Below are 115,343 nucleotides of genomic sequence, written 5' to 3'. Positions count from 1 at the left end.
TGCTCTATCCGCGAGAAAGCGCAGGAGAAGGTCTTCCACCAGTTGGGGCGCTGGAAAAAACTGAAAGAGCGCAACCCGGATTTGATTATCGGTGTCGGCGGCTGCGTTGCGTCACAGGAAGGCGATCATATTCGCCAGCGTGCGCCGTGCGTGGACATCGTCTTTGGTCCGCAAACCCTGCACCGTCTGCCCGAAATGATTAACACCGTGCGCGGCAGCAAAAGTCCGGTTGTGGATATCAGCTTCCCGGAAATCGAAAAGTTTGACCGCCTGCCTGAACCGCGTGCTGAAGGGCCAACCGCGTTTGTCTCCATCATGGAAGGCTGCAACAAATACTGTACGTTCTGCGTGGTGCCTTATACCCGCGGCGAGGAAGTCAGCCGTCCCTCAGATGATATTCTGCTGGAGATCGCCCAACTGGCTGCACAGGGGGTTCGCGAGGTCAACCTGCTCGGTCAGAACGTCAACGCCTATCGCGGCGCGACCTTCGATGGTGACGTTTGCACCTTTGCTGAGCTGTTGCGTCTGGTCGCGGCCATCGACGGCATTGACCGCATTCGTTTCACCACCAGCCACCCGATTGAATTCACTGATGACATCATTGAGGTCTATCGCGATACGCCAGAGTTGGTGAGCTTCCTGCATCTGCCCGTACAGAGCGGTGCCGACCGTATTCTGACGCTGATGAAGCGTGCGCATACCGCGCTGGAATACAAGGCCATCATTCGCAAACTGCGGGCGGCGCGTCCGGATATTGAAATCAGCTCTGACTTTATCATTGGCTTCCCGGGGGAAACCCAGCAGGACTTTGAACAGACCATGAAGCTGATTGGCGATATCAACTTTGATATGAGCTACAGCTTTATCTACTCCGCGCGTCCCGGTACACCGGCGGCAGACCTGCCTGACGACGTCAGCGAAGACGAGAAGAAACAGCGTCTCTATATTCTGCAGGAACGTATCAATCAGCAGGCGATGGCCATCAGCCGTCGTATGATGGGCAGCGTGCAGCGCATTCTGGTCGAGGGCATCTCACGTAAAAACGTGATGGAGCTGACTGGCCGCACCGAAAACAACCGTGTGGTCAACTTTGAAGGGCCCGTGGAGATGATTGGTAAATTTGCCGACGTGGAAATCGTGGACGTTTATACCAACTCACTGCGCGGCAAGCTGGTTCGTACAGAAGAGGAACTGGGCCTGCGTGTGGCGGAAAGCCCGGAGTCCGTTATCGCCCGTACCCGCAAGGAAAACGACATCGGCGTTAGCGTATTCCAGCCCTGATGCTTCGTTTTGTGCGGCGGCCCAGCATTCGCCGCCGCACATTCTGCTGTTTTGCACTTGGTTTATGCCAGTGCCGCCCAAATATCACTTCACAAGCTTGCGCCCCGGCGCTACCGCATAAATAATTTCGTTACGATGCATCCGCTTAACGCGTTTGATGCAGCAGCAAACCCTTTCAACTGGCCCTGAGTGACCCAAAGGATTCGTTTGAATATTGAAACCCGTGAAATCGCCCTTGAACCGGCTGATAACCGCCGTCTGATGAGCCTGTGTGGTCCGTTCGACGATAATGTGAAACAGCTGGAACGTCGTCTTGGCATTGAGATTAATCGCCGTGACAACCAGTTTAAACTGGTTGGTCGGGTGCTGTGTGTGAATGCCGCGGTTGATATCCTGAAAACGCTCTATGTCGATACTGCGCCAGTGCGCGGGGAGATCCCGGATATTGAGCCTGAACAGATTCACCTGGCGATTAAAGAGAGCCGGGTGCTGGAACAAACGGCGGAAAGCGTGCCGGACTATGGTAAGGCGGTCAACATTAAGACCAAACGTGGCGTCATTAAGCCACGTACGCCGAATCAGGCACAGTACATTGCGAATGTTCTCGACCATGACATCACCTTTGGCGTGGGTCCGGCCGGTACGGGTAAAACCTATCTGGCCGTGGCCGCCGCGGTCGATGCGCTTGAGCGTCAGGAGATTCGACGTATCCTGCTGACGCGTCCCGCGGTCGAAGCGGGGGAAAAACTGGGCTTTCTGCCGGGCGACCTGAGTCAGAAAGTGGACCCGTATCTGCGCCCTCTTTATGACGCCCTGTTTGAGATGTTGGGATTCGAGAAGGTCGAGAAACTCATGGAGCGCAACGTCATTGAAGTGGCCCCGCTGGCCTACATGCGCGGCCGTACGCTCAATGACGCCTTCATTATTCTTGATGAAAGTCAGAACACCACTATCGAGCAGATGAAGATGTTTCTGACCCGTATTGGCTTTAACTCTAAAGCGGTCATCACCGGTGACGTGACGCAGATTGACCTGCCGCGCCACACGAAATCCGGTTTACGTCATGCCATTGAGGTGCTGTCTGAAGTGGAAGAGATCAGCTTCAACTTCTTCCACAGCGAAGACGTTGTGCGTCATCCCGTAGTGGCACGCATTGTGACCGCTTATGAAGCCTGGGAAGAAGCCGATCAAAAACGCCGCGATCAGCAAGCGGAAGAGCGTAAACGTGATGCCCTTGCGGCCCAGCACAGCGCCCAGGAGAATTCATGAGCGACGTGATCCTCGATCTGCAGCTGGCCTGCGAGCAGACCGATAATTTACCGACTGAAAGCCAGTTTCAACGCTGGCTGGAAGCGGCGGTAACGCCCTTCCAGCCAGAAAGTGAAGTGACCATTCGTCTGGTGGATGAAGCCGAAAGTCATGAACTTAATCTGACCTATCGGGGCAAAGATAAACCGACCAATGTGCTGTCATTTCCCTTTGAAGCCCCGCCCGGCATTGAATTACCGCTGTTAGGCGATCTGATCATTTGTCGTCAGGTCGTTGAGCAGGAAGCGCAGGAGCAGGGAAAAACCCCAGAAGCCCACTGGGCGCACATGGTGATCCATGGCACGCTGCATCTGTTGGGTTATGATCACATTGAAGACAGTGAAGCCGAAGAGATGGAAGGTATTGAGACAGAGATAATGCTTGCTCTTGGTTATCCTGATCCGTACATTTCGGAGAAAGAAAACACCTGAGTATCTGATTCAGGCCACCCTGCTGCTGGTGAACAGGCCGGCAGCGTAATTTCCTTACCAGAGAGATCTTTAAAAACCGCCATGAGCGACGACCATTCTCAAAACAGCGATGCACCCAGTAGTAAAAAGGGATTTTTTTCCCTTCTCATCAACCAACTGTTCCACGGTGAACCTAAAAACCGTGACGAGCTACTGGGCCTGATCCGTGACTCCAATCAAAAAGATCTGATTGATCAGGATACCCGGGACATGCTCGAGGGCGTGCTGGATATTGCAGAACAGCGCGTGCGTGACATCATGATCCCCCGCTCCCAGATGATTACGCTGAAACGTAATCAGAACCTGGAAGAGTGCCTCAGCGTGATTATCGATTCCGCGCACTCCCGCTTTCCGGTCATCAGCGAAGACAAAGACCACGTTGAAGGGACCCTGATGGCGAAAGATCTGCTGCCGTTTATGAGCAGCGAATCTGAGCCTTTCAGCGTGGAAAAAGTCCTGCGTCCGGCGGTCGTGGTCCCTGAGAGCAAGCGCGTTGACCGCATGCTGAAAGAGTTTCGCTCACAGCGCTATCATATGGCGATTGTGATCGATGAGTTTGGTGGTGTGTCCGGGCTGGTCACGATTGAAGATATTCTGGAACTGATCGTGGGCGAAATCGAAGACGAATATGACGATGAAGAAGATCGTGATATCCGCCAGCTTAATCGTCAGACTTATACCGTTCGGGCACTTACCCCGATTGAAGATTTCAACGAGGTATTTGGCACCCAGTTCAGCGACGATGAAGTGGATACCATCGGTGGACTGGTGATGCAGGGCTTTGGTCACCTGCCGGCGCGCGGCGAAAGCATCGACATCGATGGTTACCAGTTCAAAGTTGCCATGGCTGACAGCCGTCGTATCATCCAGGTTCACGTAAAAATTCCGGAAAATTCGGCGCAACCTCAACTGGATGACGAATAAATTTATGGCATTAGCCTCACTTTACCAGCAGCAGCGGGTCCGTCTGCTGCTGGCTTTACTCAGCGGTGCCTGCGGCACGCTGGCGTTTTCCCCCTATGATTTTTGGCCTGCTGCCCTCGTCTCGCTGTGTGGGTTGCAAATCCTTACGTTAAAACGCACCAGCCCGCAGGCCAGCGCCATAGGTTTCATCTGGGGGTTTGGCCTTTTTGGCAGCGGGATTAACTGGGTCTATGTCAGTATCGCTACCTTTGGCGGAATGCCAGGCCCGGTTAACGTATTCCTGGTCGTTTTGCTCGCGGCTTATCTGGCTATTTATCCGGCGCTGTTTGCCGGACTGCTCAACCGCATTTGGCCGCGAACTACCCTGTGGCGACTGGCCCTGGCCGCCCCGGCACTGTGGCAGATCACCGAATTTTTACGCGGCTGGATATTAACCGGCTTTCCGTGGCTGCAGTTCGGCTATAGCCAGATTAACGGCCCGTTAAAAGGGATTGCGCCCCTGGCCGGTGTGGAAACCATCACCTTCCTGCTGATGATCGTTGCGGGCTTACTGGTTTATGCTCTGCAGCAACGCCATCTTAAAAGCCTGCTGGGCGCGTTGGCATTACTGGCGGTATGCTGGCCGTTACGCTATCTGCACTGGTATCAGGCGCTGCCGAAGCAGGCGGTCAACGTGGCGCTGGTACAGGGTGATATTCCCCAGTCAATGAAGTGGGATCCGCAGCAGCTGCTAAATACCCTGCGCATCTACAGCGATTTGAGTCAGCCGCTGATGGGCAAAGCCCCCATTATTATCTGGCCTGAGTCGGCGATTACCGATCTGGAAAGCAACCAGCAGCCTTTCCTGCGTTCGCTGGATAATGAACTGCGCGCGCGCGGCAGCTCACTGGTAACCGGCATCGTCGATTCACGGCTGGAACAGAATCGTTACCACGACTACAACACGGTCATCGTGCTGGGCGGCCCGAAACCCTATAACTACTACAGCACTAACCGCTACCAAAAAAACCACCTGGTACCGTTTGGGGAATTCGTGCCCATGGCCGATCTGCTGCGTCCGCTGGCCCCTTTCTTTGATTTGCCGATGTCCGCCTTTAGCCGCGGCGCTTATCTGCAACCTCAGCTCAATGTGGCGAATTATCATCTGACCACGGCCATTTGCTATGAGATTGTGTTGGGTGAACAGGTGCGCGCCAACTTCCGTCCGGATACCAATTTCCTGTTAACCGTTTCTAACGATGCCTGGTTTGGTCACTCGATTGGCCCCTGGCAGCATTTCCAGATGGCGCGTATGCGAGCGCTGGAACTGGGCAGGCCACTTCTGCGCGGCACTAACAACGGCGTAACGGCCGTGGTGAATGCCGATGGCGATGTGGAGAAAGTGCTGCCCCAGTTCACCCGGGATGTTTTAGTGGATAACGTGACGCCCACCCGCGGTGAAACGCCCTATTCTAAAGCCGGCATCTGGCCGGTATGGTTGGCCGCGCTGCTGAGCGGCGTCATTGCCTTTATCAGGCGTAACCGCTAATCCTCTGCGGCGAAGCGCTGTTTCGCCGCCTCTTCATCTGTTTGCCTCAGCCTCAGCCTCAGCCTCAGCCTCAGCCTCTGCCTCTGCCTCTGCCTCTGCCTCTGCCTCTGCCTCTGCCTCTGCCTCTGCCTCTGCCTCTGCAGTAAAACGGCCATTTCACCCAATTGTCATTTTGTTTTGGCACGATGATTGCAAAATGTTTCTGTATTCATCGACATTCGGGCCAGTTAACGGACGAGACGCACTAAAAAGAGTCCAGATGCGCACCTTTTACGTGCAATGGCGATTATTTGCCTTTTTTTGGTGCGAATGACATCGCAAAAAAGAAACTTTTTTGTTTCATTGAGTTAACAATCCGCTATGTTAGTGAATATTCTTAGCGCAGTTGCGCGAAGGGATAACAAAAAAAGCAGCGCAAAATACACACAACATCACACAATCAGTACAGGGTAGATCCTGTGCACTTTCCACATGAAGGAGTTGGAACATGCAATTACGCAAAGTGGCATTATCTCTTCTGCTGTTAAGCGCAGCGGCGGGAGCGGCCCAGGCGGAAGATCTGAGCGGTACCCTGAAGAAAATCAATGACAATGGCGTCATTGTCATCGGGCATCGTGAATCATCAGTTCCCTTTTCATATTACGACAACCAGCAAAAAGTCGTTGGCTATTCTCAGGCGTATTCAAACGCTATCGCAGAAGCCATTAAAGCCAAGTTAAATAAGCCCGATCTGCAAATCAAAATGATCCCGATCACCTCACAAAACCGTATTCCCCTGCTGCAAAACGGCACATACGATTACGAATGTGGCTCTACCACTAACAACCTTGAGCGCCAGAAACAGGCGGCGTTCTCCGATACCATTTTTGTTATCGGCACCCGTTTGCTGGTTAAGAAAGGCAGCCCGATCAAAGATTTTGACGATTTGAAAGGCAAAACCGTCGTAGTGACCTCGGGTACCACGTCAGAAGTGCTGCTGCACAAACTGAACGACGAGAAAAAGATGGATATGCGCATCATCAGCGCCAAAGACCATGGTGATTCATTCCGCACGCTGGAAACCGGTCGCGCCGTGGCCTTTATGATGGATGATGCCCTGCTGGCAGGCGAACGCGCCAAAGCGAAAAAGCCGGATGACTGGGTTATCATCGGTACGCCACAGTCTAAAGAAGCCTATGGCTGTATGCTGCGTAAAGACGATCCGCAGTTCAAAGCCCTGGTCGATGACACCATTGCCAAAGCCCAGACCTCCGGTCAGGCAGAGAAATGGTTCGACACCTGGTTTAAACAGCCCATTCCGCCAAAAAACCTGAACATGAACTTTGAACTGTCTGACGACATGAAAACGCTGTTCAAAACGCCGAATGACAAGGCACTGAATTAACAACGATAACAAGGGCGGCCTCGTCGCCCTCTCGATTGCTGAAACCGCGGCGTGGACAGACAGCCTGAACGGGTCGTTCCCCCGAATCAGGCGAAATTAGCCGCTCATCAATCTTCAGGGTAGCTCTGCTACCCTTTTTTACCGGAGCTCGTTATGGGTATCGATTGGAACTGGGGCATATTTCTCGAACAGGCCCCGTTCGGTAATACCACCTATCTCGGCTGGCTGTGGTCCGGTTTTCAGGTGACGATTGCCGTCTCCTGTTGTGCCTGGATTATTGCTTTCTGTGTGGGTTCATTTTTCGGCATTCTGCGTACTGTGCCTAATCGTCTGTTATCAACGATAGGAACCTGCTATGTAGAACTGTTTCGTAATATCCCCCTGATTGTTCAGTTCTTCTTCTGGTATCTGGTTGCGCCAGAGTTGGTAGGACAGGATCTGGGGATGTGGTTTAAGTCGGAGCTGGATCCCAATCTGCAATTCTTTATCTCCTCTGTTGTCTGTCTGGGACTGTTCACCGCTGCCCGTGTGTGCGAGCAGGTGCGTGCAGCCATTCAGTCTTTACCGCGTGGACAAAAGAATGCCGGGCTGGCCATGGGGCTGACGCTGCCCCAAACCTATCGCTATGTGCTGTTGCCCAATGCTTACCGGGTAATCGTGCCGCCAATGACGTCAGAAATGCTTAATCTGGTGAAAAACTCGGCTATTGCCTCGACGATCGGCCTGGTGGATATGGCGGCTCAGGCCGGCAAACTGCTGGACTATTCCTCGCACGCCTACGAATCCTTTACGGCGATTACCCTGGCTTACGTGGGAATTAACCTGGTGATTATGGTACTGATGGGCCTGGTCGAACGCAAAGTGCGCCTGCCTGGCAACGTGGGAGGCAAATAATGTACGCATTTGACTGGAGTTCGATTCCTCCCAGCCTGCCTTATCTGTTCAGTGGCCTGATGATCACCTTTAAGATCACCCTGACGGCCGTTGTGTTTGGCATCCTGTGGGGCACCCTGCTGGCGGTGATGCGCCTGTCCACTTTTAAACCTGTCAGTTGGTTTGCCAAACTGTATGTCAACCTGTTCCGTTCAGTGCCGCTGGTGATGGTGCTGCTGTGGTTTTATCTGGTCGTTCCCAGCTTTTTACAGCAGGTGCTGGGGATTTCGCCCAAGACCGACATCCGCCTGATCTCAGCAATGGTGGCCTTTTCCCTGTTTGAAGCCGCCTACTATTCTGAAATCATTCGTGCCGGGATTATCAGTATCGCGCGTGGGCAGTCCAGCGCTGCGCTGGCGCTGGGAATGACGCAGTGGCAGTCGATGAGGCTGGTTATTCTTCCTCAGGCGTTTCGCGCCATGGTGCCGCTGTTACTGACGCAGGGCATCGTCCTGTTTCAGGATACCTCGCTGGTTTATGTATTGAGTCTGGCTGACTTCTTCCGTACCGCTTCCACCATTGGCGAGCGTGACGGCACCCAGGTAGAAATGATTTTGTTTGCTGGTCTGGTCTACTTTGTGATCAGCCTGAGCGCGTCGCTGTTGGTCAGCTATCTAAAAAGAAAAAGGACGGTTTAAATGATTAACCTGAAAAACGTTTCCAAGTGGTATGGTCAATTTCAGGTGCTAACCGACTGCTCTACCGAGGTTCAGACCGGTGAAGTGGTGGTGGTATGTGGACCGTCAGGTTCCGGCAAATCAACCCTGATTAAAACCGTCAATGGCCTGGAGCCGATCCAGCAGGGCAGCATTACGGTAAACGGCACAGAGGTAAACAATAAAAAAACCAATCTGGCCACGCTGCGCAGCAAAGTCGGCATGGTGTTTCAGCATTTCGAACTGTTTCCTCACCTGAGCATTATCGACAATCTGGTACTGGCGCAGGTCAAAGTGCTAAAGCGTGATAAAGCCGCCGCCCGTGATAAAGGCCTCAAGCTTCTGACTCGCGTCGGTCTGTCTGCCCATGCGGAAAAGTTTCCCGGTCAGCTTTCCGGCGGTCAGCAGCAACGTGTCGCCATCGCGCGGGCGTTGTGCATGGATCCGATTGCCATGTTGTTCGATGAACCCACATCGGCGCTCGATCCTGAAATGATCAACGAAGTGCTGGACGTGATGGTGGAACTGGCGCAGGAAGGCATGACCATGATGGTTGTTACGCACGAAATGGGCTTTGCCCGTAAGGTAGCCAACCGGGTCATCTTTATGGATGAAGGCAAAATTATCGAAGACACGAATAAAGACGACTTCTTTAATAATCCGCAGTCAGAACGGGCGAAGGATTTCCTGGCAAAAATTCTGCACTAAAAAACAGGCGGGCACCCTGCCCGCCTGCTTCTTTTACGGCTCAAAAGGCTGACGATAAAACTGATCGTGGTGACATTCCGGGCAGCGCGACAGGGTTTCTGGCGTATAAATCGCCCGGGTAAAATGGCATTTTTCGCAGACCAGGTTGCCCAGGCCCACCACCTCACCACTTTGGTAAACGCCGTGGTGTTGCAAATCCTGAAAGACTTCCCGCCATTCCAGCTGACTTTTATCGGTGATGTCCGCCAGCTCTTTCCAGATGCTTTCCCGGATCACGCGCATAAAGACCGAGTCCGCCACCGGTTCTTCTGCTTCGGCATAGTTACGACCAAACTCCGCCAAATCGCGGCGCACCGACGCCAGCGCCCGATCGATTTCGTCCGGTGTCAGATCGGAGTGCGCACGTAAATGACGGCGTCTATCTTCTACCAGCGTATCCAGATCGCGATCGCCGTGGCGAAGACGTTCGGTTAATACCGCCAACGACTCATGATACTCCTGTGCCACTTTATTCATTTTATTCTCCTTTTTGCGCTCGGTACCTGTACTAAGTTTAGCTACTTTGTCACATTTGCCCGGTTCCCTGGGTAAGGAATGGTAAAAGAGTGAAAGCACTGACGCTTTGACGATAAATCGCCTCTGCAAAAGTGGGAAGTGTTGTTGATGCGCGGCCTTATGGGTATGCTATGCGGATCGTAAAGTCAGCAAAGTGTCATTTATTAAGGACCACAGGCAGCCATGCAAGAGCAATACCGCCCGGAAGAGATTGAATCCCGCGTTCAGCAGCAGTGGGATGAAAACGAAACGTTTAAAGTGACTGAGCAGGAAGGCAAAGAGAAATATTATTGCCTGTCCATGTTGCCCTATCCTTCTGGCCGCCTTCATATGGGTCACGTTCGTAACTACACCATCGGCGACGTCATCGCGCGTTATCAGCGCATGCTCGGCAAAAATGTGCTGCAGCCTATCGGTTGGGATGCGTTCGGTCTGCCTGCGGAAGGCGCGGCGGTAAAAAACAACACCGCGCCCGCCCCCTGGACTTATGACAACATCGCGTATATGAAAAACCAGCTTAAACTGCTGGGCTTTGGCTATGACTGGAGCCGCGAACTGGCGACCTGTCAGCCAGAGTATTACCGCTGGGAACAGTGGTTCTTTACCAAACTCTATGAGAAAGGCCTGGTTTACAAAAAAACCTCGGCGGTGAACTGGTGCCCGAACGACCAGACGGTACTGGCCAATGAGCAGGTTATTGACGGCTGCTGCTGGCGCTGTGACACCAAAGTTGAGCGTAAAGAGATCCCACAGTGGTTTATCAAAATCACCGATTACGCCGAAGAGCTGTTAAACGATCTGGATACGCTGGAAGAGTGGCCTGAGCAGGTCAAAACCATGCAGCGTAACTGGATCGGCCGCTCTGAAGGGGTGGAAATCACCTTTGACGTGGCGGACAGCCCTGAGAAAGTCACGGTTTATACCACGCGTCCAGATACCTTCTACGGCGCGACCTATGTCGCCGTGGCCGCCGGTCATCCGCTGGCGCTGCAGGCGGCTGCCAGCAATCCTGCCCTCGCTGACTTTATTGCCGAATGCCGCAATACCAAAGTGGCCGAAGCCGATATGGCCACCATGGAAAAGAAAGGCATGGCCACTGGCCTGTCTGCGGTGCACCCGTTAACAGGTGAGGCTGTTCCTGTCTGGGTCGCGAACTTTGTGCTGATGGAGTACGGCACGGGTGCCGTGATGGCGGTTCCGGCACATGACCAGCGTGACTGGGAGTTTGCCACGAAATACGATCTGCCGATCAAGCCGGTGATCCTGAACCTGGACGGCAGCGAGCCGGACGTAAGCACTGGCGCGATGACCGATAAAGGTACGCTGTTTAACTCCGCCGAGTGCAGCGGTCTGGATCACAGTGCCGGTTTCAACGCCATTGCGGATGCGCTGGCGGCGAAAGGTGTTGGCGTACGTAAAGTCAATTATCGCCTGCGCGACTGGGGTGTTTCCCGTCAGCGCTACTGGGGCGCGCCCATTCCGATGGTGACGCTGGAAGATGGCACCGTGATGCCCACGCCAGAAGATCAGCTTCCGGTTATCCTGCCTGAAGATGTGGTCATGGACGGCATCACCAGCCCGATTAAGGCCGATCCCGAGTGGGCAAAGACCACCGTGAACGGTCAGCCTGCCCTGCGCGAAACCGATACCTTTGACACCTTCATGGAGTCTTCATGGTATTACGCGCGCTACACCTGTGCGGACTATAAAGATGGCATGCTGGACCCGGCTGCAGCGAACTACTGGCTGCCAGTGGATCAGTATGTGGGCGGTATCGAACACGCCATCATGCACCTGATGTATTTCCGTTTCTTCCATAAGCTGCTGCGCGATGCAGGCCTGGTAAACTCGAATGAGCCTGCTAAACGTCTGCTGTGCCAGGGCATGGTATTGGCGGATGCGTTCTACTATCTGGGCGTCAACGGCGAACGTAACTGGGTTTCCCCGGTGGATGTCACCGTTGAGCGCGATGAGAAAGGCCGCATTACCAAAGCCGTGGACACCCAGGGCCGTGAGGTGATCTACGCAGGCATGAGCAAAATGTCGAAGTCGAAAAACAACGGCATTGACCCACAGTTGATGGTTGAGCGCTACGGCGCGGATACCGTACGTCTGTTTATGATGTTTGCCTCACCGGCCGACATGACGCTGGAGTGGCAGGAATCCGGTGTTGAAGGCGCGAACCGCTTCCTGAAGCGCGTCTGGAAACTAGCCTATGACCATTCACAGAAAGGCGCGACTGTCGCTCTGGACGTTGCCAGCCTGAACGATGATCAGAAAGGCTTACGTCGCGATCTGCATAAAACTATTGCCAAAGTGTCCGACGATATCGGCCGCCGTCAGACCTTTAACACCGCGATTGCCGCCGTGATGGAACTGATGAACAAGCTGACGCGTGCACCACAGGACAGCGAACAGGATCGTGCACTGATGCAGGAAGCGTTACTCGCCGTGACGCGTTTACTGTATCCGTTCACGCCTCATGCCTGCTTCGTACTGTGGCAAACGCTGGGCGGCCAAGGCACCATCGACAATGCAGAATGGCCGGTTGCCGATGACGCCGCGATGGTTGAGGACGCCTTATTGGTTGTCGTGCAGGTTAACGGTAAAGTCCGTGGTAAAATTACCGTGGCAGCCGATGCTACCCAGGAACAGGTTCAGGCTCGTGCGGCTGAGGAACCATTAGTGGCGAAATACCTTGATGGTGTTAGCATTCGTAAAGTCATTTATGTACCGGGCAAACTGCTTAACCTGGTTGTGGGTTAAGTTCAGGAGGAACTGTGCGACATCCGATTATCAGGTTGTTTGTCATGCTGGCGGTGGTGATCACCGCCGGCTGTGGTTTTCATCCGCGCGGCACCACTCAGGTGCCAACCGAACTGAGAACGCTGATTTTAGACAGTGGTGACCCTTATGGCCCGCTGACGCGTACCGTGCGCCAGCAGCTGCGGATTAACAACGTCAATATTGTTGAGGCGACGCAGAAAAACAGCCTGACCGTCCCGACAATGCGTCTTGGTGGAGAAGCACAAAGCCGCAGTACCGCATCCGTATTTATCAGCGGTACCACAGCGGAGTATCAGTTGACGATGTCGGTTTCTGCTCAGGTGCTGATCCCCAATAAAGGGATCTATCCGATCAGCGCAACCGTCTACCGCTCGTTCTTTGATAACCCGAACGCGGCGCTGGCGAAAGATGCTGAGCAGGACATGATTATGCAGGAGATGCGTCAGCGCGCTGCCGAACAGCTGGTTCGTAAGCTGCTTACCGTGCATGCCGCGCAGATGGAAAATCAGCAGATGCCCTCTACATCGACGGTTTCAAAAGCGGTTCAGCCTGCTGCCGGGGTCTCTTCCTCTGCGGCAACCAAGTCGAAATGATCAGGATTTATCCGGAACAACTCAGCGCGCAGCTCCGTGAGGGGCTGCGCGCCTGTTATTTATTAACCGGTAATGAACCCTTGCTGTTGCAGGAAAGTGCAGATGCGATTCGGGACAGTGCCCTGGCACAGGGCTTTGAAGAACATCTGAGTTTTACACTGGATGCGCAGACCGACTGGGACAGCCTGTTTATGAGCTGCCAGTCGCTGAGCCTGTTTGCCCAGCGTCAAACGTTAACGTTGCAGTTCCCGGAAAATGGCCCTAACGCGGCGATTGCCGAACAGTTGATCAAGCTGGCCCCGCTGCTTCACGCCGATATTTTGCTGATTTGCCGAATGGCGAAGCTCAGTAAAGCCCAGGAAAACAGTGCCTGGTTTAAAGCGCTTTCCGCTCATGCCGTGCTGGTCCCCTGCCAGACACCCGAACAGGCTCAGCTTCCCCGCTGGGTTGTCAGCCGAGCAAAAACCCTCAAGCTCGATATCGATGATGCGGCCGTCCAGCTGTTGTGTTACTGCTATGAAGGTAATCTGCTGGCTCTGGCCCAGGCGCTTGAACGGCTGTCACTGCAATGGCCCGATGGCAAACTGACCCTGCCGCGCGTTGAAGCCGCCGTCAGCGATGCCGCTCACTTCACGCCCTACCACTGGGTGGATGCGCTACTCGGCGGCAAAAGCCGCCGCGCCTTGCACATCCTGCAGCAGTTAGAAAGAGAAGAGAGCGAAGTGGCGATATTGCTCCGCACCCTGCAGCGCGATTTGATGACCCTGCTGCATCTGCAACGGCATCAGTCGCAACAGCCGCTGCGCACGCTAATGGATCAGCAGCGTATCTGGCAAAACCGTCGCAACCTGTTTACGGAAGCACTTCAGCGCCTTGATGCCTCCAGGCTACAGCAGGCCATTCATCTGTTGATGCAAATCGAACTTACTCTAAAGCAGGATTATGGTCAGTCGGTCTGGCCGCAGTTGCAGACGCTGTCGATGTTGATTGCCAATCGCGCTTTCCCTGCGAGCCTCGCCCATGTCTGATTTACACGCGCTGTTTGGCGGTACCTTCGATCCTGTGCATTTTGGTCATCTGCGCCCGGTGGAAACGCTGGCCGGGCAAATTGGCCTGTCGAGGATCACACTGCTGCCCAATAATGTGCCGCCGCACCGGCCCCAACCAGAGGCCAGTCCGCAGCAGCGGGTTGAAATGCTCGAGTGCGCTATTCGCGATTTGCCGCTTTTTGACATCGACACGCGGGAATTACAACGTGATACGCCCTCGTGGACGGTCGATACCTTAGAAGCGCTGCGTGCCGAACGGGGTGAACAACCTCTGGGTTTTATTATTGGTCAGGACTCTCTGCTGTCGCTGGAAAAATGGCATCGCTGGCAGGAGCTGCTTAGCCTGTGCCATCTTTTGGTCTGCAAGCGACCGGGCTATCCGACGGAAATGGCGTCTCCAGCAATGCAACGCTGGCTGGACAGCCATGTAACACAAGACAGCCAGCAGCTTCACCAACGTCCTGCAGGGGCGATCTGGCTGGCGGAAACCCCGCTTTATGCGATATCGGCCACCGAGATCAGACAGCGCCGCCATCAGCACCTCGCCTGCGACGATTTATTGCCCGCCTCTGTGATAACCTACATCGACCGCGCCGGCTTATATCGCGACTGATATGGGCGTGATATACTGCGCCGCTAAATTTTTTGGCTGTCTTCCGGGTTTCAGCCAGCCCGCTATCACCAGTTTTGAAGGGGAACCTTTTGCAAGGTAAAGCACTCCAAGAGTTCGTTGTTGATAAGATTGATGATTTGAAAGGCCAGAACATCGTGACTCTCGACGTTCAGGGCAAATCGAGCATCACTGATTTCATGATCATTTGTACCGGTACCTCAACGCGCCACGTGACCTCTATCGCGGAACACGTCGAGCAGGAATCCCGTGCCGCCGGCCTGATGCCGCTGGGCGTGGAAGGTAAAGCCGCCGCTGACTGGGTCGTTGTGGATTTGGGCGAAGTGATCGTGCACGTCATGCAGGAAGAGAGCCGTCAGTTGTATGAACTGGAAAAGCTCTGGGGTTAAGCGGTGAAATTGCAGCTTGTTGCCGTCGGCACCAAAATGCCTGACTGGGTTCAGACCGGTTTTATGGAATACCTGCGTCGGTTTCCCAAAGACATGCCGTTTGAGTTAACGGAAGTCCCTGCGGGGAAACGGGGGAAAAATGCCGACATCAAACGCATTCTGGAAAAAGAAGGCGAAGCGATGCTGGCAGCGACAGGTAAAGGCAACCGCATTGTGACGCTGGATATCCCCGGACAACCCTGGGAAACCCCACAGCTGGCGCAGCAGCTGGAACGCTGGAAGCAGGATGGCCGTGACGTCAGCCTGTTGATTGGCGGGCCTGAAGGATTAGCGCCGGCCTGTAAAGCGGCGGCAGAACAAAGCTGGTCTCTCTCAACGTTAACGTTGCCTCATCCGCTGGTGCGCGTGCTGGTTGCAGAGAGCCTCTATCGTGCATGGAGCATTACGACAAATCATCCTTATCATCGTGAATAACCGATAAGCTCACTCCAGACATTACAAGTAGCGGATGAAATTACAAAGCAACGCCTTTCGCGATTACAGCGCCGAACAAAAAGTCTTTGTCCGCAGGGCTTTTATCGCTTTTGTCGGCATCTTACTGCTCTCCTCCGTGCTGGTGGTTAATCTCTATCACCTGCAGATTTTACGTTTCGACGACTACAGTACCCGGTCAAATGAAAACCGCATTAAGCTGGTGCCGGTCGCGCCCAGCCGCGGCATTATTTATGACCGTACCGGCACGCCGCTGGCCCTGAACCGTACGATTTATCAGGCAGAACTGGTGCCGGAAAAGGTCGACGATTTAAAACAAACGCTGCAAAACTTACGCCCGGTGCTCGAACTCACCGATGACGATATTGAGGCGTTTGAAAAAGAGCGTAAGCGCTCACGTCGCTTTACCTCTATCCCGGTAAAAACCGGCCTTAATGAGGTGCAGGTTGCACGCTTTGCCGTGAACCAGTACCGCTTTCCCGGCGTGGAAGTCAAAGGCTACCAGCGCCGCTACTATCCCTTTGGGCAAACCCTGACCCACGTTGTGGGCTACGTATCGAAAATCAACGATCGGGATGTGGCGCGTCTGGACAAAGAAGGTAAATGGCCAAACTATGCGGCTACGCACGATATCGGTAAACTCGGTATCGAAGCCTATTACGAAGACCTGCTGCACGGTAAAACCGGTTATGAAGAGGTTGAGGTAAACAACCGTGGCCGGGTTATTCGTCAGTTGCACGAGCAATCCCCGCAGGCCGGGCGCGATATCTATCTGACCATTGATCTGAAACTGCAGCAGTACATCGAAACGCTGTTAGCCGGCAGTCGTGCCGCAGTGGTGGTCAGCGATCCCCGCACCGGAGAAATTCTGGCCATGGTGTCCACGCCCAGTTACGATCCGAACCTGTTTGTTGACGGAATTTCCAGCAAAGACTATCGCGGATTACTGAGCGATGAAAACCGTCCACTGTATAACCGCGCGATTCAGGCCGCCTATCCGCCAGCCTCAACGGTCAAACCCTATGTCGCCGTTTCCGCGCTCAGCGCAGGCGTTATCAACCGAAATACCAGCCTGTTCGATCCCGGCTGGTGGCAACTGCCCGGCTCTGAAAAACGCTATCGCGACTGGAAAAAGTGGGGCCACGGTCGTCTGAACGTCACCAGATCGCTGGAAGAGTCTGCGGACACCTTCTTTTATCAGGTCGCCTATGACATGGGCATCGATCGCCTGTCGGAGTGGATGACCAAATTCGGCTACGGTGAACGTACGGGCATTGATTTACCCCAGGAGAGCGCGGGTAACATGCCGACGCGTGACTGGAAAATGCGCCGCTTTAAAAAGCCCTGGTATCAGGGTGATACCATTCCTGTTGGTATCGGTCAGGGCTACTGGACGGCAACACCATTGCAGATGAACAAAGCGATGATGATCCTCATCAACGACGGGGTTATCAAAGTGCCGCATATGCTGCGCGCCACGCGCGAAGGCCGCACCCTGGTGCCTTATCGTCAACCGCCTTCCCAGCCGATAGGCGATATCCACTCGGGCTACTGGGAAATTGCCAAAGACGGGATGTATGGCGTGGCCAATCGCCCCAATGGTACGGCTCACAAGAGCTTTGCCGATGCGCCATACAAAATTGCCGCGAAATCGGGTACGGCTCAGGTCTTCGGTCTGAAAGAGAACGAAACCTATAACGCACACAAAATCGCAGAACGCCTGCGTGACCACAAGCTGATGACCGCGTTTGCCCCTTACGATAAACCGCGTGTCGCCGTGACCATGATTCTGGAAAACGGCGGAGCCGGACCCGCCGTAGGCACGGTAATGCGTCAGATACTGGATCACATCATGTTAGGTGACAATAATACTGTCCTGCCGGATGCGGCCCCCACACCGCCAGGCTACGAAGGTGAATAATCATGTCGATGAATGACAGCCCGCAGAAGCGGTCAATATGGATGCGCATGCATATTGATCCGCTATTTATGCTGATTATCCTCGCGCTACTGACCTTTAGCGCCATTGTTATCTGGAGCGCCAGCGGGCAGGATCCCGGCATGATGGAGCGTAAGCTCGGCCAGATCGCCATGGGGCTGATCATTATGCTGGTGCTGGCCCAGGTTCCGCCCCGGGTATACGAAGGCTGGGCGCCTTACCTGTATATTGTCAGTGTCATCCTGCTCGTCGCCGTGGATGCCTTTGGCCAAATCAGTAAAGGGGCGCAGCGTTGGCTGGACCTGGGTTTTATCCGCTTCCAGCCCTCTGAGATCGCTAAAATCGCCGTTCCTTTAATGGTCGCGCGCTTTATCAACCGCGACGTGTGCCCACCGACCCTGAAAAACACCGCCATCGCTCTGGTGCTGATTTTCCTTCCTACGCTGTTAGTGGCCGCGCAGCCTGACCTCGGAACCTCGATTCTGGTCGCGGCCTCGGGATTATTTGTGCTGTTCCTCTCCGGCATGAGCTGGAAGCTGATTGGTATCGCCGTCCTGTTAGTTGCGGCCTTTATCCCCATATTGTGGTTCTTCCTGATGCATGACTATCAGCGAGACCGCGTGATGATGCTGCTCGATCCCGAAAGCGATCCGCTTGGCGCGGGTTACCACATTATTCAGTCTAAAATCGCTATTGGCTCTGGCGGACTGCGCGGTAAAGGCTGGCTGCATGGGACGCAATCACAGCTGGAGTTCTTACCGGAGCGTCACACCGACTTCATTTTCGCCGTGCTGGCAGAAGAGCTGGGACTGGTGGGCGTACTGTTGCTGCTGGTGCTGTACCTGCTGTTGATTATGCGTGGACTCATCGTGGCTGCCCGTGCGCAAACCACCTTTGGCCGGGTGATGGCCGGGGGTTTAATGTTGATTTTATTCGTCTATGTTTTCGTTAACATTGGCATGGTTAGTGGTATCTTACCGGTGGTTGGCGTTCCGTTGCCGCTGGTCAGTTACGGCGGCTCGGCGCTTATTGTGCTTATGGCGGGATTTGGCATCGTAATGTCGATCCACACACACCGAAAAATGTTATCTAAAAGTGTTTAAGAGGTCGCAGATGCGTAAGGACTGGCTTGGCGTTGTATTGGCTTCAATGGTTTTAGCTGCATGTTCTACCCAGGAACCGCAACAACAAAGTGCGCCACCGCAGCCTGCCTATAACGGCCCGGTGGTAGAGATTCCTGGCGTTGAGCCTCGTTATGAGCCGGTCAATCCGTCGACCAATCAGGACTACAGCGTCAACGGTAAAAACTACCGTATTATCAAAAATCCGGCCAACTACAGTGAAGTGGGGCTGGCCGCCTGGTACGGTGAGGAAGCCCAGGGTAATCGTACTGCGACGGGCGAGACCTTTGATCCCGATGCCCTGACGGCTGCCCATCCAACGCTGCCCCTGCCCAGCTACGTTCGCGTGACAAACCTGGCAAACGGCCGCCAGATTGTGGTGCGGGTTAACGATCGCGGCCCGTATACGCCGGGACGCATTATCGATCTGTCCCGTGCGGCAGGTGACCGCCTGAATATCTCCAACAATTCCCGCGTGCGGGTTGATTACATCAGTGTCGCACCGGATGGCACGCTTTCCGGCCCCGGCACCATCGGCACCGTGGTCGCGAAACAGAGCTATGCCCTGCCTGCGCGTCCCGACCTGAACGGTCCGGTCATGAGCAGCCCACAAGGCATGAGCGGTGGCAGTCAACCCATCATGAACGGTAGCAGCCAGCCGCAGACCGCCCCGGCGGCTGAACCCGAGGCTCAGGATATTTCACCCGTCAGCAATGCGACGCTGCAAAGCAATAATGCTATGGGCGCGCCAGTGCAAAGTAGCGGCTTCCTGGGCGCGCCGCAGCCGTTACCCAGCGGCGTGCTGGAAAGCAGTGAGCCCGCTGCCAGCCCCCCTGTCGCAGCCGCGCCTGTTGCCGCTGCGCCGGTTGCGGCCAGTGCCGCCGCATCACCCCGCCAGCCTGCCGCCAGCCAGAGTGCCTCATCCCTTTCAGGCTATGTCGTTCAGGTGAGTGCCATTAATGATGCAGCACGTGCCCGGCAGTTAGTTAACAGTTTACGCCAGCGCTTTGGCGTTCCTGGCGCTGTGGAAAACGCAGGCAATGTGTACCGCGTGCAGCTTGGTGGTTATAAAACCCGTGCAGAAGCCGTGGCCTTACAGCAACGGCTGAGCAGCGAAGGCCAGAGTGCGGCCTTCGTTACCACCGCAGGTCGTTAATCGAAAGAGGTTACCGTGACAGGTAACCTCTGCTAACAACTCATTCACTAAGCCGGATGTCTGAAAATCAGGCATTTGTTATGATGAGTGACTTTTTTAAACCTTAAACCCATGGATGTTGTCGTCCCACACATGAACACGCTGAAACCTTCTCGTTTGTTAAAACGCCTGACAGTGGGATCACTGATCGCCTTCTCCCTCAGCCATGCTGCCATCGCTGATGATGTTAATCTCAAGACCATGATTCCCGGCGTACCGGACATTGATGCCGAAGCTTATGTCCTCATCGACTACAATTCAGGCAAAGTGCTGGCTGAGAAAAACGCGGACGCACGCCGCGACCCGGCGAGCCTGACGAAGATGATGACCAGCTACGTCATCGGTCAGGCAGTTAAAGCAGGAAAAATCCACCAGGACGATATCGTTACCGTGGGGCAGGATGCGTGGGCGACCGGTAATCCGGTATTCAAAGGTTCATCCTTAATGTTCCTGAAGCCTGGCGACCGCGTTCCGGTTTCCCAGTTAACGCGCGGTATCGTTCTGCAGTCCGGTAATGATGCCTGTGTGGCGATGGCCGATTATGTCGCCGGCAGCCAGGATGCCTTTGTTGGTCTGATGAACAACTACGTGAAAGCGCTGGGTCTGCAAAACACGCATTTCCAGACCGTTCATGGCCTGGATGCGGAAGGTCAATACAGCTCAGCACGCGACATGGCGCTGATTGGCCAGGCGCTTATCCGTGATGTTCCTGAAGAGTACGCGGTTTATAAAGAGAAAGAGTTCACCTTTAACAATATTCGTCAGATGAACCGCAATGGTCTGTTGTGGGATACCAGCCTGACCGTTGACGGCATCAAAACCGGTCACACCGCGTCAGCAGGCTATAACCTGGTGGCCTCTGCGACAGAAGGACAGATGCGTTTGATCTCTGCCGTGATGGGCGGTCATACCTTCAAAGGCCGCGAAACGGAAAGTAAAAAGCTGCTGACCTGGGGTTTCCGCTTCTTTGAAACCGTTGCACCGCTGAAAGCCGGGAAAGAGTTTGCCTCTGAGCCCGTGTGGTTTGGTAACAGCGATCGCGTCCAACTGGGCGTTGAAAAAGATGCTTATCTGACCATTCCACGCGGCCGGATGAAAGATCTGAAAGCCAGCTATGTCCTCACCAATACCGAGCTGCATGCGCCACTGAAGAAAAACCAGGTGGTTGGCAGTATCAATTTCCAGCTCGATGGCAAAACTATCGATCAGCGTCCTCTGGTGGTGTTAAATGAAGTCTCTGAAGGCGGCTTCTTCAGTCGTATCGTTGACTATATCAAACTGATGTTCCACCACTGGTTCGGTTAATGGTGCATGGCGGTTGAAAAACCGCCACTCTGCCCCCATTACAGGTTAATATGATGCTCCCGCTTCGGCGGGAGCCTGTTTTTTATGTACCGGAGTGATTATGAAAACCAAACTGAATGAACTGCTCGAATTCCCTACCCCATTTACCTACAAAGTAATGGGGCTGGCACAGCCGGAGCTGGTTGATTTGGTGCTTGAGGTCGTGCAACGCCATGCACCCGGCGATTACAGCCCAGAAGTGAAACCCAGCAGCAAAGGTAACTATCACTCGGTAAACGTCACGATCAATGCCACCCACATCGAGCAGGTCGAAACCCTGTACGAAGAGCTGGGCAAAATTGAAATCGTGCGGATGGTGCTGTAACGCTGTCAACACTGGTCAGCGGGTCAGGCTGCGCAGATAACGCGCTGACCCGTATTTTCTGCCCTACCGGCCCAGCCGCTCTGTACTCATCCTCTCATCCCGAAGGCGTTTAACTTCATCGCCGCCAGCGTTATACTCAGCGTCTCCCCTCTTTAACGGATACTCGTTTTGTCTGCAGACACGCTTCTTATTCGCCAGTTTGGGTTATGTGACTGGCAATCGACCTCAGACGCCATGCACCACTATACCGATCAGCGCGATAGCGAAAGCCGGGATGAAGTCTGGCTGGTGGAACATTATCCGGTCTTTACACAGGGCCAGGCGGGAAAAGCCGAGCACCTGCTGATGCCCGGCGATATTCCTGTGGTACAAAGCGATCGTGGGGGGCAGGTGACCTATCACGGGCCAGGACAACAGATCATGTATGTTCTGATTGATGTGAAACGCCGTAAAACCGGCGTGCGTCAGCTGGTGACCGCCTTAGAAGAAACGGTCATTGCCGTACTGGACCGCTTTGGCGTGGCGGCGCGGGCCCGACCCGATGCGCCAGGCGTCTATGTTGGGGATGAAAAAATTTGCTCGCTGGGGCTGCGCATTCGTAAGGGCTGCTCGTTTCACGGGCTGGCATTAAATGTGGCGATGGACCTGTCGCCATTTTTACGGATTAACCCGTGCGGCTATGCCGGAATGCACATGACGCAGCTGCAACACTTCCGGCCTGAAATCACGTTAGGCGATGTTCAGCCGTTGCTGGCCGAAACCTTTGCCCGCCAGTTGGGTTATCAGCAGGTTGAATGGCATCAGGATGAAAACCCACGCTGAGTTAACGGTGAATGCGTATTTACAAATATGTAACTTATCGGTGGTGTCTTTGGCTGCTTCCTGGCCGTTGAGATGATATAATTTTTGCACTTTTTTCAAATAAAGTTGAAAGCCGCCTTCTCTGATTGAGTGAGACAGCTTTCAAATCGCAATCCGACCGGAACCTGCTGATTTATGAGTAAACCAATTCAGATGGAACGCGGCGTCAAATATCGTGACGCAGACAAAATGGCGCTGATCCCGGTGAAAACCGTGGCCGTCGACCGGCAAGAGATTCTACGCAAGCCGGAGTGGATGAAAATCAAACTGCCGGCGGACTCCAGTCGTATTCAGGGCATTAAAGCCGCAATGCGTAAAAACGGGCTCCACTCCGTTTGTGAGGAAGCCTCCTGCCCTAACCTTGCTGAATGTTTTAATCACGGCACGGCGACCTTTATGATCCTGGGCGCGATCTGTACCCGCCGTTGCCCGTTCTGCGACGTGGCCCACGGTCGTCCTAACGCACCCGATGCAAACGAACCGGGTAAACTCGCCCAGACCATCGCCGACATGGCACTGCGTTATGTGGTTATTACCTCGGTGGATCGCGACGATTTACGTGACGGCGGCGCTCAGCATTTTGCCGACTGTATTACGGCTATCCGGGAAAAAAGCCCCAGCATCAAAATTGAAACGCTGGTGCCTGACTTCCGTGGCCGCATGGATCGTGCGCTTGAAATTCTGACTGCCACACCGCCAGATGTGTTTAACCACAACCTCGAGAACGTGCCTCGCGTGTATCGCCAGGTACGGCCGGGCGCAAACTATGAATGGTCGCTGAAGCTGCTGGAACGCTTTAAAGAAGCCCATCCCGAGGTACCGACAAAATCCGGTTTAATGGTAGGCCTGGGAGAAACTAACGCTGAAATCGTCGAGGTCATGCGTGACCTGCGTCGTCATGGCGTGACAATGTTAACTCTGGGTCAGTATCTGCAGCCCAGCCGCCACCATTTGCCTGTTCAGCGCTATGTCAGCCCGGCGGAATTTGATGAAATGAAAGAAGAGGCACTGGCGATGGGCTTTACCCATGCTGCCTGCGGTCCTTTTGTCCGTTCGTCTTACCATGCCGACATGCAGGCAAAAGGCCTGGAAGTGAAATAACCGTTCGCCTGCTGGCTGCCTTAAAAAGCAAAAAACCAGATTGCCCGCAATCTGGTTTTTTTATGGCTGTCAGAAATAAAAATTAACACTTTTCTAAAACTGACGCCGCGTTAATCTTTATGAGAAACGCGTTCCGCAGGGGTTTCTTCTGCCGTGGTGCGCGCTGCACTGGTGTCTTCGTCTTTCATGGCCTTTTTAAAGCCTTTGATTGCGGAGCCCAGATCGCCACCCAGAGAACGTAACTTGTTGGTGCCGAAAAGCAGTACGATAAGCGCACCGATAATCAGCAGCTTGGCAATACTGATACCTTCCATATATAACCTTTATAATCTGGCGAATAACGGTAACGCTTATTTAGGCGCAGTTTAGCGCTAACCTCAAGCGTAATCTGTAACAGATTAAGATCGCGCAGCGGCGCCGTCAGGTTTCAGGCCCAATCGGCTAGCGATGATCCCTGCCCCCGGTTAGCGCGTTCCATCCAGTTCGGGCCGGCTAAAACGGCGGTTATCCAGCACCGGCAGCATTGCGCGCGCTGTTGCGATTCTTTGTGGATCGAGCTCGGCAAAAATAAGTGCCCGGGACTCGGCCGCCCGGCTTATCGGTACGCCAAGGGGATCGACCACCATGCTATTGCCAATATTACGCATACCGCACTCGCCTACAGCCACCACATAACAGGTATTTTCCAGCGCGCGCGTGCGGGTAAGTAAATCCCAATGCATCTCTTTTAGCGGCCCTTTGACCCATGCGGAGGGTAAGACCAACACCTCGGCCCCCTCCAGCGCCAGACGCCGCGACAGCTCGGGAAAACGCACATCGTAGCAGGTCATCAGCCCGACTTTCATGCCCGCAACGTCCACCAGCGGCGGAATCTCTTGTCCGGCTTCAACCCGCTTTGATTCCTGCATCGCGAACGCATCGTACAGATGCAGCTTGCGGTATTCTGCCACGATCTTGCCATCGCGAATGACCACCAGCACGTTAAACACTTTGCGCTCACTGCCCGGCATATGCATTCCCAGCACGGTAGTCAGCCCATGGCCTTTGCTGGCGCTAAGCAGTTGCGACAGAAACGGCCCGTCAGGCGACTGAGCGGCTTCCAGTATGAAATCGGGATTAGTGATATCAGTGGCCAGCACCGCTTCTGGCAGAACCAGCAGATCGGCCCCGGCACGGCTGGCCTGGTCCATCATGTCCTGGCAGGTTAGGGCGTTTTCCTGCCAGTCACGCTGAACCGCAAATTGCCCTAATGCGACTTTCATCGTGGGTTCTCCCTGAAAGCAGTACTGCCGTGATATACAGGCCCTTTGGTAACCTTTCAATGCTCTTACAAAGGCTGAAGGGCTTTCACATGGTAGCGTGGTGATTCAACATAGCCTTCACGGCCATAAAACTGGTTAGCTTTAAGACGTGAAGCATGACAGTGAACTTCCATGCGGTCGCAGCCGTGCTGCGCTGCCAAGGCTTCTGCATGCTGGAGCAGTTTCTGGCCCACACCTTTGCTGCGCTCACCGTCCGCGATGCAAAAATAGCTGATACGGGCAAAATCCCCTGCCAGCGCCAACTGAGGGATAAAATGCAGGGAAAGGAATCCCAGTACATGATTACCCTGTTCTGCGATCAGCAGCTTTTCATTGGGGTCCGTCATAAGCTGGGCCAGACGTTGTTCAATAAAATGCTCTGTACCGCCATAACCGAGTTCACTTAACAACGCGCTCAGTACGAAGCTGTCCTTCGCCTGAGCCGGACGAATATCCATCCTGGCACCTCTTTATCTGTTATGCGGAGAGTCAGTTATAACCTGAGACGCGCTAAAATGCTCCCCCTGCGAGTTGTTATGATTATGTTACAAGGATTATCTGTGACTCGCGCCGCAGTTTACTGGCGGTTATCGTGCTGCAGTAGCCTGTCTGGCGCAGTGTGCCAGCGTGATATCGAAAAGCGCGGGAGGGCGTGATGTGCAGGAAATGATACGGGGACGAGGCAGCGGCAGCACTGCAATTGCGCCTTAAAGCCGTTTCATCCTTCAGCCAGAAATGTGACACGTACCGGCATAAAAAAACCCGCCAGAAGGCGGGTTTTTAGAATTCTGACTGTTAACTTACAGACTGATAACGTTAGCAGCAGATGGGCCTTTTGCGCCGTCAGTGATTTCAAACTCTACACGCTGACCTTCAGCCAGAGTTTTGAAGCCATTGCTCTGGATCGCAGAGAAGTGTACGAATACATCTTTGCTGCCATCTTCAGGAGTAATGAAACCGAATCCTTTAGATTCATTAAACCACTTAACGTTACCTTTAATCTTAGACATCTATATTACCTTTACATGAAAAATGGACACTAAACTGTGTCGCCATCTAGTACAGCAATTGCTGAGGGTTTTGTCCAGCCTGATTTGATGAAAAAGTGATAAATATCGCTATTATTTACCCTTTGGTTACTTTTTCACTGGCTCCAGAGCTTAAAACTGCCAGCGCAGCCAGGCAAAATACACGTTCCCGTTGTTGTAAGTACCTGGAATATAAGTCATTTGAAAGTTCAGCGAACCATAACCTATTGACGCCAACGGTAATATGGCCGGAACGGGATAGTATCCCCAGTTATGCCGTGCCGTTACCCCTGCGGTATAGCCCAGACCATAGTGAAAATTTTGATCCTGCAAAGGTCGCCAGGTGGCCTCCCAGCCGTAACCGCCAAACGGTTCCCACTTGTTGAAAGAATCTTTGAACGCCATCAGGTAAAGGCCGTGCCAGTTCCCTTTCTCATCGTAACGCGAAACGCCACCACCGGCGCCCCAGGGACGTTCGTTATATCTGTGAATATGCTCTTCATCATACGTCCAGCGGTTGTGCCAGGTGATGGCGGGCACATAAACATCAATTGCATCAGGCTGTTGCCAGGTTTGCTGGACGTTGCCGGTAAAGGTATCCCAGCCTGATTTAATCTCTTGGGAGAGCATAGCGGCCTGGAGGGAAAAAGAAAAAAACAGCGCCAGTAATGGAGCTGATAACATTGTTAAAAGGTACCTGTTCACTTCGGTATTACCTGTCTCTTATTGATTGAACGCAGTGTTCCATGCTGAAAATCAGCAACGGGAAGACCCGCCTGACCCGAAATTTAAAAAAAAATGCTCAGGGTATTCAGCATGTAATTATCATTGACGTAATAAAGCACGAGCAATTTTAGCGCAAAAAAGATGAACCAAGCCCAAACAGCAAGAACTTTCAACATTTCCACTAAGTTCTGTAGTTTTCACAACCAAACTCAACACTTACGCAACATCACGTCGCGCCTTCATACAGGCGCCGAACGGGGCGAGCAGTGATAAACAGCGACTTTTACCACACACCACCTCAGGTAAACCACATAAAGAATGATTAAGGGTCAGGGTAATGCCAGTAAAAATGCGCTCGCTTAACCAGGTAGCAGGTAGCAGGATGAAAATCTTACAGGCTCGCGGTGTCAAGAGAAACGCTCGCTGGTCGGGCTGCGGGCACCCGTCAAGATGCCCGTCGAATCAGAAAATCAGTTTGAATACCCCTGTCAGGGTCAACAGTCCCACGATAAAAATAATGGCGATAATCCACAGAGTTATTTTCATTTCCTCTCCCTTACCATTAAAAAACATTCCCATAACAGTATAGGCAAAATTCAGCGATGTGCTTTTTGCTTATTGCGTTCTCAACTATGAAAGCAACATTCAGCTTTAATTGTTATTTTCTGTGAGAAGCATCGCATAGCGGCCTTTTTGTCGCCCCTGTCGCTTCGTTTTAAGAATCATCTCTGGCTAAAATTTAGGCGGACAGGACAGCTCGACGGTTTTGACACTAAAAATGCAAAGCAGGGAGAGAGACCTTATGAGTAGCATTAATACCAGCATGGGCCGCTACAGCCTGAAGGCAAAAGACAGCGGTGAACAAATCAAAGGTTTTTTCGCCATTAATGATGAAGGCGGCACGCAACTTACCCGACAGGAATTTGCGGAGCATTACCTTGATGATGTGGTGAATAACGTGATTTATCCGGTTACCGGAGGTAACCGGGAGATCGCCCGCGCACTGCGAGAACAGATGGTAAAAGCGGGCTTTGAAGCGTCAGATTAACAGCAGGGGCCGCCATGTTTCGCGGCCCTTTTGTCACGTGCAGGCGCCTTTACACCACGTAAGAAAGTAGCAAGCATCCCACTAAACCACACACTGATATAATCGTTTCCAGTGCTGACCAGGAGCGGATGGTTTCGCCTATCGTCAGGTTGAAATACTCTTTAAACAGCCAGAATCCTGGATCGTTAACGTGTGAAAAAATCACACTGCCCGACCCCACGGCTATCACCATTAATTCAGGACTGGCACCGCTGGTTACAATTAACGGCGCGACAATGCCTCCGGCGGTAATCGCCGCCACGGTTGCCGAGCCAAGCGCGATACGCAGCACAGCAGCAATAGACCAGGCCATAAACAACGGCGACAAATTGGTGGCATGCATCATATTGGCAATGTATTTATCCACGCCGCTGTCCACCAGAACCTGCTTGAAGGCCCCGCCGCCCCCGATAATCAGCAGCATCATGGCAATAATTTTGATGGAATCGCTTAACGTGTCCATCACCTGTTCCATGCTGCGCCCGCGGTTCAGACCAAAGGTGAAGATCGCAATCAGCACGGCAATTAGCGTCGCCATAACAGGATCGCCAAAGAACTCGGCATAAGGCAACAGCGCGTGTCCCTTGGGCAGCACCATCTCCGCTACCGCACGCAGTGCCATCAGGATGACCGGAACAAGCGATGTCCAGACGCTGACGCCAAAGCCTGGCATTTCGGCTTCACTAAAGGTTTTGGGGTTGTAGAGCCCTTCAGGGATAGGCTTATCAATGCCTTTGAGGAAACGCGCGTAAACCGGACCCGCCAGGATAACGGTCGGAATGCCCAGTAAGGTACCAAAAAGCAGGGTTTTTCCCATATCGGCGTTAAACAGCGTCGCTATTGCCGTGGGGCCAGGATGAGGCGGTAAAAACCCATGGGTGACAGACAACGCCGCCGCCATAGGAACGCCAACAAACAGCAGCGGTACCCGTGCAGAAGCCGCAACGCTAAACACCAGCGGCAGCATCAGCACAAAGCCCACTTCGTAGAACAAGGCAAAACCAACGATAAAACCGGTCAGCACCAGCGCCCACTGGATGTGCCTTGTGCCAAATTTATCGATCAACGTGGTGGCGATACGTTGTGCACCGCCACAGTCGGCCAGTAATTTACCGAGCATGGCACCAAATCCCATGATCAGCGCCAGTCCGCCCAGCGTCCCGCCGACGCCGTTTTTAATCGAAAGAATGACTTTGTTGACCGGCATGCCCTGCATGATCCCCACCGCCAGGGCGACTAAAATCAGTGCGATAAAGCCGTTGAGTTTAAAGCGAATCATCAGCAGTAACAGTAATGCCACGCCAATCGCCACATAGAGTAATGGCATAATTTTTCTCCACCTGATGCTCTGAATCTTCTCAGTGCCGCTTTGTTATCGTCGTCCCGGAGGACGCGCAAAATTGGGGCGCTGCCATGGTCGTAACATTTTGACAACCCCTGTTACCGATAACATGTTAAGGGTAACATCCGTGTTAAAGCATCACTCCACGTCGTTGAATTTGCGTTTTGCGAAGACGATCAACTTTTGCTCCCCTCGCTATAAGAAAGTTTCGCGGGGCCGATCGCCCGCTTTTCGTTACACTCAGATTTTAGCGAAGATATAAAAGGATGCGCTGGTGAGTGACAATCTGAGTGAACTGTACAGCAATCAACAAACCCTTTTCGGCCAGGGAAGCCTTAACAAACTGATTCCCCTGTTGGCCGCCCAACCCCAGGCTACCCTGCTCTTTTGCGGCCGTTCGTTCTTACAGGGCGACGCCTATGCCCGAATTAAAACCACGCTGAACGATCACATTGTGGGTTATGAAATTGTGAGCAACGAGGCCTCGCCTGCCGATATTGATGGCTGGGTGGCACGTTGGCGCGGCCATGTCGATCGGGTTATCGCCGTAGGAGGCGGCAGTGTTCTGGATGCCGCCAAGGCCTTCAGCGCCATGATTCAGCACCCGCTTCCCACCGCCCGCTACCTGGAAAAAGTCGGAGACACGGCAGTCAGCGCCGTTACCTTGCCGCTCATCGCGATTCCCACCACGGCGGGCACCGGCAGTGAGGTCACGCAGAACGCCGTCGTGACTGACCAGCGGGATATCCAGATAAAAGCATCGTTGCGCCATCCGGTGTTCGTGCCACAGGTCGCGATTCTCGATCCTGACTTGCTTAAGGGCGCCCCCGATAAGGTGCTGGCCACCTGTGGAATCGACGCGTTTACCCATTTATTTGAAGCCTATCTTTCCAGCAAGGGCAACCTCTTTACGCGCCAGTTAGCCCTTACCGGACTGCGTCAGTTTATTCAGGGATGGCCTCGGCAAAACCAGCAAGACGAAACCGGCGATCGCGCGCGTGAGGCGATGATGATGGCGTCCTGGTTGGGCGGTGTCAGCCTGAGCAGCGCGGGGCTGGGCGTCATTCACGGCATCGCCGGAGAGCTGGGCGCGATTAAACCCTTCCATCATGGTGAAGTCTGCGGCAGGCTGCTGTTCACGTTTCTGGATCATCTTGCAGACAGCCAGCATGCGCGCCAGCGTCAGCTCATGGATGAAATGCATGCGCAGCTTTTTAACGAGGAGACCGATTCACCCGCGCGCTATCTTAAAGCCTGGCTACAACGCTCAGCCATTATGACGTTCTGGCAGGAGGGGCCAACGTTAAGCCCGTCGGATATCGACTGGATCCTGGCCCGGGCCAACAGTAAAAACAGCCTCGTCAGCTACAGCAAAGATGAGATGCGCGACATGATTACGCGCGCCTGGCCGGTCAGCGCGTAAGCGTAGTGCGGGCGGTGTTTTAGCCCGCACATTCCCCCTGTTCCGCCCCGCTAAAGGGCGTTTCACCTGCAAGCATTTGCTCGATCACCTGTAGCACACCTTCATCATTATTCGCGGGTGCCAGGAAGCGCGCGGCGTCTTTAACCCGCTGCGGCGCATTGCTCATCGCGAAACTGAAACCCGACTGCTGCAGCATCTCGAGATCGTTACCGCCGTCGCCAAAGGCCAGTACCCGATCGTGAGAAATGCCCCAGCGCTGCGCCAGCAGGTTCAGGCCGTTAGCTTTATGCTGACCAGGAACGATTAAGTCAACCGAACCGTGCCCGCTCGACGTCGCCGAACCTTCGTGCAGGCGCTGGATATCCGCCATTAAAGGCTCGACATACTCATCCGACAGATTAAGGGCAAACTTAAGTATCCTGTCGTCGGCAACCTCATCAAGAGAACGAATGGGCCTGAGCCGGTGGCAATAATGCCGCATCTTGACCAGCCACTTCTCATCCATCCCTTCGAAGTAGTAGGCGCTCTCACGTCCGCAAAGCAGATAGCGCAGATCAGGATAGTGGCCATTTTCAAGCGTATCGAGTACCGCATCGATGTCATTGCGGCTAAAAGCACCGCAGAACAGTTCTTCATCACGATCGATAATTAACGCGCCGTTTTCTGCGACAAACGCAATCTCACTGGCGATCTCAGGGAAAAATGAGCGGAGTTGATGGTATTGATTGCCGCTGGCCACGACAAATTTGATATGTCGCTGAGTGAGCTGGTGGTAACAGGCGAGGAACCGCGCGCGGTTATACTGCTTTTTGTCATCCAGAAAGGTGCCATCCATATCAACAGCAACCATCTTAACCGTGGTCATCAGAACTCCTTAGCCGGTAAACGTTCAGGATTAACTGTCAGAATAGCCTGGTAACGGGCGTTCGGTGCATAAAAAAGGGATGGCATCGGCCATCCCTGTGTCGCTATTGAAACGCGTTATTCAGGATTAACGAGGTAATAATGCCGGTGGCGGCGGCAATCAATACATAGTTACCGTCGATGTCGGCCCAGTGCTGACCCGGCGGCGGTTCTCTCAGACCACGCTCACGCCAGTCATCAACCCGATAATCTTCACCGCAGTACTCTCGCGGTACAGGACCACCACGGCGAAACTCATGACCGCGCCAGGCAAAGCGATCGTGATGATAATCGCGCCGCACATCTGGCGGTGGCGGGCCAGGCCGGTGGCCGGGAGGTCCATCGCGATCCAGGCCTGGCGGGCCATCGCCGTCGGGACCGCGGCCAGGATGATGCCACGGACCGTCTGGGCCGCCTGGCCCCTGTGCCAGCCCAGGGCTGCTGTACATCGTGCTGTATGCTAAAAGGGCGATAATCAAACCTGATTTTATTTTTTTCATGGTACTGCCTCCAGTGGTAACGGCGACTCAGCGCCGTTGCCATTACTATTGTCGTAACTGGAAGAAATAAGAATGACCAAAACTCTTAAAAGTCAGCGCGCTAAACAGGCGCGGACGGCGTCTCTCTCTCGTCAGGCACGCTGCATCAGGCGTGAAACACAGATACCTTGCGGAAAATCGTTTGGGGACTCAAACCTGGCGAGGCATCAAAATAAAACCCCGATCCTGAGATCGGGAAGTTATCGTCAAAGCCAGTAAACTGGAAAATGCCCCTTAAGAGAAAAAGGGAGAAGCAAAGCAGACAACACCACATCACAAGTGTCGGGATGAAATAATAACCTCTGGTCAATGACAGTTGGATGAAAAACGGCTCGGATATATTTTACATGCCGGTTTGATCCAATAAGAAATACACCGCTGCACATCGCAAACCTGAAAACGGGTGTTCAGTTTTATCCGTTCAGGCGCGCTTTACGCCTGAACGGATGACCATCAGGGGTAACTCAGCAGCACAGGCGCATCCGGTAATTTTGTAAACCTGCGGATGATTTGATGGTAATCCGCCACCGGATCGAGCTGACTAAACTGCTTTGGATACAAATCTTTTGCCAGAATCTCCATCCCGATAATGTTGTAAGGATGGTTGTAGAAGTGGTGATAGATCCCGTAGGTGCGCCCCTGTTTTACCGGCTCAATCTGCGCTAATCCTGTACGCTTCAACAACGTCGTAAAGGTTGCCGCCACCGCTTTCCTGTCCGATCCGTAACCGAACGGCAGTACATTACTGTTGGAACGTTTTGACCCCGTCATGATGTAAACGTCCGGCTTCATGGCAATGATTTTCTCAAGGGAAACAAAACCTGCGTTACCCGGCAGCAAAGTCGATCCGATATTTTTGCCGCCGACCGCTTCCACCAGTCCACCCCAGCCGCTGTGGCTATGCGTAAAGCAGCAGCTGTCGCTGTTACCGGCTATCGGTTCAATAAAGACGGTGGGTTTGGTTTTAACCTGGTCAATGCCCTTCTGCAGATTCTGCCAGTGCTGCTGGTAAAAATCGGTGTAGGCCTTCGCCTCGGCTTCACGGTTCAGCACTTTACCCAGCAGCGTAATACCCGGCACGGTGTTTTCTTTAGGATGCAGTTCATAGTCAACAAACACGACCGGGATGTTCAGGCTTTTGAGCGTGGTCAGCACTCCCGACTGCATCAGCGCAGGTTTGGCACGCAACTGCGCAATCATGATATCCGGTTTCTTTGCCAATACGCTTTCGAGGTTCACCTGCCCCTGATCGTTGAAGCCCATATCCACAATCTTCTCAGCCTGCGGCCAGGTTTTCTTCAGCAGCGCCCAGGTTTGCGTATCCTGTTTCTTTGGCAGGTTATTCCATGCCACAACCCGTTTAAAAGGGTTATCCCGGTCCAGCAGCGCCAGCGTCATGATGTCTCGCCCGTCCTGGAGAATGACGTGCTGAGGTTCTTTCTGCAGCGTAATCGTCTGTCCATCCACATCCGTTACGGTCAGAGGATAGGTGGTGGCCGAACAGACCGTTGAGGCCAGCAACGTGGCTGCAAAAATACCGAATTTCATGTTTATTAACCCTGTTGAGAAATAAGAATTATTCTCGTTAACTTTACCATGCTAATTCGTAACAAATATAAACCTTTGTTTAATGAATACGTCTGAACGCTGTCTCAGGTTGGCGCCGTCCCGGCATAAGGATCGGACGGCGCCTTGATATCAATGAGAATTACGCCTTAAGCAGCGAATAAAAAATGGCCGAAATGGCGATCAGACCGGCGAGCATCACAAACAGATTACTGAGTTTGCCACTGTATTGACGCATAGCGGGCACCCGCTGGATAGCGTACATCGGCATCAAAAACAGAATTACGGCAATGATCGGGCCGCCCAGCGTTTCAATCATTTTGAGGATATTGGGATCGAGCGTTGCCACCAGCCAGGTTGTCAGCAGCATAAACACGGCCGTCAGACGATTCAGCCTGTCAGGGGCTATCGCTTTGCCCCGGCTACGGAGCGCTTTATTCACCATGCCGTTGAACCCTTCACGTGCGCCCAGATAGTGGCCAAGGAATGACTTGGTGATCGCCACCACGGCTATCAACAGCCCAATCCAGGCGATAAGCGGCGCATTAAAATGGTTGGCAAGGTAGGACAAGATCGAAATGTTTTGCGCTTTAGCGGACTGTAAGTCTTGCGGCGAGAGGCTGAGTACGCAGCTGAAGACAAAGAACATCACGGTAAGCACCATCAAAAGGTGCGCGCAGGCCAGAATCCGGGAGCATTTTCGCTCGGCCTGCTCGCCGTACTCCTGCCGCTTCGCCAGGGCGAACGAGGAGATGATTGGCGAGTGATTAAACGAGAATACCATGACCGGCAGGGCAAGCCACAGCGTCATCCACAGATTGCGCCCGCTGCCCGCATTGAGGGTTTCCAGTGCGGCCCCGTGCCAGTAAGGAATCAGACAACACGCCATCAGCATCAACACGGCGACAAACGGATAAACCAGGACGCTCATCGCTTTCACAATCATGCTTTTGCCAAAGCGCACCACCGTCATCATGCCGATAATCAATATTAACGACAGGAGCGCACGCGGCGGCGGCACCAGGCCCAGTTGGTTCACCATCAGGCTTTCAACCGTATTAGTCATGGCTACGCTGTACATCAGCAAAATAGGGTAAATGGCAAAAAAATAGAGCAGCGTAATCAGTTTGCCCGCCCCTGCGCCAAAATGCTCTTCAACCACGTCGGTGATATCCCCTGCCGGATTGCTGCCAGAGAGGACAAAACGCGTTAAGGCCCGATGGGCAAAGAAGGTCAAGGGAAACGCCAGCACCGCCATAACGATCAAGGGTAACAGTCCCCCCATGCCCGCATTGATCGGCAGAAACAACACGCCCGCACCGATAGCGGTGCCATATAAACCCAGCATCCAGACGGTATCCGTTTTCCGCCAGCCAGTTTCATCATTAACGTGAGGGGTTTCCAGCGTGCGGGTTTGCGAGGTTTTCATCAGATCTTCCAGAATATGCATCAGCCTGAATCAAGGCTTGCAGCGGGTAAAGGGTTGGCGTTTTTCGCCATCAACGCATGTGTGCAACCTGCCAGATTCAGCCCGCCCCGTCAGGACGTAATCGATTGCGCCCCATTTTTTACACTATCTGACGGTAAAAATTCAAGTTAAGCGCCATATCGTGCACCTTTCCGGCAAAAACAGGGGAAAACGTGTGATGACGGCGTTACGGCCTGCCCCGTCCGCCATAGTTTGCGGATACCGCTCTGCTTACCCATTTTTTCCTCACTACACTTCAATCACCTTTAACATTTTGGACAGGACAGTGCGCTCAACCGCGCTGTTAATGCTGCAGTCGCCCGATCGGCGGTTGCCGTCCAGTGATTTACAGGAGTCGACTCTATGAAAGCGTTAACCTATCACGGCCCTCATAAAGTCAGCGTTGATAACGTTGCCGATCCCGGACTGGAAGCCGCCGATGATATTATTCTGCGCGTAACGGCCACGGCGATCTGTGGCTCTGATCTGCACCTTTATCGAGGAAAAATTCCCGGCACCGATCATGGCGATATTTTCGGCCACGAGTTCATGGGTGAAGTGGTGGAAGCCGGCAGTGCGGTAACGGCCGTGGCAAAAGGCGACCGCGTGGTGATCCCGTTTGTTATCGCCTGCGGTGACTGCTTTTTTTGTCATCTGCATCAGTATGCCGCGTGTGAAAACACCAACAGCGGCAAAGGCGCGGCGCTAAACCGCAAAAGCATTACGCCGCCGGCGGCCCTGTTTGGCTACAGCAAACTCTATGGCGGAGTGCCCGGTGGTCAGGCAGAATACGTGCGCGTGCCTAAGGCCAACGCCGGCCCTTTTAAAGTGCCGAACACCCTTTCAGACGAAAAGGTTCTGTTCCTGTCCGACATTTTGCCTACGGCCTGGCAGGCGGTGAAAAATGCCGAGATTAAACAGGGATCGAGCGTCGCTATTTTTGGCGCAGGTCCTGTGGGCCTGCTCAGTGCCGCCTGTGCCCGACTGGAAGGTGCAGAGCAGATCTACATGATCGATCACAATGACTACCGGCTGAATTTTGCCAGAGAGCGCTACGGCGTGATCCCCATCAACTTTGATAACAACGACGATCCCGCCGCCTGGATTATTGAGCACAGCGCGGGACACCGCGGTGTGGACGCCGTGATTGACGCGGTGGGTTTTGAAGCCAAAGGCAGCATGACCGAAACAGTGCTAACCAACCTGAAGCTAGAAGGCAGCAGCGGGAAAGCGTTACGTCAATGTATCGCTGCGGTTCGCCGTGGCGGCATTGTCAGCGTGCCCGGCGTGTATGCGGGATTTATTCATGGTTTCCTGTTTGGCGATGCGTTTGACAAGGGCCTGACCTTTAAAATGGGCCAGACGCATGTGCATGCTTACCTGCCCGATCTGTTGAATCTGATTGAAAAAGGGCATTTAACACCGGAAGAAATCGTGACGCATCATATGCCGCTGGAAGATGCCGCTCGCGGTTATGAGATTTTTGAAAAGCGTGAAGAAGCGTGCCGCAAGGTTATTCTGGTGCCTGGCATGATGCCAACCCAGGCCACGCTGTAAAAACATGGGCGGGAGATTCCCGCCCATGTTTTTTATCTGTGGGATTTGGCCTGTGCGTAAGCGGCGTCCAGATCCAGCCGCTGCCAGAATGCCTGATCGGCGCCCGGTCCACCCAGCGGATAACCGGCAGATAAGGCACTTTTCACCATCAGTTCACGGCGCTGTTTTGCGGACAGCTGGGGTAAGGCCGTTTCCAGCAGCACCTCGGCCCCGTCCGGTACCCGCAGTTTGGCCGCGTTCCCGGCGACCTTGGGTAGGTTATAGCTCATCGTAAAGCGATAAAACGGCTTCATGCTGCCATTGCCGTAAGGATCGTCGCTACCGGCAGGTTTGGCGCACGCCGCCAGGGTTGTTCCACACTCTTTTTCCAGCGCGCTACGCAGTTGTTGACGGGCATCATTGAATAACGTCCGATAAGCGGCATCGTTCAGATAATGGGCAACGTTGTATTGCGCCACCATGCGCGAGCCCATCACGTCGAGCGGGTAGTGTACGCCCAGAACCAGCCGTGAATAGCCGTAGCGTGCGCCGCGTTGCAGTAAGGCTTCAAACCGCTCCGGCACCATCTCGGCCAGCAGCAGCGCATCGGTATAGCCCGTGTTGGTGTGCCCGCTGGGGAACGAGCCGCCATCGGCCGTGTAGGGATGATTGTCTTTGATCACCGTATCATCCGGCACCAGATGAATCGTATTCCCTTTGTGCAGGAAAGGACGCGGATAGTTAAAATGTTTTTTTGCTTCACCGGTACTGACTTCACTGGCTTTGATCAGGGCTGCCGCCTTATTGATTTCGCCTTTGTCATAGGCGGCCAGGAAGGCTTTACCTAAACGCGGCCCGAGTGCATCGGCGAGAAAATAGAGATAGCTGATCCCCTCTGCGTCCGCCAGCGCCTGATGGCGCTCGCCCTGAGTGGCATTGAGGTTAATTGATGTCACCGTGGCACGATTGGCGTCCAGTACCGCTTTCGGCAGCGTGCTGAACCCTGATAACAGGGCAATACCTGCCTTTTGCAACGCAGTCCCCTGGAAATCATAACCACTGGCTTTCAGCCACTGGTAGTCAGCGAGTTTATCACTCTTCTTCGCCTGCTTGAGTTGGTCACGGCTGAGCGCAGGCGCGCCATGTTGTATGGCCGCCCGCTCTGCCGCCAGCGCCTGTAATTCAAGTGCGTTAAAAGCCGGGCTGGACGATCCCTGCGAGGTGTTGTTTGCCAGCGTGCTGGCCTCGGACAACGAAATTGCCTGTGCCTGCTGCGCCACCAGCAGTGCCGCCGCAATCAGCGTGAATTTCATTTTCATTATTATTCCTTTGATGTCTGATTATCTCTGACCTTGCCGGTTGTCACGCTAGCATTGCCCTATGACATTTTTATTTCAGCTGCTATGCCAGAGGTTTACCCCCAAAGCGCGTTGCGCGCTGAATAAACCACCGCGAACAGGCAGCAAAAACGGCCGAACCCGCTACGCTAGTGTAGGATTGACCGGTGTTATTCACAGATAACGAGGTCTTGCCCAATGGCGATGTCAAGACTACGCCCCGCCACCTCTTTACGACGTTGTGAGGGCGTTACCGCACGAATGCCGTCTGACATTGATTAAAAAACAGAATTGATCGTTGATTACCGTTGCCACATTCATACACTCTCGGGTTGCGAATGGCCGCATCGGCGTGCGTGCTTATTAAGGGATGTTTACATGAGGTTATCCAATGCGCTTTAAAGGACTTACTGTCGGGTTTTTCCTTCTGATTTTAGCAATGGCCACCATTGCCTTTTTTGAAGTATTAGCGCCCTACTTTTCGGCCATTTTGTGGGCAGCGGTGCTGGCCGTCATCTTCCACCCGCTCAAAAGGTATCTGCGCGGCAAACTGGGCGATCGTAACGGTCTTGCCTCACTGCTGACGCTGGTTTGCATCTGCCTGATCGTTTTCACCCCGTTAGCGATCATCGCCTCATCCATGGTGGTGGAGGTGAACACGGTTTATCACAAGCTGCAAACCAACTCCGCCCAGTTTCCGGTGGTCTTCGCCGATTTGTTACAGCACCTACCGGGCTGGGCTAAACATTATCTGGCTGAAAATAATCTGGACAATGCTACGCAGATTCAGCAGAAGCTGTCGGCATTTGCCCTTAAGGGCGGTCAGTATCTGGCGGGCAGCGCCTTTATCATCGGTAAAGGTACGTTCAGTTTTACCGTTGGCTTCGGCATCATGCTTTACCTGCTGTTCTTCCTGCTGAAAGATGGTTCCTATCTGGTGCATCTCATTCTGGAAGCGCTTCCGCTGTCTACCTACGTTAAACATCATCTGTTTATGAAGTTTGCCGCGGTGTCACGCGCAACGGTGAAAGGCACGGTCGTCGTTGGCGTCGTGCAGGGGATTCTGGGCGGGCTGGCTTTCTGGTTTACCGGCATCGATGGCAGCCTGCTATGGGGCGCATTGATGGGCTTCCTGTCACTGGTTCCTGCGGTCGGTTCCGCCATTATCTGGGTTCCAGCGACCATTTTCTTCTTCGCCACCGGTGCGCTGTGGAAAGGGTTGTTCCTCGTCGGCTTCTTTGTCGTGGTTGTCGGCCTGGTAGATAACATTCTGCGCCCGCTGCTGGTGGGCAAAGACACCAAAATGCCTGACTACCTGATTCTGATTACGACACTGGGTGGGATGGAAATCTACGGCATTAACGGCTTCGTGATTGGCCCGGTGATCGCCGCGCTGTTCATTGCCTGCTGGAATCTGCTGTCCGGACGCGATAACCGTGAAAACATCGAAGAGATCGATGAAGAGTTTATTGAAGAAGGAAAAAAACAGTCTGATACCGCACAACAGGATGCGGCAGAAGCAGAGGCCGCAAAGGCCGAGGCCTTGGAGGCGAAAACGGTTCCGGCCGAGCCGGCTCGAAAATAAGCCATAAAAAAACCCACCATCGGTGGGTTTTTTCACACTAAAGCGGCTTAGTTAGTCGCTTTATTTTTCAGGTCTTCAGCACCCTGCTTGGTTTTATCCCAGCCTTTCTCGGTGCCTTCTTTGGTTTTGTGCCAGCCTTTCTGCGTGCTTTCAGAAATTTTGCTGGAGGTCGAGTTGCTCTTGCCTTCTGCGGCATGCTCAGACTTCAGCTTCAGCTCTTCGCCTTTATGCTCGGTCTGATGCAGTTTTTCTTTAGCGGTATCTGCGCCTTTGTGCGCTTCAGCGACAGTTTCATCCGTTGTGGTAGCAGCGAAAACTGGCGAGGCCAGTAAAACAGCAGACAGTGCAATAATTGCTTTCTTCATCGTAATTCCCTCTTGTGTGAAATTTGTCGTCTTGCGTGATTATCCTGGCACAGGAGACCAAAGAACGATTTAAGAATAGACCTGAAATGAAATATGGCGAACCTGACTGGTTAAAAGTCCATCAGCCGCATAATCTTTTCTACCACAAATCCAGCTGCTGGCTGCCCGGCGAAGGTGATTTGGCGGCGGCTCTGGCCTTACGTACGCGCGGCACAGGCGCGGGTTGCGCCATCGCCTGATGGATCCAGTGCATAATCACCGCGACCACATAAGCCTGATGTTTATCATCCAGCGCCTGATGCTGAGCAATCCCGTGCCATTTCGCCAGACAGCCACGACAACAGGTCGCGGTGGCGTGCTGCGCGATGAAAACCGGATGGCCGCGCATTGGCGTCTGTTTACCGTCATTAGGCGGTGCGCTGGCAGCCAGCCGCTGCTGGACAAACGTGGCCGCATGGGCTGCCACATCGGCCTCTCCCTTCGTCAGGCAGTAGTCATATTCCGACCGCCCCAGACGGAAACGCTGACGAAAAGGCGATTGGGCTAAGCGCTGAAACAGCGCGTCAAAGGTGTTCATCACTGGCGCATCACCGGATTAACTTTTTCTGCCTGACAGATAGCGAACGCCTCGGTCGCCAAACGTCTCGCGGTGCGGCTGCCCTGCATGCAGGTGAAAAATATCGCCTTCGCGATAGGTGGTCGCCTGATTTTCGGTGTACAAGGTAATATCGCCACTCAGGATCAGAGCCATTGCCTCAAAGGGATGTTCATGATGATCCAGTTCGCTATTTGCGCCCCGCTCCACAATAACCGGCTCTGCAAACCCTTTTTCTGCCAGAAGGGTTCGAAATTGCTGTTCTGTCATTTGTGCTCCCGTGAGTCGTGCCATTTTCTGTCAGTGTAGACAATCCTGGCGCAGTTCGTCAGGGCCATCCCCCGTCCAGAGCTTACGTAAAGTAGCGCAAGCAAGGTTGTAAGAGATAATCCCGCATGTGTACTTTCTGGTTACTTCATCACTAACATTTCATTAAAAATGGACGAAGCATGCAGCAAAGGGTAAAGACGGCATTACTTTTAATCAACCAGCGCTCACGTAAAGGTCGCATTGATGCCGCGCGCGCCACGCAGCTGCTGCAGCAATCCGGTTTGATTCTGCTAGAACCCGCTTACGACGACAGCCGTCCTTACGCTGAGCTCATCACCGCGTATGCCAGCCAGGTGGATCTGGTGATTGTCGGCGGGGGCGACGGCACCCTCAATGCGGCGGCAGCGGGCCTTATGCAGACCGGCTTACCCTTAGGCATTTTGCCCCTTGGCACCGCCAACGATTTTGCACGTACGCTCGGGATTCCGCCTCAGCTGGAGCAGGCTGTCAGCATCATTTGCCAGGGACACGTACGCTTTGTGGATTTGGGTGAGGTAAATGGTCATTTGTTCCTGAACGTATCCAGCATCGGTTTTTCGGCAGAGCTGGCGCGGAACCTTACGGCTCAGGCCAAAAAACGCTGGGGCGTGCTGGGTTATGCTTTTGCAGCACTGCGCATCTTGCGGCAAAGCCGCCCCTTTAGTGCGACGTTACATCATGAGGGACAGGCTATTGCGATCAAAACCGTTCAGGTTTCGGTCGGTAACGGACGTTTTTACGGCGGTGGCATGACCGTAGAGCAAAGCGCGGCCCCGGACGATGGGCTGCTGGACGTCTACAGCCTGGAGTTGAAAAGAAGCTGGCAGTTGCTGGCGCTCTTCCCCTCTTTGCGGCGCGGCACCCAGGGCCGCTGGCGTAACGTACGCACCTTCAGCACCACGGCACTCACACTGCATACGCGCCGTCCGCACTACATTAACGCCGACGGCGAAATTATTGGGCAAACGCCCGCGCAGTTTTGCCTGATTAATGATGCGCTCAAGGTGCTGGCCCCTGAAAAGCGCCACCCTTAACGGGCAACATCAGCAGGCTGAGGTTTTAGCATAGCGACCAGCGCCATGCCCATCAGTCCCAGACCGATAAGCACCAGAAAATAGTAGTTCAGCAAATGCCACAGCCAGATACCGGCCACGCCGCCCACCAGAAAAGCAAGAATCGTGTAGGTATGCAGTCGCAGGCGTTCCAGATAGAGTGGCGCATCTTTGGGTGATTCTTTTCGCCGGAGGACATCAAACAGCATGGCCAGTTCGATGCCAATGTCTGTGGAGGTACCGGACACGTGCGTCGTTCTGACGCGCGCATTCGAGATACGCGTGACCACCGCATTTTGCAGCCCCATTAAAAAGCTCAGGCTCAGGATCAGCACCACACCGGATGCAGCAATGGGATAGCGGGCCTCAATCACGCCCAGCGCCACCAGCGCAATGCCTTCTATAAAGATATTCACCGCGTAAATAGTGCGAATTTTGCGTCTGCGTCCGGCATTAATAATTAATGTGGAAAAGAGCGCGCCCACAATAAACATGCAGACGATAAACAGGAAAAACAGACCGTTGTGAAACTTTGCCTTGGCCAGAAAATCGGACAGCGAAGAGACGTTACCGGTCATATTGGCGGAAAAGAATCCTACAATCTCAAACGCGGCGGTATTTAAGGCGCCCGCCACGGCGGCAAGGGTGCAGGCAAGACGGCTATCAGCGATATACGTCCGTTCTGTTTCTGTGCTGATAAGCATAAGATCCACTCTGCAAGACAACCCACTCAGGTTGGCCGATTTTACGCCAGCCGCCTGTTATCGTGAAGAAACGCCGGAATAATTTTTTAGGCGGTCTTCACGAATGGGCTTGGTAATACGCGATTAAGGCCAGCAGGTTAACGATGACCGCTGGCCTGTCTGGATGTCACAGCCGAATTTTCTTTAGTCCTTCAAGCGCTTGTTGCAGATACGCTCGCGGACAGGCCAGATTTAGCCGGATAAATCCTTTACCTTCGGGTCCAATTGGATACCCCATGAAGGGGCATGAGAAGTTGAAAAGCAGAGCGAAGATACCTGGTTGTTCGCCAGGGTTTACATCGCTCTGGAACAGTAAATTAAGCGCATGATGTCACTCTTTTATCATCTGGTTTTCCCGGCGGCGTGTTACAGAGGTTGTCTGTCCGGCATATTATATCGCGCCTACTCACCCTGGTGCGATAAAACACATCGCGTAACCGGTCAATGCCGCAGATGACAATCTGTTGCGCTTTTCATGTAACAGATCAAGATGGCGAAGCGTTAAAACATGCAGGCTCTGCAATCTGATGATTTTTTATTTGATACAGGGCCTTATGAAACGCGCGACGACTGTTTTTTTTCTTTTTCTATCGACAGTTTTAATCTCAAACAGCGCCCTTGCGGAGCGCGCACCGCTGCTGGGTAATCTGCCTGCCAGCGGACAGCAGCAGTGCGGCAAAACCATAAAGCTTCAACTGGTGAAAACGTCCGATAACATCATGCTTTTAGGTTTGAAAAACCGGGAAAGTAGTGAGATGGATCTGTTTATGTCCAGCGTGGCGTTTACTGCAGACAATACCTATTCCCGCTTCGTGCCCGTGAAGTTTGATCAGTTATCGAAGCACTTCATTGAAACGCACAATCCAGCGCTGGAAGTGGTCTGGGGCGCGGCCATAGACGATAAGAACGTGCTGAGCTATAAACTGGCGTTAGGCAGTTATACCTATTCCTGCGGTGACATTGAATCCTGGCCAAACGACACGGCAAACCAGCTGTATGGTGAATCAGAAAATGGCGCTGAAGCCGAGATAAAATAGCGCGATGAAGATCAAAACAGACTGCCAGAGTAAGTCGCGGGCAGCCCACCATGCGGTTAACGGCACGCTGTTTGAGGTGCCCGCGTAAAGCGCCCATGAACGATAGCAAAGCGTTCCTCTATCGTTGCCTGCTCACCGACAGTGACATTCTTTAAGGTCATCTCAAGCGGATAAACCTCGCTGTAACCATCCAGCGTAAGTTTCCCCTTGCCTGTTTTGACGTTATCGAAGGTGATATCGCGGTAATCCGGGATCATCGTGCCGCTCGCGTGCGTATCATAGTGCGTATCCATGACCACGGGATTGTCCACGTTCTGCATACAGACATTTTGATAGCGAATCGCCCTGACCTGCCCGCCCCGCGAGCGATCGCTTTTGATACGCAGGCCATTCGTCGTGCCGGTTAACGTCAGCCCGTCAACCAGTACATCACTAACGCCACGGTTGATTTCACTGCCAATTGACATACCGTGCCCAAAGCCAAACTGGTTATTCAGGATGGAGATATGGGAGGCAGGCGCATTGCCCGCTTTAATCGCCACATTGTCATCGCCGGTGCTGATTCGACTGTTAATTAGCGTGACATCGGAAGAACCCATCGGGTCCACGCCATCGGTGTTTCGCGCGGTGGCAGGCGTGTCGATGGTGATGCCCCACAGCGTAATGCCCTGACTGTCATTGATGACTACATGAAAGTTTGGCGCGTTCTTCAGGGTGATCTGGTACAGCGTAATATCACTGGCATGATCAATCTGAATCAGTCGCGGGGCGTTTTGCTTCGCCTCATCATTTTTGGCGCTGGCTGCCAGTTGCCACCAGGTTTGCCCCTCACCTGCCATGCTGGCAGCGCCCTGCCCGTCGATCACGCCTTGCCCGTAAATCCCGCTGCCGTGGACGTGATTAAGCGTAATAAACGCCCGGCAACCATTGCCCTGGTTATCCAGCTTCCCGCAGCTCCCGCGGCCGTTATCGTATAAGCGTGGATCCGGGATGGCGCTCAGCACCGCACCCTTATCAACCCCCAGGCTGACGCCGGAGGGCAAAGACAGGGGGCCGCTCGTCAACGTCTTTACAGTGGGCGATGGCACTAACAGTACCATCCTGCCAGGTGGGCAGTTGTTCAGCGCCTGTTGAATGTGCGGGCCGATATTGGATTGATTGCTTGCATAAATCCGCTGGCAAACGGGCGGCGAGACAGGCTGTGTCACCCTTCTTCGATCGCCAGCCTGAGCCGTAAAACTCATCAATACGCTCAAAACTGCGAACAGAATAGAGGCGCTGCGGCACATCGTCACATTCAGATTCGTCATAGTGAAAAGGCGATAAGGAAACAGGGCCTCACAATACGCAAGTCCTTCTTTGCAGGTAAAGCAGAATCACGGTAGCAGCGCCAGGAGTGGTCAAAATGTTAAATTCTTACTGCTTGCCGTTCTTCAGGTCATCATCTTTTTATTGCGCTGATGCCTGATACGCCCGGTTTGTTACCTGCTGATGCCCTGTGGTAAAAGCCGCTAAAAATCACATAATCTGTCATGACGCTCTTTGAATAAAAGGTGAGCCTGACGTGGAAAGCTATGACGCTATTTATCGTCGCCTTCAGAGGGAAGGCCATGAAGCCTGGACCGGCAGCGGTTATCAACGGGCGCATCAGCAACTTAACGCTACCATTAGCTGGCTGGGTGCTGCGCAGTTCATCCCACCTGGCGGAACGTTCCTTGAGTTGGGCTGCGGCAACGGTGCCATGGCCTCACATTGTTTTGCCGAAAAAGGCTTTCGGGTATTTGGCGTGGATATTTCAGCGGTCGCCGTGGACTGGGCCAGATCGCGATTCGAACAGTCAGGCTTAAGCGGCCATTTTGATCAGGGCGATGTCTGTGACCTGGCACGCTATCCGGATGCAACGTTTGACGTCGTCTTTGACGGCAGTTGCTTTCACTGCCTGATCGGTCCCCAGCGCGCGGCGTGCCTCAAGGCTCTGCATCGGGTTCTGGCTGCCAATGGCACATTGATCATCAGCAGTATGTATGGTGCGCCTAAACAGCGAACCGACCTTGACCGCTATGATGCCCGCAGCGGGGTTTTAATGGTTAACGCTCATCCCTGGCGCACCCTGAAGCCGCTGGATGCACTTATCGCCGAGATCGCAGACGCGGGATTTATGCTGGTTGGGCAGGCGGTGAATGTTAATCCTTGGTGGGATCACGCGACGCTGGTTTATCACAAAGCCCCTTCTCCGTCCGTAAAAGCCCAGGCGTGCTTTTTAGCGTAATGGCGCTGAAAACAGGCGTTTGTCGGTCTGTTACAGCCTTAACGCGGTGCATAAAAAAAAGCCCATAAAATGGGCTTCATCAAACAGGCAACCATTACCTGCAACATCCTGACCCGGCTGGGTCAGGATTCAGAAGTCATGTTACTGGTTAGCCGCGCGCTCTTGCTTGATCTTGTGCGCGTAATCAATGACTTCTTCACCGGTCTTGCCAGCCAGCGCGCCTTTGATCTTTTTATCGATCAGTGCGCGTCCGCCTTCGTCACCGCTGCCCGCCTGCATCAACTCTTTCATACTGACCTGGCTGAACGCAATGACTTGAATGGCGTCGTTAAAGACCGCGCGTTTATCTTCGGCAAGAGAATCACGGACTTTTTGCATAGAGGTTTGAAAGGCCTGTTCGGATGAACCATCGATCTTTGGCTCGCCACAACCTGTTAACGCGAAAGCTAATAAAATGACTGCCACTGCTTTTTTCATATCGTCTTTATCCTAAAAAAGTTCTTCGCAATGGTAAGTTTTTGTGATGTTTTTTTAAAGAACTTTTCGTGATAATGGCAAGATTTCCAACTCTTTAAGTGTGGGAAAAATACAAATCTGGCTCGCTCTCCACTGACCGCGCTTCAGCATAAAGTGGATCGGCCCAAGTACTGAAGCCATATGATTTTTATCGGGTTCGTTACAGCTAGAAAAAGCAGTCACCTTGCATACCCGAATTTGAATTAAACCGCCTGTGTTTTCATAATCAATTCTCTATTTCTGACATGAATGACAACTCCAGGTTTTTAACATTACTGCCCGACCTCTAACGCTCCTTTTTATGCATACAATTTCAATACGGTTCTATGACCTATATCCGGAGTACGCATTAGAGAGCGTCTTTTTTTCTAATCATTTCGGCTAAGAGTTATTAATCATTAAAGCGCGTCTGATAACGACGGTAATAGCATTTTTGTAAGCGTTAACCAGAAAAAGCTTTATAAGTGAACCTGGAGCGCAATAGTTTCAGACATGAATAATGCTTCCCCTTTCCCTCGAGGTTATTGGAAGAAAGCCAACAGACGCGGGCGATCTCACTTCAACTTTAAAGACTGGGTCTGTTTCATGTAGATGATTAAGCCCATTTCACTCTCCACCGAGTCCCGCTTTAGCCTGTATTTTGGTTTAAGCGCGTTGCCGTACGTGCAGCTCTTGGCCTAAGGGTATGAAACAAAAAGAATACCGCTCCCATGGAACTCCCCTGTACGTTCAAAGGGGCCATGAAGCGTCGCGGTGAGGTCAACACCATTCTCGCCGGCCTCCCCAGTTAGCGTTTCGCCCATCGCCTTGCCTCCTGCTTGCCACGTGACACGTCCGCCGTTATCAAGTGGTGTTTCATTATTTGCGTCCTGTAGTCGCAGTGTGTATTTCATCCCTGTGGTGCACTCCACCTTAACCCCCGCAGTTTTGTTGCTTCCTTCGGCATCTCTGAGCGTCAAGGTCCCGTACCCGATCTCAACGGTGGGCGTTTTCAGAGCACACCATTGGTCCACTGGGGGGATCCCTAAACACCCCCCCAGTACCCCTCCGTTCCACAGATCGGTAGCCAAGAAGGACTCCCACTCCTGGTTTCCTTCGTATGTCCACATCCCTGTTCCGACGCATTCGTTACCGTCCGCCATTCTGCGGTTCGTTGTCGTCAGGGTGCCCGACCCATATCTGGCGCTCAGTGCCGAGGCGACGTCCATCACATGGTCGATCAGTTGTCCGCTATACAGGCGCTCATGCGCAGCTATTATCTCCCCCCCCCCTACTGGTGTATCTACGATACGGCCCCCAGCCCCAATTCGGAGTGCCATGTGGGGTCTTCCCGGCTGCCGTTCTTACGACGTGAACAAGGGTTTCCGGCGTCACACTGCTGTCGGCCACCACGGTGGTAGCCATGTGTAGTACATATTCCACCGTGGTTGTACTGATATTGTGCACCTCCACAGATGCAACATATGGCCAGGGGTATGTGTCTGCACCCGCCAGCATTGAGGCGGTCATCATGAGACCCCCTAAGATCAATCTGTTCATGTGGTTATCTCGTATTTCGCAGCCTTTACCAGACTGTTTGCCCAAATTGTCCACCGTGTCCGGTATGCCTGCACTCGGGCGGCACGATCCTTGTCAGAAAGACCGCGTGCTCTGAGCTGCTCATCAAGCCGCTGGCACCGTTCAAGGTGTTTGTTCAATGACCGGTCGCTGATGCGGGGTAGATTCGGTGGACTAAATTCAATACCACACCAGTCAAAACCCCGGCTCAGTCGGCCGATCTGTGTTTTATCGGGATGGCAGGTAAAACCTGCTATCTGTAAGTACTGATTACAGTCACGAATCGCGCGTTTTAACGGCCAGCGATGGCGTGCCAGTAGCAAAAAATCGTCCATATAGCGAAGGTAATACTGTCCTGTCTGACAACCGAAGTAGCGGTCCATATGCCAGAGCAAAACCGCCTCCGTCAGGGGGCTGAGTGCACAGCCACGGGGAATACCGGTTTCTGGCGTACGTATTTCGCCGCCATCCTCCGCACTGTAGTAGAGATATTGGTACAGCAAATTCAGACAGGCAGGGTCCTGAGTAATGCTCTGCCAAATCTGCCAGGCCATCGTCTTCTGAATGTGTCGGTAATAACCGCGAATATCGGTGCGATACACATACTGCCATTCTTCGGTCTTCAGTTGCTGCGCCACTCTGCCTACGGCATGATGCGTACCGCCTTGTAAATGCAAACAGTGAGTGTGAACGGGAAGGCTGGGTGAAAGCGTCAGCGCCGCCCATTTGAGCACCAGCGCATCGGCAGCCGGCCACATTATCACCGTGTCGCATTCGCGACCTGCGGCATAACAGCGCACGGTTTGCATCGGTGAAAGCCGATATACACCGCCTTCTACCTGCCGCCTGATTAACGGGAGCTGTGTGTTGGCATGATGCCGCAGATGCCAGATATCGGCATTGTCGGGCGCATGTCTGCGCTGATTGCAGAGCCAGCGCCATGCCTGCAGCCAGAGGTCGGTCATCATTCATAGGCTACCCGCAAGGTGGCATGAGCGGTAAACGCCCCTTCTTCAAGCACTTCACCTTCTTTCTGAACCAGTACCGCTTCCAGATCAGGCATTGTCGTGCCATTGACCTTGACGGGCGAATCCAGCACTAACGGTTTGCCATCGGCATACAGTTTCACCCCCAACGCCTCACGTTCCGGCGTAACAACCGTGGCATTATCGGTGTCAAAGCTGGCTGGGCTGCCGCTGACGGATAGCATCAACTGCCAGGCCGCGTTACTGCTGTCCTGTTCACAATGTAGTGTCACAGGAATGGACTGACGGTAAATACCCGAAGCCACTTTTTTGACACCGACCCTGTCACCAAAATTAACCTTGATAGTGCCCGCTTCACTCAGGTTGCAGGGAGGTGGTTCAATAAGCGTGCCGCGAAATTCCAGGTTTTCTGTTTCTGCTGCCGCAACATCAGGCAGGGTGACTGAAAACATGAAAACACAGGACAGTAAACAGCTGAAAAAGTGTTTAATGGATCCCATATCGGATTACCTTAATAAAGTAAAAATACATGTAATAAATTAAAAATTCAGTCAAGCGGGCCGCTCTTATTGATACTCCACGACAAGAGAAGCCTTTGCGTTAAATACGCCGCCACTCAAAGCTTCATTTTTATTTTTTTCAGGTACCGCATAGAGGGCAGGTATATTAGGCACATTAAAATTAAGCCACTCGCCCGGTGAATAGCGGACACTGTCATGATAAAGCGCAATACCTAACCCCTTTTTAGGGGTAGAAATAACCTCTCCTGCATAACCCGCAGAGGTTGTTGCACCAGAAATGCGTATTTTTTGTTTTGAGCTGATTGCCGACGTGCAGTCGAGCGTAAATTCTATCTTTTGTCGATACTGAGTTCCATCAATGCGCGTGGTCATCACTTCATCGCCAAAATCGACCACAATGTCGCGATTGCTGTTCACCACGCAGGGCGGGGACTCCAGTAATGTTCCGGAGAAACTCACCTCGGCGGTTTCAGTGGCCATTACGAGCGTAAAACATGTCAAAAAATAACCTGTAATCACGCTAAACAAGAAGCGGCTAAAGAAACATATTTTGCATTTCATTCTGTAACCCCGGTTATTTAATATCAATAACAACGGTCGCTGCGCTTAAGAACAGTCCCGCTTTAGGCTTTTGAGCCCCAGTAATGATCGGTGAGGCATAGATAAGCGGCGGTGAGGTTGCTACGCCATTTTTTCCCACAACGAAGCTGAGTTCTTTTCCAACATTCAGATCTATCGTCTTGTCTTTAAACAACTTCAGCGCCAGACCTTCGTGATCGGTACAAAGATACTTATCGCATCCTTCACCTATACCGCTGGCATTGATTTTTAACGACATCGTCAGGCCCGCACTGTTAGAACAGTCCAGCGTAATCGGGATGAGGGTTTGTTTATAATCACTTCCATTTATTTTATCGATATAAACGTCATCACCAAAAAAAACTTCAATTTTATTGCCTGTGGCGGCATTGATCGTACAGGCGCTACTTTCCACAATCGTGCCGGATACATTTATTTGCGTAGTATCACCTTCACTCACAGCGTAGACAGGTCCACCCGTCACCACCAGAAATAACAGTAGCGCTCTCAACCTGATTAATTTCATTTTTTATTCCGTGCTTTTAATGATGTCTTATTTTGATGATTGATGGTAAATGCTGTACTGGACGTGTCATTCCTTAGGCACGACCACTTTACTGGCTTTGCAAATCGAGTTGTTACACGTAAATGTTAACAGGCGCTGACTGCCATAATCATTAACAAACATCAGCACGGGTGCATTACCGAGCTTAGAGGCTGAAACCGGTAATTTAATTTTACTTTTCGGCGCAGCCATGACGGGTTCAAACGCCTCAACACCTTTTGCATTTTCTGCCGTTCGTCCCTCGACAAAAGAAAAATAGTAAGGAGTTGGATTATTAAGGTAATAAACATCCCCTTGTTTCGCTAAAGTGAGGCTGGTCGTACCCGGCACGGTATCGGCCATTCTGTCTACCTTAAGGGATGATGGCCGATAAAACACTTTTAATCGGGTCTGCATCGCCAGCATTAGCGTATTGGGCTTGTCCGATTTAGGGGGGATTTCTCGTAGATTAAAATAAAATACGCTTTCACGATCTTTGGATAACGATTCAATTTCCGCTAATTTTTGAATCCTGACCAGCGTTTTCGCTCCCGCTTCTACACGTTGAACCGGAGGAAGGACCATCATCAGGTTGGTGACTTTTTTCTCGTTCTCATCATCAATCCAGCCCTGAGCCAGATAGGGATCTTTCGTATTGCGATTGGTCACATTAATGCTGACCGATTTGTCATCCTGGTTATAAATCAGACGAGATCGGTCGATTGTGAGCGCAGCATTCGCTGAAGTCATACAGGCTACGTTAGCAACAATTAATGCAGTCAGTATTAAAACGCTTTTCATATAAAACCTTTATTAATGATTAACATGAAGACTGATTTAACCTCCCTGCCTAACAGCCCAACACAAACGATGCGTAAATAAGCAAAAACCAGCCCGCGATAGTGTGGAGATAGTTTACGCAATTTTAATGGTGGATAGCGTTAAGTAACCCGTCAGGGGGATCAACGACATTCACTCCTTCCCGGGAAAAAATGACGAGATAAACGGCTTCCCTGAGTGATTAATCGCCCCATGCCAGCATATTGTGTCGCGTGTACGCTCGCTTTTATCTTGAGGAGGTAACGATTAACGTTATGTTCAGATCCTGCTTATTCTTTACTAGCTGACCAATCAGGCGATTTTCTCGCAATCATGAATTTCGGCCACTTAGCTCACAGTGGATTCAGGCCATAAAAAGCCTTGCCCCAGCGCAGCACCACTGTCAATTGCACGATACAAATCTTGTGCCGTTTCAATACCTTCGATAAGAACGTTCTGACTAAATCGCTTAGCGCTCTCAACGAGTGGTTTTATTGGTGTACCGTTTTTCCTGCACTTCTGCATTTCGTGATAATCTGTCTTTATCCCATTGAAGTTAAATTCAGCTAAAGTTAGCCACGTTGCCATATCGGTTCTGTAATCATCCAGCCAGACTGACCATCCGAGATGTTGTAATCTTTTGATACTCTCTTTTAGTTTAGCGATACGCTTAACGGTCATCTCTCCGACGTGTTGCGCATCCTGAACCTCAATAACAATTCTGCTGTCAGGATGCCGAAAAAAAGTGATATCTGATAACTCCATGTTTAAAAGCACCGCTACGGGGATGTTGATAAACAGTAGCCCGGATAAGGTTAAACGACGGATGCTCATCAGTTGCTTTTCTAATAACGTAACAAAAAGTGAAGTGGGCAATTTCTGAAAAAAACACTCTACATCGGTATTAGAAGGCAGTAGCGAGAGTATCTCGTATCCAAAAACATTATTATTATCGAGTCTAACGATAGGTTGCAATCTGATGCCCTGAATGACACTCAACATATTTTAGCACCTGAACAATGATCATCAGGGATATTCTAATGAAAGGTTAATAATAGCATAGAAATCACCCGTCATAATGTCATCCCTTGCTGTTTTTATAATACTGGCCTGCCAGTTCAGTTCTGTGTCGCCCTTGTTTAGCTCTAAGGCTTCCTGTGGTGCATTCGGCTTAACCGTTTCGCCTTCGCTGTCGGTTATTTTCAGGGCTATTCCGGATACCGTGCCGTTTACGGCAAACAGATCTGAATCCGCATTATCTTTACTGGCGTTAAAACGGACAGCAACTTTACTCCCTATATCCGGATCGCACTCCCTGAGTAAAACTGAAAATTTTTTACTCACTGATTCATTGGTATCAATAAAAGATTTTTTCGCCAGCGGCCCAAAATCTACCGTCATGTCTTCCGATTCAGAATCAATCTGACACGGCTCAGATATCAACGCCCCTGAAAACTCAACATCAGTATCCGCCTTTATGGGCAGCGAAAAAATCATCAGCGATACGCATATCAAGCCCGAAATCGTAAATAAAAAGCGGTTGATGCCTCTGTTACGCTGCTGCATTAATCGTACTCCATTCCGAGCTGAACAATAGCAGTCCATTCGCCCGGGGTTATGGGCATTTCGTTGCGTCTCAATTGCACCTTGAGCATCAGATCGTTACGCCCCTGATTCAGTGCCAGAGGGTGCTCTGCCACCGAAGGCATAAGCTGCTCGCCTTTCGCATCTTCAAGGCGTAAAGAAATTCCCGAAGTGCTCCCTTTAAGCCGAAAAAAACGCGGATCTGACGGCTCTTCTTCACCCGTAATTGTCATGCTGGCGATACTCTGGTCGGCCAGCCAAAGATTACGACGCACATCCTGGCTTTCATGTAATTGGTGTACACCACCAGGGCAGTGCTCCAGTATGATATGCATATCCACGGGAACACTGACATCACCGACTTTTTCTAACTCACGTTGTGAAAGCGCGCCTAAATCCAGCTCCTGTTCACGTGATTCACTGGCAATGGCGCAGGGTTCAGTCAGCATCATGCCATTAACGACAATCGTGCCATTCAAACCATCCACCTCCCAGTTATCTGCCGGGTTTGTGTTCTTTGCAGCAAAGCATACTGGCGACAGGAATAACAGAGAGACGATAAAGCGAGATATATTGCGCATACCAGATTCCTGACCCAACTATTTCTTGGCCTTTGCCTGACAGACATCGCCATGGCAGTCATAAGCCATAATCGGTTTTCCACCAAAATCATTAATGGTGATGACATGGGGCTGCGGAAACAGGGCTGAATGAACGATTTCACTGGATTTGGGTGCAATCATCACCGGTTTAAAATCTTTCGCCACGGCCTGACCCGGCTTACCCGTAATGCCAATGACCGTTATATAATAAGGCGACGGGTTAACGATTTTGTATCCCCCACTGATCTTATGTAAAACCAGTTGATCATCGTGCTGGCTGAAGCGTTCTGCCACGATAGCCGCTGGGCGATAAAAAAGTTTTATTTTCGTTTGCAGTGCCAGTTGTAAGACGTTGGGATGATCGCTTTTAGGGGGCACTTCTCTTACGCTGAAATAAAATAAACTTTCGCGATCCTGCGGCAGCGTATTAACCGAAGGTAATGAAGTAATCCGAATCACACTTTTTTGCGAAGGTTCAAGCCGTTGCATCGGTGGCGTGACCATCAAATAATCGGTAAGTTTTTTACCCTTCGCATCTTCAAGCCACGCCTGTGCCAGATACGGTTTTTTGGTGCTGTCATTTCCAATATTCAGAATAAGATTTTTTTCTGTTCCATTGAAAATGGCGCGCGTCCGGTCAAGAGATACGGCAGACAGCGCTTGCTGGCTAAAAGCCCCGCACAACGCGCCAATCACCACCCATGTTGAGATAAAGCGTTTAGAAAATTTCATAAATAACCATCCAAAAATTGAGCATGAAAAACGTTGCCGGTAACCTTTCGGCAGCCTATTCGCAAGGCAGAATTAACTGACTCGCTGGAAGGATATGAGGTAGGCGAGCGGTACACTGTGTTTTACCATTCCATTGCAGACTCAGTTTTTCATCGGGATTGACGCCTGTGATCCAGGCAAGCCCGCCATCACTGACCATCCCGACTTCGCGTTTTTTCTCATTAAAAATGGTGGCACCAAAGGGCGGATGTGAGCCATTTCGCATACCCAGAATCGCCACCACCTTCGCACCTTTTAAAACATCAATACGGCGAAAGCCAATCGCCCCTTCTGTCAGCGCCGCTTCAACCACCGGGGCATCGCCCATTTCAATATCATCGGGCAAACGATCGACATCGATACTGACAGATGAACGATAATAACTGGGCACCGAAGGCATCACCGCAATACCAAACGCATTCGTATTACCGTTTTGGCCAACAGGGACATCTGCCACGCCATCAGTACTGATCATCATGCGTGTTCCGCCTCGCCCTCCTGAGCCATGTAATGCGGCCCCCTCACGTGTCGCTGTCATTCCCCCGCTCAAAGACAAGCTTGCTGAGGTATAACTTTTTTCCTGCCAGCTGACGTTCGCGGTAAGGTCCGCATGATCGCCCGTATGGTTATACATTCCGCTGGCCTGGGTGGTCATATTGTGTCCATCTCTATCACTGCGTGTTCCCGTCGCCAGCCGATAGCTGTCACCGTTCTCAAGAGACTGATACCAACCGGCTGTCTGACTGAACGATTTACCGCTGTAATTACCGTTGTAACTCGCGGTTCCCTTGCCGAAAGGCACACCCAGACTGAACCACACAGCATCATCATTACGCCCGTTATAATCACTGCGCGATGCGGAAAGCGAGGTTGAAATATTATGCCAGTCACCAATATCAAAATAACGACTTAACGATAAGCTGTAGCGATCTGTTTCGGGTTTATTCCAGTAGGTTTGGTGAGACCAACTAAAATAAGCCGATAAACGTAAGTCGGTAAAACTTTTACTGGCGGTCAGCGTATAGAGTTCCTTACTATTACCCCGAGTACTGCCGTGATAACGGATATCAAGGTATTCCGGCATCGTCATATAATTCCGTTCAGAAAAACGATAGCCCGCAAACGTAATATCACTGTTTATCGAATCAAAACGTTTCGAATAACTTATCCGGTAAGAACGGCCTTGCACATTTTCGTTATGGTTCAGGTTTGCCATCGACTGTGTCACGTCTGCCGAAATAGCACCCAGCTGATATAAATCTCGCCCCAGACCTATTGCGGCACTTTTATAGTCAGGTGAGACGATGCCACCGCCATATAATGACCAACTATTGTTAATCCCCCAGGAAACCTCTCCCGTTCCAAATACGGGGCCTTCAACGCTGTGGCTGTAATTCGATGAGCGACCAGTGGCAAACTTATAACGAAACTGTCCGGGCCGGGTCAGATAAGGGATTGTTGCCGTCGTAACCTGAAAATTTTGTACACTGCCGTCCTGTTCAGTCACTTTTACGTCAAGCTCACCGCTTACCGCGCTGTTTAACTCCTGTATACGAAAGGGGCCGGCAGCAACAGTGGTCTCATACAGCACCCGTCCCTGTTGGCTGATGGTCACCTTGGCATTGGTTTTTGCGATACCGCTTACCTCAGGCGCATAGCCTCGCAGCTTCGGGGGAAGCTGGCTCTCATCGCTAACGATGGACGCACCGGTATAACGCCAGGAGTCAAACAGATCAGATGACAGATAATCTTCGCCAAGCGTGACTTTCGCCATAATGGATGGCAGGGCGCGAAACGCATAAAAACGCCCCCAGCTGAAATTTTTGGTCGTTGTGCTGTTTTGACCACCACTTTGACGGTAACTGCCTTGCCAGTCCCCCCGTAAGCGCCATGCGCCAAAATTGGCACCCAGCGTTCCACTTCCGCTCGCGTCCTGAGCGCGCGAGCCCTGCGCCGAGCGTGTCATCGTGCCATTCAGGCTGTAATCAAGCATGACGCCAGAAATGCCATTTTCCCAACGAGAAGGCGGCAACCAGGTTGCATCCTGATATTCCAACCATGCCTGTGGCACAGAGACCTCAAGTGTCGACTGACCCAGATCCCCTTTCAGTATCACGCCCTCAAGTGCGTCGAAGTTGGCGCAGGTTCTTGTCTCATTAAAGATGACTTTAGCCAGCGCTTCTGGGCGTAAGCCCAGCATGTCAACCTGCTCTTGCGTCAGGCACGCTCTGACCAGTGATTTCTGATCGCCCGGAAACGCAGCTTCTTTGAAGATAATTTCCTGATCGCCAATCGTACTGTTATTGATTTTAAACGAGAGCAAATACTTGCCCGGCATAATATAACCGGCTTCAGAGAAATGTGACAAATCGATATTATTACGATCTTCAGCATCCAGAATATCCATATTAAACTCTACGGAGAAAACAGGAAATGAAAATCCAGTCAAAGCCAGCAGTATGCATGCACCCAGCTTTGAACGCGATAATAACAATGATTTATCCATTTAAATCGTCTTCTTAATTTTAATTGATTTAACAGAAAGAAATAAGACTTATTGATAGCTAACCATAAAACGAATGATGCCAGACCATTTTCCCTCTCGAATTTCTTCACCTGTTGGAACAACCCTTAAGCGATATTGTAATTCATTACCCTCTGGGTTTAACGGCACGCCCTCCATCATTTCTCCAGGACTTGCTTGATGGCCTTCACTATCTGACACAGCCAGCGCAAATCCTTGCGCTTCCCCCGTTAAGGAAAATAAATCAGGTTGAGTTAAGACACGGTCACCTTCAAATGTGACGCTGACACTTTTCCATTCTTTGCCATTTTTACGGGCTAATTTGCAGTTCACTAATCTTAGTGAAAACGGAAAAGAATATTCCTGCCCACTATTTAATAAAGCATTTGCAGAAAATACGGGAAACGTCACTTCCTGCCAGACGTCATCAGTATGGATACTGCATGCGGATTCCTGAATTTGGCCATTAACGTGAACATGTCCATGTCCACGATCAATCCATTGTGCAGCCTGAACTGATTGGCAAATGACAACAAAAAGTGAGACAAGAAAACAACGCAGGAACATACCAGTCTCCATCAATGCCCCTCTGGCAAGCCAGAGGGGCACTTATGCTTTTGCGCAGGAATTATTCGTAAGCCAGTGTGAAATCAGCAATCGAGGTAAATTCACCGGTGGTCACTTCGTCACCCAGGCCCTGAACATAGGCTGAGAAACTCAAAGTGTTATCACCTTCAATCAGGTCACGCGCGGTGGTAGAACCGCCAACTGGAATTTTGTTGCTGGATGCATCGGTGATGACCACACCCGCGCCGGATGCCGTACCGGTGATACCAAACCAGGTGTTGTCACCTGCCACTGCGGGTGAACCCCCAAAGGTCACGGTTACTGCTGGTGCAGTTTGTGTAACTTCACCGCTATCTGAATCCTTAGTGGTATTCATGGTGCAGTGCTGCAGGTCAATTTCAAAATTGACGGGTTTAGATGTACCGTTGTCGGCCAGTTGAGACGCTGCGATCTGACCCAGTGAGACTTCCTGATCGGATGTTTCTGGGCTAATAGAACAGGCCGCATCAATAATAGAACCGGTAAAGGTAATTTTACCCTGGCCCTGGTTAGCAACGTCGTCTACTGCATAAACGTTTGAAATCGCAGCCATGCTTAAACTAAGAGCCAGTACTGATGCGAGTTTATTCAATTTCATTACATTCAATCCCGTGTTTAAAATTTGGAAAGACATCCTCTGATGCCAAAAGCACGACGATCTCATAAGGGGCCTTTTCTTTGATCAGGCTATTGAGATGACGTGTCGTTACGTTTTCTGCGTTGCTTTTGACGAGGAGGATTATGCTACCAAAAACCAAACAACAGACAAGCAGGCCAGGTATAATTATAATTACGACATAAAAAACCAATAAGGACCAAATATAAAGAATAAAAAACCAATAAAGATTAAGGCAGCAAACATCATTTGAGAGATTACGTCGTATACATTCGTTGAAGTAATCTGCTGTTGGTACATAAAACAGATATCGCCTGCAGAACATAACGGGTAAATGATAAATAAGGAGTGGACAAGATGATTGAAAGTGGTGGGCCAAAGAGTGAAGCTGAACAAAGCGTTCAAAAACAGGGCGGGATAATGCGCTGTAAAGCATATTGAGTCAGGAATCTAAAGTTTCCGTAGTGATTAATGGAGGCTGTTAAATAAAAAATTATTCTGGGTTTAACTAAACATTTTGGTAAAAGAAAGACAATACATTTAAATTGTATTGTCTTCACATCGTTAGTTATCGCCCCAAATCCCGCAACTTCTCACCTGACATCAAATTCCTCTCAATCCGTTCCAGCGTCACATTCTTGGTTTCCGGCACCAGGTACACAGTAATGACAATAAACACCAGGTTAAACCCGGTATACAGCCAGAAGGTTCCGGCCGCGCCGATGCTGCCCAATAGCGACAAAAATGTCGCACCGATAATCATGTTCGCCACCCAGTTCGTCGTGGTGGAACAGGTAATACCAAAGTCACGGCATTTTAGCGGCTGGATTTCAGAACACAGGATCCAGACGACGGGTGCTGCACTCATTGCGTATCCACCAATACATAACATGGTCATGCCGACAGAAACCCAGGACAGGCTGCTGCTGATATTTCCCTGCCCTGCTTTCATCAGGCAGTAACCTAATACCAGAGTGGCAAAGGCCATCACCGAGAAGCCAATTTTCAGGATGGGTTTTCTGCCCGCTTTGTCTACGGTAAAAACGGCAATAAAAGTGGCAAACATAAAGGTCAGGCCAACGATAACGGTGGCGATCATCTGCTCCTGAGTGCTTTTAAAGCCCGCCATTTTAAAAATCTGCGGCGCGTAATACATGATGATATTCATCCCGGTAAACTGCTGCATGCCCTGCAATAACATGCCCATAAAGACCGCACGCCTGACATTTTTATTGCTTTTGAAAAGCGAAAAACCGCCCTGCTTCATGCGCAGACTTTCCCGAATCTCATTGAGTTCCTGGCGGGCTTTTTCCGACGTATCGCGCAGCATGCGCAGCACTTTCTCCGCCTCAATATGCATCCCCTTAGCCGCCAGCCAGCGTGGGCTGTTCGGTAGGAAAATGACCATAATAAAAAGTACAACGGCGGGAATGGCCAGAACCCCCAGCATGGCCCGCCAGTTACCGCTGTAGCTAAAAGCAGTATCCGATATAAAGGCCATTACGATGCCCAGGGTAATCATCAGCTGATACAGGCTTATCATTTTGCCACGCACGTTTTCAGTGGCCATTTCAGATAAATAAAGCGGCGCGGTATAGGATGCCACGCCAACGGCCAGGCCCAGCAGCAGACGAAAGATCAACAGCATTTCAACGCTGGTTGCGCCCGCGGAACCGAGCGATCCGATAGCAAACAGCACGGCGCCCGCCATCAGGCTGTATTTTCGGCCAAGCCGATGCGATACCCAGCCATTACATAGCGCCCCTAGCGCGGCACCCAGCATCATGATGCTGACCACCCACTCCTGCTCATGGCTGCTCAGGCTAAAATGATGAGTCAGAAAAGGTAGCGCACCGGAAATCACGCCAATATCCAGTCCAAACAGCAGCCCGGCTAACGCGGCTGAAACTGAGATGAACAGGTTCATACGACGAACTTTTTGCTTATGTTCGCTTTGAATAGTGAAAGTATTTACATGAGACATCATTAAGCTCCGCTCATACAACATGTCGTGTCCATGCAGCATATAAAGTAGCGATAGCGGGCGATGAGGGCAAATGAGGTCAGGATATGGACGATTTTACTGATCCCACTCTAAGTGTGATGCAGATCTCACTGAATGAGGGAGGGCGCATTTATCGTTTTATGACCTGATATTTCAACACGCTTTTTTTGGCGATAATGTGTAAAAAGCCCGATGGTGACCGCTGACCCGTGGAACCATCCAAACCCGGCGGGTAATTAACCTAAGCCATCATCGCGCCAGTCTTGCATGAAGAGTCGCCAGAAGACCTGACCGTCACGGTGCCGCGCTGACGATATGATGCATCGTATAAGAATAAATAGCCGCTATGTACCCGTATTCTTGTTAACCACGCTCACCGCACACGCGATGAAATATCGTAATTTACTTTTCTGGTTATCGATGCTTCTTGCTGCTCATTTAGGCAATACAATACTGCACAGCAAAGCGCATCAATTTATTACCTGAGGGTGACAACGACGAAATACCGTTTTTTTACACGTTCTTGTTCGACCCAATGCGCGCCCTTTCCTTTTACATCATTTTTTAACAGTCACTTTCCCTGTCTGCCGTGTTTGGAGCGTTCATCCTCAAGGAAAAGTGACGACAGGAAACAGGCAATGACCAGCATCATTTTATTATTACTGTTCTTTATTAATTTGATTCTTATCCTGGGTTTGATGGCTATCCAGGAAATGCTTGATGACCGTTATTCGCCCCATTACGAGAACGGTGACTACGATTAATAACGGCCACATTTCCGCGCCGCCTGGCGATACTTTAGAATCCCTGTTCATCATGGGATCTTTCCGGATTAAACTGTTATCGTTTCTCGATCAGACCAGTTATAAACCGCAAATACCAGCCTGATGTCGCCCGAAATGGCCCCATATCTTCGGTGCATATTGTCGGTAAAATACGATTTGAGCGTGTCGGGCAGGCTTGTTGAACGATAACGTAGCAACGTGGTGTGCCAGTATTCCGGTGGCGTTGTTTTTCCACCATGTCTTTGCAGAAGCAAATCCCGCCACTCTTCCAGTGACAGCAGCGCATTCCAGCATGCTGCTCTTTGCGCTACGGCGTGGTCTTCAGGAATACCTGCCAGTAGCAGTTGATCGGGAAGCGCCACCAGCCGTAATGCGTCAACCCTGAGTGACGAGTCGGTCACGTTCTGGCGAAAGGCATCCCTCAGGCCCGCCAAAGCCGGGAGCTGCTGCGGGCTTTGATAGCGCGCTGGCGTGACGGGCAGGAAGGTAACGTGAAAATGTTCGGCCCGCATGACGTCTGCCAGCGGATCCCCCTGAGTTAAGCCACGAAGATCGGCAAGGAGTGACTGAATTTGCGGATTCAGGACGGGCTGAATGCCACTGGTCAGGGCGTGAAGCCCGGCAGGATAGAAAAACTTGTCTGCTTGCTGATGTGCACTCGCTGTTTCTTGCCGCCAGCATTGCTGGGTTTCCCTGTTACGCTGCGCGTAGAGAGCGTCAATATAAGCGGCCGCCGTCATCTTCTCTCCTGAGATATCGTTAAACATCATGTCGGTAGCATAGCCAGATGAACACATGAATGCAGCACTTTCACGAAACAAGAAATGAAAGTCCATTTCATTCTTCGCGTAATGCGGCTGTTTATCAGCCCATTCAGGTACGTGGGTTTCATCAATTGTTGCGTCGTTGGTATCGCCCTGGTTCTTTTCTCGGGTTGCACATCCGGATGATCGCTCTTTACAGATCTGTCTGTCATCGTGGCTTCGGATTACAAGGCTGGATATGTTCTCTGCCGTCTTAGCCAAAGGTCAGCACAGCAGTTTCCCGGCATTACATTGCACAGTCTGGATTCACTACCGTCAACCTGATGATATGGCTTACTTTTTCCCACCAACATTGACTTAGCAGAAATACCGACCAGGCTTATCAGGCGAGCTGTTTTATAGTGTATTCATCACGAGGGAAAGACATGAAAAGCATTTTGAGCGGTTTATTGATTGTTTCCAGCCTTTTAATGATGTCGGGTTGCCAGCAGGACAGCGGTGCTGTGGGCAATGATGGTCGTCCACATGCGCCAAGCGGGCAATCTGTTCCAGGCGGCCCGTTAGGTAAAGGCCCTGTAGGCCAGCCACAGGCTTAAATAAAAATCCGGCGCTGAGCCGGTTTTTTCACTTTGTGTTTGCGTAAATCTGATTTAACTTTCCACCAGACGCGCAAAATGGCTGTACAGCGCCGGCAAATGACAGCCGCTAAGCACGGTTATTATCCTCTGGATGCCGCCGTTATTTATCCCCCTGACAGAAAAAGTCCCGCACGGTGGTGTTTCATTACCGTTCTTAATTTGATTATTATATTAACATTTCACCCTCAACCATAAGGGAGCAGATTTAAGATTTTTCCTGTCCAGACTGAAAAATATTTTATCGACCACCACAAATGACGCGTCTGTCATCCCAGATATTCGTGATCCATCTCTCATTAATGAAGTCTTCCTTCACGTTCTTATCAAACATTACCCCGACGAAAATATTATTATTGCATTTACTGTGAATCTAAATAATTAAGCAACCGATTAAAACCTGCCAAACGCCACGCACCTAATTTCTTCATTTTCATCGACATCAACAGAAGATACCTGTTGTCTCTTCTCTATCGCCTTGTATTCAAACGTGAGCTTCTCTTACGAATAAACAGGACGTATCGATCAATTAATTATGTGCAATAGCCTCGACCTATCAGGAACGCCGTACCGATCGATATTAACTATTTTTAAATGGTCAGCATCTCTGCAAAATAACTTTCACGCTCCGCTTAGGATTAAGGAGTATTTCTATACATTTAATTAACCTAATTTCGAGCAGATTAAAACATTCAGTCAGCCACACCACCAGGTGTATAAAAATGACGTCACATTAATTTAATAATAATTATCATTAAGAATAAAGCGTTAATCCTTAATGTTAATTCATAAGTTAACGGATGCGTTATTTAAAATATTAACATTAAAAATAATTATTTTAACAGAATGCTTAAAAAGAATGTTCCTGCCTGATGAAAAGCGATCTTCTGAACATTTAACAACCCCATTACGCTAAGAAAAACATCGATGAAATAAATGGATGAATAAATAACAATGAGCAGAACAACGCGTAAGTTTGTTATCGCTACGGTGATGAGTACGTTTGGATTAATGAATGCCCCTGCAGAGGCGGTCTGTAGCCAAGAAGGGAACAAATACACCTGTAGTGGCGCCGATCATGACACACAAAACCTGACAGGCGATGTCCTCGACGTCGTGCTGGACGGGACGTCTTACATTAATACCGATAGCGGATATGGCTTATCCGTCACGGGTTCATCCCTGACCATTACGCAGCAGGAAGGCGGCATTATCGTAGCCGATGGTTCAGGGATAAATATTGAAAATACCGGTACGGGCGACACCACGCTTAACATTTCCGGCACTGTGGTGGCGAAAAGAGCCGATGGTATTGAAATCATTACGTCCTACGAGGCAGGCGCAATCACCCTTATTCAGGAAGCAGGCACAATATCAGGGGAACAGAATGGCATCCAAACGCAGTATATGGGAACGGCCGATACGTTTATCGCGGTATCCGGCGAGGTGAAGGGAGAATCGAATAACGGTATTAATGCCCTGAATGGCAGCACGGCAAAAAACCTCTCCATCATGCAGTCTGGCGGAAAAATAACCGGCAGATTTAACGGTATTCAGGCATCTAACCAAGGTACCGGAAACACGTCCATCATCACAACCAGTGATGTCTCAGGTGAATACGCGGGCGTTTTTGTCGATAATCATGCTTCGGCACAAGACATCCTGGTGATGCAGTCAGATGGCAGCATCACTGGGGGCCATTACGGTATCTATGCCTTCAACCACGGAATCGGTGATACCACCATCCTGACAGCAGGTAACGTCACAGGCACTAACGGTTCAGGCATTTACGTCGACAATGCTGAGAGCGCAAACAATCTGTCCATTGTGCAATCTGGCGGCAAAATAACCGGCGGTGAGCATGGTATCTACGCGAACAATCACAGTCGCGGCGATACTTCCGTTACCACCCGCGGTGAAATCGTGGGTGAAAATGGCTCCGGTGTCAGCGTCTCGACCATGGACGGCGGCGATATCGCCTTCACTCAGATTCAGGGAAAAATTTCAGGTACTCAGTCAGGCATAGATATCTTAAACCGCGAAACGGGCGCCACGACTGTGAATATATCGGGTGAGGTTATTGGCGGTAGCGTCGCCGGTATCAATACAGATTTTAGAGGTAATGACGGAAAAACTACCATCAACCTGAACCAGGGTGCGGATATTTCAGCCGCCTCAGGTATTGCAATCAGGTCTACTCATTCTGATGCAACGGTAAACCTGAATAACGGCGCCAAAGTTTCCGGACAGATTCTGTTGGGAAACGGGAATAACATCCTGAATCTTAATCAGGGTTCAGATGTAAGCGGCCTGACAGTGATAAATGGAAACGATGACGATGATCCTGAGGACAGTATCACTACCCTCAATATCAACCAGTCACTGACGGGTTCTTCTTTTTCTGAGGGGGCAGCAGGCGATGTCGCCATTCTGAACTGGAATATCATTAATGTTGGCAACGCAGCGCAGACCCGTAATGCGACGTTAACCCTTTCCGGCGATCTCAATGCAGATCAGATCACTATCGCATCAGGGGGAAGGGTTAACGTTTCTTCTGCGGTCCGGGATGTCACTCTTGCGGGTAAGGTAAATAATGCAGGCTCCCTCGATCTGGGCATTGAGCGAAACAGTGACAACAGGTTAACCATTGAGGGTGATTATTCAGGGGATAACGGCAACCTGGTCCTGAATAGCGTTCTCGAAGGTGACAATGGCACTGCTGACCGACTGATCGTCAATGGCGATACGGCCGGCCATACCTGGGTCAGTATCAATAATCTGGGCGGACAGGGAGCACTGACCGATAAGGGCATTGAAATTGTCACGGTTAAAGGTGATTCCGCCGGTACCTTTGCAAAATCAGGCCGAATCGTCGCCGGGGCCTATGATTACGATGTAGTTAAAAAAGACAGCAACTGGTTTCTTGCCAGCGAAAAAGCGTACCGTCCCGAATTTGGCAGCTATCTGGCAAATGCCCGTGCGGCCAACACGCTGTTCCATACCCGCCTCCACGACCGCCTGGGTGAAACACAATACACCGACAGGTTAACGGGCGAACAAAAAGTCACGAGCCTGTGGATGCGCCATATCGGTGGGCATAACCGCTTCAGAGATGCTTCCGGCAAACTCCATACCCAAAGTAATCGTTACGTGATGCAGCTCGGCGGCGATATCGCACAGTGGAGCCGCAATGGACTGGATCGCTGGCACCTTGGCCTGATGACCGGCTACGCCAATAACCAGAGCCGCACGCATTCTAAAGCGAATGGCTATACCTCACGTGGAGACATTAACGGTTACAGCGTAGGCCTGTACGGCACCTGGTACGCTAACCAGAAAGAGAAAACCGGGGCCTATGTCGATGCATGGATGCTGTACAACTGGTTCGATAATCAGGTTACCGGGCAAAATCTGGCGACGGAAAAATATCATGCTGATGGGATCACCGCTGCCCTTGAAACGGGCTACACCTTTCAGACAGGAGAGAGCCGCGATGGCCGCACGCGTTACTGGCTACAGCCAAAGATACAGCTTACCTGGATGGACGTGCAGGCTGACGATCACATCGAAAATAACGGCACACATGTTGTCAACAACACCAACGGAAATCTGCAGACCCGTTTGGGCATGAAGTTTTATCAGCAGGGAAATCACATCAGTGATGAGGGCAAAGATCGCACTTTCCAGCCGTTTATTGAGGCCAACTGGATCCATAACACCCATAACGACAGTGTCATGATGAATGGTATCAGCAATGCGATCACAGGCGCGCGCGATGTGGGTGAACTGAAACTTGGCGTCGAAGGTCAGATCAACGCTCGCCTGCAACTGTGGGGCAACGTTGCTCAACAACTCGGCGATAATGGCTTTAGCGATACACAGGGCACGCTGGGGATAAAATACCAGTTCTGAATGTTCGCATAATATTCCACGTCAGCCCATTACCTCAGATGTCCGGTTTTTACGTTTGGGTACCATGACAGAAACCGGCCTGAATGAACCTGTTCAGGCCGACCGCACTACCAGGACAATCTGCATTTGTCGTGATGGCGTTCCACTCAGCTCCCCTTCCGCGCAGTTCTGCAATACTCGAGTAAACTTGATCATACTGGCTGAAAGGAAAAACCTGTATTGAGGCTTTGCCTGTCCTGCGGCGAGATCAAAACACGCCTTACAACCGCCCCCCATAACAATAATAAGGTGCGAACAGTGATGAAAAAGATCGCGATCGTCGGCGCTGGGCCAACCGGTATCTACACGTTTTATGCGCTTCTGGGTCATCATGTACCGATGTCCGTTTCCGTTTACGAACAGGGTGATGAGGCCGGTGTTGGCATGCCCTATAACGATGAAGAGAATTCCCGGATGATGCTGGCAAACATTGCCAGTATTGAAATCCCGCCTGTATTTATGACCTATATTGACTGGCTACGCGCCCAGAGCGACAGTCATCTCAGGCGATATCACGTCGATCCTGCCTCTCTGCATATCCGTCAGTTTCTGCCGCGTATCCTGCTTGGCGAGTATTTCCGCGATCGGTTTTTAGCGCTGGTGTCCCGCGCAACGGCACAGGGTTTCGAGGTAAAAATACATGAGCGCTGTCAGGTCACCGATCTTGAGGCCACCGATGCTGGCGTAAAACTCTGGACGCAGGGCGATACTGCCCCAGCAATATTTGATCAGGTCGTTATCGCCACAGGCCATGTCTGGCCAGACGACAGCGCCGCCACCCGCACCTACTTCCCCAGCCCCTGGTCCGGTCTGATGGAAGCGAAAATAGCGGCATGTCACGTGGGTATTATGGGCACCTCCCTGAGTGGCATTGATGCCGCAATGGCCGTGGCGATCCAGCATGGTGACTTTCAGGAAAGCGACAACGACGCGATCGCCTTCACATTGGACAAAGGCCACGAAGCCCTGAAGATCGTATTAATGTCACGATCGGGCATTCTGCCAGAAGCCGATTTCTACTGCCCGATTCCCTATGAGCCACTGAGCGTCGTTACCCAAAATGCCATCGATAACGCGATTGAGGCAGGCGCTGACGGATTACTCGATCGCGTATTTGCACTGATGGTTGAGGAGTTGGAGGAGGCTGCGCCCGCGTGGAGCAAAACGATTGATCTGAAAGCACTCACTGCCGACAGCCTTGCAGAAGCCTGGTTTGCCAACCGACATAAACAGGATCCTTTCCACTGGGCCAGCGCTAACTTGAATGAAGTCGAACGCAACAAACGCGACAGGCACACCGTGCCCTGGCGCTATACCCTTTTGCGGCTGCACGAGGTGGTTGAGGAAATCGTTCCCTTCCTTAACGAAAGCGACAGTAAACGCTTTTCAGGTGGCCTCGCTAAAGTGTTTATTGATAACTACGCGGCGATTCCTTCTCAATCCATCCGTCGACTGCTGGCCTTACGAGAGGCCGGAATCATCAGCATCCTTGCCCTTGGCGAAGAGTATGAACTGCGAAGGCAACAGCAGAAAACGCTGATTACGACTGAGGGGCAACAGCGAACGTTTGACGTGTTTATTGATGCGCGAGGGCAAAAGGCTCTTAAGACCCGCGATCTGCCCTTTGCAACACTGAAACAGCAGATCCAGCGCTGCGGCGATGAGATTCCGGATGTGGGTGACGATTATACTTTGCTGTCTCCTGAATCTGCCCGTGGACGCATTGCCCTGGCCGCCCTGCCCTATTTAATGCATGACCAGCCGTTTGTGCAGGGACTCACGGTGTGTGCCGAGATCGGTGCCGCCATCGCCAGTACGCTTGTGGAATCACCTTCACGTCCCCGAAAGCGCCTGGCGTGTTTTGAACCCTAGGGCAACGCGATGCCGCTATCTTGTTAACGCTGAAACGACTGGGCGACAGCGCATCTCGTCGTCCGGCTCTGGCATCAGCTACCTGATTCCGGCACGTGATTAAGGCAGAATATGCTCTGTGATGGCGTCAGAACTCAGTTGCACCAACCCTTTGACGCCATAGTGATAACCAGTTTTATCATGTTTAATGCGGATACCGCTGATATGCGTGTCTGCATTCGCTGCGAGTATCGCCTGCGCCAGTGGCAGCACCTCGTCGCCATAGTCTTCAAACAGCTCACCGGTGACAATCACGTGTCTGATATTGTGAATCGGTGCGGTGCAGCAGATAGCAAAACAGAGCGCTCTGGCGGTGGCCAGTACCGTTGCGGGCTGGTTATCCGGATCGACAGCAAAGGCCTGCTCGATACCGCCCTCATAAGGTAAATGCACTATCTCCGGATAAAATCCGTTCTCACCCAGTACCGGCTCGCCGTGAATACATTGCCCATAGCCCAGGCTGCCAAACCCAGGCATAAACGCCACCCACGATGAGTAAGGTAAGCGCTGAGCCAACTGAAAGGTGGTGCAGAACGCAATATTAAAAATCTGTGTGCTGATACACATCGCGTCTTCAATCCGTTTTTTAAGCGCCACGTTCGTCTCACTGAACAACGGGCAATAACGTACGACGCCGGTGAAATGCTCGATGCCGCCCTGCAACGCCACGCTTATTACGTTGACCTGCTGCTGACGGACATTGCCTGACAGGCATAACGCCGCAACGCTGGTGGCGATAAAGGCAACCAGGCGTTGTGGCGTTAGCAGGGCAGGCAACGAGATCCTGTGGTGCGCCAGCGCGGGCACTTGCGTATTGAAGTCGTTTAGCATCGCCTGGAGCTGGCCTTTGCGAAGCATAATATTGACGCTGAAAAACTGGCCCGGCGTTGCCGCCAGCAACTGTTGAGGTCGGCCAAACGCACTGTCCTTTACGTCCCGCTCCTCAATAACCCGCTCTTCCAGCAGCTGCGACGTCAATTTTGTCACGTAGGCCTTCGTCACACCCAGGCGGCGCGTCATCTCTGCCCGTGACTCGCATTCGCTGTGCAGAATATTCAAGATCTGCTTCTTGTAATCCATTCACGACCCTCTGCCCGCTCTGCGCTTCTGAGCGGACAGTAACACAGTTCGCCTTATCAGGAATTTGCTCTCAACACGAGTATCCAGTCATTTCCGCTGGCGGGTGGGTCGATGTTAAGGAAGAAGGTCTCCGACATATCATTGCTCAGCCAGTTCATGATGCCATAGCGGGGATCAAACCATCCTGTTTCGAATCCCGTGGCGGCAAAGGCGCTGATATCCAGGGTGATATTTTGCTGTTGCGGAATATATACCGCTATCCAGCGCTGCTGGTGATCGCGCATCACACCACAGTGGCGTTGATCGCTGGGATTAGGATTGATAAGTAAAGACCGATCGGGAACCCGTAGATGCCAGTCAGGCAGGGATTCAATAAACCGTCGCAGGATGCCAATGGCAAAGGCGCCGGGATAGTCAAGCGCATCAAACCAGTATGGAATGGTATCGCCCTGATAAGTACTCGCTGCGCTTTCAGGTATCGCCACGGCGTCATCTTCCGGTCGGCGCATCTGCCAGAGACTGTAGCAACCATAGGTAATGCCCGCGCCCCCCGCAAAGACTGACCAGTAGCTGCTGCGGCGCACCTCACGATCGGTAAAGCGGCTGGCCTCCTGTGCACGACGGAACTGATGCTGACACATGATCGGATGGGCTTCATAGCAGGGTTCAGCATCGAGAACCGGCTTGCTCTGACGCTGGTAATCCATTTCAATGGCGCGCCACGACGGATAAGCCTCACCCATGTGTCCCGATTGCCAGACGATAAAATCATGCCAGGGCCGATCGCCCAACATGTCCAGCGTGCTTCGCCCGCCCTGCGAGTGCACGGTCAACAGCGCATCGCCACTGCCGCCCTGTCGCAACCCTTGGGCCATATTTTCCATCAGCTGGCGTTGTTCCGGGGTTTGCACTGCACGATCACCGCCGATCATCCATATGATGCCCGTGCCTTGCAGCTTGTCACTGAGATACCGACAGAATGCCTGAACGTTTTCTGCGTTAAATAAGGGCGTTTTGGCCGCTCCCCAACTGTTGTTCACACTCCAGTGTGACCCCCACATCGGCACCAGGGCGATATAGAGATCTCGCGAATTGGCGATGTCGGTGACTCGCCTCAGATGATCAAAATAGGCTTCATTGGGGATCAGAGACGTTAAATCCCTAAAGGGCAGATGTCCGCCTTCGTAAGTCGGCGTCTGTAAACCGTCAAGCTCACACAGGGCAACGGCCTGAATCACATTAAAGCCTTTTTTTGCCCGATTTGTTAAATACGCTTCTGCCTCTGTCAGCGTCAGTTTGTGAAACAGCTCCCAGGCAGTACAGGCCGTATAGAAAAAGGGGCGATCATCCTGATAAAAACTTCTGTCACGAACCGTTAATTTTTTCATCTACCACTCCTGATATCAGAACGCTTTTTCATTGATAAATGACTGGCAGGTTTTTTCATCCAGTTTGTAACGTGAAAATATTCCGGCGGTGATAAACATGCAGGATGCGGGGAGCCAGACATAAAGGAGGTTAAACGCAGAAAGTTGATTTTCTGAAGCCGTGGTCATGAAATCGGGGTTATATCCGTACCATGCTAAGACATAACCAATAATTGCCCCACCGATCGCCATTCCGGCTTTTGTGGCAAACAACATGCCGCCGCCAATCATGCCGTTTATTCGGACGCCATATTTATAAAAGCCGTAGTCAGCCACATCCGCGACGGTTGCCCAAATAATTACGGCGATAAGTTCAACAACCAGTGTCGCCGTGACAAACAGCCCCGCATGTACCCAGACGGCTTCGGCAGAGGTAAAACCAATGATTAACGTAATAAGTCCCCCCGCGATCTGACTCCAGATCAGTAATGGAATCCGTTTTACCCGTCCGGTTTTAAGGACATATCCGGTAATCAAGGGGGCAATAATTCCGGCAATTGAACCCGCGGTAAGCAAAATACTCAGAAATGAAACAGGCAAGTTAAGCACATATTTTACAAAATACGCCGCCGCACCAAACTTAAGCGTATTCATAATCATCACCACCAGCTGTGCAGCAAAAATGATTAAAGCCTGATCGTTTTTCAACATCAGCCGTATCTGGTTGCCGACGCTGAGCGTCTGTACATCCCCTGCTGAAACGCGTTCCTGAGTATTGTAATAGCAAATTAAAACCAATAGCGTTGAGAGCAGGCCAATACCGCACATCACAACCCGATAACCCATCACCTCATTATCAAAAAGCGCAATCAACATGGGGACCAGTAAAGAACAAATTAAGTAAGAGACCTTGGCTAAGGGAAAGCGAATCGTGTTTATCTGTATCCTCTCGTCACTGTCTGCTGAAATGGCTCCCAGCAGAGAGACATAGGGCACCGCCACCAGGCTGAACGCCATAACCAGCATGATATAGGTGGTGTAGGCATAAATGATCCGTCCGGTTTCACCCAACTCGGGTGAAAGGAAAACGGCTGCGCAGCTAAGCCCATAAGGCACAGCGAACCATAATAGCCAGGGGCGGTAACGGCCATGTCGAGAACGCGTGCGATCGGCCACCACGCCGATTAATGGATCGCTTATCGCATCAATTAAGCGCGTAATCAGAAATAAGGTTCCCATTACTGCAGGGCTGAGCTTGAATACATCGGTGTAATATATCGACAAAAACATCATGGTCATGCCCATGAAGATATTCGCTGAGGTATCCCCAAGCCCGTAACAAAATTTTTCGCGAAAACTCACTTTTAATGGTTTATGTAATTCCATTCCAGCATCCTCCCGCATTAATAAAGGACGCCAACCATATAAAAACAGGGAACAGAAACAAACTGCATTAAGTTTCTTTTGTGAACTTAGTTCAATAAAAAACAAACTACACCTTCAAAAATACATCAATATTTAAGTTGATTAATTAACGCATCTCGATAAAAAATCTCTTCACACCTCTATCCACCAACAACTAAAAATGCTATCAAAGATAAGAGTAACTGCCAAAAAACACGCCTTATTTGCGGCACACACTCCATTTAAAAAAACAAAAATAGACAAAAACAGGCATCACGAATAATGTGAGAATGAATTAATAAAATCAAAATCATCCGACAAGAAAAGCGTCCACTTGAATGGTTTGCACAGATCACACCATCTGTAAAAGCCAGAAAAAATAAACAACATCATTAACAATGATGAAATTTTAAAACATCAAAATACCCATAATAAACCTATGCATACCGGAGAAAAATCATGTCAAGAATACCACATCAATTAACCATGGCCGTCATTATCGCTAACCGGGGGTTCTTCCCCGGATACGTCGTCAATGAGGCGCGCGAGCAGATTATTGAGGTGTTTATTCAGCACGATATCAATCCGGTAATGCTCGATGAAACCCAGACCCGCTACGGTGGCGTTGAAACACGTGCAGAAGCCAAAATATGTGCAGCATGGTTACGCGCTCGTCGTGACGATATTCATGGCGTGGTGGTATTGCTTCCCAATTTTGGCGATGAAAAAGCCGTTTCAGAAGCATTACGTCTTTCCGGACTTAATGTTCCCGTGTTAATTCAGGCCCAGCCAGACCGCCTGGACAAGATGCATCTCGCCAGTCGGCGCGACAGTTTTTGCGGCAAAATCTCCCTGTGTAATAACCTGCGTCAATATGACATTCCCTTCACCTTAACCACCCAGCACGTGAGTGACTTAGCGGGTGAATCTTTTGCCCGGGATATAAGCCGGTTTAAGCAGGTTTGCCGGGTGGTCAGCAGCATGCGCGGCGCGCGAGTGGGCGCAATTGGTGCGCGTCCTGCTGGTTTTAATACCGTTCGCTACAGTGAAAAATTACTTGAAAGGCTGGGCATCGCCGTGGAAACCCTGGATTTATCGGAGGTGTTCAGCAGAATGAAACGGTTAGGCGACAGCGATATTCGTGTCGATGAGAAGCGCCGCCTGCTGCTGGATAATGCGCATGTCAGCACGATGGCTTCAGATAAAATCACCGTCATGGCAAAGTTGTTCGTGGTCATCGCTGAATGGGTTATAGCTGAAGACATTGATGCCACCGCCATCCAGTGCTGGACCTCATTGCAGGAAACGCTCGGTATTAACGCGTGCTCTGTGATGAGCGTGTTGTCCGGTCAGTTACTGCCCAGCGCCTGTGAAGTCGATGTGATGGGCGCATTATCCATGTATGCCCTTGCCAGTTGCAGCCTGAGTCCGGCCTCCATTGCCGACTGGAATAATAACTACGGCGACGATCCAGACAAATGTGTGCTGTTTCACTGTGGCAACTTTGCCACAGCCTCTCTGGAGGACGCCACAATGGGCACCGCCAATATTATTGGTCATCGCGTCGGCAACGAAAATACCTGCGGTGCCGTTCATGGCAGAAGTAAAACTGGCAACATCACCTTCTTCCGACTGAGCTCAGACGATCTGAGGGGGGAAATTAAAGCCTATGTGGGTGAAGGCGTCGCCGTGAACGATCCGCTAGATACCGTTGGCTGTCGTGCGGTCATTGAAGTGCCGCAGCTGGAACGCTTGCTGGCGTGGATTTGCCGTAATGGCTTCGAGCATCACGTAGCCTTTAACCACGAATCTTGCGCAGAGGCTTTGCATGAAGCCTTTACCCGCTATTTACAGGTTGGGACCCATTTTCATTGCCAATAAGGTTGATGTTAAATCAAGGCGGTTTGGTACATTCACCGATGAGCCCCTTCATTTCTGGTAAGAATCTGATGGGGCCGGTTTAAAATATATTCACGATGAAAAGACCAAAATTATGGCTATCGATTTCTCCTCTCCTACCTGTCTGCCCGGGCCAGGTAAGTCACTATTATGAAGACAATATTTTAACCAAGAGGCTCTACGCTATTGAAGTTAACAGCTCAAAAGCGACAAAAGTAAAAGCAGAACAGTAGAAATAATGAATCCAGTTTGTCGGGCTATTCCAGCCTTAACAACGGCGTATACCGAGACATATCCCTGAAGGTACAAAACTCAGGCGCACCCAGCGTCATCACCGGCGCAACCCGCATCAGCTTTTCCAGATATCCGGCTCTTAAAATTTGCAGCAGGCGCAACTCCTCATCGTTCGGTTTATTGATGAGATAAGAGACACTGACATGAAATTCGTAGACATCATGATTATTTCGTTTGCAGTTAAGCGTGCGGCTGAGCGCATCTCTGAGCGACCGTATTTTGCGCTCTTCGGCCTTGTCCAACGGCGCCAGCGACAGCGAGACGCCACGTTTTAAGGCAATGGCACCAATGCGCATCTGCAAAGGTAACGAGGGCATGAGCCTGAAATTTGCCAGCTTCGCCGCGAACAGCCGGTCGCACTCTTCCATCGACGCATCAAGATTCAGGTCTTGTGGCCAGGCCGGATAGTGCCGTGCCCGGTCATTGGCACCGTTAAACACCGTCATATGGTAGCTCGACTGCGGCAGAAATGCATAACACCGCCCCAGCCCTGCGGCTTTCATTGCATCAACCATTTCGCCAGTCACACGGACGATTTCACTGTCCTGTTCGAGATGACAAATCAGCGTATTGCCTCTGAATGGCAGTACCTCACCTTTGGCGTTAAATTTTTCACCGATGGCATTTTCTATCCACCCTTCCTGCTCCAGCACTTCTGACATGATTCAGGCTCCCGCGCGCTCGAGATGGCTTTCCTGAGACGTTTACTCTCTAAGCCGGCATAACCAGGCGATATGATGACGTGCTTCAGGAACGCTCTTTGTGACTGCCGAACCACAGCATAAAGCATGATTGTGACCGTTATCAGGCAGCAGGAGCGATGGAAAATCAGGACAGCGGGCTGGCTTTAATACAGAACAGGCAAAAAAGACATCCGAATGCGTTTTATGAAGCCATCATGGGCACAAAGCAGATAATTAACAGGTTGGTTTCTCACCGCTATCGGGTTTGAGCCTGGCCTTTTTTAACCAGGCGTTGTGCCCCGCCGCCTGCGGATATCCTCAAGCGGGCTATTTTTTCCGTAACAGAAAAACAGCAATGGCGGTAAGCACGCCCATCAGTGGCATAGCGATCGCGCCCGAGAAGAAGTCGTGATGATCTTTTTGATTGCTTCGGCGAATATCAGCAAAGCGGTTAAGTGCCCGATGCTTGTCAGTTGCACTCACCTCTTCGAATTGCTTTTTATAGCCCTTATCTTCTAACTGAGAACCACCGCCCGCATCATGTCTTTCCAGCACGACGGTGTGCTGACCTTTTTGATAGAAACAGTAATCTGGCATTTTGCGCTTCGCCTGAAAGAAGAGAAGAAATGACTCTATCCTGCTGTGGTTGATATTGTAAATACCTCTCCCCCCATACGCTTCAGCCACCAGCCTGATGGGTTACACATTATGCGCTGATACCGAATGATGCCCACTGTTGAAGGAATTACCAGACTGGGCATTTATGGTCTGAAAATGCGCTCCGCCAGGGTTGTCTCTGTGCATGCCGGCTACTGGCTTATCGGATATCAATCTGGTGGTCGCGGTTTGCTGACTGTTGGCTTCACCAGCCTGACTCGATTGCTCCCCTGTCATCCTGTTGTCAGCCTTCGCGATAACAGATTTCACTGAACCGTCAGAAGGCATATAGAGCGCCTGCTGCAGGATAGTTTCATTTTGTGACAGGTTCTCATCCACCTGCGCCAGCTGACGACGCAGGACGTTAAGCTTTACGGATGTGGCTAGCGGTATTTGAAGCTGTTGGTCGTTCAAAACGTTTAACTGCTGGCGGGCACCATACTGTTGCTGTAACAGCGCACGGTACTGGCTTTCATAGCCCCATACCGTCGATTGCTCCTGCTCAAACTGAAGCGTGGAGATGTATCCCTTTGCTAACAGCGGTCGCCAGGTGTTGACCAGCTTCTGAGCCATACTCATTTGCGCCGATTCAATTTTAATCTGGTCCGCCAGTTGCTCAAGTTGACCATTCAGCATGGCCTGCTGGAAGCGGCTGTCGCTGACCTGTTGCAGAGCAAGCTGCTGGGTGTGATCGATATCCTGCAGCAGACTGCTCTGCTCAAGCTTCAACTGCGCACTGACGAGCCGAATTTTTTCCGCGGCTAACCGGGTCTGGGCAGAGGCAAGTTCAAGTGAAGCGGCGGTCAGCGCAGGCTGGCCCTGGCTGTTCTGCCCCTGCTTAACCGTGCCGCCTGCAGGCGCATTGAAGGCCACAGGTTGTGGCTGTGCGGCCTGCCTGGTGGCAGACGGGCGCACGTTAAGCGGATGGCTTTGAACGAAATAAATGACGGTTATTGTCCCAACAACGAGTGAAACCAGGTTCCGGCGAAGCAACAGTGCCAACGGGGACAGGGTTTCACCACACTCAGCGCCGGATGATTCAACGATCTGTTTCTTAAAAAATGGGTTTTCCATTTTTATACCTTCAATAATGACGTAGGGATATTACCGGGCAAGGCGCCATGTAACAGATGTTTTGTGAGTGCGGTTAATTCAAGGCTAATCGGGTAACGGATTCCCCTCTGCGCTTAACATCCCATTTCCTTGTGCCGTTTTAAAACAGAAGAACATTTCCAGTCGTTACCTTTTGCAAGCGAGTTTCAATCTTTCGAGTTTGCTGTGTCAGAGAACGGCTTTGACTGCGTATGAAAGGACGTTTTACGGCGCTGACAGAAAAGGCGGGGGATGTCACCAGGCTCGCTGGGGCCAAAAGCTGGCCCCAGCGAGCAAACAGCACTCAGCAGTTCGGTTACGTCAGAAACGTACCGGCGCGCGTTTTATTTAACAAGATAAAGGTCCTTGGTGTAGTAGAAACCCAGATGCGATGGGGCATAGCCGCCGACCTTTGGACTGACCATCTTGTTGAGCGCACCATAGAAAACCGGAATAACCGGCGCATCTTTTGCAATAATGTCGCTGGCTTTCTGGTAATCCTGGGTTACGGCGTTTGGATCGGTATCCATTCCCGCGGCTTTTACTGCCGCATCAAACGCTGTGCTGGCATAACCTGAGCTATTCTGACTGTCGCCACTGCGGAAGGTATTTAAAAAAGTAGAGGGCTCACTGTAGTCACCAATCCAGGTGTAGCGCACCAGATCATATTGCCTCTGATGCATGGTATCCAGCATGGTTTTCCATTCCTGATTTTGCAGCGTGACCTTCGCACCTAACGCTTTACCCCACATGGAAGCAGCGGCAATTGCGATACGTTGGTTATCCTGATTGGTGTTGTAGAGCAGGGTAAAACTCAGAGGATGGCTGGCTGAAAAACCGGCTCCGCTGAGTAACGCCTGAGCTTTTTTGATGCGCTGCGCCTGGGTCCAGCCCGCCCAGTCAGGCGGAGACAGTTTGACGTCCCCCATTGATAATGGCACAACGGTATAAGCCGGTTTCTGCCCCATACCAATGACCTTATCGGCGATGATGCCTTTATCCAGCGCCAGATCCAGCGCCTGACGCACGCGGACATCGGTAAAGGGTGCCTTGTGCGTATTTATCTGGAAATAGAACACGCTATAAACAGAGGTGCTGTGTACTTCTTTGGGCCGCTCTTTTTTCATTCGAGGGAAATCAATGGCGGGAATGTTGTCCGTAATGGTAATGCCGCCGGCAAGGTAGCGGTTAAGCTCGGCAGAAACATCATTAATCGGTAAAAACGTTACGCGATTAATTAGGGTATGCGCGTTATCCCAGTAGCGATCATTACGGTTCAGCGTGATTTTTTCATTAACTACCCACTGATCCAGTTTATAGGCACCGCTGCTGACCATGTTGCCCGGCTGGGTCCAGGCCTCACCAAACTTTTTAACGTTATTTTCGCTGACCGGAAACAGGGAAGGATGGGCAACAAACTGCAAAAAATAGGACACCGGCTGATCCAGAGTAACCTGCACGGTGTGCGCGTCTAAGGCTTTTACGCCCAGGCTGTCAGGCGGGCTTTTACCGCCCGTCACCGCATCAGCATTAAGGATATGCGCATAGTTAGCAAAGGATGCATAAGGCGATGCCGTTTTGGGATCGGTTAGACGACGCCAGCTGAAGACAACATCTTCAGCTGTCAGCGGCGATCCGTCTGACCATGTCAGGTCAGGACGAAGATGAAAGGTCCAGACTTTGTTGTCGGCCGTTTCCCACGAAGCAGCCAGTCCCGGTATGACTTTGCCCTCTGGATCAGTCCGCACCAGCCCTTCAAACAGGTCGTTAATAACTGAAAAGGCATCGTTGGTTTCAGCTTTATCAACATCCAGGGTAGCAGGCTCGGCTCCATTGCCCCGCACGATCTCCTGCACGGGAGCCAATGTCACACCATTGGGTACGTTTGCCCCAAAGGCCGCCGTCGAGCACGATAACCCCGTGATAATTACAGACAACCCCATACGGGCAACATATAAACGGCTTACCGACATTCGTCCAACTCCTTTCGCATTGTTTTAAGATGACTTCACCCCATCAGCACTGCAATTTACAGGCCAGAGATAAGGGTAAGCGCCACGCCAGCCTGCACCCGATCTGAGACTAAAACCGCGTTGTATTGCACAGTTCTGATGCAAGGAGCCGGCGTATCCGCTCAAAAACAGCGCCGCTGTAATCTGCATATGTTCATTTTCAGCTATCAGACATAACGATGTTGCCTGCGTGAATAACTGTCGTGGTTCGTTTATCAGGGATAACGGGAATATTCGGAAAGGTGTTCTCAGGATTAAACGCGCGCGACAAAGCCAGAACATGGGGCTGCGACCGGTTTTCGCTGCTGAACGCCCCGATTAACGGAACTTTTACGCTATCCTGCCGGGTCTTTTTCATCCGCCACACACTTGTACAAGCAGGTCTTGATATAGTCATTCCTGTTAATCAGGAGCCTGTATGAAAAAAGTGATTCTGTTCGTTATCGCGTTAGCAAGTGTTTCTGCCCTTTCGGGTTGTGTCTGGCCATTCTGGGGCCCTGGAGGCGATGGCCCGGGACATATGGGCCCTGGCGGCGGCGGTGGGCCTGGCGGCGGTCCACACAGGTAACACATGATGGCCTCACCAGGAGGCCATTGTTTGCATCGCGATCAGGATTATTCTGACATTACATTTACGCCCTCTCTCTGCGCATGCCTTTGCTGGAGATTCGCCGCTTTTCATGACAAACTTGAGCACATCTTAAGGATAGGGAATCTGCACGATGTCAGGCTCAAACATCGCTTGTCTGTTTACTGAAGGCCAAATCACACTGCCTGATGATTATCAGGACCGCACGGTTAACGCTTTCACCGCCTCTGATGCCACTGCTCCCGCTTTTAATATTTCACGCGATACGCTTAACGAGGGTGAAACGCTGCCTGCGTACATCGACCGTCAGCTCACGCTAATGCAAAAACACATAAAGGGATGGAAACAAACCGAACGTAGCGCTGCGGTATTGGGTGACGCGCTGCTACAGGGTGAATGCGTACACGCCAGTTTTCTGCGTGACGGCAAACGTATCTGGCAACAGCAGTCGGTCTTCACGCCCGATGGTCACAAAGTACTGGTCTTTACCATGACCTCTACGTCCGCCATTGGTGACGCGGACAGCGAACAGTTTCAGGCACTGCTTAAAAGTTTTCGTTTTAACGCTTAACGACAAGGGCAATTATCATGTTTGAAGCTGCACGCCTCGGCGATGATATCGGTCACTCTCATGCCCTGGCGGGCATGATTGCAGGCACTATCGTCGGTGGACTGATCGCTGCGGCGGGCGGTATTGCTGCGGGTGCATTGATGATTGCCGGGATAGGCGCCTCCTGCCTTGGCGTGGGCGTATTGCTGGTTGGACTCAGTATCGGCGTGGGTTACCTTACTGGCGAACTGGCCACCGCCGCGCGAGACGGAATAGCGGATGCTGGGGCGGCCAGCATGACCCCAAAGGGCAAGATTACCACCGGTTCGCCCAACGTCTTTATTAACAGTAAACCCGCCGCCATGGCCACCAACAGCATAGTGGCCTGCAAGGACGATGGTCCGCAGCAGATGGCGGAAGGCTCCTCCCGGGTGTATATCAACGGCCTGCCTGCATCACGCATCGACGATCGCACCACCTGCGATGCCAAAGTGATGACGGGCTCTGACAACGTCTATATCGGCGGCGAGCCTGAACAAACGCTGCCTATCCAACCTGAAGTGCCCGAATGGGTTTATAAAGCCTCCGATCTTACCCTGCTGTTTGCCGGGCTGGCCGGTGGCGTGGGCGGTGCGGCTGGCAAGGTCGGCGCGCTGGGTAAATTACTGAGCAAGATTCCCGGCATCAATAAAATCGCCCGGGTGGCCTGCCGTGCTGGTGCCTTAATGACCGGTGTGGCGGCTGCAGGTATTCTTGCCCGTCCCGTTGATATCGTAAGCGGCCAGAAGTTTCTTAGCGGCGATGATGAACTGGATTTTGTGCTGCCCTCCCGGCTGCCGCTACGCTGGCAGCGCTACTGGCGCAGCGGTAATCCCGGCGACAGCGTATTAGGCCGTGGCTGGAACCTGTTCTGGGAAACACGGCTGGAACGCTACCAGGATGGGCTGGTCTGGCGTGCGCCCTCCGGCGATTACGTCTCTTTTCCTCTGGTGCCCAAAGGCCAGCGTACCTACTGCGAAGCGGAGAAACGCTGGCTGGAACATCATCGGGACGACAGTTGGTCATTGTATGACATCAGCGGTGAGCGCTGGCATTTTATGCCCCTGCGCGATGATGCCCCTTCTCTTCCCCTCTGCCTGACCGAGCCCTGCGGCAATGAGATTCAGTTCGACTGGAACCCCGATCACACATTGGCTGCGCTGACAGACAGTGCCGGTCAGCGCGTAACCTGCCGCTATGCGAATAACCGGCTCGCAGGTGCCTGGCTGGATGACGATATTTGTCTGGTCAGTTACGCGTATGATGATATCGGCCAACTCGTTACGGTAACGGGCCGGGGCGGTAGCGTGCGCCGACGCTTCCAGTGGTGCGATGGCCTGATGGTCGCCCATGAAGATATGAATGGCCTGCTAAGTGAGTATCGCTGGCAGGAGATCGATGGCCTCCCAAGAGTGGTGGCCTTCCGTCACAGCGGCGGCGAGCAGCTGGATTTTGAGTACGATTTTGACAACGGTATCCGACGCGCGCGACGTGATGACGGCGTTGAAGCTCACTGGCTCATTGACGATGACGATCATGTCGCCCGCTTCACCGACTTCGACGGCCGCCAGACCATGCTGGTTTACCGCGCAGGCGAGTTGTGCGATGTGATTATGCCCGGCGGCGCCATGCGCTGCAGCAACTGGGACCGCTATGGTCGCATGACGCAGGAGATCGATCCGGTCGGACGTCGAACCACTTATCACTGGTTCCGCATGACTGACCGTGTGATCCGTACGGACTATCCCGATCTGAGCGCGACTCAGGCGGCTTACGATCTTAATGTTCGCCTGCTGACTGAAACCGATGCGCTCAATAACGTCACCACCTATCACTACCCTGATGACACAGAACTGCTGCCAGACAGCATCACCGATGCAACGGGCGGCGTGGTGAAGCTGGAATGGAACCGACAAGGGCTGCTGACGCAGCGCACCGACTGCTCTGGCAGCGTAACGACGTTTAGCTACGACCGATTTGGCCAGCTTGTTCGCAGCGTGGATGCTGAAGGTCATGTCACCCAGCGCGAGTGGAATGACAAGGGACAACTCTGCGCCATTATCCATCCAGACGGCAGCCGGGAAACCCTGCACTGGAACACCCAGGGGCAGCTCAGTGCGTGGCGCGATCCGCTGGAGACCGAAGTCCGCTGGACCTATAACGCACTCGGATTACCGGTGAGCCTGACGGACCGCATTGGTCGCACGCGTCGCTGGCATTACGATGCCCGTGGTAATCTGCTGCGGCTGGAAAACGGCAACGGCGGTGACTATCGCTTTACCTGCGATCCGCTCGGCCGTCCATTGAGTGAGATCCGGCCCGATAAGACCTCACGCAATATGGAATGGAATGCTCGTGGCTTTCTCATTGGTTTACAGGAAAATGGCCAGCCCGCTAATGACGGTGGCATAGCTCGACGCTGGCAGCGCTTTAGCTACGACGACAGCGGCTTGATTACCCAGCGCACAACGCAGCATGCTGAATACCACTACCGGCGTCATCGTAGCGGTCAACTTGCCAGCCTGGTTCGCACGCCGACCAGTGACGGAATGGCGCTTGGTATCGAAGACGATGAAATCGCCTTTACCTATGACGTCGCAGGTCAGCTGTTAACAGAAGCCGGTATAAACGGGAAACTGGATTACGAATGGGATGCACTGGGCAACCTCACCCATCTGACCCTGCCGGGTGAACAGCAACTTGCCTGGCTGCACTACGGTTCGGGTCACGTCAGCGCGATTCGCTTTAATCAGCAACTGGTCAGTGAATTTACCCGCGACCGCCTGCACCGGGAAATTCGTCGCAGTCAGGGCGCGCGTGAGCAGGCGCGTCAGTACGACAGCCTTGGCAGGCGTACGATGCAGCGCAGTGAATTGCATAGCGAGGTGGTGCTACCGGAAAAAGCCATTCTGGAACGCGCTTTCCGCTATTCGGCGCGCAGTGAACTGGAGTCTGTCAGTGATACGCTGCGCGGCGACATTATCTATGGTTACGATGATGAAGGCCGCCTGCTGAAGCACTACGAAGCCAGACAGGGCCACAGCACCTCGCATTTTACTTACGATAATGCGGACAACCTGGCCGCCAACGACGATGCACTGCACGTGTTGCCGGTTACCGACAATCGAGTGCATCACTGGCAGAACCTGTTTATGAAGTACGATGACTGGGGCAACCTGGTCAGTCGACGCAGCGGCCTGCATGAGCAGCATTTTACCTATGACGCCGAAAACCGGCTCATCAGCGCCAAAGGCAATGGCCCGGACGGCGGGTTTACCGCGCATTATCATTATGATGCGCTGGGCAGACGCACCCGCAAAGTGGCCAGCACCCAGCACGATCGTAAAGAAGTCCGTTTTCTGTGGCAGGGCTATCGTCTGTTACAGGAGCAGCAGGATAACGGCCAGTGCCAGACCTATGTATACGATCCCAACGAGGCCTGGAGCCCGCTGGCGCGCATCGACCATATGGCAGCAGGCGAACGGGGCGATGTGTTGTGGTTCAATACCGATCTCAACGGGGCACCGCTGGAGGTAACCGATGAACGCGGCGACATCCGCTGGAGCGGCCAGTACGGCAGCTTTGGTGAAGTGCGTCGGCAGACAGAGGGCTTTACCCGTCTGGTGAAACAGTCTGCCCTGCCCCATCAGCCGCTGCGCTATGCGGGCCAGTATGCGGACAGCGAAACCGGTCTGCATTACAATCTGTTCCGCTATTACGACCCGCAGGTGGGACGGTTTACGGTTCAGGACCCGATAGGGCTGGAAGGCGGCTGGAACCTTTATCAGTATGCGCCGAACCCGCTGAGCTGGGTGGATCCGCTGGGGTTGAGTAATTGCGGTGCTCCAAACAAAAAGACATCTTATGAAGGTATCAGTCGCAGAGATGCGTTTAGGCAAGCTAAAAGGGATGCTGGAATACCAATGAATCAACATCCTAGCTCTATCACAAGACCCGACTTACTAGATGGGAGTGGTAAAAAAATATTAGATAGTACTGGGCAGCCAATAAAAACTAGGCAATACGAATTTGTTGACAAAAGAGGTCAGTCCGTCTTTCTACAAGAACATAGTTTAGGACATACCAAGGCTACTTCTGGTCATGGAGCTGAACCTCATTTTAATCTTAGGCCTCTTGACAACTTGAATACCGGTTCAGTTCCTGGTACTCATGGTCACTATAATTTCCCATAAGGTATTTCTATGTGGTTTAAAAATGCGATAGGTAAAGAAAAAATTCAATTCATGTTTGATAATGAATTAAACATTCAAAATATCGAGATTTCAAGTTTTTCATTGGAGCGTTTTTCAGACTTAAAAATTCATTTCTTTTGTAAGGAAATACCGAAAAAGCATCCTGAAAAATGGAAGAAGGATGGATTCAATGCACTTAGCCTGGTCATTAACTTTGGAGATGTTATCCATTTAAATGCCACTGGTTCTAGAATCGGCTTCTCTTGCTCCCCGGAAATAAATTCCTTTGAAAATTATTCAGAAATAAAAATAAAAAATAACGAGCTCGATTTTTATTGCAAATCAAAGTTCTTAACAATTGAAAGCATCACACCATATATAGATGAAAGATGGGACTAAAAAAGTAAGCCAGCAAGGTTGCTGGCTTACTTTTTCAAACGAACATTTTGTTATTAAAATACAATCATCGGTCAAAATTGACACACCATTGCTGAGTTAAACTAATAACAAAAATATTAAAGAAATCAGTTTCCTCTGGCAAGGCTATCGCCTGTTACAGGAACAGCAGGATAAGGGCCAGTGCCAGACCCTATGTGCACGCTCCCAACGAGGCCTGGAGCCCGCTGGCGCGCATCGACCATATGGCAGCAGGCGAACGGCGCGATGTGTTGTGGTTTAACACCGATATTAACGGTGCGCCGCTGGAGGTAACCGATGAACGGGGCGATATCCGCTGGAGCGGCCAGTACGGCAGCTTTGGCGAGGTGCGCCGACAGGCGGAGGGCTTTACTCGACTGGCAAAACAGTCTGCCCTGCCTCATCAGCCGCTGCGCTATGCTGGCCAGTATGCGGACAGCGAAACCAGTCTGCATTACAATCTGTTCCGCTATTACGATCCCCAGGTGGGACGGTTTACGGTTCAGGATCCGATAGGGCTGGAAGGCGGCTGGAACCTGTATCAGTATGCGCCGAACCCGCTGAGTTGGATGGATCCGCTGGGGTTGAATAATCTGTCCACAGCCTTTAAAGCTATGTTTAGGGAAGCTAAAAGGAAATTAGATATACCTAAAAATACAAATACACCACAAGCTGTAAAAATTTTCGATTTTAAATATGAAAACAGAACAGCCTGGGAATTTAATCATAGCGGTGATAAAAAATATATCATCATGCATGAGGATGATATATTTTGCAGGGACCCTCATTTACACACTGCCGATAATTTGCATGAAAACCTATTAGAGAAAAATGTCCGTTACAATCAACATCCAGGACATATACCCGAAAATAAGATTGGAATTACAGATATGCGAGAAAAAAAGATGCCCTTGACATTACAAGAAAAATTAAAAGAAGCGCAAAAAAAAGGTCAGTTAAAAAAAATGATAGAATTGATAATCGCTGAAACAGGTGTTCGAGAAGATAGCATTGAGGTTTGTAGCATCTCTTATCAATCAATAATAGATCATGTTTATGATCTATTAGTACTAGAAAATGAAGTATACGACATTAATACGCAGAAAAGTAATTTTGAAAAGTTTATAAATTCAATCTCAGGCTTTGAATGTCTTATAATATCTTTCATGAAAGAAAATAACATCTTTTTTCTGAAATTACCCTCTCAGGCCATTAAAGAAAGTCAAGAGTTATTCTGGGATAGTAAAAAAATCATGCATAATAGTAGAAACAGGATATTTATCAAAGAAGATTTTAGTAGAGGTTTTGTTGTTCTTAGTAGCGAGTATGGTATTGAAAAAGCGGAATGGTAGTTTATAAAAAAAGAATCACAGTTGAAATATTAAATATAAAGCTAAAACCAATCTGGAAAACATCCAAATAATTGTGGGTGAAAAATGCAAAGCATCATATCAATGTTATGGGAAAAAGAGTTAATACCAATTACGGATGCTATATTTTTCGCTGATGGAAAAGCTATCTCCTGTAAAATAACATCCTTTCCCACACCAAAAATTGAAGTGGGTGAGGATTTTGATTTTATAGATTTTTATCGTAACAATAATGAAGAAGTCACATCTATTGATATAAAAAAAGAAGTTAAGTTACCCAATGAATGTTATTGTTGTGTAGGAGAAGGAAGCTACGGCTCCGAGGGTTTCATTGCTTATCTTGATAAAGATAAAAATCCAATATGGATTTTGTACTCTGAAAAATCAAATCCTTTTGTCAGTGTATTCGGGCATGAAGAAAATACAATACTGGTCGAGTCGACCGCTGGTCTAAAAATACAAATAGATCTCCATAATCCTGTAAACCTAAAGTTAATTGGTTAACTGCTCAATCAGATGCGCATGTTTATTAAACTAAGCAGCGCATGTAAATCCGTCTGTGTTATTAATAATTTTTACTGTTGATAATTAAGAACCTAAACAAATAGCATATTCTCATGAAATGCAAGCCAATAGTTAGTTTAGCCCGATTATTGAAAAAATCCAATTAACTACAGATTAGTGAGTGCCCACTCAAATGCCTTATATATGAAAAATAGTAAATTTTCAGGAAATCATAAATGAATTACGCCAGGTCTATTTGTATGAGACATAGCTCCTGTCTAGTAACCCCGCAGAGCATGCGCGAGCTTTGGGGCTGCATTGAGGACCTTAGCGTCACAAGCTTTAACTGTAAAAGGTCAGCGCCTGGCTGAAAGACCTTCCGGGGGCGCTGAACCCGGACTGGCAGATGCCGGAGATCAAATAGCGTTAGGCGGGCTGATAATAAGATCCCGAATTTAAGCGTGAGCTACAAAAAAATATCCTGATGTTATTGAACATGTTCAACCTATGAAGAATAATAAATTTAGAGGTTCTTCGCCAAAAAACATGACCTGGCATCACGGCGATTCACCCAGATCTTTACAACTAGCTGATTTTAATGATCATAAAAGCTACCATAAAATTTATCACCCCGATGGAACAGGTGGGCGAAATAAATGGGGTGGTGGAACTAGTTGCCGAAAACAAGGTGTTAAATGATTGTAATTAATGGTTTCGATGAGTTATTGACAAAGCGTGATGAAATCCCTGACGTAGGCTGGCTTTATGTTGAGGAGTCATTTGATCTTGAATCTAAAAAAGATATTAATGAGGGAAAATACTTTATCGATCAAGATGAAGATGAAGATGAGGAGATTGACCTTGAAGAAAACTACGGAACATTCTTAGAGGCACCTATTTTCAAAGCTATAGTTGAAAATAAGCTTGAGCATCATCCCGATTCTGATAGAGACTACTTTTTAAATGCGGTTATCAATTATCTTGAAAATGATGATTTTCTGGATTAATTATTTAAAGCTGTAAAAATAAATACTATTTCTCCAGCTTTCTTATCAAAAGACGATATTCAAAAATGCTTTATCCTGCTCTAAACGTATAAAATTTCTTTTATAAAAATAACAGATGCTTCGTAAAAGCATACATAAAAAAATTTATTAAATAACGTCCACTTAGGAACTATGTGTACGATCCAAACGAGGCTTGGATCCTGTTGACCCGCATCGATCATATAGCAGAGAACGACCGGGGCAATGTGTTGTGGTTCAATACCGATCTCAACGGAACACCGCTGGAGGTAATTGATGAACGCGGCGACATCAGTTGGAGCGGCCAGTACGGCAGCTTTGGCGAGGTGCGCCGACAGACAGAGGGCTTTACCCGGCTGGCGAAACAGTCAGTACTCCCCCATCAGCCCCTGCGCTATGCGGGCCAGTATGCGGACAGCGAAACCGGTCTACACTACAATCTGTTCCGTTATTACGATCCCCAGGTGGGACGGTTTACGGTTCAGGATCCGATAGGGCTGGAAGGCGGCTGGAACCTGTATCAGTATGCACCTAACCCTCTGAGCTGGGTGGATCCGCTGGGGTTGAGTGTTGATAAAATCAATATATACAAAGATGCTGCTTATCATGGCGCCTCAGATAACATCGTAAAAAGTAGAGCACCCATCAACGGCTAGTCAGCTTTGGACAATTCTATTCAGGTAACCAACGTCTCTAAGAAGAGTCAGGACTGATGTAAAAAAAAAAGATTTTTTTAATAGATTAAAAGCAGTTTTTATCTGATTTAGGCGATAAATATCTGGCCACATAGATGAGTGGGATGCTTTAGATAACAAAAAACAATCCACGTTTAAAATCCGGTAAAATGACGAGAATAGCCATTTAATGAATGTCACAGCAGTATTTTCTATGTCTTTATTAACAGTATGTACTTTTTTACCCGCCAGCCCTATGATTTGGCTGTGTCACCTGGACACGGTGGAGGTCGATATGAGAAATTTCGGTTTCGTCGTTCTTGGTCTGGTGGGTTTCTCTGCATTCAGCGTTGCGTTTTGCACACTTTGTTTAACCACTGCCGGTGTGTTGCATTAATCGCGTCTGAATTCCTCGACATGGCCCTTTGTGGCCATTTTTTTCACTGCATCAAACGTAACTTCTGCTATTTTCTTTCTCCGCTTCATAAAAACGTCATACTGCACAGCCCGACTTTGCAGGGCACTACGCAGCGGCAGTGAAGCAGTAAAACCAATACTGTTTTTTTCCGGCCGAAAGCGCCTGATTATACTCGCAACCTTTGCCGCAAGAGTTCCTTCTGCTAACGTTGTTATGATAACGACACTTTCGGACAAGGTAAGCTATGAATCAGTATGACAATCTCTGGAATGCTATTGAGACGCGCGTCAAGCAGAACAACGATGCCACGACGCTGGATATGGGCAATTCCGAAAATGTTTTTGTGAATCAAATCAGGCAACGGACAGCACAGATTTTCATTCTTGAAATCATTCTGGACAAGCATCGCAAACAATTTGGTACGCGCTATTTTCCCTTGTCGGGAGATGAAGCGCTTTATCATCTGATCTTCACGCGTACAAACTGGTTACCTGCGCAAATCAGAACGCTTTCGCTTTCCGATGCCCTGTTTGTTATTGCTGAGCTGTTTCGTGACGGTAATCTTCAGGAAGGCGTAAAAAACTTTCTAGGCACCCAGGGGCTGCGCAATGTCTCCTATTCTGTAGATGAGTTCTCTGACAGAGACTGGGCGCCAAAAGAAAATGAAGTTCATCTGTCGCTTCCCTGAGTGCAGATTTTACTGAAATAGCCGATGTAACGAATCGTCACTCGCCTGCAAAATGACCTCAGGCGAGTTAAGCATGAAAAATACTGGCTTATCTGTTCAGTCGATAAAGTTGGTAATTCTCTTCGTTATCCGCAGGCCGCTCCCCTTGCCAGACCAACGTCCCGTCGACAAACTCCTCAGGATGCCTTTTATCATGTTGCAGGAGTAGCCAGTTACAGCGGTAGGCACCTCTGTGCTTCCCTTCTCGCAGCGTTACCAGCCCATCGTAATATTCCAGTAAAGCCCGTTGTGGTTCACCAAGATGCCGGCTCGCGACACATTCATCCCCTGGCAACCATGCCCGCAGCGGGAGAAAAACATCAGAATAACGCTTGGTGTAATCCAGATACGGCATGCCCAGCGTCATGGCCAACACCCAGCACAGCGTGATGCAACTGGTAAAAATTGATAAGGGACTTTCCCGGCAGGTGCGATTCAAAAACACCAGCCCACTCAGCAATAAAGTAGCCAGTAATGCTGCTGCAAACATCACTGATGAAATCTGATGCGTAAATCCGGGCGCACCCTGTGCCACCCATTTATTCCACAGTGGCGCAGGCCAGCCGGTCATCAGGATGATGCCCGCTCCCCACATCACCGTTGGAAGCAGGCAGAATAAGCCGAGTGCCCATGGCCGCAACTTTATCGTCCAGAGGGTTTTCTGCTGACAGGTACCTGCTGCCAGTATGGCCAACGGCAGAAGCAGCGGCATGGCGTAAAGCTCCCGCGCGTCAGATGCACTCGACAGAGTGACAAAACCGGCTAAAAAAAACGTTACCAGTACCATTGCGGATGCGCTGATGCCGGTTTTCCAACTGCGCCAGAGCCACCACGCAGCCATCGGCAATGCAGGAAAGGCATACCAGGGAAGCAGTTTAAAGTAAAAGAAGTGTTTCGCTTTAGGCCCGAGCTTAGCGGTACCGTCAAAACGGCCAAAATTATTGACCAGTAGCCAGGTTGAAAACAGCTTTTCAGAACGCATCCAGAGCGCATACAGCCACGGCACTACCAGCGGGCAAAAGACCAGAAACGCGATAGCACAAAACACGATATAGCGTCTGCTACGAAACGCTGTATTCATCAAGGGTAACGTCAGCGCTGTCAGTCCCAATATGCCCGGGCCGAGAAGCCCTTTAGAGAGAAACATCACCGCTGCGCCAATACCCAGTATCGCGCCACCCAGCACATGGCGGCGAATCCCCAAAATGAAACCATAAATGCCAGTGGCACCGCCTGCCAGCAAGGCGATATCGGTAATCATTTGGTGTGCCCGGACAGGAAAGCCCAAACAGGCAAACAGGATAAGTACGGCCCAGCGGCCTGCGCCCTTGCCGAACAACTCTCTGGCCGAAAGCGCAATGGCATAGCATGCAAGCACGATAAAAAACCCGGTTGCCATACGCGCGGCATCGGGCTCGCCTAACAACGGACTGAAGAGGCGGAGAAAAAAAGAGGCCACAATAAAATACAGTGGCGGCTTCTCCATAAAGGGTTCGCCTGCCAGGGTAGGTACGACCCAGTCGCCAGTCTGGGCAATATGACGGATTAGCCCGAACGTATAGGCTTCATCCGGTTTCCACGGTTCATGTCCAAACAGCCCCGGTAGTAACCAGCAGATAAAGACAAGCACGCACAATACGAGTGAGATTTGCTGGGGAGCAGGTAAAAAGGGCATGGTCGCGTAAGCGTGAGTGTTGCTTTTACTGGCGAACTTTCGAAGTAAAAAGCGTTCCGGACCTGTTGCCCGCGTAACTGGAAAGACGCTTTGGCAATTTTTTGTATTCACCATTTACTGGCCTGCCCTGCCTGTTTTTTACGTTAATGGGTTGGTTTAAACTTAACCTTGTCGATGCTGACTCAGCCGTCATGTCCATGCGAAAGCTATCTTTTAAATACCCGCTAACCCGATTCATTTCAGATATAACGTATACAGTTAATGCAATGACCTTTTCAATTTTGCTTATACATGGGTGAACTCACCACGAAAAGGGAAGCATTAGCGCTTACTGATATTGCATAAGATAAAGAATTCGAAGTAAACGAGGAATAAACATTCTGTGCTTTAGGCAGAGGTTTAAGATAAGAATGATGTGGGGCTGTTTGTTGAGAAAAAAAATTTATGTTGAGCAAAAAACCTGCATCTGTAACACCTCCGCCAAATGAATTTGTTCAAAAAACATCAAAAAGAGGGGGCTTACTCCTCTGTTTCAGTCTCAATACCCTGGCATCCACAAACACCAGTCACATTTTACGAACGTTCTAACGCATTAATAAAGCAAAATAAAGTGTGCTTTTTTGAGGTTAGCGCTTGTCATCTTGATGTAAAATAATCAGATAAGTAATATTAATAAAAAGGACTTAGTCTCATGGTTCCAAAACAGTATGGCGTTGCATTACTCGTATCGTCTTTTATTCTGGGTGGTGCTGTATTTTGTGCCGCGATGGTTAATAAAGGACTCATTTTTGAAGAAAAACATATCATTACGACCGCAACCGGCAGCGTAAATCTCGGCGAAGTTTATAGCGAAAGACGTGGGATGGATATTACCTTAGCACCTGCATCTGATAATGCCCCGAAAGAAATCAACCTCACTAACCTGGATCCAAAAAATTTCTCAGACGATATTCATAATGCTTTAACTAACATCGCAAATAGAGTTAACGAGCAGCAAGGTCTTTCCGGAGATAAGGCAATGAAAGCGGGTACACTGTCCTCTAACTTACCCTTTAAGTTGCATGTAACGACATACATTCAGTACAGATCTGAGCATATACCCAATTACACACTGGTCATCGATGAAAAAGATTTTCTTATCGACAAAGAAATATTTGAACGACGAATCAACACTGAAGCAGAAAAAATGGTAAAAGAAAGCGCTTCCGCTTTTTCTGCTAACAGTTTTATTAAAAAATAAAACTTATATTTCCCGTGAAATTCTTAAACCAAAGAGTAAAAACTGGAGTATTAACAAACCAGTTTCTACTCTTTTTTACATCTTATTAGTATCATCATAGGTTTTTTTTCAGCTTGATCTTTATATGTTTTTTTAATTTACACAAAAAAGTAGCACAGTTTTTGTCATAATCTCTTAGGCGCAGTGCCTAAATACAGCTCCAATAAGAAAAACTCCGGCGTAATTCTCTCCGTCACAGGATTCAGTTTAAAAATGACCACAAACGTTGCTTCGTGAAACCCTTCAGCCTTAATCCAATAAGCTTATCAGCAGGTCATTCCGAAGATGTGGATAACGAATGCGTTTTTAATACCGTTTAGCCTATTCCTTGTAAGATTTCTCGTCATGCAAGCTCCTTTTGAAATGAGTAGCCTGAGGTGTAGCCCATTGATTTAGCTATAGCGAAATTTACAGTAAAGGTTAGCGCGTGCACCAACAACAGCAGAGGTTAATACCAAACTTAAAACAAAGTCCCCGCCATATTATGTACCAGGCGATTAATAAGACCTCTTTTTTGACAAACGATGTGGAGCGTTCCGCCTGCACTGAGCTTCACACGCATGTTTGATGGCGTCGTTCACAGGCTTGTTTGGATTCTGGCTAAATTTCAGTTCATTTTCTGTGTCGTAAGGGTGCTAAACATTTTTTAAGACGAGGTCATGTCAATCTGGCACAAGATCGAACAAGCCCCAAAATTGACGCGATTTTTGGTAGTCGTGTCCCAAAACTGTCCCACATTGAAAAGCTGGCTTGAAGCAAATGGAGGTAAGTTATTGAAATATATTGGCGCCCCTACAGGATTCAAACCTTCTAGCTAGCCTTATGTTCTGCATATAATTTTTTTAATTTCAATTTGTTACATGCCCCCAGACATGCCCCCTTAACAAAGTAAGCACTCCCATAAAGGGGATTTCATTACTGAATGAATATATGAGCCTAAAAAAACTTAACAATACTGATTTTAATAAAGTAATTACCATCTCATAACTTGGAAATTTTGTAGTGCATCCCTGAAAAAAATCGAAAATTTATTTCCCCAGTGTGAAAATTGAAAAAACTATAATAATATTATATTAAAGCATATAAATCATCTCTTAATAAAGAATAAGAGTGTAACTTTTCTTTAAGTTTTTCTCTATCAATCAGTCCGTTACAAAAGTCTTCATATGCTAAACCCACTCTATTGTCGATATCCTTCAAAGCTTCAGAAAGCAATGAGCGAATAATTCTTAGTTGTCTTACTTTTATTCTGGAGGGTCTATTCAGGTCTAATATTTCTATAACATAAGGTGCCGGTGCTTTTAGAGCCTGAAGGAATCCTTTATTGTCAACAGAATAATACTCTCGAATATCTTCAACAAAAGGATCTATAAACCCAATTACACCATCATGGCTAGGTTTATTGAAATCTTTTTTATCACCTGGCCAATGATTAGATTTCAATCGATTACATTTAGGACACGAAAGAACCAGATTCTCAGGATTATTAATGTGCTCTTTAAAATAATCCTGCGGGCGAAAGTGATCTAACTGCATACCTTCGAAAGCGTGCTCTCTATACTGAACATCACAGTAAACACAACTCTCAAGGCAATCTTGTATAATTACGTCCTTATAATGGTTATAGGCATAATAAGAACCATCTTTTTTCTTTTCGTAGCTCTTTTGACGTTTTAGTTTTGAATAAAACATACTATATTCCTTTTATTTTTTTATAAATATCTTCAATTTTTTTTGCTGTTTCCGTAAAAAGATCATTAACATTTTCATCGATTATACTATCTTGTAAAACAATATTTTTCTTTCTTAAAAAATTTAGCTGATCAAGCTCTTCTTTTTCAGCCTGAGTTATAGCACCACTTAAAAACTTCCTAAGATATTCGTCTAATTTCTCTGCTCTTTCGGACATGATATCATTGTATACATTCTGATGTCGTCTAACTTTAGCTGTTAAAGACTCCAAAGTTTCCTCGTCAGAAAGCTCGTTCTTATCAATAACATATTCAACTTCGGCCGGACCAAACTCATTATCAAATTCATTTTTAAAAGCCGTAAATATATAAATCGGAATTTTATGATCCAATTCTCTTATCTTTTTTGCGAGACTTTGCCCTACAAAATTAGCTTGCCCAAGTTGATTCATTTTTTCATCTAAAACAAAACCTGCAACAGAATGCATATCGTTTATCTTGATAAGCATATCCTCTAACAAAAACTCTGGGGCTATATCTTCTAATTCAAAATCACCTCCAAAAACCTCTTGAAGAACCTCTGCGTAGGTTTCACGAGCTTCTGAATCATCATCTATGTAAATTATCTTTTTCATTCAAGACCTCTTAATCTAAACAAGGAGTTGTAATTTTGAAACTTGCCCCACCCAACTCACATGTCGGTTGGGCTTCGATGACACCAGATGAGCGTGCAATTACGAAGTTTTTAACTATCGCTAAACCCATACCAGTCCCGATTTGATCACCTTTAGGATCTTTCTTCGTGCTAAAACCAGTATCAAATATATGCTTTTCAGTTCCTGGCTCCAAACCGCGCCCACTATCTGAAAATGTAAAAATAATATTCTTATTGAAATTATCTTTTTCAAGAGTGATTTTTATTATTCTCTCTCCTTCTCTTTTTTCTTCAAGCGCCCACATTGAGTTAGTTAAAAAGTTGATAACTGTGCTCTCCCAATCCATTTGGAAACCTTTAATATAGAAAAACTCCTCTTCATCCCAATTAGTAACTATAACTATTTTGCTTTTTTTGAGAGAGTTAGTAAAAACGTCTATGATACTCTTGACTATAGATTTCAGCTCAAGTTTTTTCATATGCCTTTTATCTATTTTCACATTACTCAATGCAAAACCTGCAAAAGCTGAAATATATTTCAAACTAACATCTAAAGCATCAATTTTCTTTATTGCCTTAACCCTATCAATTTCCAAATCTTCATTTATTATTCTCCTTAAAACTCTAATATTAGTTAGAGCCATACTAGATTGCTGTCTTGACTCATGACCTAAAGAAACTGTTAATATTCCCAATGAAGCTAAATTTGCCATAGTATCATTGAGTTTTTCCATTTTATCGATGAGCAAAGCTACGTCATTGTTTTCCTTTTGCTGTTTCTCAACCACAGCAAATAGACTATTTGCTAATTTAGTTAGCTTTTTCTTATCTAATCTTTTTGAAGACAAATCGTGTTCAATTTTGTTTTTGAGAATATCGATTTCTGAAGATGTTTTTTCAGTTCTTTCTTTGATATTTTTTAGTTCAATTTTTGGAGAGGACTCGCTTTGTGACTGTGCTTTCAAAGTTATTTCAATTTCAAATTGCTCAATAACCCTTAAAATGAAAGCTCGCATATCATAAAAGGCTTCATTTTCAATGATTCCCTCACGGTTAGCTTGGTCATTAAGTATTTTATTTTCAAATCTTGAGATAAAAACAGCACCTACAACAACATTAGGACCTATTTTCCACCCCTTGTCTTTGATAGCCTCAGGATTTCTAACTTTTCTTAAACCTAGGTCTAACCAATCCCCTTTTCCTGTAGGTTCGCCGTATGGTCTAACTCTGAAATTATCTCTGTAAATCCTAACACCTTGGTTTGCATCTAAAAAATGTCGGAGTTGCTTTAATTTAAATTGATTATCGTTAGTAGATTCACGAGGTATAAAATATAACTTAAATGATAAAGGTCCACATTTTGGAGCATTTCCTCTGTTATTAATCCAATCAGACCAATTTAGAGAAAAGTCTATCTCCGGTAGTTCATCTTTATACTTAAACTTGACCAAAAAACTTCCATCTTTGTTTAGATTAGCATTTGCTTCCCAGCGAGCAAACTTTAATATATCGGATGAATCTAATGACGTTTCATTTTCACCTTCAAATGAAAGTTCAATTTTGAAATCCTCGACCTCCCTAAAAGGTGAAACTAATAATCTAAGTTCTTTTAATAGATCATCTTTTATATATCCATTCCAGTCATCTTTGAGACCGATTAAAATCAATCTCGTCCCACTTCCGGTACTCAATGCATAACCATATTTATCTGAATATGGAAAAGGGATCGAATGAATCTTATGCTTAATATCAAAAAAACTTTGATTAGTTGACTCGTATCGTCTCCAATCAACATCAATTTGAAATATTGAGTCATCATTTTCACTCTTAGTTTGAAGAATAACCCTTTTGCATAATCTGTCTATGCCTAATCGACCTAATCCTTTTGCACCAGTTAATACACGACCCGATAGTGAAGTGGCAGTGATAGTTTTATTTTCAGTTCCAATTCTCAACCATTTTTCAATAAGTTGATCTAAACTCATTCCATTTCCATCATCCTCGATGATCATAGTAGAAACAGGTTTAGTTAAGTTAAAAAAAGATAATTTTACATTACTAGCGTCGGCATCATAAGCATTTTTAACTAACTCTGATATAGCTGTAGTTGAATTAGATATACTCTCCCGACCTAATTGAAGAGGTAATCGTGATGAAAGATCAAACGATACATTACTAATTAGTTTTTTCATTTTCTTTACCCAATTCAAAAGGGATTGTTGATAAAGACTTTACAGTTAAGTGACGGCATCTAATAGTTTCATTCAAATAAGAATTTACGAAATCGCTTTTCAAAAATGATAATAACTCTGTACAATCTTGAACCTTCCCAGATATCGGCTCAACAACAAGTAAATGATTTTCAATATAGACACTTTCTTTACCTGTAATTACCTGAGATGAAGCTCTAAACTTGTCTTTAGGTGAAGATGTTCGCTTCACAATTAAAAATGGTGGTTTAATTGCTAAACTTTTATGCATTCTTAGGTCTTTTATCTCACTGCTGTCTATAGTTGACCAAGGAATTACAGATCGTGGGTATATGTATTTATTACTCTCGCCCTCATACTTATCACGATATGGCACAACCTTTCCAACAGACACTTTAAAATAATTTGATATTCTTTTTATTTCATTATTATCGTAAATTTTTGACCATGCAATACTGTTGTTACTATTAACTTTCCCGTTAATGATGAAAACATCTACATTGGTTTTTTTATCAAACCTTCCCTTTATATATATTTCTGCCCGTAATGATTTTTCGACAGCATTTCGCCATTTTTCGTATCTGGTCCCAGTCCTTAAAACATCAGGAAGTATAGCTACAATCTGTGTTCCTTGTTTACATTGCGTCATGAACTTGTCAACGAAAACTGCCGCTAAATTGACTTTCCCACCTTTCCAATGATTATATTCCGCCAAAACCTCTTGATTATATGGAGGATTCATCAGTATATGAGTATAAACACTCATGTCGTAATCGTTTTTTAGAGAATCATAACATTTTATATTTTTAAGAATTTTAGTGTAATGTTCTAAACAATGACCATCAAAAAAAGCCCCTCGTTTAATAGCCTCCAAAACGATTCTTATTTGTGTTGCCTCTATAAAATTCTGATGTAGATCAAAGCCATGCAAAAAACCATTCCAATTATGTAAAGTGTCACTCAAACTTCCGTATACATTTAATTTTTTTGTCACACAAACTAAAAGGTTACCGACACCACATGCAGGATCTAATACCGAAAAATTATCTGAATTTATATCGAGAAAATTTAGACATTCAAAAGCTAATTCATCTCCAGTAAAAAAAACACCATTTTTTCTTAAAGAGGTTATCGACTCGTTTGAACGCAGATACTCCTGAGCGGAAAGCAATACACTCAATTCCTGATCAATATAATTAACATCTTGATTTTTATATCTCTCAAAAATGAATTTCAGCTTTAAATTATATTCATTTAAACCAATCATATTAACTCACAAATAATTTTCCGCCAATACACTATATCAAAAAAAAACACAAATGAAAAGAAAGTGTTATAGTGTTCCTCACTGGCGATCCTTTCTAATTGCCTTAATTAAAAGCAAGGGCTAACTGAGCGATGCTCAGTTGCCTTGCTTTTTCTTCCCTTCGGTTGAAAAAGGTAAATTAAGTTCAAAATCAACATCTAACCCATTGACACAAATGCATATTATGATATTCGTTTATATATAGCATACGAACTTGCGTCAATTTAATATCAAAGGAGTTGATATGGAAAAATTTAATAATATATTTGATGACGAGTTTCCTTCGTCGTTCAGTGATGATCCAAAAGCAAAGAAGCTACCACCTAACCGCATCCGCAAGCATACCGTAACGGTTCGTCTTAACGATTTTGAACTCAATCGAGTGAATGACGCTCGAAACCAGCTTAGTAAAAGCTGTTGGCTGAGATCCTCAGCTCTTCAGCAACTACCCCCTTCTGTTCCCGAAATCAACAAAGAAGCCTGGCAGGAGCTTACTGGTTCCCTACAGAAACTGAATGATCTTACGTCGTTCCTGCTTCGCAGAGGCGAAGATGCTCAGCCACTATCTCAGGAAGTAAGCGCTTTAAAATTGAAACTGTCGCATGTAAGAGATGCTCTGCTGACACTTGAAAAGTGATCATCCAAGATGAAGGGTATGAATAAAATAAAAAGGGGTAAAAACTTCCGAGGAGTCATCTCGTATGCTCTTGCCCCTGCTACTCATCACATGACTACACCAATGGTGATTGGTGGCAATCTTGTAGGCATTACTGTAGACGAGCTGACCGCCGAGTTCGTAAAGACTCAGAAGCTCAGAGAGGATGTGACGAAACCCGTTTGGCATAACTCCCTTCGTCTCCCTGTTGGTGAATCACTCACTAATCCACAATGGAGGAACATTGCTGACGACTACATGAGGCGAATGGGCTTCTGTGACACTCACCTTCGTTGCTATGTTCTGCATGACGACGAGGCAGGACAGCACATTCACATCATTGCTTCCCGTATAAACGTTTTAGTAGATGGCCAAGTTTACTTGGGTAAAAACGAGAATCTCGTTAGCACCAGAATCATTCAAGACCTTGAACGGGATCATCAGCTTACTAGAACGAAAGGTCCTTCTCCTGCTAAATCGTCCAAGAAGCAAAGGAAGCTCACTCGCAACGAAGAGATGATGCAGAACAGGACCGGAGAGAAACCTTCTAAAAAAGTGATACAGGAAGCTGTAGATGCAATCCTTACCTTCTTCGATACCATCACTATCGAAGACTTCATATATGAATTACAAAAGCAAAACATATCAGCGACAGCAAACATCGCATCTTCTGGCAAAATGAACGGTTTTTCATTTGAGCATCAGGGAGTCGCTTTTAAGGCATCACAACTCGGTAAGGCATACAGTTGGTCAAACCTGAGTAAGCGAATCATCGTGGCTAAACCAATTGAAACCGTTGCTCCTATATCGATTGCCGTCAATGAAAACGTTTCGACTCCTATTGAAGTTCATCCCACAATTATTACAACACAACTTAAAGCAAGTTCAAGCGAGAGAGAGCACGTTCGCTGGTTACAGTGGATACCTTACCTTGAAGAGCTTGTTGCCAGTTTAAAAGCTATTGGTTCAACAATTCTCAAGCCAACCAAGAAAACCGCCCCCATTAAGAAAATCATGGATGAAGATCCAAAACCTTGGGAATTTTCAGAAGCAGATTCTAAAAAATCAGAAAGAAAACCACACATCAAAATTTCTTAAAATGTCTATTTTTCAGTTAGTTGAAATCAGCCCCTAAGACAAAAACAATGAATATTTTAATTCAAAATCAGATTGATAGATAAAAACGATCGATCGTTATTACTGATCAATCATCCACTCATGATAGTTGAAAGCTATTAAATGAAAGCGATCGATCGGTATAAATGATTTGCTAGACCTGGTTTATCAGTCGTAATGTAACTTCAAACAAAGCGATATAGCTCACTGAATTATCAGCGAAAATGCTGACGAATACGTGCGCCCTAAATTTAGCCCCTTTTATATAGGACATTGACATGATTGCGATGACAGAAGTAAAACAGCCGAATTTTCTGATGATGAAACGTGTATGGATTGCTATCGCTTTACCAATCGTCATTTTTTACTTTTTGGGTATGCAAGGCTTAGTTCAGCTTGCGATGATTTGGGTTTTCGTAAGCATTATGCTTTTGATGTTCGCCTATAAGAAGTTCAAAGTTAAGAAGTGGAATGCCAGCACTAGGGATTATTTTAATGAAAAAAATGATGGTATCTGGAGTCATGAATATTTCAGTTCATTGATGATTATTGATACCAATAAAGGAAAAATTTTCTTAAAAGAAGAGAACAAACAAAAAACTTATAACCTTTCAGATGTAAAGGAGTGGAGATATAACCTTTCTCATGGTGGTGAAACCATTAGTTGCGGATTGAGTAGCATGGCTCAAAATAATATCCAAACGAACAGGAACCTCTATGAATCAGGCTTCTTCGTAACTGTAAATGATATCCAACAACCAGAATGGCACATTCGTTTTTTCCCAAAGAACGGACACATCAACACTCATGATGGTGTAAGGGATTTGGAACTTCAGTTCAAAAGATGGATGCATATCTTTGATAATGCAATCAATAAGCACTGAAATTAATTCTTAAAGCCAGCTAAAGCGCTGGCTTTATTCATTTTTAAAATTGTGGGAAATATGAAAATTTCATATATTCCTAATATAATTTTCAGCACCATTAAAATAAAAACAAATTTCCCTATTGCCAAAAAACTTCTTCCAATGAGCTTTTCGTTCGAGGATCTTTTCTTCATCATCACAATAATCAACGACTTCAATAGTTGCACTTTTACGAGTCATCCTTGATAACAACTGCCTCATGTCGAAGTCTGCGCTTGGTAAAGAATAACCTATGAAAACAAGCTTATTTGCTTCTGAAATTTCCACACCAGCATTCTGCCAGATTATTTTATACTGAGGGTTAGTCAGATCTTTAATGAATGTTGGCATTATTAAATTTGAATACAGGTTGTGATTCCCCTTCTCTTCAGGAAAATTGTCGTCGCAATGACGACATGAGATGGTATCAAAAAAATTATAAATAGCTTCCTTCCTTGAAAAACCAGCATAAAGCCTCATGCATCTTGGGCATTGTAACCAGTTAAGAGAACCATGAATCTTAAGGATCTTAACATTAAACCCCCCTCTTCCTAATACTTCCAAACCAGGCTTAACAGTTTTATCGCCTTTATCTAATGAACTTATATAACAGCAATAATCTACCACAGCATTATCATGGTTATTCTGTATTTCATTATAAACTGAACTATCCAATAGGATATCCCAATTAGTACTAATCACGCTCACTGGGTCATTATCAAAATAACCGTCATCCTTTTTTCTACGTGAATGAGCGATAAGGTTTTTTGCAAATAAATTGATGTAATCTTTTGATTTTAATGTATTCTCAAGCAAGACGTCAATTGTTCTACCCACAACATAAAATGTCGCTTCTCTCACATCGGCAAGTTTTTTTACACTGACTCCCCTATACTGACTATTTTCGTTTATACAGCGGTCTAATGGCGTGAATATATCTTCTAAATCAACTTTACCAGCTCTATCAAACTCAACATTAAGCTGTTCTACAATAAAATTTTTAAAAATATTAAATTTTTCCACATCAAAATACTGTTCATTTTCTTCATTTAACTGAAAAGCTTTTGATATTATATTTTGTTGAGTAGGTGCTCCAGCTTCAACAGAAAACCCTGCACCTAAGATATATACAGTCTTCATTTTAAATATTCCTTAATTTTCATTATAGCAACTTAATAAAAACCATCTTTATATCAAAATTATAAATTTAAACTCAAATATAATCTTTAATAAATTAGATTTAACGCAATCATAAAACTATTATTTTTAAAATCTATTGACTTTTTTCTTCTAAGTGATATTTAAAACAAAAGTCAACAAGAGGTAAGTATAAATGCCAACAAGATCAAATTTCTCATATGCATTAAATGTCTTGTGGTTACTAACGGAACATGACATAACAAAACATCAATTAAATAAAGGAATTCTTACTGAAAATATTATCAATGGAATTAAAGATATAATTTTAGAATCAAACTGTCTGGATAACTATCCAGAGGATATAAAAAGTGAACTAATTAATGCTCTCTTCTTTATTATCACGAAGAGAATAGAAGAAGTCAGTATGGTGGTGAAGATTTGATTCAAAACCATTCTCTGATATCTGCGACCCTATTTTGACTTAAATCTAAAAGCAAATTTTTGATTTGAACCCACTTTGAACTACTATTTACAGTGACTGTAAGGTGTATTACATTCGGTGTCTTACAGTATTTATAATGATCCATCGTTTGAAAACACCTACAAGCAAGCGGCCTCACTGCATAAATGCTACACATTGCTTTAGTCGTGTCAAGAAATGGACAATATGTAGACTTATTAATTATCTTTTTAATGTTATTATAATGATTCATTTTTTTATTAGTATAACTTGATATTAATTCAGCTTCTATTTGACTAACATCAACGGGAATTTTGCAACAATAAGCACAACCACTCTGACACACGGATAGTTGGTTAATACTCATTTCGTCAGCAATCTCATCCGATGCCATAAGAAGGTTATGTGCTTTAATTTTGTCATCAGGATGTTTCATCCCTTGCATAAGATGATTGAACAGCTTAGTATTATCAAAGTTTGGGTTAGGTGGGATGATTTTACCTTTAAGTTTGGGATTGTATTTTTTCAACCTTGATTTTACAACGCAACTATCAGTGCAAACTTTCATACTAATCTCCAATGAAATTTTTATTACAAAATAACCCTTAGGCACAAAATAATTATAGTTAACTCTTGAGGCGAAATATCTCCAATAGTGCATTTCGAATTTTTAACTTTATTTGTGTTTCCTACAACAAATCACAAGCTCAGAATAAATAGGTTCCTGTAAGTAACATTGTTCATATCGACATTCTCAAAATTTTTTTTAAAATATAAATGATCAGGATAAAAAAATCTTTATTTACTTGTAATCGAAAATATATTGGTGATGCCGTTTATATAGAGAGGAATATATGCTCATTCTAAACGCTCTAAGAATTCGATTAGCATTGTTAAGCTAAAGTTATAGTTACATAAGTACTTGGTTCTTGACAAGTAGAAGAATAAAAGATTTTCCAGACCACAATCTTGTTAGCTCTAATCCTGATATATATCAATAAGTAAGTTTAACATTTAGCTCAGGTTGAATGAACATTGGACACCAACATTCAGTAAATTCATGATGTTGTGGCTTTAGTTAATTTTTTCTTGACAAACGGCTTTAAAACACCAGAATGAGAAGGATAATGAATACTACCAAAACTTTAAATAGAAGTTCTATAAATTTAGTGCAGAATGCTTGGAATTGGGAAGGAATTGGGAAGGAATTGGGTAAATCTTTTTATGAAGATTGTCATTACCACTAAAGAGATTCTCTATCCCATCCATAGGTGCCATTTTAGTAGTGATCGTTTAAGTGCTTAAGACTCACCATCCGGTTGATGGAGAAGAGACCATGAGGATAACATATCAACCATCAATAAATATATAAAATGTTAAACCGTGATTTAATACTTTGAGTTTTTTATTTTGGATTCAGCAAAAGGCTTTAAGCTAATCTTCTGAGTAGAAAAAATTTTTTCCACCTCATACTCATTCCATACAATATATTCAACAATGAACTTATAAAAATACAGAACCCTTTCGAGGCTGATGGTGTTCGGTATATTATTAAAATTAGGACTAAGTAGTGCAGATGAGAGAACAGCAATGATATTGCTTGATCCAGTTAAATGAGGATTGTTATAGTCCTGCTGATACTTCAAAAAGTATCCTACACAGAACAGATAGGCATCCTTTACGACCTTTTCTTTATTGCAGTCTGATTCATCGTATCTAAGAATGAAGCGATTAAGGAGTATCAAAAATTTCTGATCTGGCAAATATATGTTTAATTTATTCATAGTAGCATCCTTGCTGTTGTGAATGTCATCCTGACATTTAAAGAAATATCATAATATTCAATCATGTCAATAGCTAAAACCTATCATTTTCTATTTGAATATCTTTTTTAGGTAACGGACGATTAAGCTCATCGACTGTTATTTGCTTTAAGTGAGAATTATATAGCCATATCTTAAACTGCTCTAAATATTTGTTATTCAATGCTATCAAAGCTTCGTTTTCAGTTTCGAGCCTTTTTATTCTCTGACAAGCAATCTTCAAATTAGCAGGTTTAACCGCACATGTTTCTTTCACACCAGACTTGAGAAGCTCCTTTTTTGAATTAAAACAATCCGCAATTTTAACATGACAACTTAAAGATTGCCTCGAAGGTCTCTTCCCAATGATCTTTATCAACTGGTCGCATAAAGCCTCCCAAGTCAGCTTCTCATCGTCATTCCAGGTATTAATAACTTTCATTATCAATTTTTCATCGTAACAAGTAATATGTTTAGCCATTTATTCTCCTTTTATTATTTTAGTTTGAAATTTATACCATTTATCAGCATTAACATTCCCATCACTTTTATCATAATTGGTTTTTTCAAAAATTTTAGTGTGTATCATCATTAGTTGGCCATCATCCGTTCCAGAGTCTTGTAAGGGATAATAACTACAAGGCTCAAAAACATATGAGTGCTTGCAGTAGCCATGCTTAGTGACGAGCACAGCTCCATCATTCAATACATCGAATTCAGTTATGTCCATAACAGCTATTTCTTTTTTCCTATGGCTATTACCGGCTCCGATTGAATTTTTATCTTTCATGAGATTGATCATTTGTAAGTGTGATCGGTGATCATAGGAGACATTTTGTGAGACCAGCTTCCTTCCAGACCATCTGGCGATGCTAAATTCGTCCATCCCATTGATTTGAGCAAACGTATTGAGTAGATGTCTTAACTGATGAGTTCTAAGCGAATATGTGCTACCATCTTCGTTAACATAACCATGTCTTTTAAACAGGTTTGTAGTGCCTTTGATACTCGCAAAGGCATCAATATCCAGTCCAAAAAACTGAGCAGTGGGTCTGAACAAAGGTGCCAAATGATTGCTCGTTTTCTTACATAATTGCCCCTCAAATAAAAGACACAAAGCATTTGAATATTTGATTTTTTTCTCTTCATCATACCAGGGAAAATTTTTAGGCTTTTTACTAAAGAGTTCATGTCTGGATGACTCAGGAACCTTCCCTTCCATCGTTTTTGCAACAAACCTTGGATGGGTGGACAACTTTCTCAACCGAGCTATGGCCTTTTTAGCTACAGGGACCATTACTGAAGGAATCCATTTGATGTCTCCAGCATACCCCTTCGCTGAAAAAAACCTTAAACCATATCGTTCAATGCCGTTCTCATCATGCTCTGTAATCGCACAATCCGCAGGAAGGCTTAAAATTTCCGAGATTCGTCCTGGTGCACACATCAGTAGTGCAAGAACAGACGTTGTGAAGATGTCCCTCACAGACAGTTGGCTTTCATCTTTTGAGAAAATCTCTGCAATGGCTATGACGGATTTTATATCTGGTAATTTTGAGTGCCCTTCCAGCGAAGGTTCATAACCTTGCCAACTTTGAGTTATTTTATGCCTTAACGGATTAACCCAAAAAAAGTATGATGAGCTTGTCATCCTGTTTTCACTCAAAAATAAACATAGTTTCTCAAGTTCCTTACCAATTCCAACTGCTGTTAATTTCGTATATTTAGCCGTTGCTACTCTTACACACTCATCAAAAATGTTATTATTACACTTGACTACATTAGCTTCACCGTATGATTTCAATAACACAAACTCAACGATCTTCAACATTGCCAAAGTATTGTGGTTTAACTTTGACTTGTTAAACGAATGAGTATGGAACATATAAGCTTTAGCAAAACCAATGAAAATATCATCTAATCTATCTTTGGTATTTCGATTATTTTTGATATCAAACTTGTTGAATCTGTAACATCCCTTCCATACATGGCTTTCCCATGTAATCGCTAACTTTGAGTTGAATATATTACTCTTACAAAACTCAATAAAACCTTCAACATTTAATGATGGATTATTAGTATTTATTGGCTCGAATAAAATAACATTGGTCATTCTGAACTCCAGGCTCTAAAGTTTTTGCAGGTAAAACACTCTATGTGTTCGTGTTTACAATCAGTGAATCCAAAAGAATTTAAAACATATTCTGTAAAGAGCTTCTTGTTCTGTGTGCTATCGATACCCTGAAATATCTTCGATAGATGTTCAAAAAATGAATGAAGTTTCATATCAATATCGTGAACATTGTCTGGGCTATTTTTTACATATATTCCTGATGAGTTAATAGATTTATGGTCTAATGCTTTAGCGATCACTTCAACCGAGGCTCCTTCTTTTGCTAAACGAGATCCAAGGGTATACCTGAATCGTCTTGCATTCAGTTTTATAGGATTATGGGTTCTTGATGACTTGATATTAAATTTAGTGGTGATTTTATCTAATTCTTTAGAGATAAATGAATTCTTCATATGTAAAAAATCAGTTGCGATAATGGTATCTAAACTTTGGCCAGACTGAATTGATACGGTTTTTTTGTAGTCCATGAATATAGGTAATTTATTTTTTATATGATTAATCTTCTGATTAATACTATCTTCGATATATTTTTGATTCATATCAATCAAGGTTGTTAGTTTCTCATAAAGGCAGTCATCGATACTTATCAAGCTAAACTCACTTCTAAAGTCCTTCCTTTGTTTTACTTTCGGTATGTTTAGAAACCAACCTTCTCCCGTTCTGATGAGATCTTTCGCTTTTAAGGAGGTTAACTGTAAAGGCCTCCTTCCCGTTGTTGCTAAAAGAATGACATAGCAATAAAGATACATGGGGACTTTATCTTCTTTCAACAAATTGCTGATACTCTCAAGAATGAACTCCAGTTCTTCTCCAGTTAGCGGTCCACTATTTGGATCTCTTCGTTTGACGGCTTCTCCTGTCAAATTAGTTTTGATTTTTATTTTTCCCAGCATTGTTAAAGCTGAAGCTTCAACTCCTACATAACCGAGCTTTTTCCACTTCGTTAGAAATTTCTTTATAGAATTTAGTTTGTAGTTTTTCTCAGGGCCTAAACTAACATTAAATTGATAAACCGCATTAGCATCTATCGTCTTAAGGTCTATCATCCCTAACCATTGACTAAAAATCTGGTTTATGTTTTTTGTGTAACCTGCACTGTATTCAGCCGAAAAGTATGCCAAGGTAGTAAGGTAACCAATACGCATCGACTCTGGCATTTTGTCGGCAATCTTATGTGGAAAAATACAAGTCTCTTTATCTAATTGCCATTTGATATCAGAAAGCTTGAAACTATACCCTTGCATCGTTGCAAAAATCAGATTCTCTTTTCTTAGATTACATGTTTCCATTATATTGACCCTCAGTTATCTTTTTCAAAGATTCATAAACTCTTCCAATAATTTCCTTTTCTTTTTCTGATATATGTTTGGAATTATAGTTTTCTGACATTTTAGAATCTTTTGACCACCCCATGAGATAGCATCTCAATCCTGATTTTCGACTGATATCCAAATTTGAACTATCAATTTCATTTGAATAGAAATAGTTCCATGAATGCCTCAATCTATGCCCCGATAAACTCTTTAATTCCGGGCTTGCTTTTTTAATAGTTGAAATTATTTTCTCATATGCTGAAACAGATAATGGTTCTCCTACCGTTTTACCTGCGCTGTGAGTTACAAACAGGAAGTCATGTTTTTTCTTTTTAGTGGTTTTACTTCTACAAGTTTGTATGTAATCGAAAATTTCCATCGCTAACTCATCTGATAATGGGATTATCCTTTCGCCAGTTTTAACTAATGGCTGATTCAGCCTCCGGTCTTCAATGCAGTCATGTCTTCTGAAGATACTCAGTGTGTTTTTTCTAAGATTTAGATCATTTACTTTAAGGTTTAGTAATTCACCTGCTCTCAACCCACAATTCAGTAGCAAGGTGAAAATGAGCCGGTTCCTGACTTGAACCTCCTTCTGAAAAGGGTTTTGATTCCCTCCGACTTCCAACAGCTTAAACAGAGTTTTTATTTGTTCTTCACTTATCGATTTGTCAGTTCTGTCATTGATGCTGAGTGAGCGATTTCGCGGGATGTGCGCCTTTATGCTTTCAATAAAACTTTCGACTTCATATCTGGCATGGATTCCCTTCATAGAATGGATCAATCCGCACAACCAATTTAGATAGCTTGAAAAAACGTGTATCCTGTAACTAAAAGTTCTTGTAGCAATCTGCTTTCCTTTTAGTAATCTTACATTCGTAATTTTTTGTTGATCGAATCTTTGCTTTGCATACCGTATCAGGTCATCGACTTCGGCTACACTTAGGAACCGCTTGGTTTCAATCCTATCAATGATGTTGATTTTCCTACTTTCCATAAAATTGCTAAGGATAAGTAGATTCGTTGCGACTATCTCCATCGTAGATGCAGTCGCACTTCTGTTCCTGACATTAGTTGTGAGATATAGGTTCTGATAGTAAACTGGTAGCAGTGTTTCTTTGTTGAGAATTAAGCAACCGCGTTCTCCATTGCTCATAACAAATTTTTTTATTTTGAATGACATTATAATAACCCTCCGAAAACTTTACATTTAGTAATCACTACGGCTTATCATTATTTTATCGATTTAAACTTTGCAATTTTATTTTGTTATTTTTGGATTTATTTATAATCCATTTAGATACTTAAAAAAATTTCTTTCACGTGAAAGAAACCAGTACGGCTAGTTCCTGGTAGTCATACCCGATTCAAGAAGAAAAACTAATAAAGCCTTATTGCATAAGTAATACAGCGGCACCAAAAAATAATTTGTAAAGTATTCCGTTAAATTTTACTATTTTTTAATCTTAAAACTTTACATTTTTAAAATGATGATATTTTAAATAGTAATTTGTATTGTTGTTCGTCCATTGTAAATACTTTCTACTTCGTTCCAGTATTCCTCTTGAATAACTTTAGCTTTACTGCGGAGTTCATCTCCAATATGAATTATCAAAGCTTCTCTTTCCAACATGTCACACAGCAAAATTCTTGTTATATCTTCAGTGCTTAGCTTAAGAAGTTCAATATCATCTGTCATAAATGAATCTTCATCTGGCAGAAGATCCGGCATTGTTTTCACATAATGGTCTAGCATCCCTTTTTGCACACTTAAGCTACATAGCAACACATAGTCTTCGCCCTTTTCAGTCTTTTTTACAGCGATATTAATTTCATTCTGTGTGATTTTCTTTGATAACCCTCTGAGTAGCTCATTACATTTGACCACTGACAGTATGGTTTCATAGATATAGTTTCGGCTCTCTTCATCTAACTCAGGTAAAAACTGAAATGGATTGTATTCGCTATCTTCGAGGTAATAGCTTAAACAGGCCACAGATTTCTTACTCAATGTATTCATAGGTAATAACCTGATAGCTTCAGCATCAAAAATCTTATCAAAAGTTTTTTGACTCACAAGCCGAGAAAGGCTCCCAATATTCATGAATTCTTTGATTTCCACATTGTCCTCACTTTGTCGTTGTTGTTTATCTGAATACTTACTATCCAGCTTTTCTCGAATTGTTGATGGTGTCAGAAACCCACTGATCGATCTCCGCCTCAATAAAAGCCACAGCTCTCGAACCTAATTTGATAGGTTTGGGGAATCTATTTTCAGAAATCAATCGGTAAATCCATGCTTTCTTGTAACCTGTTTTATGTAGGACTTCAGGTAAGCGGATGAGTCGAGTGGTTTGTGTAGTAGATGTGTTCATGATTGTATCTCCTCGTCTGTTCGAAGAGTTGATACTAATACCCAGCAGATAGGCTATTGAAGGGAGTTTTGGTATATAGAATTCTATGCGTTAATCGCTTGGAAAAAAGGGAGAGGAAAAAAATTAATTTCATCTCCCACTTGCAAATTTAAGTTAAACATGAAATCCCTTACAGTAAACTTCTGAGTCCACTAAGAGCAATTACCTCCATATGATTGTTTTTATTTATAAAATTCTCAATGCTTTTGCATGTCTCTCCAGACAAGGCTTTCTCAGCTAAAGGACGATCAGTTTCCTTAAGTTGTTCTTCTCCTCGAATCTCATCTGTTAATCTTGGGTAAAGAATCCTTGATAGAACGGTATTCGTTAAGGCTATTTTTTTAAACTTGGCCCACAGAAGTAAGTCCATCATGGGTAGTATTCGATAATCTATAAGCTTGATGATTTTAGCCAATCCAAATTTTTCAATTTTGTTTTCCTTGACCTGATAATCGTCCCTCCAAACAGGAAGCATAACTTTTAGTGCATTTATAATTTCTTCATCAGAGGAATTTTTAATGTCGAATGATATGAACAGCCTATTATCACTATCCTTTCTTATTACATCTTTCATAATAGAAGTTATTGGCTGATACTTGATTTCTTTTTTAAGCTCTCCCGTTCCTTTTACAAAAGAATCAGAAGCAAAACACTCAAGTGTTCTCTTTAAACTTTCAATATGTCTAAAACTTACCTGATGAATATGGCTGTTATTATAGTTAGATAATTCACCCACATTCATTGTTTGACTGATTAAGGGTTTTCCATCTAAGATCATTTCGAATGTAGTATCATCTCCTTCAAAGAAATCCATTCCTTCAAATATATTTCTCCTGACTTGAAATTCTTTATAAAACTCCCTCAAAGATAATTTTTCTACATCCTGATAATTTTCAATGTTGAACCATGACTGAAGCTCTATGTTGATCTCGTTCACCTTCATGACTTCACCTTTCCGAGCTTAGATTCATTTTTTAATTTATTGAGATAGTCGGCATACCATTGCATCATTTCACGACGCCCATCCAGATATTGAGCATGGTTGTAGGTGCCACGAATAGTATTTCTGTCGGCATGAGCAAGCTGTGTCTCAATCCATGCACTATCAAAACCTTGCTCATGCAAGATCGTGCTTAGAGTATGTCGAAAGCCATGTCCTGTAGCCCTTCCTGCATAGCCGATCTTTTTGATTACCTGATTGATACTGGCTTCACTCATGCTTTTTCGTGAGTCATTTCTGCCGGGAAAAATAAATCTGAATCCGCCAGTAATCACTCTTAACTCTTCAAGAAGCTTGAGAGCTTGATCAGATAAAGGCACCATATGTGGTCTTTTCATTTTCATGCGAGCAACAGGAATCTGCCAAAGACGTTTTTCGAAATCTATCTCGGTCCATTCTGCTGAGCGAAGCTCAATCGTCCTCAATCCAGTTAGCATGAGAAGCTGAGTAGCTATTTGGGTGATTTTGCTACCAGAATATTGCTCCAGTTGTCTCTGAAACTCGCCCAGTTCTGTTACTGACAAATGTGGAAAATGTTTTTGCTTTGGTGCTTTGAGCACACCGACTAAATCTGATACGGGATTGTGCCCAGCCCTGTCAGAAATCACTGCATAGGTAAAAATCTGGCGACATGCCTGACGAGTTTTCTTTAGCTTATCCAGAACTCCCCGTTTCTCCATCTTGCGAAAAACATCGAGCATCTCTTTTGCATTAATGTCTGCAATAGGTCTTTTACCAATGTGAGGAAAAATATCCTTCTTCAGGTATTCCAGGATGTCTGAAGCATAACCTTTTGACCATGATGGTTTCTTGTGCTCATGCCATTCAAGAGCGATAAGCTCAAAGCTGTTATTAACAGCCAAAATTTTTGCAGCCTTGATATCCTGCTTCTGCTGACTCGGGTCTCCGCCTTCCAACAGAAGCTTCTTAGCTTCTGAGCGTTTCTGTCTGGCTTCTGCGAGGCTCAGTAACGGATATGTCCCAAACACTACCCGCTTCTCTTTACCAGCTATACGGTATTTGAGTCTCCAGCTTTTGGCTCCGTTTGGAAATATTTCAAGATACATACCACCACCATCGGAAAGTTTGTATGACTTTTCTTTTGGCTTCGCAGAGTCGATTTGTCGGGCTGTTAGCTTCATTTGGGGGCATCATTTCCATTGAACCTGTCGATGCCCCCTATCGTGCCCCCATATTGGATAAGAACGCAATAGGTGACCTTGGACCAAGACGGACCAGTTAAAAGATTTATATTCTGATTTTTAAGGGAAAAGTAGACTTTAAGAGATGCAAACAGAAGAGAAAGTGGCGCGCCCTACAGGATTCGAACCTGTGACCTACGGCTTAGAAGGCCGGTGCTCTATCCAGCTGAGCTAAGGGCGCGGAGAGGTTGGGTCGAATTATACGGTTGAACGCTGTTACGTCAACGTTTTTGCCGCTGAGGGGCGGCGAGTGCCCAGGTAATAACCAATTTGCGCTAATGACGGTCGCGCCAGGCGCTGAGGGAGACCAGATTGCTTGCTTCTGTCGTTTCCCCTTCCAGCTCAACGCCCTGCTGCGTTACGCGCGCGTTGTATTGCTCGCGAAGCGCATTCAGCTCCTGGCTGTCGGGCTCTAACTGGCGCAAAAAGCCCAGTGCCAGCAACAGTTGCTGTCGGGTAAGCGTGGCAGAGAAACCTGCCCGGGTTAGCACGCTGTGCCAGCGCCAGGTATTTTCATCGCTGCCATCCACAATCAGCACCTGCCAAATCAGCAAAACTGCCGCGCCGTTGTTTAAGTGCGCTTCGTTATCACCCGCGATGTAATCAGTAAACTCTTTCGCCGCCTCTTTACCCATCTGCGACAACATCGATTCAATATGAACCGGCGGCAGTAGCAGGCGCTTGCTGAGTGCCTGTGCGGCATGGCGTGAACCGGCGGTCAGCAACTGAAATCCTACAACAAATACAACAGCCAGAGTGGCAAGCATTAACCAAATCATCACGTCATCCAGTAAGGTCCCTGTCTGGCATCATAAGCGTTAACCCACACTTTCGTCACGGCGAAATGTCGTAAACCAACCTGCTGCAAGAATCTCTACCTGACAGCCGGACGTGCTTCTGACAAAATAGGCGCCATTCCCGACTTAAACTCAACACAGTGGATTTACGCTCTGATGGCAGCAAAAATTATTGACGGTAAAACGATTGCGCAGCAGGTACGGCTTGAGGTTGCAGAAAAAGTGAAGCAACGTCTGGCAGCCGGTAAACGTGCTCCGGGTCTGGCAGTCGTTCTGGTGGGTGAAAACCCTGCATCGCAGATCTACGTCGGCAGTAAGCGTCGTGCCTGTGAAGAAGTGGGCTTTATCTCCCGCTCTTACGATCTGCCCGCCACCACCAGCGAAGCCGAGTTGCTGCAGCTGATCGATAAACTTAACAGCGACAACGAGATTGACGGCATTCTGGTGCAGCTGCCGCTCCCGGCAGGCATTGATAACGTCAAAATCCTGGAGCGCATTACGCCCGATAAAGACGTAGACGGCTTCCATCCCTATAATGTCGGTCGCCTGTGCCAGCGCGCACCAAAGCTGCGCCCTTGTACACCACGCGGCATCGTCACGCTGCTGGAGCGCTACAACATTGATGCCTACGGCCTGAATGCCGTCGTGGTGGGCGCCTCGAACATTGTGGGGCGTCCAATGAGCATGGAGCTGCTGTTAGCGGGCTGCACCACGACCGTAACGCACCGCTTTACCCGCGATCTGCGCCATCACGTTGAGCACGCCGATCTGCTGATCGTCGCGGTAGGCAAACCCAACTTTATTCCAGGTGACTGGATTAAGCCGGGCGCTATTGTTATCGACGTCGGGATTAACCGTCTGGAAAGCGGCAAAGTCGTCGGTGATGTGGATTTTGATGCCGCCGCTGAGCGTGCCGCTTATATCACGCCCGTTCCCGGCGGCGTTGGGCCGATGACGGTCGCAACCTTAATCGAAAATACCTTACAGGCATGTGAAGAGTTTCACGATGGAGAGCAGGCATAATGGCGACGTTTTCTTTAGGTAAATTTCCACACGTTGATCTCTGCGATCTGCTGAAACTGGAAGGTTGGGTGGAAAGCGGCGCGCAGGCCAAAGTCGTGATTAGTGAAGGTGAAGTGCGGGTGGATGGGGAAGTTGAAACCCGTAAGCGCTGCAAAATCGTTCAGGGGCAAACGGTGGAGTTTGCCGGACAGCGCATCACTGTCGTTGCCTGATCGTCAGGTGCCCTGTGCCCGGGGCACCTTAAATCCTTTCTTCCCCAACTATCCGCGTTTCCCCGTTAATCTGCTCCAGCTCAATGTGATTCACTTCTGCATGCTGCGCAATCAGTGCGGCCAGCTTCGGTGAGTGACTGGTGATCCACAGCTGACTAAACTGGCTGGCTTCAGCAATCAGCGCCGCAAGCGCCGGGAGCAAATCCTCATGCAGGCTGTTCTCGGGTTCGTTGAGCGCCATAAAGGCAGGCGGGCGGGGGCTGAGCAGTGCAACCACGAGGCACAGAAAGCGCAGCGTCCCGTCAGAGAACTCGGCGCTTTCCAGCGGGCGCATAATGCCCTGTCGCCGCATCAGCATCTGGAAACGGCCGTTCTGGACATCCACCTGAAATTCGGTATCAGGGAAGGCTTTCGCTGTCACCTTGTAGAGCAGCTCATGATGACCCCGCTCGACAATGGTTGCCCATGCCGCCGCGAGGTTAGCGCCATCGTGCGCCAGAATGGGCGCGCGCACGCCAATTTGCGGCGCACGAATCGGCGAACCGGGCCAGACGGCAAACTCGTGATAGAAGCGCCACTGGCGCAGACGTTCACGCATCTGAGAAAGCTCGGGATAGCGGTGCGGCTCACCGAGCTGACCAAACAGGGACTCTTCGGGATGCAATACGGCGGGATAGCTTACGCGCTCCCCTTCTACATTATGCAAAAAGGCGGTCTGGTTCGTGCGCTGCATGATGCAGGAAGAGGGACGCCGCTGCTGACCACTCAGCCAGATACGTTCTTCTTTGACCAGCGGATCGAGGTTAAACAGGCTGGTCTCAAGCTTCTGAGGAAACCCCACCGCAAGCTCAAAATCCATGTCGTCCATCAGGACCGAGAGGATGAGTCGGCTGGCATCCTGACGACGAGCGCTGCGATGCAGTTCCCCTGCCCACATGACTTTTTGAATGCCGCCCTCTTCTGCCAGCGCTAACGCCAGGCGACCATTCGCGGCCTCGTGCAGCAGGCGCACGGCCTTATACAGGTTGGATTTACCACAGCCATTAGGCCCGCTTACCACGTTCAGTTGCTGAAGCGGCAGGGTCAGATCGCGTACAGAGCGGAAACCGCGAAGGTGAATCTGTTTTATCGTCATAAACAAAAAAGGGCGATGACTCGCCCTCTCCTGTGTTGCCCGTTATTTACGTCGCCAGCTGGAGCCCTGAGGGCCATCTTCGACAATCACGCCAAGCGCGTTCAGCTTGTCGCGGGCTACATCAGCCTGCGCCCAGTCTTTTGCCGCGCGTGCGTCGGCACGGG

The 115,343-nt window shown here is 48.4% G+C and carries 107 protein-coding genes, 1 tRNA gene and 3 pseudogenes (2 of these 111 only partly in view); 50 read left to right on the top strand and 61 right to left on the bottom strand.

What is annotated here, in order from left to right; translation table 11 throughout:
- The 9 genes from miaB to QLG08_RS11970 all read left to right on the top strand — a co-directional run.
- On the top strand, positions 1-1,281 hold the 3' portion of the coding sequence (gene miaB / locus QLG08_RS12010) for a tRNA (N6-isopentenyl adenosine(37)-C2)-methylthiotransferase MiaB (RefSeq protein WP_022623694.1). The gene continues 144 nt to the left of window position 1, outside the view; the window shows 1,281 of its 1,425 coding nt (coding positions 145-1,425); its start codon lies beyond the left edge, outside the window; the stop codon is at positions 1,279-1,281.
- A gap of 207 nt (positions 1,282-1,488) precedes the next feature.
- On the top strand, positions 1,489-2,550 hold the full coding sequence (locus QLG08_RS12005; protein WP_014606308.1) for a PhoH family protein: 1,062 nt from the start codon (positions 1,489-1,491) through the stop codon (positions 2,548-2,550).
- A complete protein-coding gene (gene ybeY / locus QLG08_RS12000; protein ID WP_013025028.1) occupies positions 2,547-3,020 on the top strand; it encodes an rRNA maturation RNase YbeY in 474 nt (157 codons plus the stop codon). Before QLG08_RS12005 ends, ybeY begins: the two co-directional genes overlap by 4 nt.
- Positions 3,021-3,101: 81 nt before the next feature.
- Positions 3,102-3,983, top strand: a complete 882-nt coding sequence (corC, locus tag QLG08_RS11995; protein WP_238493095.1) for a CNNM family magnesium/cobalt transport protein CorC — start codon at positions 3,102-3,104, stop codon at positions 3,981-3,983.
- A 4-nt stretch (positions 3,984-3,987) separates the two neighbouring features.
- Entirely contained in the window at positions 3,988-5,511 is a 1,524-nt protein-coding gene (gene lnt / locus QLG08_RS11990) for an apolipoprotein N-acyltransferase (protein ID WP_145032282.1), read from the top strand.
- 487 nt (positions 5,512-5,998) lie between these two features.
- Positions 5,999-6,895: an amino acid ABC transporter substrate-binding protein gene (locus QLG08_RS11985; protein WP_013025024.1), complete on the top strand. Its 897-nt coding sequence runs from the start codon at positions 5,999-6,001 to the stop codon at positions 6,893-6,895.
- 153 nt (positions 6,896-7,048) lie between these two features.
- The gene (locus QLG08_RS11980) at positions 7,049-7,789 is read left to right on the top strand and encodes an amino acid ABC transporter permease (protein WP_013025023.1); all 741 of its coding nucleotides are present in this window, start codon (positions 7,049-7,051) and stop codon (positions 7,787-7,789) included.
- Positions 7,789-8,466 carry a glutamate/aspartate ABC transporter permease GltK gene (gene gltK / locus QLG08_RS11975; RefSeq protein ID WP_013025022.1) on the top strand — a complete coding sequence of 226 codons (678 nt, stop codon included), beginning with the start codon at positions 7,789-7,791 and terminating at the stop codon, positions 8,464-8,466. The genes QLG08_RS11980 and gltK overlap by 1 nt, the downstream gene beginning before the upstream one ends.
- On the top strand, positions 8,467-9,192 hold the full coding sequence (locus QLG08_RS11970; protein WP_013025021.1) for an amino acid ABC transporter ATP-binding protein: 726 nt from the start codon (positions 8,467-8,469) through the stop codon (positions 9,190-9,192).
- A gap of 33 nt (positions 9,193-9,225) precedes the next feature.
- Here the strand turns inward: QLG08_RS11970 and QLG08_RS11965 are convergent, their stop codons facing one another.
- On the bottom strand, positions 9,226-9,708 hold the full coding sequence (locus tag QLG08_RS11965; RefSeq protein ID WP_019106259.1) for a zinc ribbon-containing protein: 483 nt from the start codon (positions 9,706-9,708) through the stop codon (positions 9,226-9,228).
- A gap of 222 nt (positions 9,709-9,930) precedes the next feature.
- Between QLG08_RS11965 and leuS the strand changes: the two genes are divergently transcribed.
- The 13 genes from leuS to lipA all read left to right on the top strand — a co-directional run bounded on the left by leuS (position 9,931) and on the right by lipA (position 23,574).
- Entirely contained in the window at positions 9,931-12,513 is a 2,583-nt protein-coding gene (gene leuS / locus QLG08_RS11960) for a leucine--tRNA ligase (RefSeq protein WP_042677651.1), read from the top strand.
- Positions 12,514-12,527: 14 nt separating this feature from the next.
- Positions 12,528-13,127: an LPS assembly lipoprotein LptE gene (gene lptE, locus QLG08_RS11955; RefSeq protein WP_014606312.1), complete on the top strand. Its 600-nt coding sequence runs from the start codon at positions 12,528-12,530 to the stop codon at positions 13,125-13,127.
- Positions 13,124-14,155, top strand: a complete 1,032-nt coding sequence (gene holA / locus QLG08_RS11950; protein WP_104933261.1) for a DNA polymerase III subunit delta — start codon at positions 13,124-13,126, stop codon at positions 14,153-14,155. The genes lptE and holA overlap by 4 nt, the downstream gene beginning before the upstream one ends.
- Positions 14,148-14,789, top strand: a complete 642-nt coding sequence (gene nadD, locus QLG08_RS11945; protein ID WP_014593165.1) for a nicotinate-nucleotide adenylyltransferase — start codon at positions 14,148-14,150, stop codon at positions 14,787-14,789. Before holA ends, nadD begins: the two co-directional genes overlap by 8 nt.
- Before the next feature lie 89 nt (positions 14,790-14,878).
- Positions 14,879-15,196 (top strand): ribosome silencing factor, encoded by a 318-nt coding sequence (rsfS, locus tag QLG08_RS11940; protein WP_014606314.1) that lies wholly within the window; start codon positions 14,879-14,881, stop codon positions 15,194-15,196.
- A 3-nt stretch (positions 15,197-15,199) separates the two neighbouring features.
- Positions 15,200-15,670, top strand: coding sequence for a 23S rRNA (pseudouridine(1915)-N(3))-methyltransferase RlmH (rlmH, locus tag QLG08_RS11935; RefSeq protein ID WP_013025014.1), 471 nt, complete (start codon positions 15,200-15,202; stop codon positions 15,668-15,670).
- 34 nt (positions 15,671-15,704) lie between these two features.
- Positions 15,705-17,609, top strand: coding sequence for a peptidoglycan DD-transpeptidase MrdA (mrdA, locus tag QLG08_RS11930; protein WP_013025013.1), 1,905 nt, complete (start codon positions 15,705-15,707; stop codon positions 17,607-17,609).
- Positions 17,610-17,617: 8 nt separating this feature from the next.
- Entirely contained in the window at positions 17,618-18,730 is a 1,113-nt protein-coding gene (gene mrdB / locus QLG08_RS11925) for a peptidoglycan glycosyltransferase MrdB (RefSeq protein WP_024471157.1), read from the top strand.
- Between the two features lie 10 nt (positions 18,731-18,740).
- Positions 18,741-19,904 (top strand): endolytic peptidoglycan transglycosylase RlpA, encoded by a 1,164-nt coding sequence (rlpA, locus tag QLG08_RS11920; RefSeq protein WP_029569790.1) that lies wholly within the window; start codon positions 18,741-18,743, stop codon positions 19,902-19,904.
- Between the two features lie 132 nt (positions 19,905-20,036).
- A complete protein-coding gene (dacA, locus tag QLG08_RS11915; RefSeq protein ID WP_019106261.1) occupies positions 20,037-21,248 on the top strand; it encodes a D-alanyl-D-alanine carboxypeptidase DacA in 1,212 nt (403 codons plus the stop codon).
- Positions 21,249-21,348: 100 nt separating this feature from the next.
- Positions 21,349-21,612: a DUF493 family protein YbeD gene (ybeD, locus tag QLG08_RS11910; RefSeq protein WP_006118404.1), complete on the top strand. Its 264-nt coding sequence runs from the start codon at positions 21,349-21,351 to the stop codon at positions 21,610-21,612.
- Positions 21,613-21,780: 168 nt separating this feature from the next.
- Positions 21,781-22,434, top strand: a complete 654-nt coding sequence (gene lipB, locus QLG08_RS11905) for a lipoyl(octanoyl) transferase LipB (RefSeq protein ID WP_282472947.1) — start codon at positions 21,781-21,783, stop codon at positions 22,432-22,434.
- Positions 22,435-22,608: 174 nt separating this feature from the next.
- The gene (gene lipA, locus QLG08_RS11900; protein WP_013025007.1) at positions 22,609-23,574 is read left to right on the top strand and encodes a lipoyl synthase; all 966 of its coding nucleotides are present in this window, start codon (positions 22,609-22,611) and stop codon (positions 23,572-23,574) included.
- 110 nt (positions 23,575-23,684) lie between these two features.
- Here lipA and tatE read toward each other — a convergent pair whose 3' ends face one another.
- From tatE to pagP, 5 genes are all read right to left on the bottom strand, one after another.
- Entirely contained in the window at positions 23,685-23,888 is a 204-nt protein-coding gene (gene tatE / locus QLG08_RS11895) for a twin-arginine translocase subunit TatE (protein WP_013025006.1), read from the bottom strand.
- Positions 23,889-24,038: 150 nt separating this feature from the next.
- A complete protein-coding gene (locus QLG08_RS11890) occupies positions 24,039-24,836 on the bottom strand; it encodes a deaminated glutathione amidase (RefSeq protein ID WP_019106263.1) in 798 nt (265 codons plus the stop codon).
- A 65-nt stretch (positions 24,837-24,901) separates the two neighbouring features.
- Positions 24,902-25,333, bottom strand: a complete 432-nt coding sequence (locus QLG08_RS11885; protein WP_013025004.1) for a GNAT family N-acetyltransferase — start codon at positions 25,331-25,333, stop codon at positions 24,902-24,904.
- Positions 25,334-25,675: 342 nt separating this feature from the next.
- Positions 25,676-25,885 (bottom strand): transcription antiterminator/RNA stability regulator CspE, encoded by a 210-nt coding sequence (gene cspE, locus QLG08_RS11880; protein ID WP_006118399.1) that lies wholly within the window; start codon positions 25,883-25,885, stop codon positions 25,676-25,678.
- A gap of 150 nt (positions 25,886-26,035) precedes the next feature.
- Complete coding sequence (gene pagP / locus QLG08_RS11875; protein ID WP_029568529.1) at positions 26,036-26,608, bottom strand: lipid IV(A) palmitoyltransferase PagP; 573 nt, start codon at positions 26,606-26,608, stop codon at positions 26,036-26,038.
- A gap of 823 nt (positions 26,609-27,431) precedes the next feature.
- On the opposite strand from pagP, the gene QLG08_RS11870 reads away from it, so the two are divergent.
- Entirely contained in the window at positions 27,432-27,677 is a 246-nt protein-coding gene (locus QLG08_RS11870) for a hypothetical protein (RefSeq protein WP_014606320.1), read from the top strand.
- A 49-nt stretch (positions 27,678-27,726) separates the two neighbouring features.
- On the opposite strand, the gene gntT is transcribed toward QLG08_RS11870, so the two are convergent.
- Positions 27,727-29,043 (bottom strand): gluconate transporter, encoded by a 1,317-nt coding sequence (gene gntT, locus QLG08_RS11865; RefSeq protein ID WP_014593160.1) that lies wholly within the window; start codon positions 29,041-29,043, stop codon positions 27,727-27,729.
- A gap of 286 nt (positions 29,044-29,329) precedes the next feature.
- Here gntT and QLG08_RS11860 point away from each other — a divergent pair, with 286 nt between their 5' ends.
- Entirely contained in the window at positions 29,330-30,481 is a 1,152-nt protein-coding gene (locus tag QLG08_RS11860) for an iron-containing alcohol dehydrogenase (RefSeq protein ID WP_282472952.1), read from the top strand.
- Between the two features lie 19 nt (positions 30,482-30,500).
- Here QLG08_RS11860 and QLG08_RS11855 read toward each other — a convergent pair whose 3' ends face one another.
- From QLG08_RS11855 to QLG08_RS11840, 4 genes are all read right to left on the bottom strand, one after another.
- Entirely contained in the window at positions 30,501-31,346 is an 846-nt protein-coding gene (locus QLG08_RS11855) for a Cof-type HAD-IIB family hydrolase (RefSeq protein WP_282472946.1), read from the bottom strand.
- 103 nt (positions 31,347-31,449) lie between these two features.
- Positions 31,450-31,884: an RcnB family protein gene (locus QLG08_RS11850; RefSeq protein WP_013024997.1), complete on the bottom strand. Its 435-nt coding sequence runs from the start codon at positions 31,882-31,884 to the stop codon at positions 31,450-31,452.
- Between the two features lie 492 nt (positions 31,885-32,376).
- Entirely contained in the window at positions 32,377-33,471 is a 1,095-nt protein-coding gene (locus QLG08_RS11845; protein WP_013024996.1) for an ABC transporter substrate-binding protein, read from the bottom strand.
- A 160-nt stretch (positions 33,472-33,631) separates the two neighbouring features.
- Positions 33,632-34,918 (bottom strand): HAAAP family serine/threonine permease, encoded by a 1,287-nt coding sequence (locus QLG08_RS11840; RefSeq protein ID WP_282472945.1) that lies wholly within the window; start codon positions 34,916-34,918, stop codon positions 33,632-33,634.
- Positions 34,919-35,320: 402 nt separating this feature from the next.
- Between QLG08_RS11840 and QLG08_RS11835 the strand changes: the two genes are divergently transcribed.
- Positions 35,321-36,514: a zinc-dependent alcohol dehydrogenase gene (locus tag QLG08_RS11835; RefSeq protein ID WP_013024994.1), complete on the top strand. Its 1,194-nt coding sequence runs from the start codon at positions 35,321-35,323 to the stop codon at positions 36,512-36,514.
- Between the two features lie 32 nt (positions 36,515-36,546).
- Here the strand turns inward: QLG08_RS11835 and QLG08_RS11830 are convergent, their stop codons facing one another.
- Positions 36,547-37,812 carry a phosphatase PAP2 family protein gene (locus QLG08_RS11830; RefSeq protein WP_282472944.1) on the bottom strand — a complete coding sequence of 422 codons (1,266 nt, stop codon included), beginning with the start codon at positions 37,810-37,812 and terminating at the stop codon, positions 36,547-36,549.
- Positions 37,813-38,221: 409 nt separating this feature from the next.
- On the opposite strand from QLG08_RS11830, the gene QLG08_RS11825 reads away from it, so the two are divergent.
- Positions 38,222-39,415, top strand: a complete 1,194-nt coding sequence (locus tag QLG08_RS11825) for an AI-2E family transporter (protein ID WP_013024992.1) — start codon at positions 38,222-38,224, stop codon at positions 39,413-39,415.
- Between the two features lie 47 nt (positions 39,416-39,462).
- Here the strand turns inward: QLG08_RS11825 and QLG08_RS11820 are convergent, their stop codons facing one another.
- The 3 genes from QLG08_RS11820 to QLG08_RS11810 all read right to left on the bottom strand — a co-directional run bounded on the left by QLG08_RS11820 (position 39,463) and on the right by QLG08_RS11810 (position 40,645).
- Positions 39,463-39,780 (bottom strand): hypothetical protein, encoded by a 318-nt coding sequence (locus QLG08_RS11820; protein ID WP_013024991.1) that lies wholly within the window; start codon positions 39,778-39,780, stop codon positions 39,463-39,465.
- Between the two features lie 139 nt (positions 39,781-39,919).
- On the bottom strand, positions 39,920-40,357 hold the full coding sequence (locus tag QLG08_RS11815; protein ID WP_029568526.1) for a DUF4186 domain-containing protein: 438 nt from the start codon (positions 40,355-40,357) through the stop codon (positions 39,920-39,922).
- 18 nt (positions 40,358-40,375) lie between these two features.
- Complete coding sequence (locus QLG08_RS11810; RefSeq protein ID WP_014606329.1) at positions 40,376-40,645, bottom strand: cupin domain-containing protein; 270 nt, start codon at positions 40,643-40,645, stop codon at positions 40,376-40,378.
- 179 nt (positions 40,646-40,824) lie between these two features.
- Between QLG08_RS11810 and QLG08_RS11805 the strand changes: the two genes are divergently transcribed.
- Positions 40,825-41,718 (top strand): lipid kinase, encoded by an 894-nt coding sequence (locus tag QLG08_RS11805; protein ID WP_015700765.1) that lies wholly within the window; start codon positions 40,825-40,827, stop codon positions 41,716-41,718.
- Here the strand turns inward: QLG08_RS11805 and QLG08_RS11800 are convergent.
- Both QLG08_RS11800 and QLG08_RS11795 read right to left on the bottom strand, forming a co-directional pair.
- Complete coding sequence (locus QLG08_RS11800; protein ID WP_014606331.1) at positions 41,715-42,440, bottom strand: YoaK family protein; 726 nt, start codon at positions 42,438-42,440, stop codon at positions 41,715-41,717. The two genes, QLG08_RS11805 and QLG08_RS11800, sit on opposite strands and share 4 nt — an antisense overlap.
- 166 nt (positions 42,441-42,606) lie before the next feature.
- Positions 42,607-42,702: pseudogene (locus tag QLG08_RS11795) on the bottom strand (class I and II aminotransferase); the annotation flags it as partial.
- Positions 42,703-43,033: 331 nt separating this feature from the next.
- Here QLG08_RS11795 and QLG08_RS11790 point away from each other — a divergent pair.
- Complete coding sequence (locus tag QLG08_RS11790) at positions 43,034-43,516, top strand: hypothetical protein (protein ID WP_282472943.1); 483 nt, start codon at positions 43,034-43,036, stop codon at positions 43,514-43,516.
- Positions 43,517-43,572: 56 nt separating this feature from the next.
- Here QLG08_RS11790 and QLG08_RS11785 read toward each other — a convergent pair whose 3' ends face one another.
- Complete coding sequence (locus QLG08_RS11785; RefSeq protein WP_202631289.1) at positions 43,573-44,805, bottom strand: glycosyl hydrolase family 28 protein; 1,233 nt, start codon at positions 44,803-44,805, stop codon at positions 43,573-43,575.
- 275 nt (positions 44,806-45,080) lie between these two features.
- On the opposite strand from QLG08_RS11785, the gene QLG08_RS11780 reads away from it, so the two are divergent.
- A complete protein-coding gene (locus tag QLG08_RS11780) occupies positions 45,081-45,785 on the top strand; it encodes a class I SAM-dependent methyltransferase (RefSeq protein WP_282472942.1) in 705 nt (234 codons plus the stop codon).
- A 141-nt stretch (positions 45,786-45,926) separates the two neighbouring features.
- Here the strand turns inward: QLG08_RS11780 and QLG08_RS11775 are convergent, their stop codons facing one another.
- From QLG08_RS11775 to QLG08_RS11705, 15 genes are all read right to left on the bottom strand, one after another.
- Positions 45,927-46,262: a DUF6694 family lipoprotein gene (locus tag QLG08_RS11775; RefSeq protein ID WP_282472941.1), complete on the bottom strand. Its 336-nt coding sequence runs from the start codon at positions 46,260-46,262 to the stop codon at positions 45,927-45,929.
- 716 nt (positions 46,263-46,978) lie between these two features.
- The gene (locus tag QLG08_RS11770; protein WP_238493098.1) at positions 46,979-47,194 is read right to left on the bottom strand and encodes a hypothetical protein; all 216 of its coding nucleotides are present in this window, start codon (positions 47,192-47,194) and stop codon (positions 46,979-46,981) included.
- A 642-nt stretch (positions 47,195-47,836) separates the two neighbouring features.
- Entirely contained in the window at positions 47,837-48,826 is a 990-nt protein-coding gene (locus QLG08_RS11765; RefSeq protein WP_238493099.1) for a reverse transcriptase domain-containing protein, read from the bottom strand.
- Entirely contained in the window at positions 48,823-49,296 is a 474-nt protein-coding gene (locus tag QLG08_RS11760) for a fimbrial protein (protein ID WP_238493100.1), read from the bottom strand. Before QLG08_RS11760 ends, QLG08_RS11765 begins: the two co-directional genes overlap by 4 nt.
- A gap of 114 nt (positions 49,297-49,410) precedes the next feature.
- The gene (locus tag QLG08_RS11755; protein WP_238493101.1) at positions 49,411-49,926 is read right to left on the bottom strand and encodes a fimbrial protein; all 516 of its coding nucleotides are present in this window, start codon (positions 49,924-49,926) and stop codon (positions 49,411-49,413) included.
- A gap of 13 nt (positions 49,927-49,939) precedes the next feature.
- Positions 49,940-50,470: a fimbrial protein gene (locus QLG08_RS11750; protein WP_116197491.1), complete on the bottom strand. Its 531-nt coding sequence runs from the start codon at positions 50,468-50,470 to the stop codon at positions 49,940-49,942.
- Between the two features lie 66 nt (positions 50,471-50,536).
- A complete protein-coding gene (locus QLG08_RS11745; RefSeq protein ID WP_116197492.1) occupies positions 50,537-51,289 on the bottom strand; it encodes a fimbria/pilus periplasmic chaperone in 753 nt (250 codons plus the stop codon).
- A 366-nt stretch (positions 51,290-51,655) separates the two neighbouring features.
- Positions 51,656-52,309 (bottom strand): EAL domain-containing protein, encoded by a 654-nt coding sequence (locus tag QLG08_RS11740; RefSeq protein ID WP_282472940.1) that lies wholly within the window; start codon positions 52,307-52,309, stop codon positions 51,656-51,658.
- Positions 52,310-52,333: 24 nt separating this feature from the next.
- A complete protein-coding gene (locus tag QLG08_RS11735) occupies positions 52,334-52,873 on the bottom strand; it encodes a fimbrial protein (protein ID WP_181899109.1) in 540 nt (179 codons plus the stop codon).
- Entirely contained in the window at positions 52,873-53,472 is a 600-nt protein-coding gene (locus QLG08_RS11730) for a fimbrial protein (protein ID WP_116197495.1), read from the bottom strand. Before QLG08_RS11730 ends, QLG08_RS11735 begins: the two co-directional genes overlap by 1 nt.
- Before the next feature lie 18 nt (positions 53,473-53,490).
- Complete coding sequence (locus tag QLG08_RS11725; RefSeq protein ID WP_116197496.1) at positions 53,491-54,225, bottom strand: fimbria/pilus periplasmic chaperone; 735 nt, start codon at positions 54,223-54,225, stop codon at positions 53,491-53,493.
- A 55-nt stretch (positions 54,226-54,280) separates the two neighbouring features.
- Positions 54,281-56,770 (bottom strand): fimbria/pilus outer membrane usher protein, encoded by a 2,490-nt coding sequence (locus QLG08_RS11720; RefSeq protein ID WP_238493102.1) that lies wholly within the window; start codon positions 56,768-56,770, stop codon positions 54,281-54,283.
- A gap of 48 nt (positions 56,771-56,818) precedes the next feature.
- Positions 56,819-57,367, bottom strand: a complete 549-nt coding sequence (locus tag QLG08_RS11715) for a fimbrial protein (RefSeq protein ID WP_238493103.1) — start codon at positions 57,365-57,367, stop codon at positions 56,819-56,821.
- A 49-nt stretch (positions 57,368-57,416) separates the two neighbouring features.
- On the bottom strand, positions 57,417-57,992 hold the full coding sequence (locus tag QLG08_RS11710; RefSeq protein WP_238493104.1) for a type 1 fimbrial protein: 576 nt from the start codon (positions 57,990-57,992) through the stop codon (positions 57,417-57,419).
- Between the two features lie 586 nt (positions 57,993-58,578).
- Positions 58,579-59,997, bottom strand: a complete 1,419-nt coding sequence (locus tag QLG08_RS11705) for a sugar porter family MFS transporter (RefSeq protein ID WP_238493105.1) — start codon at positions 59,995-59,997, stop codon at positions 58,579-58,581.
- A gap of 656 nt (positions 59,998-60,653) precedes the next feature.
- Between QLG08_RS11705 and QLG08_RS11700 the strand changes: the two genes are divergently transcribed.
- Positions 60,654-60,779, top strand: coding sequence for a hypothetical protein (locus QLG08_RS11700; RefSeq protein WP_022623712.1), 126 nt, complete (start codon positions 60,654-60,656; stop codon positions 60,777-60,779).
- Positions 60,780-60,847: 68 nt separating this feature from the next.
- On the opposite strand, the gene QLG08_RS11695 is transcribed toward QLG08_RS11700, so the two are convergent.
- Positions 60,848-61,636 carry a hypothetical protein gene (locus QLG08_RS11695; protein WP_238493106.1) on the bottom strand — a complete coding sequence of 263 codons (789 nt, stop codon included), beginning with the start codon at positions 61,634-61,636 and terminating at the stop codon, positions 60,848-60,850.
- A 353-nt stretch (positions 61,637-61,989) separates the two neighbouring features.
- On the opposite strand from QLG08_RS11695, the gene QLG08_RS11690 reads away from it, so the two are divergent.
- From QLG08_RS11690 to QLG08_RS11680, 3 genes are all read left to right on the top strand, one after another.
- The gene (locus tag QLG08_RS11690) at positions 61,990-62,160 is read left to right on the top strand and encodes a hypothetical protein (RefSeq protein ID WP_015700785.1); all 171 of its coding nucleotides are present in this window, start codon (positions 61,990-61,992) and stop codon (positions 62,158-62,160) included.
- A 993-nt stretch (positions 62,161-63,153) separates the two neighbouring features.
- Positions 63,154-66,111: an autotransporter outer membrane beta-barrel domain-containing protein gene (locus tag QLG08_RS11685; RefSeq protein WP_282472939.1), complete on the top strand. Its 2,958-nt coding sequence runs from the start codon at positions 63,154-63,156 to the stop codon at positions 66,109-66,111.
- Positions 66,112-66,411: 300 nt separating this feature from the next.
- Positions 66,412-68,022 (top strand): FAD-NAD(P)-binding protein, encoded by a 1,611-nt coding sequence (locus QLG08_RS11680; RefSeq protein ID WP_282472938.1) that lies wholly within the window; start codon positions 66,412-66,414, stop codon positions 68,020-68,022.
- A gap of 99 nt (positions 68,023-68,121) precedes the next feature.
- Here QLG08_RS11680 and QLG08_RS11675 read toward each other — a convergent pair whose 3' ends face one another.
- From QLG08_RS11675 to QLG08_RS11665, 3 genes are read right to left on the bottom strand one after another with little or no spacing between them, the layout of a single operon-like run.
- The gene (locus QLG08_RS11675) at positions 68,122-69,141 is read right to left on the bottom strand and encodes a hypothetical protein (protein ID WP_013024977.1); all 1,020 of its coding nucleotides are present in this window, start codon (positions 69,139-69,141) and stop codon (positions 68,122-68,124) included.
- A 56-nt stretch (positions 69,142-69,197) separates the two neighbouring features.
- On the bottom strand, positions 69,198-70,529 hold the full coding sequence (locus tag QLG08_RS11670) for a DUF4038 domain-containing protein (RefSeq protein ID WP_282472937.1): 1,332 nt from the start codon (positions 70,527-70,529) through the stop codon (positions 69,198-69,200).
- Between the two features lie 15 nt (positions 70,530-70,544).
- Positions 70,545-71,894 (bottom strand): glycoside-pentoside-hexuronide (GPH):cation symporter, encoded by a 1,350-nt coding sequence (locus QLG08_RS11665; protein WP_014606342.1) that lies wholly within the window; start codon positions 71,892-71,894, stop codon positions 70,545-70,547.
- A 477-nt stretch (positions 71,895-72,371) separates the two neighbouring features.
- Here QLG08_RS11665 and QLG08_RS11660 point away from each other — a divergent pair, with 477 nt between their 5' ends.
- The gene (locus QLG08_RS11660) at positions 72,372-73,793 is read left to right on the top strand and encodes an L-fucose/L-arabinose isomerase family protein (protein WP_238493109.1); all 1,422 of its coding nucleotides are present in this window, start codon (positions 72,372-72,374) and stop codon (positions 73,791-73,793) included.
- Positions 73,794-74,068: 275 nt separating this feature from the next.
- On the opposite strand, the gene QLG08_RS11655 is transcribed toward QLG08_RS11660, so the two are convergent.
- The 4 genes from QLG08_RS11655 to QLG08_RS11640 form a co-directional block, all read right to left on the bottom strand.
- Positions 74,069-74,767, bottom strand: a complete 699-nt coding sequence (locus tag QLG08_RS11655) for a DUF1868 domain-containing protein (protein ID WP_238493110.1) — start codon at positions 74,765-74,767, stop codon at positions 74,069-74,071.
- Between the two features lie 348 nt (positions 74,768-75,115).
- Positions 75,116-75,385: a hypothetical protein gene (locus tag QLG08_RS11650; RefSeq protein ID WP_105079726.1), complete on the bottom strand. Its 270-nt coding sequence runs from the start codon at positions 75,383-75,385 to the stop codon at positions 75,116-75,118.
- A gap of 102 nt (positions 75,386-75,487) precedes the next feature.
- Entirely contained in the window at positions 75,488-76,519 is a 1,032-nt protein-coding gene (locus tag QLG08_RS11645) for a hypothetical protein (RefSeq protein ID WP_238493111.1), read from the bottom strand.
- Between the two features lie 362 nt (positions 76,520-76,881).
- Positions 76,882-78,510, bottom strand: a complete 1,629-nt coding sequence (locus tag QLG08_RS11640; RefSeq protein WP_238493112.1) for an ABC transporter substrate-binding protein — start codon at positions 78,508-78,510, stop codon at positions 76,882-76,884.
- Positions 78,511-78,967: 457 nt separating this feature from the next.
- Between QLG08_RS11640 and QLG08_RS11635 the strand changes: the two genes are divergently transcribed.
- From QLG08_RS11635 to QLG08_RS11590, 9 genes and pseudogenes are all read left to right on the top strand, one after another.
- Positions 78,968-79,117, top strand: coding sequence for a hypothetical protein (locus QLG08_RS11635; protein ID WP_019105962.1), 150 nt, complete (start codon positions 78,968-78,970; stop codon positions 79,115-79,117).
- Positions 79,118-79,271: 154 nt separating this feature from the next.
- Positions 79,272-79,709: a DUF1795 domain-containing protein gene (locus QLG08_RS11630; protein WP_013024967.1), complete on the top strand. Its 438-nt coding sequence runs from the start codon at positions 79,272-79,274 to the stop codon at positions 79,707-79,709.
- Positions 79,710-79,726: 17 nt separating this feature from the next.
- Positions 79,727-83,920 (top strand): RHS repeat-associated core domain-containing protein, encoded by a 4,194-nt coding sequence (locus QLG08_RS11625; RefSeq protein ID WP_282472936.1) that lies wholly within the window; start codon positions 79,727-79,729, stop codon positions 83,918-83,920.
- 9 nt (positions 83,921-83,929) lie between these two features.
- On the top strand, positions 83,930-84,319 hold the full coding sequence (locus QLG08_RS11620; protein WP_013024965.1) for an Imm50 family immunity protein: 390 nt from the start codon (positions 83,930-83,932) through the stop codon (positions 84,317-84,319).
- A 118-nt stretch (positions 84,320-84,437) separates the two neighbouring features.
- Positions 84,438-85,248: pseudogene (locus QLG08_RS11615) on the top strand (RHS repeat-associated core domain-containing protein); the annotation flags it as partial.
- 525 nt (positions 85,249-85,773) lie between these two features.
- Positions 85,774-86,211 (top strand): hypothetical protein, encoded by a 438-nt coding sequence (locus tag QLG08_RS11610; RefSeq protein ID WP_126843091.1) that lies wholly within the window; start codon positions 85,774-85,776, stop codon positions 86,209-86,211.
- A gap of 695 nt (positions 86,212-86,906) precedes the next feature.
- A complete protein-coding gene (locus QLG08_RS11600) occupies positions 86,907-87,218 on the top strand; it encodes a hypothetical protein (RefSeq protein ID WP_126843092.1) in 312 nt (103 codons plus the stop codon).
- 164 nt (positions 87,219-87,382) lie between these two features.
- A pseudogene (locus tag QLG08_RS11595) lies at positions 87,383-87,805 on the top strand (RHS repeat-associated core domain-containing protein); the annotation flags it as partial.
- 767 nt (positions 87,806-88,572) lie between these two features.
- Complete coding sequence (locus tag QLG08_RS11590) at positions 88,573-89,016, top strand: hypothetical protein (RefSeq protein WP_013024960.1); 444 nt, start codon at positions 88,573-88,575, stop codon at positions 89,014-89,016.
- Positions 89,017-89,104: 88 nt separating this feature from the next.
- Here QLG08_RS11590 and QLG08_RS11585 read toward each other — a convergent pair whose 3' ends face one another.
- Positions 89,105-90,844, bottom strand: coding sequence for a glycosyltransferase family 39 protein (locus QLG08_RS11585; protein ID WP_126843093.1), 1,740 nt, complete (start codon positions 90,842-90,844; stop codon positions 89,105-89,107).
- Positions 90,845-91,421: 577 nt separating this feature from the next.
- On the opposite strand from QLG08_RS11585, the gene QLG08_RS11580 reads away from it, so the two are divergent.
- Positions 91,422-91,970, top strand: coding sequence for a hypothetical protein (locus QLG08_RS11580; protein ID WP_064373355.1), 549 nt, complete (start codon positions 91,422-91,424; stop codon positions 91,968-91,970).
- 1,107 nt (positions 91,971-93,077) lie between these two features.
- On the opposite strand, the gene QLG08_RS11575 is transcribed toward QLG08_RS11580, so the two are convergent.
- The 4 genes from QLG08_RS11575 to QLG08_RS11560 are packed head-to-tail and all read right to left on the bottom strand — an operon-like array spanning position 93,078 to position 97,832.
- Positions 93,078-93,701 carry an HNH endonuclease signature motif containing protein gene (locus QLG08_RS11575; RefSeq protein WP_282472935.1) on the bottom strand — a complete coding sequence of 208 codons (624 nt, stop codon included), beginning with the start codon at positions 93,699-93,701 and terminating at the stop codon, positions 93,078-93,080.
- A 1-nt stretch (position 93,702) separates the two neighbouring features.
- Positions 93,703-94,335 carry a hypothetical protein gene (locus QLG08_RS11570; RefSeq protein WP_282472934.1) on the bottom strand — a complete coding sequence of 211 codons (633 nt, stop codon included), beginning with the start codon at positions 94,333-94,335 and terminating at the stop codon, positions 93,703-93,705.
- A 10-nt stretch (positions 94,336-94,345) separates the two neighbouring features.
- Positions 94,346-96,547 carry a sensor histidine kinase gene (locus tag QLG08_RS11565; protein WP_282472933.1) on the bottom strand — a complete coding sequence of 734 codons (2,202 nt, stop codon included), beginning with the start codon at positions 96,545-96,547 and terminating at the stop codon, positions 94,346-94,348.
- Positions 96,531-97,832: an N-6 DNA methylase gene (locus QLG08_RS11560; protein ID WP_282472932.1), complete on the bottom strand. Its 1,302-nt coding sequence runs from the start codon at positions 97,830-97,832 to the stop codon at positions 96,531-96,533. Before QLG08_RS11560 ends, QLG08_RS11565 begins: the two co-directional genes overlap by 17 nt.
- A gap of 283 nt (positions 97,833-98,115) precedes the next feature.
- Between QLG08_RS11560 and QLG08_RS11555 the strand changes: the two genes are divergently transcribed.
- The 3 genes from QLG08_RS11555 (at position 98,116) to QLG08_RS11545 (ending at position 100,526) form a co-directional block, all read left to right on the top strand.
- Entirely contained in the window at positions 98,116-98,508 is a 393-nt protein-coding gene (locus QLG08_RS11555) for a hypothetical protein (protein ID WP_282472931.1), read from the top strand.
- A 9-nt stretch (positions 98,509-98,517) separates the two neighbouring features.
- Positions 98,518-99,624 carry a relaxase/mobilization nuclease domain-containing protein gene (locus tag QLG08_RS11550; protein ID WP_282472930.1) on the top strand — a complete coding sequence of 369 codons (1,107 nt, stop codon included), beginning with the start codon at positions 98,518-98,520 and terminating at the stop codon, positions 99,622-99,624.
- A gap of 296 nt (positions 99,625-99,920) precedes the next feature.
- A complete protein-coding gene (locus QLG08_RS11545) occupies positions 99,921-100,526 on the top strand; it encodes a DUF4755 domain-containing protein (protein ID WP_282472929.1) in 606 nt (201 codons plus the stop codon).
- A gap of 69 nt (positions 100,527-100,595) precedes the next feature.
- Here the strand turns inward: QLG08_RS11545 and QLG08_RS11540 are convergent, their stop codons facing one another.
- A complete protein-coding gene (locus tag QLG08_RS11540) occupies positions 100,596-101,687 on the bottom strand; it encodes a hypothetical protein (protein ID WP_282472928.1) in 1,092 nt (363 codons plus the stop codon).
- Positions 101,688-101,880: 193 nt separating this feature from the next.
- Here QLG08_RS11540 and QLG08_RS11535 point away from each other — a divergent pair, with 193 nt between their 5' ends.
- Positions 101,881-102,129, top strand: coding sequence for a hypothetical protein (locus QLG08_RS11535; RefSeq protein ID WP_282472927.1), 249 nt, complete (start codon positions 101,881-101,883; stop codon positions 102,127-102,129).
- 1 nt (position 102,130) lies between these two features.
- Here the strand turns inward: QLG08_RS11535 and QLG08_RS11530 are convergent, their stop codons facing one another.
- From QLG08_RS11530 to QLG08_RS11475, 12 genes are all read right to left on the bottom strand, one after another.
- Entirely contained in the window at positions 102,131-102,715 is a 585-nt protein-coding gene (locus QLG08_RS11530; RefSeq protein WP_282472926.1) for a YkgJ family cysteine cluster protein, read from the bottom strand.
- Positions 102,716-103,535: 820 nt separating this feature from the next.
- Positions 103,536-103,931, bottom strand: coding sequence for a hypothetical protein (locus tag QLG08_RS11525; RefSeq protein WP_282472925.1), 396 nt, complete (start codon positions 103,929-103,931; stop codon positions 103,536-103,538).
- Positions 103,932-104,004: 73 nt separating this feature from the next.
- Positions 104,005-104,430 (bottom strand): hypothetical protein, encoded by a 426-nt coding sequence (locus QLG08_RS11520; protein ID WP_282472924.1) that lies wholly within the window; start codon positions 104,428-104,430, stop codon positions 104,005-104,007.
- Positions 104,431-106,062, bottom strand: coding sequence for a DNA-binding protein (locus QLG08_RS11515; protein ID WP_282472923.1), 1,632 nt, complete (start codon positions 106,060-106,062; stop codon positions 104,431-104,433).
- The gene (locus QLG08_RS11510) at positions 106,059-107,372 is read right to left on the bottom strand and encodes a site-specific integrase (RefSeq protein ID WP_282472922.1); all 1,314 of its coding nucleotides are present in this window, start codon (positions 107,370-107,372) and stop codon (positions 106,059-106,061) included. The genes QLG08_RS11515 and QLG08_RS11510 overlap by 4 nt, the downstream gene beginning before the upstream one ends.
- On the bottom strand, positions 107,359-108,579 hold the full coding sequence (locus QLG08_RS11505) for a site-specific integrase (protein WP_282472921.1): 1,221 nt from the start codon (positions 108,577-108,579) through the stop codon (positions 107,359-107,361). Before QLG08_RS11505 ends, QLG08_RS11510 begins: the two co-directional genes overlap by 14 nt.
- Positions 108,580-108,894: 315 nt before the next feature.
- Positions 108,895-109,518 carry a hypothetical protein gene (locus QLG08_RS11500; protein ID WP_210453558.1) on the bottom strand — a complete coding sequence of 208 codons (624 nt, stop codon included), beginning with the start codon at positions 109,516-109,518 and terminating at the stop codon, positions 108,895-108,897.
- Positions 109,519-109,558: 40 nt separating this feature from the next.
- Positions 109,559-109,771: an AlpA family transcriptional regulator gene (locus QLG08_RS11495; RefSeq protein WP_127833770.1), complete on the bottom strand. Its 213-nt coding sequence runs from the start codon at positions 109,769-109,771 to the stop codon at positions 109,559-109,561.
- A 169-nt stretch (positions 109,772-109,940) separates the two neighbouring features.
- Positions 109,941-110,753, bottom strand: a complete 813-nt coding sequence (locus tag QLG08_RS11490) for a DUF6387 family protein (protein ID WP_210453557.1) — start codon at positions 110,751-110,753, stop codon at positions 109,941-109,943.
- A complete protein-coding gene (locus tag QLG08_RS11485) occupies positions 110,750-111,952 on the bottom strand; it encodes an integrase arm-type DNA-binding domain-containing protein (RefSeq protein WP_282472920.1) in 1,203 nt (400 codons plus the stop codon). Before QLG08_RS11485 ends, QLG08_RS11490 begins: the two co-directional genes overlap by 4 nt.
- 164 nt (positions 111,953-112,116) lie before the next feature.
- Positions 112,117-112,193 (bottom strand) — tRNA-Arg (locus tag QLG08_RS11480).
- Positions 112,194-112,287: 94 nt separating this feature from the next.
- The gene (locus QLG08_RS11475) at positions 112,288-112,791 is read right to left on the bottom strand and encodes a DUF1198 family protein (protein WP_282472919.1); all 504 of its coding nucleotides are present in this window, start codon (positions 112,789-112,791) and stop codon (positions 112,288-112,290) included.
- 174 nt (positions 112,792-112,965) lie between these two features.
- Between QLG08_RS11475 and folD the strand changes: the two genes are divergently transcribed.
- Positions 112,966-113,832, top strand: a complete 867-nt coding sequence (folD, locus tag QLG08_RS11470; RefSeq protein ID WP_014593113.1) for a bifunctional methylenetetrahydrofolate dehydrogenase/methenyltetrahydrofolate cyclohydrolase FolD — start codon at positions 112,966-112,968, stop codon at positions 113,830-113,832.
- A complete protein-coding gene (ybcJ, locus tag QLG08_RS11465; protein ID WP_013024949.1) occupies positions 113,832-114,044 on the top strand; it encodes a ribosome-associated protein YbcJ in 213 nt (70 codons plus the stop codon). Before folD ends, ybcJ begins: the two co-directional genes overlap by 1 nt.
- A 28-nt stretch (positions 114,045-114,072) precedes the next feature.
- Here the strand turns inward: ybcJ and QLG08_RS11460 are convergent, their stop codons facing one another.
- Entirely contained in the window at positions 114,073-115,179 is a 1,107-nt protein-coding gene (locus tag QLG08_RS11460) for an AAA family ATPase (RefSeq protein ID WP_014593112.1), read from the bottom strand.
- A 42-nt stretch (positions 115,180-115,221) separates the two neighbouring features.
- Positions 115,222-115,343, bottom strand: partial view of a cysteine--tRNA ligase gene (gene cysS, locus QLG08_RS11455; protein ID WP_014606408.1) — the end only. The gene runs 1,264 nt beyond the window's last position; 122 of the gene's 1,386 nt are visible here — the last part of the coding sequence; its start codon lies off the right edge, out of view; its stop codon occupies positions 115,222-115,224.

It is taken from the genome of Pantoea sp. V106_11 (assembly GCF_029967885.1).
In the GTDB taxonomy this organism is placed as follows: domain Bacteria; phylum Pseudomonadota; class Gammaproteobacteria; order Enterobacterales; family Enterobacteriaceae; genus Pantoea; species Pantoea ananatis.
The sequence above is the reverse complement of the archived record's forward strand: the minus strand, read 5'-3'. Positions and strand labels throughout refer to the sequence as shown.

What these genes read in the sequence shown, in the direction of transcription:
- QLG08_RS11490 (WP_210453557.1), bottom strand. Translation starts at nt 110,753, where the DNA reads ATGAAGGTGAACGAGATCAACATAGAGCTTCAGTCATGGTTCAACATT.
- QLG08_RS11645 (WP_238493111.1), bottom strand. Translation starts at nt 76,519, where the DNA reads ATGGAAAACCCATTTTTTAAGAAACAGATCGTTGAATCATCCGGCGCT.
- QLG08_RS11530 (WP_282472926.1), bottom strand. Translation starts at nt 102,715, where the DNA reads ATGAAAGTTTGCACTGATAGTTGCGTTGTAAAATCAAGGTTGAAAAAA.
- mrdA (WP_013025013.1), top strand. Translation starts at nt 15,705, where the DNA reads ATGAAATTACAAAGCAACGCCTTTCGCGATTACAGCGCCGAACAAAAA.
- QLG08_RS11825 (WP_013024992.1), top strand. Translation starts at nt 38,222, where the DNA reads ATGCGCTTTAAAGGACTTACTGTCGGGTTTTTCCTTCTGATTTTAGCA.
- mrdB (WP_024471157.1), top strand. Translation starts at nt 17,618, where the DNA reads ATGAATGACAGCCCGCAGAAGCGGTCAATATGGATGCGCATGCATATT.
- QLG08_RS11985 (WP_013025024.1), top strand. Translation starts at nt 5,999, where the DNA reads ATGCAATTACGCAAAGTGGCATTATCTCTTCTGCTGTTAAGCGCAGCG.
- QLG08_RS11640 (WP_238493112.1), bottom strand. Translation starts at nt 78,510, where the DNA reads ATGTCGGTAAGCCGTTTATATGTTGCCCGTATGGGGTTGTCTGTAATT.
- QLG08_RS11680 (WP_282472938.1), top strand. Translation starts at nt 66,412, where the DNA reads ATGAAAAAGATCGCGATCGTCGGCGCTGGGCCAACCGGTATCTACACG.
- nadD (WP_014593165.1), top strand. Translation starts at nt 14,148, where the DNA reads ATGTCTGATTTACACGCGCTGTTTGGCGGTACCTTCGATCCTGTGCAT.
- QLG08_RS11520 (WP_282472924.1), bottom strand. Translation starts at nt 104,430, where the DNA reads ATGGCTAAACATATTACTTGTTACGATGAAAAATTGATAATGAAAGTT.
- QLG08_RS11570 (WP_282472934.1), bottom strand. Translation starts at nt 94,335, where the DNA reads ATGAAAAAGATAATTTACATAGATGATGATTCAGAAGCTCGTGAAACC.
- corC (WP_238493095.1), top strand. Translation starts at nt 3,102, where the DNA reads ATGAGCGACGACCATTCTCAAAACAGCGATGCACCCAGTAGTAAAAAG.
- QLG08_RS11560 (WP_282472932.1), bottom strand. Translation starts at nt 97,832, where the DNA reads ATGATTGGTTTAAATGAATATAATTTAAAGCTGAAATTCATTTTTGAG.
- QLG08_RS11705 (WP_238493105.1), bottom strand. Translation starts at nt 59,997, where the DNA reads ATGATGTCTCATGTAAATACTTTCACTATTCAAAGCGAACATAAGCAA.
- QLG08_RS11655 (WP_238493110.1), bottom strand. Translation starts at nt 74,767, where the DNA reads ATGTCAGAAGTGCTGGAGCAGGAAGGGTGGATAGAAAATGCCATCGGT.
- QLG08_RS11870 (WP_014606320.1), top strand. Translation starts at nt 27,432, where the DNA reads ATGAGTAGCATTAATACCAGCATGGGCCGCTACAGCCTGAAGGCAAAA.
- QLG08_RS11665 (WP_014606342.1), bottom strand. Translation starts at nt 71,894, where the DNA reads ATGGAATTACATAAACCATTAAAAGTGAGTTTTCGCGAAAAATTTTGT.
- QLG08_RS11730 (WP_116197495.1), bottom strand. Translation starts at nt 53,472, where the DNA reads ATGCGCAATATATCTCGCTTTATCGTCTCTCTGTTATTCCTGTCGCCA.
- QLG08_RS11660 (WP_238493109.1), top strand. Translation starts at nt 72,372, where the DNA reads ATGTCAAGAATACCACATCAATTAACCATGGCCGTCATTATCGCTAAC.
- QLG08_RS11460 (WP_014593112.1), bottom strand. Translation starts at nt 115,179, where the DNA reads ATGACGATAAAACAGATTCACCTTCGCGGTTTCCGCTCTGTACGCGAT.
- QLG08_RS11580 (WP_064373355.1), top strand. Translation starts at nt 91,422, where the DNA reads ATGGTTCCAAAACAGTATGGCGTTGCATTACTCGTATCGTCTTTTATT.
- QLG08_RS11685 (WP_282472939.1), top strand. Translation starts at nt 63,154, where the DNA reads ATGAGCAGAACAACGCGTAAGTTTGTTATCGCTACGGTGATGAGTACG.
- QLG08_RS11835 (WP_013024994.1), top strand. Translation starts at nt 35,321, where the DNA reads ATGAAAGCGTTAACCTATCACGGCCCTCATAAAGTCAGCGTTGATAAC.
- folD (WP_014593113.1), top strand. Translation starts at nt 112,966, where the DNA reads ATGGCAGCAAAAATTATTGACGGTAAAACGATTGCGCAGCAGGTACGG.
- QLG08_RS11965 (WP_019106259.1), bottom strand. Translation starts at nt 9,708, where the DNA reads ATGAATAAAGTGGCACAGGAGTATCATGAGTCGTTGGCGGTATTAACC.
- QLG08_RS11540 (WP_282472928.1), bottom strand. Translation starts at nt 101,687, where the DNA reads ATGAAGACTGTATATATCTTAGGTGCAGGGTTTTCTGTTGAAGCTGGA.
- QLG08_RS11980 (WP_013025023.1), top strand. Translation starts at nt 7,049, where the DNA reads ATGGGTATCGATTGGAACTGGGGCATATTTCTCGAACAGGCCCCGTTC.
- dacA (WP_019106261.1), top strand. Translation starts at nt 20,037, where the DNA reads ATGAACACGCTGAAACCTTCTCGTTTGTTAAAACGCCTGACAGTGGGA.
- ybeY (WP_013025028.1), top strand. Translation starts at nt 2,547, where the DNA reads ATGAGCGACGTGATCCTCGATCTGCAGCTGGCCTGCGAGCAGACCGAT.
- QLG08_RS11700 (WP_022623712.1), top strand. Translation starts at nt 60,654, where the DNA reads ATGACCAGCATCATTTTATTATTACTGTTCTTTATTAATTTGATTCTT.
- QLG08_RS11820 (WP_013024991.1), bottom strand. Translation starts at nt 39,780, where the DNA reads ATGAAGAAAGCAATTATTGCACTGTCTGCTGTTTTACTGGCCTCGCCA.
- QLG08_RS11590 (WP_013024960.1), top strand. Translation starts at nt 88,573, where the DNA reads ATGAATCAGTATGACAATCTCTGGAATGCTATTGAGACGCGCGTCAAG.
- QLG08_RS11670 (WP_282472937.1), bottom strand. Translation starts at nt 70,529, where the DNA reads ATGAAAAAATTAACGGTTCGTGACAGAAGTTTTTATCAGGATGATCGC.
- QLG08_RS11525 (WP_282472925.1), bottom strand. Translation starts at nt 103,931, where the DNA reads ATGAATAAATTAAACATATATTTGCCAGATCAGAAATTTTTGATACTC.
- lipA (WP_013025007.1), top strand. Translation starts at nt 22,609, where the DNA reads ATGAGTAAACCAATTCAGATGGAACGCGGCGTCAAATATCGTGACGCA.
- QLG08_RS11495 (WP_127833770.1), bottom strand. Translation starts at nt 109,771, where the DNA reads ATGAACACATCTACTACACAAACCACTCGACTCATCCGCTTACCTGAA.
- QLG08_RS11585 (WP_126843093.1), bottom strand. Translation starts at nt 90,844, where the DNA reads ATGGTGAATACAAAAAATTGCCAAAGCGTCTTTCCAGTTACGCGGGCA.
- tatE (WP_013025006.1), bottom strand. Translation starts at nt 23,888, where the DNA reads ATGGAAGGTATCAGTATTGCCAAGCTGCTGATTATCGGTGCGCTTATC.
- QLG08_RS11845 (WP_013024996.1), bottom strand. Translation starts at nt 33,471, where the DNA reads ATGAAATTCGGTATTTTTGCAGCCACGTTGCTGGCCTCAACGGTCTGT.
- QLG08_RS11810 (WP_014606329.1), bottom strand. Translation starts at nt 40,645, where the DNA reads ATGACAGAACAGCAATTTCGAACCCTTCTGGCAGAAAAAGGGTTTGCA.
- QLG08_RS11755 (WP_238493101.1), bottom strand. Translation starts at nt 49,926, where the DNA reads ATGAAATGCAAAATATGTTTCTTTAGCCGCTTCTTGTTTAGCGTGATT.
- QLG08_RS11575 (WP_282472935.1), bottom strand. Translation starts at nt 93,701, where the DNA reads ATGTTTTATTCAAAACTAAAACGTCAAAAGAGCTACGAAAAGAAAAAA.
- QLG08_RS11710 (WP_238493104.1), bottom strand. Translation starts at nt 57,992, where the DNA reads ATGAAATTGAATAAACTCGCATCAGTACTGGCTCTTAGTTTAAGCATG.
- QLG08_RS11890 (WP_019106263.1), bottom strand. Translation starts at nt 24,836, where the DNA reads ATGAAAGTCGCATTAGGGCAATTTGCGGTTCAGCGTGACTGGCAGGAA.
- QLG08_RS11785 (WP_202631289.1), bottom strand. Translation starts at nt 44,805, where the DNA reads ATGTGCCGCAGCGCCTCTATTCTGTTCGCAGTTTTGAGCGTATTGATG.
- QLG08_RS11815 (WP_029568526.1), bottom strand. Translation starts at nt 40,357, where the DNA reads ATGAACACCTTTGACGCGCTGTTTCAGCGCTTAGCCCAATCGCCTTTT.
- QLG08_RS11725 (WP_116197496.1), bottom strand. Translation starts at nt 54,225, where the DNA reads ATGAAATTTTCTAAACGCTTTATCTCAACATGGGTGGTGATTGGCGCG.
- QLG08_RS11550 (WP_282472930.1), top strand. Translation starts at nt 98,518, where the DNA reads ATGAAGGGTATGAATAAAATAAAAAGGGGTAAAAACTTCCGAGGAGTC.
- QLG08_RS11750 (WP_116197491.1), bottom strand. Translation starts at nt 50,470, where the DNA reads ATGAAATTAATCAGGTTGAGAGCGCTACTGTTATTTCTGGTGGTGACG.
- QLG08_RS11505 (WP_282472921.1), bottom strand. Translation starts at nt 108,579, where the DNA reads ATGTCATTCAAAATAAAAAAATTTGTTATGAGCAATGGAGAACGCGGT.
- QLG08_RS11510 (WP_282472922.1), bottom strand. Translation starts at nt 107,372, where the DNA reads ATGGAAACATGTAATCTAAGAAAAGAGAATCTGATTTTTGCAACGATG.
- QLG08_RS11610 (WP_126843091.1), top strand. Translation starts at nt 85,774, where the DNA reads ATGCAAAGCATCATATCAATGTTATGGGAAAAAGAGTTAATACCAATT.
- holA (WP_104933261.1), top strand. Translation starts at nt 13,124, where the DNA reads ATGATCAGGATTTATCCGGAACAACTCAGCGCGCAGCTCCGTGAGGGG.
- QLG08_RS11635 (WP_019105962.1), top strand. Translation starts at nt 78,968, where the DNA reads ATGAAAAAAGTGATTCTGTTCGTTATCGCGTTAGCAAGTGTTTCTGCC.
- QLG08_RS11805 (WP_015700765.1), top strand. Translation starts at nt 40,825, where the DNA reads ATGCAGCAAAGGGTAAAGACGGCATTACTTTTAATCAACCAGCGCTCA.
- QLG08_RS11515 (WP_282472923.1), bottom strand. Translation starts at nt 106,062, where the DNA reads ATGACCAATGTTATTTTATTCGAGCCAATAAATACTAATAATCCATCA.
- QLG08_RS11885 (WP_013025004.1), bottom strand. Translation starts at nt 25,333, where the DNA reads ATGGATATTCGTCCGGCTCAGGCGAAGGACAGCTTCGTACTGAGCGCG.
- QLG08_RS11600 (WP_126843092.1), top strand. Translation starts at nt 86,907, where the DNA reads ATGATTGTAATTAATGGTTTCGATGAGTTATTGACAAAGCGTGATGAA.
- QLG08_RS11850 (WP_013024997.1), bottom strand. Translation starts at nt 31,884, where the DNA reads ATGAAAAAAATAAAATCAGGTTTGATTATCGCCCTTTTAGCATACAGC.
- QLG08_RS11650 (WP_105079726.1), bottom strand. Translation starts at nt 75,385, where the DNA reads ATGCCAGATTACTGTTTCTATCAAAAAGGTCAGCACACCGTCGTGCTG.
- QLG08_RS11800 (WP_014606331.1), bottom strand. Translation starts at nt 42,440, where the DNA reads ATGCTTATCAGCACAGAAACAGAACGGACGTATATCGCTGATAGCCGT.
- QLG08_RS11625 (WP_282472936.1), top strand. Translation starts at nt 79,727, where the DNA reads ATGTTTGAAGCTGCACGCCTCGGCGATGATATCGGTCACTCTCATGCC.
- QLG08_RS11765 (WP_238493099.1), bottom strand. Translation starts at nt 48,826, where the DNA reads ATGATGACCGACCTCTGGCTGCAGGCATGGCGCTGGCTCTGCAATCAG.
- QLG08_RS11675 (WP_013024977.1), bottom strand. Translation starts at nt 69,141, where the DNA reads ATGGATTACAAGAAGCAGATCTTGAATATTCTGCACAGCGAATGCGAG.
- ybeD (WP_006118404.1), top strand. Translation starts at nt 21,349, where the DNA reads ATGAAAACCAAACTGAATGAACTGCTCGAATTCCCTACCCCATTTACC.
- QLG08_RS11545 (WP_282472929.1), top strand. Translation starts at nt 99,921, where the DNA reads ATGATTGCGATGACAGAAGTAAAACAGCCGAATTTTCTGATGATGAAA.
- QLG08_RS11745 (WP_116197492.1), bottom strand. Translation starts at nt 51,289, where the DNA reads ATGAAAAGCGTTTTAATACTGACTGCATTAATTGTTGCTAACGTAGCC.
- rlpA (WP_029569790.1), top strand. Translation starts at nt 18,741, where the DNA reads ATGCGTAAGGACTGGCTTGGCGTTGTATTGGCTTCAATGGTTTTAGCT.
- QLG08_RS11760 (WP_238493100.1), bottom strand. Translation starts at nt 49,296, where the DNA reads ATGTTTTCAGTCACCCTGCCTGATGTTGCGGCAGCAGAAACAGAAAAC.
- QLG08_RS11485 (WP_282472920.1), bottom strand. Translation starts at nt 111,952, where the DNA reads ATGAAGCTAACAGCCCGACAAATCGACTCTGCGAAGCCAAAAGAAAAG.
- QLG08_RS11840 (WP_282472945.1), bottom strand. Translation starts at nt 34,918, where the DNA reads ATGAAAACCTCGCAAACCCGCACGCTGGAAACCCCTCACGTTAATGAT.
- cspE (WP_006118399.1), bottom strand. Translation starts at nt 25,885, where the DNA reads ATGTCTAAGATTAAAGGTAACGTTAAGTGGTTTAATGAATCTAAAGGA.
- QLG08_RS11830 (WP_282472944.1), bottom strand. Translation starts at nt 37,812, where the DNA reads ATGAAAATGAAATTCACGCTGATTGCGGCGGCACTGCTGGTGGCGCAG.
- QLG08_RS11770 (WP_238493098.1), bottom strand. Translation starts at nt 47,194, where the DNA reads ATGAAATACACACTGCGACTACAGGACGCAAATAATGAAACACCACTT.
- gntT (WP_014593160.1), bottom strand. Translation starts at nt 29,043, where the DNA reads ATGCCATTACTCTATGTGGCGATTGGCGTGGCATTACTGTTACTGCTG.
- QLG08_RS11735 (WP_181899109.1), bottom strand. Translation starts at nt 52,873, where the DNA reads ATGCAGCAGCGTAACAGAGGCATCAACCGCTTTTTATTTACGATTTCG.
- lnt (WP_145032282.1), top strand. Translation starts at nt 3,988, where the DNA reads ATGGCATTAGCCTCACTTTACCAGCAGCAGCGGGTCCGTCTGCTGCTG.
- leuS (WP_042677651.1), top strand. Translation starts at nt 9,931, where the DNA reads ATGCAAGAGCAATACCGCCCGGAAGAGATTGAATCCCGCGTTCAGCAG.
- QLG08_RS11630 (WP_013024967.1), top strand. Translation starts at nt 79,272, where the DNA reads ATGTCAGGCTCAAACATCGCTTGTCTGTTTACTGAAGGCCAAATCACA.
- gltK (WP_013025022.1), top strand. Translation starts at nt 7,789, where the DNA reads ATGTACGCATTTGACTGGAGTTCGATTCCTCCCAGCCTGCCTTATCTG.
- QLG08_RS11855 (WP_282472946.1), bottom strand. Translation starts at nt 31,346, where the DNA reads ATGACCACGGTTAAGATGGTTGCTGTTGATATGGATGGCACCTTTCTG.
- QLG08_RS11790 (WP_282472943.1), top strand. Translation starts at nt 43,034, where the DNA reads ATGAAACGCGCGACGACTGTTTTTTTTCTTTTTCTATCGACAGTTTTA.
- QLG08_RS11970 (WP_013025021.1), top strand. Translation starts at nt 8,467, where the DNA reads ATGATTAACCTGAAAAACGTTTCCAAGTGGTATGGTCAATTTCAGGTG.
- ybcJ (WP_013024949.1), top strand. Translation starts at nt 113,832, where the DNA reads ATGGCGACGTTTTCTTTAGGTAAATTTCCACACGTTGATCTCTGCGAT.
- QLG08_RS11620 (WP_013024965.1), top strand. Translation starts at nt 83,930, where the DNA reads ATGTGGTTTAAAAATGCGATAGGTAAAGAAAAAATTCAATTCATGTTT.
- QLG08_RS11775 (WP_282472941.1), bottom strand. Translation starts at nt 46,262, where the DNA reads ATGAAAAAAGCAGTGGCAGTCATTTTATTAGCTTTCGCGTTAACAGGT.
- QLG08_RS11720 (WP_238493102.1), bottom strand. Translation starts at nt 56,770, where the DNA reads ATGGATAAATCATTGTTATTATCGCGTTCAAAGCTGGGTGCATGCATA.
- QLG08_RS11475 (WP_282472919.1), bottom strand. Translation starts at nt 112,791, where the DNA reads ATGATTTGGTTAATGCTTGCCACTCTGGCTGTTGTATTTGTTGTAGGA.
- QLG08_RS11565 (WP_282472933.1), bottom strand. Translation starts at nt 96,547, where the DNA reads ATGAAAAAACTAATTAGTAATGTATCGTTTGATCTTTCATCACGATTA.
- QLG08_RS11535 (WP_282472927.1), top strand. Translation starts at nt 101,881, where the DNA reads ATGCCAACAAGATCAAATTTCTCATATGCATTAAATGTCTTGTGGTTA.
- QLG08_RS11740 (WP_282472940.1), bottom strand. Translation starts at nt 52,309, where the DNA reads ATGTTGAGTGTCATTCAGGGCATCAGATTGCAACCTATCGTTAGACTC.
- QLG08_RS11690 (WP_015700785.1), top strand. Translation starts at nt 61,990, where the DNA reads ATGAAAAGCATTTTGAGCGGTTTATTGATTGTTTCCAGCCTTTTAATG.
- QLG08_RS11555 (WP_282472931.1), top strand. Translation starts at nt 98,116, where the DNA reads ATGGAAAAATTTAATAATATATTTGATGACGAGTTTCCTTCGTCGTTC.
- QLG08_RS11715 (WP_238493103.1), bottom strand. Translation starts at nt 57,367, where the DNA reads ATGGAGACTGGTATGTTCCTGCGTTGTTTTCTTGTCTCACTTTTTGTT.
- QLG08_RS11695 (WP_238493106.1), bottom strand. Translation starts at nt 61,636, where the DNA reads ATGGACTTTCATTTCTTGTTTCGTGAAAGTGCTGCATTCATGTGTTCA.